Below are 113,780 nucleotides of genomic sequence, written 5' to 3' on the forward strand. Positions count from 1 at the left end.
TGGCGGCCAACTTAACCATGAGTGAAAAGCTGGATAACCCTGCATTACTAGGAACGGGTATCTATGCTGCAGTGGATGCCATCATCCAGGCGCAGCAAGCGGCCATGATTGCGGCTGTTTCAGCTGCAACGGTGGTGAGTTCCTCTGGTGATGGAGGGAGTTAAGAGTGGAGGAGTGGGCGATATGGGCATTTTTAGTTTGAACTATGATTATAAACACAAGGAAAAGAAAAACGGGAACAGTTTTGTTTCTGTTAGAGATAAAGGTGAAAATGCTTTACTGGAAGTTGAGAAAAAGGGAAATCAAATTGAACTGGTCACCTACTGGCAGAATGATAAAACCACTAAGTTTAAACTCCCGCTGGAACTGTTTGAGAAAATGTACAAAGACATGATTCAAGACCATGACTAGATCACTTTTTCTCTAAAAAAATGAAAGGGAACCCGAATTGTTCCCTTTCACCATTCTCTAAACCAGTTACTTGAGTAAAATGGAGACGGGCACATTTGCGGAGGAGCTCCATGAAGGTTACTCCAAATTACTCTTCTGTAGGGTTTTCAGGACCGCTAAGTTCCAGTTGATAAAAAGCTAAATCTAGCCATCTATTGAATTTAAATCCTGCCTTTTTTATTGTACCAGCATGAACAAAGCCGATGTTCTTATGTATGGCGATGCTTTTCTCATTTGCTGCATCAATCCCGGCAATTAAGGTAATATACTCTCTTTGATTGGCAATAGCAATTAATTCTTTCAGCAGGGACGTCCCAATTCCTTTTTTTCGGTATTCCTTATCCACATACACAGAATGCTCAACTGAATATTTGTAAGCTGGCCAGGCTCTGAAAGGACCGAATGTGGCAAATCCGACCACTTTGTTATCTTGTTCGTATACAAGTATTGGGTAATTCTCATCTCTTTTTTGTTGATACCAAATTTGCCTTTTCTCGAGGGTTTGAGGTTGATAGGCGTATACTGCGGTAGTATTGAGAATGGCGTCATTATAGATAGCTAGAATATCCTTTAAATCGTTCGAAGTTGCTTCCCTGATCATTCTTTTCTTCCTTTCCTGCTAAGCGAGCGAAAATAACCATAAATGCCGGGGGCGAAGAAGTGATTATGGCTCCCATTTGTGCTGTAGAAAGCATCGTACCTGTTTCCTGAGCAACAATAGTAATGGCGTTGCCAATGATCCCGATGGCGATAATGGTGAAAAAATATTTCTTCTCGATTCGCCACTTTTGTCGTGTGATCAAACCGATAATCAGAAGGGCTAATATAACCACTACATATCGCATCCATACAAGTTCTAAAGGGGGTATGACTTCTACTACTACTTTGACAACGGCATACATCGCACCCCAAATGCTGGAAGTTAAAATTAAGTATATAGAACCTAATAAAGTGTTTTTCATTTTTATTCCCTCCGCTTTTTATTCAGGTCAGAAATGCCCCTAACGGAGAGATGCAGTCACCTTCACTCCATTATGAGCAGAAGGATGCTGCTGGTACATCATTTTCAAATAATGGGGCCAAAAACATTTTGCTTCACCTCGCGTCTATTCAAACTCTAATTGTGTTTGATTATAGCAAAGATTGTACGGCTTGACTTCAAGCTGACACAATAAACAGAGGAGTAATCCACTCAATCGCAAATTTTCAATAATGAGGGTCACTTTTAAAAAAAATTACCTTGCAACTGACATTCTCCTGACATATTCGCCCGGTAGAGTATGGTTATAAGGTTCAGACAGCAACGATCCTTATCCACATACTTAGGAGGAATAGAAATGAAAATGAATAAGTCAGTTTTAACGTTTACCCTTGCTGGATCGGTTTTGGTTGGAGGTTATGCTGCATCCACGGCATTCGCGGCGAGCAGCAATACATCAAAAACAGAGCAAAGTGCATCACCTTCACAGTCCAAGTCTGATCTGGGTGGCATGAGACATGGCCATGGAGGATTTGGGAAGTTTGGTGGCCATGGAGGCTTTTTTGGCGGAAATTCAGACGAGCTTTTGGCTAAAGCAAAATCCCTGGGGATTTCCACTTCCGGTAAAGATGCTGAAACATTAATGAAAGAAATCAGCGAGATAACCTTGAAACAGGAAGCGAAGAAGCTTGGCATTAGTACTTCCGGAAAAACAACGGATACGCTTGTTCAAGAAGTGCAGCTGAAAAAGCTTCAAAATGAAGCTAAGAAACTAGGGATTTCAACAAAAGGCAAAACAGCGGACACCCTTATGGGCGATATTCGCTTAACAGAGCTGAAGAAGGAAGCGAAGTCACTTGGAGTGGCCACATCTGGCAAGGATGAGCAAACATTGCGACAGGATGTGCAAAAAGCAGCGTTGACAAAAAAAGCAAAAGAACTTGGAGTGGCCACCTCCGGTAAAGATTTGCAGACCCTGCAGCAAGATGTGTTCACGGCACAAGTGAAGAAGGATGGTAAAACGTATAGCATTTCCGTATCGGGTAAAGATATCCGCCAGGTGGCGCAGGAAGTACAGTCAGCGAAAGCAAAAGCCGAAGCTAAGAAATTAAACATTACAATTGACGGAAAGTCCATCCGTCAAATTCAATCTGAAGTGACAGATCTGAAAGTGAAAACACTAGCAAAGGAACTGAAAATCTCAACGACAAATAAAACAACCAGAGATTTGATGGAAGAAATTAAAGATAAAAATCCGGATAAATTGAAAGACATGGTTGGTGACGATGGCTTTGGCTTGAAAGGATTTGGCTTTGGTGCTGGCGGGTTTGGCAAAGGACATGGTCATGGCGGTCCCCGCCATCGAGATGGCAGCCAGGAAGGCAGTAATACTCAAAACCAAAACGGAACCTCATCAACTGCTGCAGGCCTTTAATTCACAAGAATCCCTGGTATTTCTCACCAGGGATTTTTCTTGTATAGTGAATGTTAGAGGAGGACGCCATGAATAAAACGATATTAGTCGCTGAAGATGAAGAAACGATATCGAGAGTTTTGACTGTTTACTTGAAGCATGAGGGCTTTATTGTGCAGCATGCATTTAACGGTCTTGAAGCTGCGACCAAATTCAAAGAGCACTCGCCCGACCTTGTGCTCCTTGATGTGATGCTTCCTGAGCTTGATGGCTGGGGTGTTTTGGAGGAAATCCGGAAAAGCAGTGTCTGCCCGGTCATTATGCTGACGGCTCTCGGGGATATTGATTATAAATTAAAAGGATTGAACCAGGGAGCCGATGACTACATTTCCAAGCCTTTTGTCGGAGAAGAGGTAATTGCCAGGATCCATGCGGTATTGCGCCGTTCGTCCAAAGTACTGGAGTCAGATAACCACTGGCAATTCGGTAACTTGAGCATTCATCCCAAATCCAGCCAGGTAAAAGTTGATGGGGAATCCGCCCTGTTGACGCCAAGGGATCTGTCCCTTCTTCTTTTCCTTGCCGGGCGGCCGAACCGGACATTTACAAGAGAAGAACTCCTTGACCAGGTGTGGGGCATGGATTATGAGGGCAGTGACAGGGCCGTTGATCTTGCAGTAAAACGGATCAGGCAGGCGCTTTCCGGCTGGTCTCGGGACTGTGGTGAAATCCGGACATACAGAGGATTGGGGTATCAGTTCAGTGTCTACGAAAAATAACAAGCGGACGAGTCTATTAACCTATTGGACAACCCGTTACCTGGTCTCTCTTTGCATCGGCCTTCTTCTTCTCGGCATCGGATCTTTTTGGTGGATCCGGTATACGACGATAGAAAATCGCTTAAACCTGTTGCAATATCTGGCGGAAGAGACAGCTGACCGGATTGCCCAATCATCGGGAGGAAACCAATTTAATGCATTTGACAGACGCTTTGACAAGCGATCGGGCGTGCTTGATATGGAGCAGCAGCCCCTGCTTTTCATTACAGATGCAGAGGGGAATGATATTGGACGAAGGGGAGGCGGTGGTGGGAAAAGCCATAACCGCACAGACCCTTTTCAGCTAAAATTGCCAGCTCGAATCATATCCAATTCAAAATCTTTTCAAACTCTTGAGGCTGGTGGCGAAAAGCTCTATGCCGTGAAGGCTCCCATTAATGGAGGCAGCCAGAAAGGGTGGGTTGTCGTCATGCAGGATGAAGAGGAACTTGCAAAAGTGAATCAGGAATACCGCCTTCTGGTTATTTTGCTTGTGGGACTCGGACTTCTAGGCTGGCTGGTCATTTACTTTCTGTCCAAAAAAATTGTTAAACCGATTCAGGAGGTTGCCATTGCAGCAGGCGGCATAAAAGATGGACAGTATGATGTAAAACTGAACAAGGATGTAAGGGAACAGGAAATCTATGACTTGGTCACATCGTTTGAAGATATGACCAAGCGCCTGACACAGCTTGAGAAGCTTCGGGCAGAGCTATTGGCCGGTGTTACACATGATCTGAAAACACCTGTTACTTCAATCAGCGGCCTGGTTCAGGCAGTGAGAGACGGAGTGGTCACAGGTGAGGAACGGGAGGAATTTCTTGATATTACATTGAAAGAAATTGACCGTCTCCAGACCATGATAGCGGATTTGCTCAACTTCAATTCCATTTCCGCAGGTGCTTTTACGCTTTATCCAGAAACCTGCAATTTGAATGAACTTATTCCTGCAATCATTCGGGAGTGGAGTGTTACCCAGCAATCCAATGTAGAGTGCGCCGTCCTTGTGACGGAGGAAATCATCTATAAAGAAACAGATCCTCTCCGCTTGCGGCAGATTTTGATCAACCTGCTGAATAATGCGGCTCAGGCCATGAGCGGAAGAGGGAACATCACCGTCAATGTTTCCGATAAAAGGATTGATGTGGCGGATACCGGTTCAGGCATATCTGAAAACGAGCAGCCCTACATTTTTGAACGTTTTTTCCGAGGCGAAAAGAAAAAGCTAAAGGTACGCGGACTTGGACTAGGGCTTCCTTTCAGCCGAATGCTCGCAAAGGCGCTTGGCGCCGATCTGGTGTTAAAGGAAAGCAGCCCGAACGGAAGTACATTTTCGATGGTTTGGAATATGGATTAGCCGAATTCTTCTGTTTTTCTTACTGAAGATTTTCTACTCCCTTTTTAATGCAATAATGTACTACATGTCACGAAATTTCCAGATGTATATTTAGATGAAAACATTGAAAGGGGAGTTTTCATCATGGATATTGCATCTTTTATCATTTACTGTTTGATTGTCACTTTCACTCCTGGGCCAACAAATATCGTCATCTTATCGACAGTGAATAATTATGGATCAAAAAAAGCAATCGAATATACCTATGGAGCAACGATTGCTTTTGGTTTATTACTTGGTTTATCTGCGATGTTGAATACGATGCTGATCGCGGTCCTGCCAAAAATTTTAATAGGGATGCAGATTATCGGAACCATTTATATGTTATATCTCGCTTATCAAATATACACGATGGATACATCAAAGCCGGCCGACAACCATGCTGGTACTTTTATTTCGGGCTTCCTTATGCAGTTTTTAAATCCAAAAGTGGTACTATTTACAATGACCGTCATTCCTAGCTTTATTTTACCCTACTATACCGACATGCCAGTTGTGACAATAAGTGTTTTTGTTATAACGGTCATTGGATTCTTAGCATTTCTTGCGTGGATTCTTTTCGGTACAATCTTCAAGGAGTTTCTACAAAAGCATGATAGGGTTGTCAATGTAGTAATGGCTCTTTCTTTGGTTTATGCTACACTGATGATTTGGAAATAGGCAGTGCTTAAAGAGGTGAAATAAATGGATAAATTTATATATAAAAAGGCAGCAGGTATTACGGCATTGTCTGCGAGTATGACTGATTTTAAGTATAAAAAGCACTATCATAAAGAATATGCAATTGGTGTGACATTACGTGGTGTTCAACATTATACCTTGGATGGGAGTTTACAGCTGTCCTATCCAAATGGTGTTATGCTTTTTAATCCTGAACAAGCACATGATGGAATGGCGCATAATAGGAATGGTCTTGAGTATGTGATGGTATATATTGATCCGGAATTGCTTTTAGAGGTCGCCGAGAAAAAGGATATTGTATGCTTTTCAACCCCAATCGTATACGATTTTGAACTTGAAAAAAGAGTATTAAATCTAGCTAATGCAATCTTAGGTGAAAAAGATGAGGCTTTCTGCAGCGAACAACTCTTGGCGCTTTCTGATGGACTGATTCAAACGGATTTATCTTTAGATGGTAAAAAGGATAATGCCCTTATCAGAAAAGCAAAGGATATACTGCATGCAAACTTAAACCATGTGCTTAAACTCGAGGAGATTAGTATGGAGCTAGGTTTATCTAAATTTCAGTTTATTAGATTTTTCAAGACTCATACTGGAATTACACCATACCAATATCATCTTAACTGCAAACTTGAACGTGCCAAGCACTTAATCGATAAAAATCGAGATATTTATGCAGCAGTAGCTGAATGTGACTTTGTTGATTTAACTCACTTAAACAAACACTTTAAAAGAGTTTATGGAATAACAGCGTTTGAATACATGTCATATTTAAATTGAGAAAGGAGGTATGTCTTTTAGAACATCTATTGCTGCATCCTTTTTATGTGAAAATCAGAACGGAAAAGAAGTACTAAAAGGTGTTTTTTCAGGAGTAATCCTATAAAATTTTTAACTTAACCATGGATTGGCGCCTATCCATTACAAGATGGCGCTTTTTTGATGGATTAAATGCGTTAACAAGGATTGTCCGGGCGTGATGAAGAAGAGATATGTAAATATTGCTAGAAATAGGAGAACAAATTACATGGCGATTAAGTATATTCATTTTAATACATATCCCGATCGCAAGACAGTAGAGGGCATCATCCAGTTACATAATAAAATCTTTGGCGGGTCGGATGACCTGGCTGGCCGAATGAAGGAAAAACCTGACTTGCGAATTGATGTGGCAGTGGATGGAGAAAAGATGGTCGGCTATAAGATAGGATACGCGCTAAATCGGGAACAGTTTTATAGCTGGTTGGGAGGGGTGGATACAGGAACCAGGGGATTGCCTCAAAATTAATGGAGCAGCAGCATCTTCATGCTAAAGAAAGTGAGTACAAAGCCGTACAAACAAAAACCAAAAATAAGTGGAGAAGCATGCTGATTTTAAATATTAAAACCGGCTTCGATATTATTGGCACATACACGGATGACGAAGGAGAACCGAAAATCATTCTTAAAAAGAACTTTCGAAGTAAGAAACACATCAAAGATAAAAATTAAACTCGAAGAATCAATAGGAGACATTAGCATACCAGTAGAGGAGGATGAGGATGGACGTTTTCGTAAAATATATAGATGGCATTGATCACCCGGACCATCGCAGCCGAACGGAGGAAATATTAACGTGGATCGCGAATCAATTCCCCCATTTGGAACCGCAGATTAAGTGGAATAACCCCATGTTTACTGATCATGGCACCTTTATCATCGGCTTTTCTACAGCAAAGCATCATTTGAGTGTGTCACCTGAAGAGGCAGGCATTACTCACTTTGCGGATGATATTGCGCAAGCCGGCTACAGCTTTACAAAAGGCTTGTTCCGGATTCCTTGGAAACAGCCGGTTAATTACGAATTGCTGAAAAAAATGATCGAATTTAATATTCAGGATAAAGCAGAACATACAACCTTTTGGCGGAAATAATATACTTAATTTCAACTATTGGGCACCTATCTTTATGAAGATAGGCGTCTTTTTTTATTTTATTACATGCCAGGGATATTTATTTAACAATAACAATATAATAAATAACAATAATGATTTATTGTAAAACGATAAATAGTGTGTTAAATTCAATTTGACAATAAAAAAGTGAGGTGTCTTTTTATGAAACGGGTATCAACACTCTTTTTAAAAATAGCTGTTTTTCTTATTGGACTTCCGGTTCTTGCTATGTGCCTCTTTTTGGTGCCAGAGATTGCCAAATATATCGCAGAATTAAATCCAGATCATGCTTATTTGAAATATCTCATTTTTCTCGACTTATATGCATCGGCTATACCCTTTTACTTTGCTCTCTATCAAGCATTCAGGCTTTTAAGTTACATCGATAAGAATATAGCTTTCTCTGAACGATCGGTAAGAGCTTTAAAGAATATAAAATATTGTGCAATTACAATCAGTGTCTTGATCGGATTGGGGATGCCAATCTTTTACCTCATAGCGCAGATGGATGACGCCCCAGGTATCATCGTAATCGGACTGGTCATTATTTTTGCTTCAATCGTAATTGCAGTCTTTGCTGCTGTTCTTCAAATGCTTTTAAAAGATGCCATTGATATAAAATCAGAAAATGACTTAGTAGTCTGAGGTGACGAACATGGCAATTATAATCAATATTGATGTGATGCTCGCAAAACGGAAAATGAGTGTAACAGAACTTTCGGAGAGGGTTGGAATCACAATGGCTAACCTTTCTATCTTGAAAAATGGAAAGGCAAAAGCGATTCGATTAACCACTTTGGAGGCGATTTGTAAAGCGTTGGAGTGTCAACCCGGAGATATTTTGGAGTACCGAAATGATGAAGAGACCAAGGATCAATAAATGAAACATTCAAAAAGGGAGGCACAAATCATGGGAGCACTAAAACAACTCATTCGTTTTGGTTGGGAGCAGGCCCTGTCATGTTTATTTCCAGTTGTTATTTTTGCCTCTTTGGCTTTTACAAAAATCGTTGCACTTCCCTTACTGGCAAGGTACGACTGGTTGTTAATCATCTGCCTTCTGATGCAATGGGCAATGGTACGCTCAGGGCTTGAAACACGGGATGAACTGAAGGTGATCACCTTGTTCCACTTGATCGGACTCACTCTTGAGCTTTTCAAGGTACATATGGGTTCCTGGGCCTATCCAGAGGAAGGGTTTTTCAAAATTTTTGGAGTGCCTTTGTATAGTGGATTCATGTACGCGAGTGTAGCGAGTTATCTTTGCCAGGCGTGGAGAAGGCTTAAGGTTGAACTGGTAAAGTGGCCGCCATTTTCGGTGGTGGTATCTCTTGCATCTATGATTTATCTAAACTTTTTCACCCACCATTATTGGATGGACGTTCGCTGGTGGTTATCTGGACTTGTGATTATCGTCTTTTGGCAGTCATGGGTAACTTATAATGTGAACGGAACCCGGTACCGTATGCCTCTATCATTATCGTTTGTACTCATCGGTTTTTTTATCTGGATCGCTGAAAATATCGCAACGTTCTTTGGAGCCTGGCAATACCCAAACCAAACCAATGCATGGAGTCTCGTTCATCTGGGAAAGGTGAGCTCGTGGCTCTTACTCGTGATCGTTAGCTTTCTGATCGTAGCAACGTTAAAGCAGATTAAGGAAAAAACGCCGGTGGGTACTGTTCAATCTGTTAAGACAACACTTTAAACGTAAATGTGAACGGTAAAGAGTTGATAAAATCACCGTAACTTTTTCACTTTAGTCATGGGACCTGGGGCTCGTTTTTTCAAGACCGTATCGTAGAGGAATATAGTACCATTTAAATATGGGTTATGGAAATCCCGGTAATAAATTGAGGCGATGTAATGAGTAAAGTGGTAAGAGTTCATTCTGCATGTCTTGTTCAAGAAGTAAGTTGAAGTGAAGTGTTTATCCCCTGTTTATACAAAAGTTACTATTGTGAAGATCATTATGACGAAGCAATGTTGTTTCAAAAAAGACGGCATTCAATCAGCGATAAAAAGAAGGTCAATTTATCGTTTTAGCTGAAGAAGTAATTGAGTAAAAAAGGAGCCATCCTTCAAAGAGCAGCTCCTTTTTTGCTTTATTTACGCTTGATTTTAAACCGTGACACATAATCTTTTTTCTCTTTCGGCTGTATATCATCCAAGCCCGTCAGCCGCTTGGGCAGCTGCTTTAAATTTGGTGCATTGGTCACCCAGGAATAAGGCTCGATGGCCAGCAAATTTTCATTGCCGCTCGCTGTGAATAACACCCATTGAGTGAACCGGTCGGAAACAGAATAGGAGACATCAAGACCAGGTAAATCAATCACTGCGGCCTTGTTCTCGGTCATGACGAACACATCATCCAGTGCAACTCCAGATAGCCGGGTTCCTTGTGAGAACTCATCCTTGTTTTGGACGTTTTCCAATTCGCCTGTTGGCAGGTGACGTTCATTTAAACGCCATCGTTCCTGGACGTCAATGCGTAATTCCGCTGAATCAGGAAATTGGAAGGTGGTATGGTAGCCGATCCCGCATGGCATGAGGCTGTCTCCGTTATTTGTGATCTCTGTCGTTTGAATTACTTCTGTTCCCTGAATCTCAATCGTCATCGTGATGGTAAAGTCATGCGGGAACTGGCTGAGAATACCTGGGTGCTCTGACGAACGAATCTCTGTTATAATTCGCGGAATGGTGTCATCTGTCTCAAGGACTGTCCATTCCTTGTCATGTACAAAGCCATGAATATGAACATCCTCTTTGGCCCTGTTCATCTCCAGTTCGTAGACCCGGCCATTGTATTCAAATGTGGCATCTTCAATGCGGTTGGGAGGAAAGAGCACCGGTGTTCCGAATACCATTTTCCGTGTTTCATATTCCTCTTTCGTTTTCGGTGTTCTGAGGATCTCGGTATCGGTCTTTTTATCACGGATGGAAATTAGGTTACTTCCTTGAGAGGGGAGGACAATCACTTCAACTTCTTCATTTTCTAGTGAGTAGGCAGCTTCATTCAGGAATTGAATTTTTTTCACGCTCATTTTGAGTACCTCCATTTTTCATTACAGCATCGGTTTTAAGTATTCCCCTATAGATTACAATGCAAGCCTTTTATTTGAAAGGTTTAAGTAACTTAATAACTATTACACAAAAAGAGGAAGCTGCACAAGACAGCCTCCTCCTATTTTAATGATGTAGTTAGCGATTGCCTGGCGCTGGCTGGTCTACGCCCCGCACATGGTGGCGATGACCATCATTTTCCGTTGTATAAAAATCATAATAGTGTACATGCATGCCGTTTCCTACGGGGATGGCGGGGCCGGAATACGCCTTGTAGTGGTGGTTGTGCCCGTCCTCAAACACCACATAGCCTTCTGTATAATGGATGTGGCCTTGTTCGTGCTGGATGGGAGGGGAAGTCACATCCAGACATTGATGGACATGTCCGTCGGCTATTGCGGTGTAATCTACTGAACCGTGATTATGGTGGGGTACAAAGCCGTTTACAAAATCATCTTTACCTACTTTGGCCATTCTTTCACACCTTCCTATGTTCTTTTACCTGTCGATAGGCCTTGTTGTGGCTATATGCCAAGTATATTTTGAACAGATGAAAAATATGATGTAGCATGAACGGTATTCCTGTAAAAAAGGGTTTTACCGAGCGAAATAAAAAAGAAGAGAAAAAGCTGCCGAAGAAGGCGGCTTTTTCGTTGCGAAAGGAAGCAGTTTTTTTGCTTAATTAGGGTATCATGGTGATGATTTTTAGGCAAAATGATAGATTGTTTTTTAACAAAGGGCATGACACCATTGATTTAATATTATTTTTGCAAATCACGTCATCAATTTATAGGGAGTGAGTCAATCTATGACACGTGTTTTGTTTATTAATGCTGGGTCTGAAGGACATATCAATCCGACGATCGGAGTGGTGCAAGAGCTGATTTCGCGCGGAGAAGAAGTTGTTTATTTTACAGTAGAAGCCTTTCGGGACCGTGTAGAGAAGACTGGAGCGACTGTCCTGACATTTGACGGAGAAGCGTTTATTAAAGCCTTTCTATCAGGTGGACGAACGTATTTACTCGAAAGAATCAATGGCCTTTTGCAAACGGCAGATGTTGTAATCCCAAGCGTATTGGAGCAAACTGAAGGGGAACATTTTGATTACATGATCCATGATTCCATGTTTGGCTGTGGACGGTTTCTTGCACAAATTCTCAAACTTCCCGCCATTAGTTCGTGTACCTCTTTCGCACATACGAAAGACTCCTTCGAGAGCATGCTCGAACACCTTTCAAAAGATATCCCACCAAAAACACTGGAAGCGATTCGCGGGGACTACCGAAACATAACAACTAAATTGAAGGAAAACTATGATGTTGAAATTGGCTCGCCGTATGAAATTTTTTGTAATCCTGCACCATTGACCATCATTTATACCACCAGGGAGTTTCAGCCTTCCGGGTACACATTTGATCCCTCCTATAAATTTGTGGGTCCATCTATTTCTCTACGGCCATCGAAAGAAAACGTCGACTTCCCTGAGATCAAGGGGAAGGATCTCATTTACATATCTCTGGGTACGGTCTTTAACCAAGCCAAGGAATTCTATAAGCTTTGTTTTGAGGCCTTTGGAGACAGTGAACATACCGTGATCATGTCCATTGGGCAAAGAACGCAAAAGGCAGCTCTAGGGAAGATTCCGAAGAACTTCATCGTGGAAAATTACGTTCCACAGACGGAGGTGCTGAAAGAAGCTGATTTATTCATCACCCACGGAGGAATGAACAGTGCCAACGAAGGCCTTTACTACGGAGTGCCTTTACTTGTCATTCCGCAGAGCGCAGATCAGCCGATGGTTGCTCAACAAGTGGTCACAATTGGAGCTGGAAAGAAACTGCAAATGGAACACTTAACAGCGGCTCAACTTCATGAAGCCACAGATGCTATACTGAACGAGCCCTCTTTCCGACTACAGGTTGAGAAGACCAGCGAATCTTTTAAAAAGGCGGGAGGGTATCAGCAAGCAGTGGATGAGATCTTTAAATTTAAGGCTGAAATCGGGATATAACTTTCAACCACAAAAGAAAGGGCTGACACCAACGATGCTATGTGAGCGTTTGGGTCAGCCTCTATTTTTTCACATCACAATACTTTGATATAACCTTCCGTTCCGTTTACCCGAATGCGCTGTCCATCCTTAATCAACTTGGTAGCATTTTCCACCCCGACCACTGCGGGTAACCCATACTCACGGGCAATTACGGCTCCATGGGTCATCAGTCCGCCAACTTCTGTGACCAGGCCTTTTATCGAAACAAACAATGGAGTCCAGCTGGGATCAGTAAAGGCAGTGACTAAGATATCTCCCTCTTCCAAATCGGCATCTTTCATGTTTACGATCACACGGGCCCGTCCCTCGATCACTCCGGTAGAGACAGGCAGACCGACAATGGCATCGGCCGGTAGATTTTCTCGTTTGTATTGTCCTGCAGGGATTTCACCATCAGACGTGATCACACGCGGAGGAGTCAGTTTCTCGAATAATTGATACTCGTCTTTCCGTTTGCTGATGATCTGGTTATCCAATTGGTTTGTGCGCACCACTTCGCGAAGTTCTTCGAAGGTGAGGTAGTAGATATCTTCTTTTTCATGAATGACATTGTTTTGTACGAGTTGATCAGCTTGTTTCAGCAAAGCCTGTTTATAGATAAAGTAGCGGTTGACCATGCCGTATTTCGGATATTCACGATAACCAATGAAATTCCTGAGTATCCTGATTTTTTGATTGGTCTCTTCTGCCTTTTGCTCGCCATCTGGCAGTTGCATCAATCGTTCTACTAACTCTTGTTCTTTTTTCAAGGCAGCCTGCCGTCCTTGCTCAAATCTCCGGCGGCTTTCATTTGGCTCTAAGTTTTTTATATTACTGAGAATCAAGGGGAGAAGTGCGGTAGGTTTTTCGCTCCAGCGGTCTCGTGTAAGATCGATTTCACCGGCGCATCTCATGCCATATTTGCTGAGAAAATCATAAATAGCCTCCCGGGTTTGTTTTCCTCCTTTAACCTGAAGCAGTTCATCCATAAAATCCTCATCTTTTACATGCTGTAAGAACTCAATGACTTCTGGATAGGGTCGAATCACATCGGCCACATCCAATAAAGCCAGACCCATTTCAGAAGTGACGTTGTGTTGTACAGATTGAGAAAGCGTGTCTGATGCGTTTTTTTCACCCAGCCACTGATCCAATTGCTTATTGAGCCAAGCTGAAGCATCGAAAGCTGCCATAAATACAGCTGTACTTTGTGGATCAAATAAGATTCTCTTTAATTCCTGAATATCTTCCAGAATAAAATCGATTAAATCTGATCCGGATTTAGCCTGGATGGTGTGTTTTAACTCTTCGATCGATGCTTGGCTTTTCTTGATCAGCTCCGTAACGACGGTCGGGTCATTTTCGTTTGGTGCTGGAACAGGTGGACCAGGTTTTCTTTGACCTTGTGCATTTTCGTCATCTGGTACCGGTTTTATGAAATGTTCTCGCTCGATGACGTTCATCAGGGCATCTTTTAACAACGGATCGTGCTGTCCCATGGCCTGTAAGAACCCTTTTTGACTGCCAGGTGAAGCCAGCCGTTGGGTAACATCAACAAATAACCTTCCGCCAGCTTTACGCATCGGGGCGGGAGTGACTAACAGGAAAAACGATAATCCCAATGGTTTGATGGCATCGGTCATCATCTGCTGATGGCCGACCGATATATAGACGCGATTTTCATCATCAGCCTCTTCCGGGATGGGGTATAGGGTCGTAATGGGGCGGCTTTGTACGATGTAGAATGTATCATCAGCCAGGCACCATTCGATATCTTGCGGGTATGAAAAATAAGCCTCTATTTGTCTGCCAATGTGTGCGAGTTGTAAAATTTGTTGATCTGTAAGGGTTTGAAGGGTTTGATGCTGAGGATCTATTTGTTGTGTAACGGTCCCCCCTTCTTCTAATGCATAGATGGCCAGTTTCTTGGCTGCGATCATTTTATCCGTGATCTTATCTTCTTTTACCTTGTAGTTATCCGCAGATACTAAGCCGGAGACCAGTGCTTCTCCTAACCCAAAACTGGCATCAATGGAAAGCACCTTCCGATTGGATGTTACCGGATCGGCCGTAAATAAAATGCCGGAAGCCTGCGGAAAAATCATTCGCTGCACGATGACAGAGAGAGAAACCTGGCTGTGATCGAATCCGTTTTGCATCCGGTAGAAAACGGCACGGTCTGTATACAGAGAGGACCAGCACTTACGGATGTGCCTGAGAATTGCATCACTACCAATGATATTTAAATAGGTGTCATGCTGCCCGGCAAACGAGGCGTGCGGGAGATCCTCAGCTGTCGCGCTCGAACGTACAGCATACGCGTGTTCCTCACCAAACTCGGACAGATAGCGATGGACAGATGTTATCACCTTAGAAGGAAATTTGACGTCCTCGATGATTTGCCGGATCTTTTGACTGATCTCACTGATTTTTTCCCGGTCGTTTATTTGAAGCAGTGTGAGTTGCTGCAAATGCGTGTGGAACGCTTCGTTTGGTTCGAGAGCTTTTTGAAAGGCCTCTGTGGTCACACAAAATCCTTCTGGTACCTGTATTTCTTGGATGTTCGATAATTCCCCTAAATTTAACCCTTTTCCTCCAACGAGCAAAAGCTGGGTTTTTTCGATTTCCCGAAAATTGAGCACATAGGAACTCATTCACATCTCTCCTAACCTTAACGATTCTTATGGTTTCTTAGAACCTTGCTCTGATTATTTTATAGAAAAAATAAACGATTAACAGTCTTATATTATTTTCCTTTATATGGTATGATAAAGATGGGAGATAACATTCAAATGTTGATTTGAAGAAAAAACCATACATAAAAACATCTAAGCAGCGAATCAAAATAAGGTTGGGAGCATTTCTTCAATAAGAAGGGATGCTTCCTTTTCGTTAAATGACTTTGTTACATAAAATGAGACGGTGTATGAATTGGAAAGGAAATCATAATCAGATAATAGCTTCCATTGATATTGGTGTAATCCAGCTGACACTAAAAAAAGAACCGCCTAAGCAGTCCTTTTAATTTCCCCTATGTCGTTGCAGCAATTGATCGATCTTATAGGTTTCTTTTCCTCCGTATGTATAGCTGAATCCGTAAAGTGAAGCCTGGTTGGCGAGATCGCTCAGGATGCGGTAAAGATAGACGACTGCTCGCGGCTGGTTATCATTTTTGACTAAATGCTGGAGCTGGTCGATGTTGGAGATGTCTTTTGTGATTTTGGGATCGGGAACGTTAGCGGCAAGCACTCGTAAACTCCCAAAATCGATATCGTTGAACTCGCTCCTGAAAATGGGAATATTTTTGATTTGATGGGCAGTTGAAAGATAGCTGATTTGGTTATAGGTTTGTTGAATTTGTTTGGTTAACAGCAGTTCTGAAAAGTAAATGCGTTCTTTATACGGTGTGGGCTTAAGTATGGAGTGGCTTGCCGTGGTGTAGAGCATCAGGATGAAACAAGAAATGAGCAGTGTTCCTGTCGTAAGGGAGAGTGTGAGTTTTTTCAATTTGGCTCTTCATCTCCTTCGGTTTCTTTTTTTTAAGCCTACCAAGATTATCCTTGGGAATCAAATGATAGATGGGAGTTTTGTCAGGGATGGCAGGGGCAGATGGAACTAAAAAAGTAACTTTTCAAACAAAAAAGCAGGGATCTCCAACAAAATGACTATTGTGCATTTTCTGAAAGTATAGTAGGTTATGTTCAACACGATTTTTAACTGAATAGGTATTTAAAAGTGCTCAAGTGAACCTTGGGATAATAGGGAAACCGGTGTAAATCCGGTGCAGCCCCCGCTACTGTAAGCATTGATGGACTGTCGATATAGCCACTGGCCAAGAGCTGGGAAGGTGACAGATTCAGGTGATGTGCGAGCCAGGAGACCTGCTTTTAAATGAGTCATACAATTCTCGGAGGGAGGATGACGTCGTTTCTATGTTGCAATATAATCCATTTCGTAAAATGGTTTACATTCGCAGTTACAGGGTGGCCGCGTGTCAATCAACCTTCCGTTTACGTTGTTTAATCAACGGAATTTCTTAAAGGGGGCTGACATGAGAGGCTGCCCTTTTTTGCGTGGAAAAAAGTAGAGGAAGTGATGTTATGACGACATGGAACTTAAACGGAACAATGAGCCATGTGCTCATCTGCAACGGATCAAGCTGTATGAGAAAAGGCGGAGAGGAAGTGACTCAGGCGATTCGCGACGAAATTAAAAAGCTGAAGCTTGACCAGCAGGTGCACACGACCCGGACCCGCTGCAACGGACGGTGCAAGGACGCCTGTGTGGCGATCATCTATCCTGAAGGAACATGGTACAGCGTGCGGGATGAAGAGGCAGCAAGGAAACTTGTCACTAATCACTTGGGAAAAGGTGAAAAGATGAAACAGCATGTGATCTATGAATACGGCGAAGAAGGATTCTGTCTGGAGGCAGAAAACGGCTGGACAACCGGCGTTGAGAAAGTGAAGGAAAAGGAGGCCGTGAAGTAATGGAATTAATGACCTTTGCGGTGCTGGCGATTTTTATCGGCATGCGCCACGGATTGGATGGGGATCATGTCGCTGCGATCGCGGATATGGTGGGAAGCGAACGTAGACGAAAAAGACAGCTGACGCTGGGGGTCATGTATGCCCTCGGCCATGGAGCTATCGTCTTTTTGATCGGGCTTTTGTCCATCTATGTTGGGGCGAAATTGCCAGAAGGTGCGCAGAGCTATCTGGAGCTCGCCGTCAGTGTAACGCTGATTATTCTGGGCTTGATTATCATCCTGTCTATCTTTCGGCGGAAGAAAGACTATGAGTACAAAAGCCGATTAATGATTGTCATGGATTACATACGAAAACTGACCGGTTCAAAAAAAGAAACTTCAGATCTAACGAAATTTGGTATCATCAGCGCCTTTATCATCGGCGTTATCCATGGAATCGGAGTGGAAAGCCCGACCCAGATCGCAGCCGTTACCCAGGCGGCTGGTCTTGGCAGTGTCACAGGCGCCACCATGCAGCTCGTCCTGTTCGTAATCGGACTTTTAGCTTCCACCATCTGTGTAACATTCTTGTTCACCTGGGGCTTTATGAAAGCGAGCATGAAGAAAGGATTTTACATTGTACTGGGTTCCGTGACCGGCGTGTATAGCGTAGGGCTCGGGCTCTATATGATGGCCGAACTGTTGAAAGGAGGTTTTTGACATGAAAGGAAAGCTGCTCATTATCGGATTCGGACCTGGAAGCTATGACCACATTACCGAACGGGCAAAGCAGGCGATCCAGGAAAGTGACTGTATTGTCGGCTATAAAACGTATGTGGAACTCATCAGCGGCCTGATCACCGACCAGAAAATCATCAGTACCGGGATGTCCGAGGAAGTCAGCCGGGCTCAAGCCGCTGTAAAAATGGCGGAAGATGGGCAAAAGGTGGCGGTCATCTCAAGCGGGGATGCCGGCGTTTATGGGATGAGCGGCCTCGTGTACGAGGTGCTCGTGGAAAAAGGCTGGAAGGAAGCCACCGGGGTGGAAGTGGAAGTGATTCCGGGGATCTCGGCGATCAATTCCTGTGCCTCCTTGCTCGGCGCTCCGGTCATGCATGATGCGTGTACGATCAGTCTGAGCGACCACCTGACGCCATGGAAGCTGATCGAAAAACGGATCGAAGCCGCGGCACAGGCGGATTTCGTCATCGCCTTTTATAACCCGAAAAGCGGAAGGCGCACAAGACAGATTGTTGAAGCTCAAAAAATTCTCCTGCAGCACCGTTCGCCGGAGACCCCGGTCGGTCTCGTAAAAAGTGCATACCGTGACCGGGAGAGCGTAGTGATCTCAAACCTGAGAGATATGCTCGACCATGACATTGGCATGCTGACTACGGTCATCGTCGGAAACTCACAAACCTTTTTGTATGACGAAAACAAACTCATTACCCCAAGAGGTTATCAGCGAAAATACACGCTGAATACAGAAAAGCAGCGATTACGCCCGCATGAACGATTGCGCAAGGAAAATGAACCATGGGCGCTGCCGGACGAAGAGCCGGTGAGTGAAAAGGTCGAAGCTCAAGCTAGTGCTCTTCAGCTGGCGAATGAAGCGCTAGCTCTGGCGACCGGTAAGCAGGAGGAAGAGCCTGCAGAAGATATCATTCCATCCCGCGTTGAATCCATTCTGGAATTTGGAGTAAGTCCCGGGCTGGTAAATAAAAAGTTTACGTCGAAACAACTCCTTACGTTAGCCGAAGTGGTCGGCGAGCATGGAGAGATGGAATACACACCGCACCATCAGATCAAGGTGCAGCTGTCGACGGACGAGCCCGACCTCGTTACTGAAAAGCTAAAAGCGGAAGGCTTCCTGCTGCTTCCGGCGGGAGACGTGCTTCAGATCAAGGCGTGTGACTTTTGTGACGGAGAAAAGTACGATTCCATTCCGTACGTGGAACAGCTGCAGGAAGAACTTGGCGGACGGGCGCTCCCAAAGGAACTAAAGCTTGGATTCAATGGCTGCGGAATGGCTTGCTATGGAGGTGTTCAGGAGGATATCGGTATCGTGTTCCGCAAAGGCAAATTCGATCTGTTCCTCGGTGGCAAACCGCTCAGCCGGACCGCGCATTCAGCCCAGCCAGTCATGGAAGGGATCGAACCGGATCAGCTGGTGGGCATCGTTACGGGTATCATCCAGGAATATGAAGAAAAAGGGCATCCAAATGAGCGGTTCTTTAAGTTCTTCAAACGCGTGCAAGAGGTTGGCGGATTCAAACATAAAGACATGGCTCCGGTCATTCAGCTCGAACCGGCTCCATGCGGAGATTAAGGAGGAAAACAATGAAGGCAATTTTAATGGTAGGCCATGGCAGTCGGGATCCGGAAGGCAATGAGCAGGTTCGCACCTTTATCGACGAAATACGGACAAAGGTGGATTCTGGACTGCTGGTCGAAACGTGTTTTCTGGAGTTCGAAAGTCCTGATATTCATGAGGGGATTGAGAGTTGTGTTCAAAAAGGCGCCACTTCGGTAGCCGTGGTGCCGATCATGCTGCTTCCGGCAGGTCACTCCAAGATTCATATTCCAGCTGCGATCGATGAGGAGAAGGAAGTATACCCGCATATCAACTTTTCATATGGACGTCCCATCGGTGTCCATGAAGCGGCACTCGATATTCTCACTCATCGTCTGCAGGAGATCGGCGAGAATCCAGTTTCTCCTGATGAGGATACTGCGGTCATTCTTCTCGGGCGTGGAGGCAGTGATCCGGACGCCAACAGTGATCTGTACAAGATTACGAGACTGCTGTGGGAGCGTCTGAACTATAAGATCATTGAACCTTCCTTTATGGGAGTGACCGATCCGCTCGTTGCCGAAGGAGTGGAGCGATCCATCAAGCTTGGCGCCAAAAAGGTCATTATCCTTCCGTACTTTCTGTTTACCGGCATCCTGATCAACCGGCTGGAGAAGATGGTCGCCGATTTCAAACAGCAGTACCCGGACCATGAGTTCCAGCTGGCTCAGTATTTCGGTTTCCATCCTGATCTTCAGAAAATCCTTATCGACCGGATGGAGGAAGTCCTGCAGGGAGAAGTGAAGATGAACTGCGATACGTGTCAGTACCGCCTCGACGCCATGGAGCATATCGACCACCATCATCATCACGACCATGATCACCACCACCATGACCATCACCATCACGGGCGGGAGGAACAGAAGGTATGATTCTTTTTCTTGCAGGAACGAGTGATGCGCGGGAGCTTGCACTCACCATAAAGGAAGCTGGCTACCCGCTTCTTGCGACAGTGGTCACGGAAAACGCCGCATTGGAGCTCAGAAAGAATGGATTGAACGTACATACAGGCCGGCTCAATCAGGACGAAATCGGAAATTTTATCGAGCAGCACGGCGTGACGATGGTCGTGGATGCGTCTCATCCATTTGCAGAGGAAGCGAGCAAGAACGCGATGGCGGGAGCAAAGGAAAAAGGCGTATTGTACCTCCGTTATGAGCGGGACCGGCAGGATTATGAGCATAAGCATCTTCTGGCAGCTGACACGTATGAAGAGGCGGCCGAAAAGGCAGGGGAACTTGGCGGTGTCATCATGCTGACGACCGGAAGCAAGACATTGCAGATTTTCACCGAAAAACTGCTGAACCGGTCCAATGTTTCCTTGATCGCCCGCATGCTGCCGAGGAAAGACAACATGGAAAAATGCGAGCAGCTTGGCTTTCCGCAAAAGAGTATCGTGGCCATTCAAGGGCCGTTCACGAAAGACTTCAACAAAGCTTTGTTTCAGCAGTTGAAGGTGGATGTGATGATCACCAAGGAAAGCGGCAAACAGGGAGCGGTGGATGAGAAAGTGGAAGCGGCACTTGAGATGGGGATTCAGGTGGTCATGATCAAACGGCCGAAAATCGCCTATGAAAACCAGTATTCAGATTTTGCGGATATCTTGCAGCATATTTCCCGGGAATGGAAAGGAGTTTTAGCATGAGCATGATGGACTTTAGAACGGAATTTATACCAACCACGGTTCAGCCCCAGCAGATTGAAGGAAGAAGCTTTGAAATGATTGATGAGGAAATCGGTGAGCATCCGTATACGGAGGAGCAGTATCCGATCGTTCGCCGGGTCATTCACGCCTCGGCGGATTTTGAGCTCGGAAAAAGCATGGTTTTTCATCCGGACGCTATACAGGCAGGCATTCAGGCGATCAGAGGCGGCAAGAAAGTCGTGGCCGATGTGCAGATGGTTCAGGTGGGCGTGAGCAAGAACCGCATCGAAAAGTACGGAGGAGAAGTGAAGGTGTACATTTCGGATCCGGATGTGATGGAAGAGGCAAAAAAGCTGAACACGACACGTGCGATCATCTCCATGCGCAAAGCGATCAAGGAAGCGGACGGAGGCATTTTCGCCATCGGTAACGCACCGACCGCGCTTTTGGAACTGATTCGTCTCGTGAAGGAAGGGGAGGCAAAGCCAGGTTTGGTGATCGGTCTGCCGGTTGGTTTCGTTTCGGCTGCAGAGTCGAAGGAAGAATTGGCGAAGCTTGATATTCCTTATATTACGAATGTGGGCCGAAAAGGCGGAAGTACCGTTACGGTGGCCGCGCTGAACGCGATTTCCCTTCTTGCTGAACAGGTATAACCATGAAAAGCAAGACACCAGAAAAGGAAAAGAAAAACCTCCGGCAGGGCTACACGACTGGGGCCTGTGCCACGGCCGCCACAAAGGCGGCACTGACGGCCCTCATTACGGGCGAGCCGCAAAGCGAAGCGACCATCTACCTGCCGGCGAAAAAGTTCGCCACCTTTCAGATGGACAGCTGCATTTTAAAAGACGGAGCGGCGGAAACCGGAACGATCAAGGATGCCGGTGATGATCCGGATGCAACCCACCAGGCACTGATCAAATCAGAGGTTTCGTGGGTACAGGAACCCGGTATCATCCTCGACGGCGGAATTGGCGTCGGCCGGGTGACCAAGGAGGGTCTTCCGGTCGCTGTAGGTGAAGCGGCGATCAATCCGGTGCCGCGGAAAATGATCCATGAAACCGCCAAAGAGGTGTTGGAATCCTTCGGGATAAAGAAGGGCATCAAGATCGTCATCTCCGTGCCGGATGGGGAAGAAATCGCAAAGAAAACCTTGAACGGCCGGCTGGGCATCATCGGCGGCATCTCCATCCTCGGAACCCGGGGCATCGTGATCCCGTTTTCCTCGGCCGCCTACAAAGCAAGCATCGTTCAGGCGATTTCGGTTGCGAAGGCAAGCGGATGCAGGCATGTCGTGATTACGACAGGCGGGAGAAGTGAGAAGTATGGGATTAAGGAATACCCGGCATTACCGGAAGAAGCGTTCATCGAAATGGGAGACTTTGTTGGTTTTACCCTCAAGGAGTGTAAGCGACAGGGAATGGAACGCGTCTCGATGGTCGGCATGATGGGTAAGTTTTCAAAGGTTGCACAGGGCGTCATGATGGTTCACTCCAAGAGTGCGCCGATCGACTTCAACTTTTTGGCCGGGGTGGCCGAGCGGGCTGGCGCTTCGTCTGATCTGGTGGAACTGGCAAGAGAGGCGAACACCGCTTCCCAGGTTGGTGAACTGATGGCGGCAAACGGTGTGAACGCGTTTTTCGATGAGCTCTGTGCGAGTTGCTGCGAGAATGCGCTGAACGAGATGAAAGGCGGCCTGTCGGTAGCCACCAGCCTGTACACGTTAAAGGGAGAGTTTTTAGGAAAGGCGGAAACAGAATGACACGTATTCAAGTAATCGGCATCGGGGATGGAGGAAGAAGTGACCTTCTGCCAAACAGCCAGCAGATGATCCAGGAAAGTGACCTGCTCATCGGCGGGGAACGCCAGCTTTCCTTTTTCCCGGAGTATGAAGGGGAGAAGCTCTTCATCAAAGGCGGGTTGAAAGACCTGGTTCAGAGGCTGAAGCAGGAAAAGAAAAAGACGGTGGTGCTCGCTTCCGGTGATCCGCTTTTTTACGGGATCGGAAGCTATCTTTCCAAACACGTGGAGGTCGAGATTCATCCGTACCTCAGTTCCGTTCAGCTGGCTTTTTCCAGGATGAACGAAAGCTGGCAGGATGCCCATGTGGTCAGTGTTCATGGCCGGAGCATGAAGGGGCTCGTACAGAAAATCGACGGACGGAAAAAGGTGGTGCTTCTTACCGATCAGGAGAACTCACCGGCCGCGATTGCGAAGTACCTTCTTCAATTTGAAATGAGAGAATATACCGCGTTTGTGGCGGAAAATCTTGGCGGAGAAGAAGAACGGTGCACATCGATGACGCTCGAGGAAATGGCATCTTGGGAAGGTTCCCACCTGAATGTTGTCATTTTAAAACAGGAACAGCCGGGACCGTCCTGGCATTTTGGCATTGAAGATCGTGAATTCTCGCAGCGGAAGCCGGAAAAAGGGCTGATCACGAAAAAGGAAATCCGGACGCTGAGCCTTGGTGCTCTGGCCCTTAAGGAAAACAGCGTCGTATGGGACATTGGCATCTGTACCGGATCTGTTGCCATCGAAGCGGCTAAGATTGCCCGTGAAGGAGAGGTCTACGGCATAGAGAAGAATGAACATGATCTCGTGAACTGCTATGAAAATATGAAAAAGTTTCGTGCTGACCTGACCGTTGTGCAGGGGAAGGCGCCTGAGAGGCTCGAGGAGTTCCCTGATCCCGACGCGGTTTTTATCGGCGGAACGGCGGGGGATATGAACGGCATTCTCGAAGTGTGCTGCAGCAGGCTGAAAGACAACGGCCGGATCGTCCTGAACGCGGTGACGATCGAGAATCTCGCCCAGGCGGTTGACGGCTTTAAACAGCGAAACTATGAAACCTCCATTACGCTTGCGCAGGTGTCCAGAAGCAAGCCCATTTTAAATTTAACAAGATTCGATGCATTGAATCCGATTTACATTATAACTGCCACAAGAAAGGAAGACTAATATGATTGGAACATTATACGGCCTTGGCGTTGGCCCTGGGGACCCGGAGCTATTGACCGTCAAAGCTTTTCGCAAGCTGAAGGAATCCCCGGTCATCGCCTATCCGAAAAAGAGAAAAGGCACGAAGAGCTATGCCCACCGCATTGTGGATGTGTATTTGAACCAGGGAGAAAAAGAGATGCTAGGCCTCGTGTTTCCGATGACAAAGGATCCCGTTATCCTTGAGCGCGAATGGTCAAACACCGTTGAGCAGGTCTATGAAAAACTCAGCGAGGGGAAAGACGTAGCTTTTGTGACCGAAGGCGACCCTCTCCTGTACAGTACGTTTATACATATGATGAACATGATGAAAGAACGCCATCCTGATGTGGCGATCCGCACGGTTCCCGGTATTTCATCAATCAACGGCACGGCTTCGGCTCTCGGGCTTGCTCTTGCTGAGGGAGACGAGCATGTGGCGATCATCCCGGCGAGAGACGACTATGAAACCATGAAAAAAGCAATCGTGGAAAACGACTGCATCTTTTTCATCAAAGTTGCCAAGGTCATGCCGCTCATGCTGAAAATATTGCGTGAACTGGATTTGATGAATAAGGCACAGGTGGTAACGAAGGTCACGTCAGAGGAAGAAATCATCTGGGATATGAACGAGCTCGATCATGCGGAGCTTGAATACTTAACATTGATGGTGGTGAGAAAATAATGAAGGTAACAATTATTGGAGCGGGTCCCGGGGATCCGGATTTGATTACAGTTAAAGGACTGAAGGCCATGCAGGAATCCGATGTGGTTATGTACGCGGATTCACTCGTGAGCGAGGAACTGATTGAGCGGGCCGGTGACCATGCAGAAATCATCAAAACAGCCGGGATGCATCTGGAAGAGATGGTAGAGGCCATGGCTTCTTTCGTAAAGAAAGGAAAAAAGGTCGCGCGCGTGCATACCGGAGACCCTGCCGTTTATGGCGCGATTCTTGAGCAGATCACGCTCCTAAAAGAAAAGAACATTGAGGTAGAGATCATTCCTGGCGTCAGTTCGGTGTTTGCATCGGCTGCGGCCGTTGGAGCGGAGCTGACGGTGCCTGATTTGACGCAGACAGTGATCTTAACGAGGGCGGAAGGGCGCACGAAAATGCCGGAGCGGGAAAAGCTGAAGGACCTGGCGAGCCATCATTGCACCATTGCTCTGTTCTTGAGCGCCACGTTAACGAAGAAAATCGTCAATGAGTTTTATGAAGCAGGATGGAGTGAGGATACGCCGGTCGTTGCGGTTTATAAAGCCACATGGCCGGACCAGAAGATCGTCCGCACAACGCTCGCGCATCTGGACGAGGAACTGAAGAACAACGGCATGCGCAAGCAGGTGATGATCCTTGCCGGCTGGGCACTCGATGAGAACATCCACGAAAAAGACTTCCGTTCCAAGCTCTATGACAAGACCTTCACTCACGGCTTCCGAAAAGGGGTGCCGTCATGATGTATCTTCTGGAAGAAAAAGTCGAGCCGCGGATTAATACCTTTCATGATTATGCGCTCGTCGCGATCACCAAACATGGCGTGACCCTTGCAAGAGAGCTTCAGAAGACGTTCGGTGCTGCGGATTTGTACTACATGAAAAAGTTCGAAAAGGGCGATGAAGAAGAAAAGAACATCCAGATGTTTGAAGGCAGTGTGCGTTTGCTCCTGCCTTCTCTTTTCAAACACTACAAAGGCATCATCCTCATTATTTCGTTGGGTGCGGTCGTCCGCATGATCGCTCCGATCTTAAAGAACAAAAAGACCGACCCTGGTGTTGTGGTTATCGATGATAAAGGTCAGTATGTCATCTCAGTACTCTCGGGGCATTTGGGCGGGGCGAACGAGCTGACGAAGGAAGTCGCCGCACTGATTGGCGGCCAGCCGGTCATCACGACTGCTTCCGATGTGCAAAAGACGATTCCGGTGGATCTGTTCGGCAAGCGGTTCGGCTGGGAGTGGGATTCAGCAGAAAAACTGACACCGGTCTCCGCTTCGGTCGTGAACGAAGAGCGGGTCGCTATCGTCCAGGAATCAGGAGAACGAGGCTGGTGGGAGCATGACCGCCCGCTGCCTGGAAATTTCTCGTGTTATTCTACGATAGAAGAAGCATTGCAACATGACCATGATGCGGCACTGGTGATCACCCACCGGAACCTGGAGTCACAGGAAGAACAGATTTTACATAACGGGGTGCTTTACCGGCCGAAGGTAATCGTGCTTGGCATGGGCTGTAACCGGGGCACCTCCGCACAGGAAATACAGGCGGTGATCCAGGAAACGCTGGATGAGCTTGGGTTTTCCATCAAAAGCGTGAAAGGAATCGCCACCATTGACCTGAAAAAAGACGAAGAAGGATTGCTCGAGACCGTATCGAAGTATAACTGGAACTTTACCTGCTATCGTCCAGAGGACTTGAATGCCATTGAAATCATGGAGCCTTCTCAAACGGTCTACAAATACACGGGCGCTTATGGTGTGAGTGAGCCGGCAGCAAGGCTGGCGAGCGGCGCGGGAACACTGGAACTGGTAAAAAAGAAATCCGGAAACGTGACGTTATCCGTTGCGGTCATTCCCTTCCAATAGAAGAAACGGGAGATGAGGAACATGAGTCAACGAAGAATTGTAATTGCGGGTACCGGGAGCGGTGTTGGGAAAACGACGCTGACCATCGGCCTGTTGAGCGCTTTTCAGAAGCGGGGCTATAAAGTACAGGGCTTCAAGTGCGGGCCGGATTATATTGATCCGACATACCATACCGCGGTTACCGGCCGGGTCTCCCGGAACCTTGACAGCTGGATGCTGCCAGAGAATGTCGTGAAAGAGGTGTTCACGAGGGGAAGCGAGGGCGCAGACATTTCCATCATCGAGGGCGTAATGGGCTTTTATGATGGAAAAGACCCAAGATCCAACCGCGGAAGTACAGCGGAAATCGGTATGATTACTGAGAGTCCGGTTCTGCTCGTCGTCAATTGTGCGAGCATGGCGAGAAGCGCGGCCGCGATTGTCAAAGGCTTTCAGATGATGGCTGAGGGGCCGAACATTGCTGGAGTCATCGCTAACCAGGTGGGCTCAAAAGGCCACTTTGAACTGGTGAAAACCGCGATTGAACAGGAATGCGATGTGCCGGTCATCGGGTATCTTGAGCGGAACGAGGAGCTCTACATCCCCGAACGCCATCTGGGATTGATTCCGTCGATCGAGCGCGGCGACCTGGACCCGTTTTTTCAGAAGCTCGGGACACTCGTTGAAGCCACGATCGATCTTGATCACCTCATGAAAGTGGCGGAAGCGCCTCCGATTGAAGTGGTAGCCAAAGACTCCCTTTTTCAAAAAAGAGATACAGAACCGGTGAAGATCGCCGTGGCGAAGGACGCGGCCTTTAACTTTTATTATCAGGAAAATCTGGATCTGCTGGAGGCATACGGCGCAGAGCTTCAGTTCTTCTCACCTTTAAACGGAGAGACCGTACCACAGGATGCGAAAGGCCTTTATTTAGGCGGAGGTTTCCCGGAAGAATTTGCACAGGAGCTTAGCGAACAAACGACGGTTCGAGCATCCGTTAAAGAGGCGATCGAACACGGGGTGCCAACACTTGCGGAGTGCGGCGGATTCATGTACCTGACCAAAGAGCTTGAAACGTCTGATGGAGAAGTACATCAGATGGCAGGCATTATCCCGGGAAGAGCGGTCATGCATACGAAGCGGGTGGCGCTCGGCTACCGGGAGATCAAAGGTAAACCAAACAATTATCTGTTAAAAGAAAATGAAGCGGCCAAGGGCCACGAGTTTCATTACTCCACCTTTCAAGCAGAAGAAGAGATTCCTTATGCTTTTGAGACAAAGGGCATGAGAGGGATTAATAATGAGGGCTATATGAAAGGAAATCTCATCGCAGGCTATACGCATTTCCATTTTGCATCATTCCCGGGCATGGCCGAAAACTGGATCAAACAATGTCAGGAGAACAAACAGCATGTCTAAGCCTCTTTCACTCATGATCCAGGGGACGCATTCGGATGCCGGAAAAAGTGTGATCACGACCGCGTTCTGCCGGATTTTTGCCCAGGACGGCCATCGAACCGCTCCGTTCAAATCCCAGAACATGGCCTTGAACTCATACGTGACCATCGATGGCAAAGAGATCGGACGGGCACAGGGTGTCCAGGCAGAGGCGGCGGGTGTGGAAGCAACAACTGACATGAATCCCATCCTCATCAAGCCGAGCCGGGAAAACGACGCGCAGATTGTCGTTCTCGGCAAACCGTTTCAGAACATGAACGCGTTTGATTACCGCAAGTCCTTTTACGAGATGGGACGGCGCCTGATCAAGGGCTCGCTTGCAACTCTCTATGAGCAGTATGACTGTGTGGTAATTGAAGGAGCGGGAAGTCCTGCCGAGGTGAACCTGAATGACCGGGAAATCGTCAACATGTCTGTGGCCCGCATGGCCAACGCGCCCGTCATCCTTGTGGGTGACATTGAAAAAGGCGGCGTGTTCGCCAGCCTTGTTGGAACGCTACAGCTTCTGGAAGAGGAAGACCGGGAGCGGATCATCGGGGTCATCATCAACAAGTTCCGTGGTGATATCTCACTGCTGAAATCAGGACTGGACTGGTTTGAAGAATACAGCGGAAAGCGTGTGCTTGGCGTGATTCCCTACCTGCCAGGTTTGAACATCGAAGCAGAAGACTCGGTCGTCTTACAGCGATACAGCACACGACGGGATGAAACAAAGGGCCTGGATATCGCGGTCATTCAATACCCGATGATTTCGAACTTCACGGATATCGATCCGTTTTTTGCCGAAGAGGATTGCTCAATACGGTTTGTCACCACTGCGAGCCAGCTCGGGCAGCCGGATCTCATCATCCTGCCCGGCAGCAAGAATACCATCGAAGACCTTCTCTTTCTTAAAGCAACGGGGCTGTTTGAGAAACTCCAGAAAAGTGAAGCCGTGATCGTCGGTATTTGCGGAGGCTACCAGATGCTCGGGGTTTCGGTCAGCGATCCGGAGGCGGTGGAAACCCCGCATGAAACCGAAGCGGGGCTGGGCCTGTTGCCGGTCGAGACGGTGATGGATATCGAAAAAACGACCGTTCGTTCACAGGGAATCGCCACGTTTAGGGGAAAAGAATTTGTTATTAAAGGCTATGAAATCCATATGGGGCGTTCTTCCTCCTCGGAAAGGATTCCGTTCATGGAAACCGGACATGGACTCCCGGATGGCGCCAAAAGCGAGGACGAGCGCATCATCGGCACCTACTTTCATGGGTTGTTCTATAATGACGAGTTTAGGAGCGCTTTATTGAATTCCATCAGAAAAGTGAAACAGCAGGAAGAACAAACGGAGATTATAAGGTATAATGACTTAAAAGAAAAAAGTTTTGTTACGCTCGCCGATCATGTGCGCAAGCATGTGGATCTGGCTGCGATATATAAAGAAATGGAGAGATACAGTGAGCGGCGCATGCCGGTCTAGAGAGGTGGAGTGAAGATGGAGAGAGGAAAGGTGTATCTGGTAGGAGCAGGACCCGGGGATCCGAAGCTGATTACGGTGCGTGGACTGGAATGCATTAAGGAAGCAGACGTCATCGCCTATGACCGTCTGATCAACAGGGAACTGCTGGAATACAGCAAAAAGGATTGCGAGCTGATCTTTTGCGGGAAGCTGCCCGGAAAACATGAACTGATCCAGGAACAAATTCATGATTTACTCGTGGAAAAGGCGATGGAAGGAAAAGTCGTCACCCGGCTCAAAGGCGGCGATCCGTTCGTGTTCGGCCGTGGCGGGGAGGAAGCGGAAGTCCTTGCGCAGCATGAGATCCCGTTTGAAATCGTACCCGGCATCACGTCCGGTATCGCGGCTCCGGCCTATGCAGGAATCCCTGTGACCCACCGTGATCATGCGGGTTCCTTTACGATCGTCACGGGACATGGACGCAAGGAGAAGGGACAGGACTTTATCAACTGGCGTGCACTTGCCGAAGGAAGCGACACGATCTGTTTTTACATGGGAATCGGCAACCTGAAGCATATCTGTTCCGAGCTCATCGCACACGGAAAGCGTTCGGATACGCCAGCTGCGGTGATCGAATGGGGAACGACCGAAAACCAGCGGACCGTCACCGGAACCCTTGAAACCATACTGGACAATGCCCAAAAAGAAAACATCACCCATCCGGCCATGGTCATTGTCGGCGAGGTCGTGAGAATGCGCGAGAAGATCAGATGGTTCGACCGGATCGAAGCGGCGCTCACGAAGTAGGAGGGGAAAGATGACACAAAAAGGGATGATCCTCGTGTACACGGGAGACGGAAAAGGCAAAACCACCGCCGCCCTCGGACTGGCCATCCGGGCCGCCGGAAGAGGAAAGAAGGTGGTGATGCTGCAGTTCATCAAATCACCTTTCCGCACGTACGGGGAGAAGCTGATGTTTGATAGGATCGGCATCGAGATGATCCAAACGGGTGTGGGGTTCACCTGGACAAAGACACCTGAGGAACACCGCACGGCGCTAAAAGCTGCCTGGCAGCTCGCAAGGGAAAAGCTGTCCGATGAGCAGTATGACATGGTCATTTTGGACGAGATCAACAATGCCCTGGCGATTGATAAATTTTCGGTCGATGATGTGCTGCCGTTTTCAGAAGTTGTAGAAGCACTGAAAAACCGTCCATCCGGGATGCATGTCGTGCTCACCGGCCGGAGCGCCAGACAAGAGATCAAGGACCAGGCCGACCTGGTCACGGAAATGAAGCCGGTCAAACATTACTATGATGAAGGGGTCGGCGCCATCAAAGGAATCGAATTTTAAAGAAAGCCGCCTCGGACAGGTGGCTTTTTTACTGTTCTCATAAAAATAAACCTCAAAATTTTATCGATTTTTGTTTACAAAACGTTTATCGGGGTATTTTAGTCCCTGAGCAAAGATATCATTGACGAGGAGGAATTTACTATGAGTAAACAAGTCATCGGAGTATATGATTCTGAAGAGGCAGTCGTAACAGCAGTGCAGCAACTACAAAACAAAGGGTACGACACGGATGATATCTCTGTCGTAACGAACCATGAACGCAGCCATGATAACATTGAAATGAGAACAGGTGCAGAAGTAGACAATCTAGCAGAACTGAACAAAGAAGAAGAGACACTATTCGATAAAATAAAAAACGCATTTACAGATGATGAACCAAGAAGAGACAACACCAACCTCGGAGAACGCCTGGAGGATCTCGGCCTTCCAAGTTCCACTGCATCCTCTTATGCAACAGATGTGGAAGCCGGAAAAATTCTGTTGGTCGTGGATAGCGACAGAGACATCGATGACCTGAACAATGATGATCCTTTAAATAATGCAGCGACAGGAACCACAACCGGATACGGAACATCCACCGCGACAGCAGGTGACTTCAGAGATGATCTTACCGACAGGCCAAATGACCTGGGACGTGACGACTATGGCAACAATTTGGATGTCGACCGCGAACGGCCGATCGATTCCCGTGACAGCCTCAATACAGACTTTGACAGCAGCCGTGATGATGAGCTTCTTAGAGGAAATCGTGCGGATACGAATGTTGGGACAGGTCTTGACCTGGACAACGATGACACACTCGGTAATCGAAACGATGTGGACGAAGAGCGCAGGATGAAGCTCCGGGAAGAGCAGCTGGAAATCGATAAACGGCGCGAACAAACAGGTGAAGTAAACGTTAATAAAAATGTAATTGAGGAACACCAAAGTGTAGACGTTCCGGTTGAACATGAAGAAGTGTATGTGGAACGCCGTCCGGTGAACGATACCGATCGAACAGACGCAGGACCGATTGGCGACAACGAAGAAATTCGTGTTCCGTTGACCGAAGAGCGTCTTGAAGTCAACAAGAAACCTGTGGTTTCAGAGGAAATTGTAGTCGGCAAAAAGAAAGTAACCGAGAACCAGCGTGTCGATGAAACAACTCGACGTGAAGAAGCTGACATCGACCGTGACGGTGCCCTTGGCTCAAGAAATGGTCTCAAGGGAGGAGGACTAGCTGCCGATGATGAACTCCCTGAAAACGAACGCAGCCTCCGGGCAGATTCCGATCTCGCTGATCGCAATGCACGATTGGGTACGGATTCAGATATCAACTCTCGTGAAAACCGTGATAACGACCTGACCGATGTTGATGATGAGCTGAGAGACCGAACTCGCCGCACGAAGCGTAATTCGGATGATGATGGGTTGTTTTAAAAATAAAAGATAACTAAATCCCCGGGATGTAAAAGCATTCCGGGGATTTTTTGTATAACGTTTATATAAACTACATCCTTTTTTTGATAGATAAGTGCTGCATATCTGTAAAGAAGAAGGATTTCTGCTCGGTCATAAATTTTGAGATGAGTTCAGGAACAGAACGGGACAAAACGTTATGATTCTGCAGATTTTCTCTTGTTGGAGCGAGCCAGTAGAATTCTAGATGATCTTCCTTGGCTAGAGGATGCGGATAATGATTTTCCAATTCGCTTGAGGGGCAATTTACTTCGAAAACATGGGAAACTGAATGGATGACCTTTTCATTCTCAAGGTAACTGTCTTCCATTACACCCATAAACCTACTAGCAGTAATACTTTTTAGCCCCAGTTCTTCAAACAGTTCCCGTTGAAGTGCCATTTCACAGCTTTCACCTATTTCAACCCCGCCTCCGGGCAGAAAAGAATGTGCACCTTTAAGTCGTGCGATGAGAATTTTGTCTTGGTATGATATGACAGCTCTTGCCACATGCCGACATACAGTTTCCATAAATTCAGCTCCTATAGGATATTTCGCTGTTAAATAATAACATATACCTAAAAGAATACCTATTAAAATAAGCGTACCGGCCATCCGCCGATACGCTTTTCTTCTATATATTATATTCTGCACACCTGAACCGGACAGTCCTCACAATTGCACATGTCCTTCAAATAATCCAGGTCCTTAATAATCATGCTGCCGTCCTTTGCCTGGTCGAGGACTTTATCTTTCTTCAGCACACTGACCATCCGACTGACGGTTTCCCTTGAAGTCCCGACCAGTTCAGCCAGTTCTGTATTCGTCAGCTGAAGAGAAAGAACAATCCCTTCTTCGGTCATCTTCCCATACGAGTTCGCAAGACGGATCAGGGTAGAGCAAAGTGCGCCATTCTTTCCGTATAACATAAGATCACGAAGCTTGGAGCGGGTGATTTGATGCATGAGGCTGGTCCAGCGGACGAACTCTAAGGCCATCTCACCATTGCTGCGCATCATCTCTTCCAGTTCGGCCTGATGAATCACACCGACCGTGCTTTTTGTGGAGGCCACAGCACTGAACGAGTGCTTTTCGTTTCCTAGTGCGTTGAGTTCCCCTATTAAGTCTCCGTTTTGGAAGATGGAGAGCACGAGCTCCTTGCCATCCTCGGTCATCTTCGTTCCTTTAATCATGCCTTCCTGGACAAAATACAGCTTGTCGGCCGGTTCATTGTCCATGAAAAGCATTGTTCCTTTATCTATCGTACATGTCATCATGATTTCTTCGAGTATCTTAAGCGTTGGTTCGGAGAAAAACTCTGTTTGTTGAACGGCTTCTTTCCCGCGAGTTTTCATCTTGTTCCCTCCAGTATCTTCCACATCTTACGCATAGTATATCAAACAATCCTCACCTATTGATGTGATATCTGTCACAGAGAAATGAATTTCAGGAGAATACAGTAAAGGTAGAAACCAGTCAAAAGGAGGAGTCCTGATGAAGAGCGTATTTGATCCAACGGTTGAGACCCGTGAGGTTGTCATGAAATGCCCAAGAGCCGGAGACCTTCTGAAGAATTATCGGATTGATTATGTACGAAACGGCAGCCAGCCGATTGGGGAGGCCATCAAGGAACGGAACCTGAACTCCAGTTATGTGCTGAATGAGCTGAATACATTGTACGAAAAGAACAGGGACTATCAGCGGGGAATGACCAAATGGGAGAAACAAAAAGTGAACGCTTTGATCCAATACATTATCGACGCCCACCATTCGTATTTGTATATGGTATTACCGAAGCTGCAAAGTATGATCACCACCATCTTTAACAAGCACGTTGACACCCATCCCGAGCTGTCCCATGTTCACTATTTGTTCTCCATTCTGAAAATCGAACTGGAACAGCATATCCTGATCGAAGAAGAGCTCATTTTTCCAAAGATCCTGGCCTACGAAAAGAAACCCACGCTCAATGCTTTAATCGACATCAAGGAATTCGTAGAAGATCTAAAAAGAGAGCACGAACACATCGGCCAGTTCTTAAAAGACTTAAGGGAATTGACGAACGACTATAAAGAACCAGAAGATGCCAGTGAAACGTACCGGCTGGCTTATGTAAAACTGGATGAGCTGGAGTCGGATTTGTTTCAGCATCTGCATTTGGAGAATAATGTGTTGTTTCCAAGAGTGCTTGGCTGACTCTATTGGAAGTTGGTACTCAGATGTATGGGTAAACAATTCGGGAAAGATTTTTTGAGATCATGTAATGCATGAAAAAGTACTTTTATAATACCGACTCAATCAAGCAAGAATTTGAGGAATACGTATTCTTGTAAGTTTCAGAAATTATTGCTGCTTCTAACATTCTTCTGAGGGAGATAATATAAACCTTTGTCCTACTAACATAAAAAACAGCCATTTCGTTAAGAAATTGCTGTTTTGTTTTCATTAAAAATCCGATATTTAGTTTAATGCATTCTACCTGTTAGTTAACGTAAGACAAGCACATAATCTTTACGTACAAATAAAGCCTATTTAAACCGCTTCTAAAACCCTCTCTTTTTCTAGTATGACGCTTTGCCTATATTCATCGGCTTCTGCTAGTTTAGTAAATTCTACTGTCTTATTATGATTGCTCTTAAGATTAATTTAACGGTATCAAGAATAAATTCTTTACCTTTCTTCTTGTCGTCTCCAATAGCCCAGTCTAATCGGTGTAAGGTTGCAACCTTTTCCTTAACCATTTGTTTTTGTTGTTGACGGATGTCCTTTAGTGTAGCTTGGAAGGCTTCAAAATTTTCAAACCCGTACTTAGGGGTATAGAAACCGAACGATTGGGTATCCAATTCATCATTCATAAACATTATCTCTTTACTCAATTTATCCATGTCACTATTTAGTAGGGATTTCTTTGTCTCTAGGGCATGAATGTCATTCCCAATTGTTACCTTTGATTTTTCTAAATCTAATAAACTGGATGTATCAGAAATTTGCTTAGAAAGAGTATCCTTTTGGTCGTTTAATTCCTTAATTTTCTTTATTAGTTCTTTCTTAATTTCTGATGCGTCCATAACCGGTTTGAATGATTCCAGTTCCTTTTCAATTTTTTCCTTGCGGCTCGCTAATGCCATCATTTCCTTGTTAAGCTGTGGATTTTCCCTTTAGTGTTTATAACCTCGTCCAAGCTGTTTTCCTTCCAGTATGCTTCCGCTTTCTTTAATTCCTTATTGCGGCCAACGATAAGAACGATTGCGAATATGGGTGGAATAATAAAATCCATAACGCGAATAAAATCTGGTTATGTAGGGTTAGGGGAAGTAAAAGAATAAGCGGTAATGGTTAAGGATTTGATTTTTTGGTTAACGGGGAAAGATTATTAGAACAAAATCTGAGGCAACAGCTATTGGAGAAAATAGTGATAATCCCGACTTTGCAGATTGGGCAGTCAAAGTTGATTGGATTAAAGCCTATGATAGAAACAATGCTAAGTGGAAGACTGGAGGATTTGCAAATCAGAATATAGTTTGTAAGTTAAGGGATGAACGAACATTGGGTTGGTTGAAAAAAGATTTTCCTTTGACAATAGGGTAAGGCGTTAGAGACTGGTTAAAGAATAAGGTACAATAATACTGTAAAACAACTAGATTTTTTGAAAAGAGGTTAGATAAATGCCAACCTACAACAAACTCGTCCGGGATAAAATACCAGAAGTGATTGCAAACACAGGTAAATCCTTTAACACCACTCTATTAGAAAATGATCAATACATAAGAGAACTAAAGAACAAGTGCTACGAAGAGCTCGATGAATATGCTTCGGCTGAGTCTGATGAGCATGCAATTGAGGAGCTGGCGGACCTGCTGGAATTGATGCATGCCTTAGCCAAAGTTAATGGAGCTGATATTTCTGAAGTGGAACGTGTCCGTCAGGAGAAAGCGGAAAAGCGCGGAGGTTTTGAAAAGCGTATTTTCCTAGTGGATGTTGAAGATGAATGAAGCCTATTAAACTTGTAACAGGTAACTTGAAAGAGGAATTGTCAGGTTTATTAAATGATGCAAGTTCAATCTATATTTTAACGTCGTTTGTTATGAAGTCCGGAGTCAGCTTGCTGGCTCCTTTTTTAAAAGAAGCTGTCATTAGAGGAGCAGAAGTGAAAATCTGTACCGGCGATTATTTGTATGTTACCCAACCTGATGCCCTTCAAAAACTGCTGGACATCGATCCCAAGATTGAAATTCAACTGTATCGAAGCAATGGACGCTCCTTTCATCCCAAGGCCTATCTCTTTCAAAATGAAGATGGACATGGCTCTTTTATTATTGGCTCCTCTAATCTTTCCAGATCAGCGCTAACGAGCGGTGTGGAATGGAATTTGGTTGTGAATGAAGAGATCGATCAGGATATCTATCAGGAGGCGCTTGATGCTTTTGTTAAAACCTTTCACCATGAACAAACGATTCCGATTAATGCCGAGACCTTAAAGGATTATCGGGAGGCTTACGATCGGTATCACAACCGTCATCCCAACTTACTGAAGGAATGGACAGAGGCAGAAGAAGAGGAGTTAACCCTTCCAGCCCAAACTGAACCGCAAGTAATAATGGAAATTCCAACACCTTTTACTTTCATATCTCCAAGACAAGCGCAACAGGAAGCATTGGAGATGCTTAATAGCACCATGGAAGAAGGATACACAAAAGCCATGGTAGTGATGGCAACAGGATTGGGGAAAACCTACCTTGCTGGGTTTTTTGCTCAACAATTCAAACGGATCCTTTTTGTGGCGCATAGAGAAGAAATACTAGGACAGGCAAAAGAGTCCTTTCGTAAGATCATGCCGGAGAGAACAATGGGTCTTTTCTATGGAAGAGAAAAGGAGGGAGATGCGGATTGTATTTTTGCCTCCATTTATACACTTGGCATCCACCGTCACCTTGCCAGCTTTAAACCGGATGATTTTGATCTGATTATTGTGGATGAGTTCCATCATGCCGCAGCAGCTTCCTATAAAAAAGTCATCAATTATTTTGAACCACAGTTTTTACTCGGCATTACTGCTACACCAGACCGTATGGATGGGAAGGATGTCTATGCAATCTGTGATGGTAATGTAGCCTACCAGCTTCATTTTATTGAGGCCATTCAAAAACAATGGCTGGCCTCCTTTCATTATTACGGTGTGTATGATGAAACCGATTATTCCCAGATTACATGGCTTGGAACCCGCTATGATGAAGAGGAGCTTGCTTTCTACCAACTAAGGGAAGAGATGGCTGAAAAAATAGTAGAAGCCTGGGGAACTCATAAACAAACTAGGACGATTGCCTTTTGTTCCTCCATACGGCAAGCCAACTTCTTATCAAATTACTTTAACACCCAGGGGTATCAAACGGTAAGTTTAAACTCTCAAACAGTTGGGGTTACTCGTGGAGAAGCAATACGCCAGCTGGATCAAGGGAACATCGATATTATATTTACGGTGGATCTATTCAATGAAGGAGTAGATATTCCTTCTGTTGACACGCTTCTTTTTGTCCGGCCGACGGAATCATTGACTGTATTTACCCAGCAGGTAGGAAGGGGTCTCCGCTTATTTGCTGGCAAGGAACATTGTGTCATTATCGATTTGATTGGCAACTATCGAAATGCGGATATTAAGCTGCAATTATTTAATACAGAGCCTCAGGAAAAAGGTAACAGCAAAAGAATGGGAATACCAGCCGTTCCTCCTGGCTGCGAACTGAATTTAGAATTAGCAGTTATCAATCTATTGAATGAAATGAAAAGAAAGCGGCAGCCGAGAAAAGATAAGCTGTATGCAGACTATATTCAGCTTAAAAAGGAGTTGGGAAGAAGACCGACATATTTAGAGCTTCATCTTCATGGGAAATCAAATAGCACTGAATATAAGCAGGAGTTTAAGTCCTACCCGGGTTTTTTATACTGGGCAGGTGAGTTAAGTGAGTTGGAACAGGACGCATTCCTTCATAATGAAGAGTGGTTTATGGAAGTTGAAAGAACGGGTATGGCCAAAAGCTATAAAATGATCGTTTTGGAGTATATGATGACCAGAGGGCAGGATGAGTGGTATAAACCGGTACTGCCGGAAGAAGTCGCACCATTTTTTCATCAATATTTGACTGAGAAAGAATACAGAAAGCGAATCGATTTTAACGATAAAGCCTCCAGACGGCTGTGGGATTATGATGAAAAGAAGGTGGCTTCTCTGATAGCAAGTATGCCGATGTCGAAGTGGAGTGGGAGTTCGAAGGGGCTTATTGAATTTCAGGGTAGAACATTTTCAATTAATATAACATTTGCCGAAATGTTCAGGGAGATTATTTACGAATGGACAAAGCAGATTTGTAATTATCGGTTACATTATCATTTTGAAAAAAGAGAAAAGGTGACTATATTAAAATAATCAATATTCTTGCAGACTATTTTTTTCAAAAGCAGAGCTATATTAGCTCTGCTTTCCAATTTAACCTTTAAACCCCACAACCACATCATGGTTATGCTTCTCCAGCAATCCTTTTGCCTCGTCCAGCTTCTGGCTGCGGAGAAGATGGATGAGGAGGGAGTGTTCCTCGATGGATTTTTCGATGTTGCCTTCGTAGGAGAAGGAAATGCTCTGGATGGTAAGGAGCGGCGTGGTGAGACGGTTGTACATGGTCTTGATCGTTTCGCTCTGGCTCATCTCGATGATGTATTTGTGAAAGAGCTGGTTGAGCTGGGCGTAATGGTTCACATCCCGTTCCTCCTGCATGGTGTCGAGGAGGCTGTTCATCTTTTTGATGATGGCCGGATCGACGCCATGCTCCTTGATCCGTCTCATCGCCATGGATTCCAACATATTTCGGATCTCCAGCAAATCATAGATTTCATTGGGGGAGTAGTGTTTCACGACGGCTCCTTTTCTCGGAATCTTCTCCACAAGTCCTTCGATTGTTAAAAGGTAGATGGCTTCGCGGATGGGCGCGCGGCTGATGCCGAACTCCTCGGCGTACAGGTTCTCCACGAGTTTTTCCCCTGGCTTCAGTTCTCCTGTGATGATTTGGTGGGTAATTTTTTCGGCAATGCGGTTGGAAAGGGCGTGTTTATCGAATTCTGAAGTGGCCATCATATCTGCTCCTCACATTTTTTTCATAAAAGGGTTGTCGACTGTTGCCTCTTCCTATACAATAAGCTTAATATTCAGAAAAATCAACAGATAGAGCAGCTAGAGCACGACCCACCATGTTCAGTCACCCAGATTTAGAAGCAAATTGTCGACAGTATCCATTATTTTGTTAGCGCTTTCAAAAATCAGGAGGTGTTTCAGTTGGTGATTTATGGTGTTGCGTTGCTGGCAATCTGTACATTGGTTGGTGCATTTGTGGGGGACCTGCTTGGAATCGTGCTGGGCGTTGAGTCCAATGTCGGCGGTGTCGGGGTAGGTATGCTTTTGCTCGTTCTCATCGTGGATGCGTTAAAGAAGAGAGGAAAGCTGGAGCTGAAATCTCAGGAAGGCTTGAACTTCTGGAGTTCGATGTACATTCCAATCGTTGTGGCGATGAGTGCCCAGCAGAATGTAGTGGCGGCGGTTAAGGGAGGGCCCCTTGCACTCATCGCCGGGGCAGGTGTGGTTGCAGTCAGTTTTCTGCTTGTACCGATATTGAGTAAGATCGGCCAGAAGCAGAGGAGTACTGAACAAGTAACGCCAGAATACAGGGAGGAGCCGGTACGATGATAGATACCCTCGTTTCTGTTTTCAAGAACAATGGCCTCGTTCTCTCCTTTGCGTTGATCGGTGTTATCATGTATGTATCGTATTTTCTTTCTGCAAAGCTGACGAGAGGGCGCATCCACGGATCGGCGATTGCCATCATTCTCGGGTTGTTTGTTGCCTATCTTGGAGGGCTCAACACAGGCGGTGAGAAGGGGCTGGCTGATATCGGCATCTTTGCTGGCATCGGTATTATGGGCGGCGGCATGCTCAGGGATTTTGCCATTGTGTCGACCGCGTTTGGTGCAAGCTTTGACGAGATTAAAAAGGCGGGAGTCGGGGGCGTGATCTCCTTATTTCTGGGCGTTATCGTTTCTTTCGTTTTCGGTGTCGTTATCGCGCTTGCATTCGGGTATACCGATGCGGTGAGTCTGACTACGATTGGAGCTGGAACGGTCACCTATATCGTCGGACCGGTGACAGGCAGCGCGATTGGCGCCAGTTCAGAAGTGATGGCGCTATCCATCGCGGCCGGTCTCGTAAAATCGGTGTTCACCATGACGTTTACGCCGTTTATTGCTAAGTACATCGGGCTGAATAATCCGCAGTCGGCACTCGTGTTCGGCGGGCTGCTCGGAACCACGAGCGGTGTGGCAGGCGGATTGGCTGCGACCGATCCGAAGCTCGTTCCGTACGGAGCGTTGACAGCTACCTTTTATACCGGCTTAGGCTGTCTGATCGTGCCTTCACTTTTCTTTATCGTCATGAAAGCTTTTTTTGCTTAAAATTTTTAAAAGAACGGAGGGAATTCAGTGAGCATCGCGTTTCTTTTTCCCGGCCAGGGTTCACAGGTTCCGGGAATGCTTCACGAATTGCCCGATCACCCGGTGATCCATCAAACGATCGCAGAAGCGGGTGAGATCCTTGGGATGGATGTTCTTCGTCTTGATACCGAGGAAAAACTTCAATCCACGGTTTCCGTTCAGCTTTGCTTGCTGGTGGCGGAGGTGGCCGCGGCAAGAGTCCTCCTGGAGGAAGGCGTGAAGCCGGAGATGGCAGCGGGCCATTCGGTTGGTGCGTTTGCCGCTGCCGTCATTGCCGGTGCGATGGATTTTCCATCGGCACTGACTACAGTCAAACGCCGGGCGGAATTAATGGAAGCAGCCTATCCGGAAGGCTATGGCATGGGTGTCGTTACCGGGTTAAAGCAGGATAAGGTCTTAAAGCTGACAGGTGATGCGTTCAGTGAAGACCAGCCGGTTTTTCCGGCCAACCTGAATGCCGAAGATCAGGTCACACTGGCAGGGGACATGCGGTGCATTGAGTATGTCCTGGAGCGGGCCAAACAGGAAGGAGCACGAAAAGCGTTTCTTCTGCCGGTCAGTGTTCCTTCCCATTGTGAACTGCTTCATGAGGTGTCACAAGAGTTGGCGGGCGAGCTGTACAAGATTCCTTTTAAGAATCCGTCCATACCGTGCCTCAGCAATTCAACCGCACGCGCGCTCAGAAGGGGCGAGGACATCCGGCACGATTTAGCGGTCAGCATCGCCCGGTCGGTCAAGTGGCACGAAGCGACGCTGCTTATGAAGGAGATGGGAGCGACTCTGTTTCTGGAAATGCCTCCGGGCAGGGTGCTCACTGATCTGGCGGGCGCCGCGCTTCCATCAGTCCGCTCCTTGTCGCTTTCGGAGAGCGGCATAAAGTCCGCTGTTTTATTAGGCAAAAGATATAGAAATGGTTGATAGCAGGAAGGGAGAGAATCATATGATAAATGAAGCAACGGAAGAACGTTCATGGACGACGAGAAGGGATAAAAAAGCGAAAAAGATTTTACAAGTAAGTCAGCTGGCTGTAGATAAAATCCTTCCGTCGGAAAAAATGGTGGAAGCTCTTGAAATGCTGATCTCTCCGGGTGACCGGGTGGTGCTGGAGGGAGACAACCAGAAACAGGCGTCCTTTTTGTCGCACGTGCTGACCCAGGTGGATCCTCAAAAGGTCTACAAGCTGCATATGATCATGTCCAGTATATCCCGTCCGGAGCATCTGGATATTTTTGAATACGGCATCGCCGAGAAAATTGATTTTGCTTATGCCGGTCCGCAAAGCCTCCGGGTTGCACAGATGCTGGAGGACCGCAAGCTGAAGATGGGTGAAATCCACACGTACCTGGAGCTGTTCGGCCGTTTGTTCATCGACCTCATTCCGAACGTTGCCCTGATCGCTGCAGATCAGGCGGACGTGTATGGCAACCTTTACACAGGGGCCAACACGGAAGAGACACCAACGATTGTCGAAGCTACGGCCTTTAAGGACGGCATCGTCATCGCCCAGGTGAACGAACTGGTGGACGAGCTGCCGCGTGTGGATATCCCGGGTTCATGGATCGATTTTGTGGTGGTGGCTGACAAGCCGTATCAGCTGGAGCCGCTGTTCACCCGTGATCCCCGTCATATTACCGATCTGCAGGTGTTGATGGCCATGATGACGATCCGCGGGGTGTATGAGCGGCATCAGGTTCAGTCCTTGAATCATGGGATCGGGTACAATACGGCGGCGATTGAATTGTTGCTGCCAACGTATGGGGAGTCACTGGGATTAAAGGGGAAGATCTGCAAGCACTGGGCACTCAATCCGCATCCGACGTTGATCCCGGCAATCGAGAGCGGCTGGGTGGAAAGCATCCATTGCTTCGGCGGAGAAGTCGGGATGGAACAGTATGTGGCAGCGCGTCCAGATGTCTTTTTTACCGGAAGAGATGGAAGTCTTCGCTCGAACCGCGCGATGTCCCAGGTGGCTGGGCAGTATGCGGTCGATCTGTTTGTCGGTTCCACTCTGCAGATGGACCGGGACGGCAACTCTTCAACGGTTACGTCTGGAAGGCTCGCAGGCTTTGGCGGAGCACCGAACATGGGACATGACCCGCGGGGACGCCGGCATTCCACACCGGCATGGCTTGATATGAGAACGAGCAATGACGAACTTGCACGGGGAAGAAAGCTTGTCGTTCAGATGGTGGAAACCTTCCAAAAAGGAAATGAGCCGGTGTTCGTGGAATCGATGGATGCAGTGAAGGTGGGACTGGATGCGAATCTGGCGACCGCTCCGATGATGATCTATGGCGATGATGTGACCCACGTGGTGACGGAAGAAGGGATCGCTTACCTCTATAAAAGCGACAGTGTGGAAGAACGGCGACAGGCGCTGTCAGCGGTGGCTGGCGTGACGCCGATCGGTCTGCAGCATGACACGAAACAAACCGCGGCTTTACGGGAGAAGGGGCTTATAGCTTTCCCAGAAGATCTTGGTGTGAACCGGACAGAAGCCAAACGCTCTCTGCTTGCGGCAAAAAGTGTGGAAGAAATCGTCGACTGGTCCAAAGCGCTCTACAACCCGCCGGCAAGCTTCAGGAGCTGGTGATGGATCAAAAGACCGTGGTGGCAGAAACCCTGGCAGAACTGGCAGTTCAGGCTTTATTGGATGAAGTGAACCTCACGCCAAAGCCGGGACTTGTTGATCAGGAGAACAACGGCGCACATTATGATCTGACACTGAAGTTGATGCACCGGTCGGCGGAGAGCTTGAGACCTGTTTTTGCTGAAATTGCGGAAGCTTCTTATGAGAGGGTACCGAGCCAGGAGTTGCGTGAAGAGATCGCAGCGATTGGAAGAAATGGTGAGCTGGTGATGCTAGGTATTACCGGTGGCGTCAACACCCACAAAGGGGCGATTTGGTCCTTGGGATTGCTGGTTTCAGCGGCTGCTAGTGATGCTGAATTGTTCGACCCAGTGCAGGTGGCAGAGCGGGCAGGCAGAATCGCCCGTTTTCCAGACCGCTATTGTCCTGTCGCATCCACCAACGGCTCAAAGGTGAAAGCCGCCTATCAAGTGCCGGGAGCGAAAGGTGAAGCTCAGCTCAATTTTCCGCATTTGTGCAAAGTGGGTTTGCCATTTTTACAAAACGCACGAGAAAAAGGAATTTCGGAAACCAACGCCAGGCTAGATACACTTTTGGCGATCATGAGTGAACTGGATGATACTTGCATCCTGCACCGGGGCGGAATGAAGGCACTACAAGCGGTCAAAAAAGGTGCCAGTGATGTATTGGATAACGGGGGCACATCGAAAACCGCAGGACGTCTGGCACTATTCGGACTGGATGAAACGATGATGGAGTTATTTATTTCCCCGGGAGGCAGTGCTGATCTGCTGGCCGCGGTGTTGTTTTTGGATGCCTTGCAAAAAGAGAGAAGCTTAAAAGGAGGAGTGGCAGTTGGAAACGTTACATTTTGAATATGACGCAAAGGAAGAATGCCACAAACGGGCGCATGTTGGTGTGGTAGCATCAGGTGACCTGGAAGTGCTGCTGGAGCCGTCATCCGATCAAAAAGCGAGCGTGACCATTCGGACAGGCAGTGACGGGTTTGGAGATACATGGGATAAGGTACTGGAACGCTTTTTTGCATCCCATCCGGTAGCGGCAAACATTGAGATCAATGACTTTGGCGCGACACCAGGCGTAGTATCGATCCGTCTGGCACAGGCATTGGAGGTGAGCCGTAACCATGAACCAGCTTAAACTGAGTTTGGCCGAACTGAATGCAAGAGAGCGGGTACAGGCTTTGCTTGATGAAGGTACGTTACATGAGCTGCTTGATCCGTTTCAGCGAATGAAATCGCCTCACCTTGAGCCACAGGGAATCATCCCGCAAAATGATGACGGGGTCGTCATTGCCCAGGGAGAGATCGATGGCAAACGAACGCTTGTGATTTCTATAGAAGGCGCGTTTCAAGGCGGGGGAATTGGAGAAGTCTCCGGAAGCAAGATTGCCGGTGCGCTGGAGCTCGCCATAAAAGATAACCAGGAAGGTCACACCATTTATCCGATCATCCTCTTTGATACCGGTGGCGTCCGGCTTCAGGAAGCGAACTACGGCCTGATGTCCATCGCGGAAATTGGTTCCGCTATCGTGGAACTGCGTGACTCGGTCCCTGTAATTGGAGTGATTCCTGGAAAAGTCGGCTGCTTTGGCGGGATGTCCATCACAGCAGGCCTTTGCTCAAAGCTTATCATGACGCGTGAAGGTCGTCTGGGCTTGAACGGGCCTGAAGTGATCGAGCAGGAAGCAGGACTTGAGGAATTCGATTCCACTGACCGGCCGCTGATCTGGGGAACAATCGGCGGGGAACAGCGCGTCGCCACCGGGTTTGCCGACATGCTGGCAGACGATGATGTAGAGATCATAAAAGAAGGTATCGTTTCCTTTATGCAGCCAACAGAAGATGAGCCACGAAGTGCACAGGTGGAAAAGTATCTTTCTCTCATCAAAAGCGTGGATCCGACAGCAGAATGGAGCCCGGCAAGTGCCAGGGAAATCATCAATCAGCAAGGTTCCGGATCACCAGCGTTTGAGCCTGCACCTTCAACTTCTAAAGAAGAAAAACAGAGCAGGGGACGAACATGGTTTCAAGCGTTAACAGGAGATCCGCATTCTTTAAGCGAGGATGTTCGATCTGTTTTATGTGCAGATGCGAAGCTCGGAGATGAAACAGCGCGGTTCCTTTCGATAGTGCCGGATGTTCACCACGGTTTTCCCCGGGTTCGTCATGGGGAAGTCGGTCTTCTTGAAGGCTGGAGCATCGCTCGTTATGTTCGGGAATCAATGGAAGCCGATCAAGGCGGGACTCCTCGTCCGATTGTGGCTATCATTGATGTTCCAAGCCAGGCATACGGACATAAAGAAGAGCTTTTTGCGATCCATCAGGCGTGTGCGGCTGCAGTCAATGCGTATGCATCGGCAAGGCTGAATGGCCACCCGGTCATTGCCCTGATCGTCGGAAATGCAATTTCCGGGGCTTTCTTGTCCCACGGCTTCCAGGCGAACCGCATTTTGGCCCTCGATGATGTTGGAGTGAATGTGCATGCCATGTCCAAGCAATCTGCTGCACGAGTTACACGCCGGACGATTGAGGAACTGGAAGAAGCCACGAATAAAGTACCGGCCATGGCCTATGACATCAATTCCTTCAACAGCCTTGGAGTGCTCTCTTCACTGATCAGCGGAATCGATGCTGACTCACCTTCACAAGAAGAAGTGGAAGCCGTTCGAAAGAAACTCGTGGAAACGGTGGAAAACATTAGAGAAGGCGGACCAGATCTAAAGAACCGGCTAACCTCGGAAAATGCAGTAAATGGTGGGAGAAAAGCTTCAATCAAAGTGAGAAAAAAGCTGGCGGAACAATGGAAATAAGAACGCACGACATCATTCGCGTTGACGACATTTCAAAACTGGTCTGTTTGACCGAGGTGCCGGAGTGGGTGACCGGGGAACTCACCGATAAACCATTTGTTGTGGTCCGACGGGCTGCGGGACTCGAAGGCAGGGTACCGGTTGGCATCAGGGGAGAGACGCGCAACCAGCGGTTCGGCTGTTTTTTACCAGAGGAAGAATGTTCCATCGTGATTTCACCGGAACAGCTGACAAAGGAGAAGCCATGGAAACAGACCGATCGAAGACTTTCGATTGTGGCGATCGAGGTGCTTGATCGGGTGGACGAGTTAATGACGTCAGAAGAGATGATCTGGGGACCGACCGGGAGTGTTGGGTTTGAGCTTGCCTCCGGACTCGATACTGCCCATGCTGGCAGTGATCTGGATCTCGTTATTCGTAGTGACCAACCGCTGCCGATGGACAAGGCAAAAAGGCTGGTTCAGGAACTCAGCCAATTTCCCGTGCATATTGATGTTCAATTGGAAACGGGAAAGGGCGCCTGCTCGCTGGCTGAATACTCCCGAGGACAGGATTCCCTGCTTCTGAAAACGGTGAACGGTCCGATGCTCGTAAAGGATCCGTGGAGTGAACACTAAAAACAGGCTGCGACCTGAGTCGCAGCCTGTTTCTGTTTTCTTTATTACTTATTACTTTGATCAGCCTTTGCGGCCTTCTTAAACGCTTTTTTGTAGAGAACCTCTTGTGTACTGAATAAACCATTATTTTTGTCGGTAAAATCGCGATAAAGCTGATTCTTAGCCTTCATTTCAGTTCTCCCTTCATCATTGATGTCTTATAGTATTTTAATTCTCTGCATCAAAAGAAGAAAACGTCACTGGCCAAGCCGCTTGCTTAAAAAAGATAAGAATACGTTGGGTCTCCATAAGTAAGGGTGCCGTCGTCCCTAAAACCGAACTTTTTATAAAAGGATTGTGCTGACAGGTTCTCTGTATGGACCGTCAGGCGCAGACGGTGGGCAGAGGGATGCTGCTGTTTCAGTTTTTTAACCACTTCATTTAAGGCTTGAGCACCAAAGCCGCTTCGCTGGAACCTTTTATCGATAAAAAAGTGAAAGATCCAATAATCGTCCTGACTTTCGGGCGTATAATGAAGGTTCAAGAATCCTACTAACTCGTCGCCGTTATAGATGCCATAGGGCTCAACCACCCGGTTCTCTGGCCGTATGTAGGCTTTCGCGAGCGCCATGGCAACCGGCGGAGTAGCCGATGATACAAACCTTGCCTGATCGGGATGGACAGACAGCTCCAGGGCTTCGCGGTAGTTTTCTGCGTTAATTTCGATAAGCTGAATCAAAGACATAAATCCTCCTTAGCATTTACAAACCATCAGGCAGTTGCCGTCCGGGTCCTGAAAATTAAAATAATGCCCATGCTGGATCTCGGTTAATCCATCTACGTTCTTGTTTAACATATAGGCATGGGCTTCTTCAATGTGATGAGTATTGAAATGGAACAACGGTGTTTTTGCGATGAGATCCGGCGAATAAATCTTGCTGTCCAGTACTATTCCCGAACCTTTCATCGGAAGAACATAAATATGGCCAAACTGTACTTCATCATCTGCCGGCACACCCAATAGATCGCAGTACCAATCGCGTGCCCGTTCGATGTTGCTTACAGGAATAAAAACCGTTCCAATTTCGTTTAATACAGGGCTGTTCATATAAAATCCTCCTGACTTGGTAGCTTCCAATCTATTACATTCCTCATTTCGTCCGGTAATCCTCCTGCAGGTTATTATATAATCGAAGTATCATCATTTAACAAAGAATACGAAGGAGCTGCATATGACCATCATCGATAAATTAAAACTATCAAAGTACCAGAACATGGCTGTCGTTAATCAGCCAGAGGATTATGATGTGTTCACCAATCAGCCTACTGAGATTACAAAAGAGCATGATGCCATTTTTATTTTTGTTGAAACGTTGGAGGAGATGGTGAAGCATATGGAGGCCATCATTCAACAGGAACCATTAACCGAGAAGGGATATCTCTTTTTTGCTTATCCGAAAAAGGGGAACAAGCGATATTCAACGTTTGTCCACAGAGATGAACTATTTCCGGCAATGAATGTCGGTGAGGACGGATATGTGGGGAGCAGTGATATCAAATTTGCACGGATGGTCAGTATGGATGAGGTTTTTACGGTTGTTGGATTGAAGCGGGAGAAAAAGAAAAACGCAAAGTCCAAAGCAAGCCAATCGGTTTCGGATTACGAACAGTATGTGAAAGATATTGAGCAATTGCTCGCTAGCCATCCAAAGGAACTGGACTTTTATCAAAGCTTGACACCGGGCTACCAAAAAGATTGGGCACGGTATATCTTTTCAGCGAAGCAGGAGCAGACCCGGAATAAGCGTTACCATCAAATGGTCGATATCCTTTCGAAAGGGTACAAATCGCTCGACCTGTTCAGGCAGAAAAAGAAGTAAGCAAGATATTATATTTTTCTGAAAATACAACGTATAATGTGACATTAAAAAGGGATATGGGGAGAAGAAGATGAAGGGGTTGCGTATCGCCAGGCTTATATTCGGTCTTTTTTTGTTTGCGCTGGGTTCGGTGTTTGTCATGAAAGGCAATTTGGGCTTTGGTCCGTGGGAGGTATTTCAGGCAGGGCTTACCCACTGGATGCCTCTCACGATCGGGCAGGCGACGGTCCTTGTAAGCGTCGTTATCGTGCTGTTGATTATACTCTTGAAAGAAAAGATCGGCATCGGGACGCTTGCAAACATGGCGCTGATTGGTTTATTCATGGATTTTATTTTATGGACGAATCTCCTTCCAAAGGCGAACGGCTTGCCTGGAAGTTTGGGATTTGTGGTGCTCGGTTTGTTCACCACGGCACTCGGCAGTTATTTTTATATCGGTTCAGGGTTTGGAGCAGGCCCCCGTGATTCGCTCATGGTCTCGATCCGCAGGAGAACCGGACTTCCAATCGGGGTATGCCGATCATCGCTGGAATGCTCGATCGCTGTTATCGGATGGCTGCTCGGCGGTCCATTGGGGCCGGGAACCGTGATCACCGCTTTTGGTCTCGGATTGTTTGTCCAACTCGTCTTTCGGATGTTTGCCTTTGAAATCACCGCTGTAAACCATGAAAATTTGAGGGAAACGTTTAAAGTTTAATAGGAATAGTGTTAAAGCCTCTGCCCAAAAAGGGAGAGGCTTTTCTATTTGGCGATAATTGAGCGAAACTTGATGGGAATTGAGCGGAAATGAGAGTTGATTGAGCATAATTTTAAATAATTGGGCGGAATTAGATGATATTAAGCATAATTGAAGATTCAGACTTCTGCCCAAGGGCTGACCAACAAAAAAACAGAGCAATTTGCTCCGCTTTTTACTCAAAATTACTTATCATTTAATCCCTTTCCCTCCAGGATATGTTGCGTATATTTCTCCACTCTGGACAGTCGGGTTTTGGGTTGCTTGGCCTGGGAGAAATAAAGCACATAGGCTCGTTGGCGTCCCGGGGTCAGGTCTTGAAAAGCTGTCTTCAAGTCAGGATTTTCATCGAATTTCAATTGAAGTTCTTCTGGGATGGTGAATTCTTTACTCTCTTTAAAGTCAACTGACAAACCGGCTTTTTCTACCTCAATCGCTTGTTGAATATACTCCTTTATGAAGGGCTCCAATTCAGCTATCTCTTGCACATTGGTGAAACGAATCTGCCGTGCTGCCTGGACATTTTCTGTTTGCTGTATGAGAATCCCCTGGGGATCCTGCAGAAGGGCCCCTTTATGAAACAGTAGGGCACAATATTCCTTAAACCCGTGGATTAACACGACATTTTTTCCCTCAAACGTGTAACAGGGGTGCATCCATTTAAAATCTTCGGTCAACTCTTCACAGCTAAGAGCGATACTTCTCAGCTTCTCAAATTCTTCCTTCCACTGTTTCGATCGACTAAAAAATGCTTCAACCTTGGGATTTGTCATCGAGAAACACTCCTCTTCCATTTTTCGATTGCAGTCAGTAAAAATCATTTACGATTGGTGTCTAATTTATAATGTGACAGAAAATGGTATTCTGTCAACCGGATTTTGGATGAGAAGTTTAAGCCATTCTCTCAACTTGGAGAATGGCTCTTTTTGTTTTTCTGATATAACATTTATGAATACAAAATCCTCATCAAGATATCCTGCGGGTAATCGCCGAGCATGTTTCCGAACAGGTTGATTCCGCCGATATTTACAGCGTCTGATTTGATGCCCACTCTGAAGTTCAAGTGCTTTTGTTTATCAACAAGAACGTCTTTTAATGTCACATCGGACACCCGCACTTCGTCCAGAAAGCTTCCTTCCCAGTTGATTTTCCACGTCTTCAAAAGTCCGTATTGGGTGTGCCCGTCGGTTGGGAACCAGATCGGGTTCAGGATTCCTTTTCTTTCCCCGAAATCCCCAGGACATGTCCAGGTACAGATTTCTTTGTTGTTTACCCAGATGGTGATATCAGAAGGCCACTCATGATTGTATTGAGGGGCTTCCGAACAGATCTCCATGGAAAATTGCACGGATTGGATGTTCGCCTTTGGCGGGAGCTGCAATGGAAACCGGTAGTCTACGTATCCTTTTCGAAACCAGACCAGCTGGGCGTTTACCCGCTCGGGATGGTAAAAAAGCTCTGGCTCATCAAAAGGATCGAGCACCCCGTTTTTTGTAATGATGCCGCAGGTGGGCGAGATGTCCGAATCGGTATAATGGCCGATCGGCATCTCCAGTTCATAGACATTTTCCTTAATCTCGTAATTGAAATTCATCCTGAGGTCCATGTGTATATCATCAAATACCCTTGAGCATACTTTCATGGTGCCCCTCGTTGCCGGAAGCATCTCAGTGTAGATGATCCCCGCTTTTTCCAAAACCCGAACGTTTAGGGCAATGGTGGAGACCGCCAAATTGAGTTCTTCGGCTATTTCATTCACATTCATTTTCTTTTGATTTAATAATTTTAGAATATCAATTCTGACTTTGGATGAAAGCGCATGAGCGACTTTGATCAGTGTATCGGATTCATCAATGGTTAGTTCCAGCAATGTAATGCAACCCCTATCTGTTTGGTTATGAACACGTTCACTTATGGGTCAATCATAAAATATAAATACGATTGTACAAAGACAATTTTAGAGTTTGAACAATAATTTACTAACTAAAAAAGATATTGACTTATCAAAAAGAAAGGTTTATCTTAACAATTAATACAGATATTATGTTTCAAACAAGATATTTGTATTAATTAACTGCAAAATAACAAACAGAATCTGCAGCCAAGACTTGCACCATAAATTATCGGAATATTAAGAAAAGGGGGACGGGGTTACAGAGTAAATGAGAAACTGTTTTTTTTAGTATGCCAGTAATGTAAGCGCTTTAATTAAAAAGATAAGGGGAGATCAATATGAATAAGAGAGTAAGAGTAATCGTCAGCGGATTCGTTTTACTTGTTTTACTGCTTTCCTTAGGAGCGTGCAGTTCGAAGTCTTCATCGGGCTCAGCCGGAGGGAAGAACGAGATCGTTTTCTGGAACCCGTTCACAGGACCTGACGGAAAAAATATGAAGGCAATGGTCGATGCCTATAACAAAACCAATCCCAAGTATAAAGTAAAAAACATCTCACTGGCAGAAGGCGATATGTATGCCAAAATCCCAACGGTGGTTAACTCCAAAAGAAACATTCCTGATTTGAACATTGTTCATGCGGAGCGGATCAAGCAATTCGTGGACAAGGACATGCTCGTCCCGATGGATGATTATCTCTCCAAATATCCTGACATTAAAGCGGAAAATTATATTAAAGCAGGCTGGGATATCGGCAGTCTGAATAATAAACGATACAGCGTTCCGTTGGATGTACATAGCTTTGTCATGTACTACAACAAAGATCTGGTGAAAAAATATGCTCCGAACGCTCTGGATGACAACATCGTAACCTACGATGAGATCAAGGCAGCGGGTGCGAAAGCGAAAAAGGACAAAATTATTGCTATGCCGGTCACCTGGATGAAGCCAACCTTCCTTTCGGTGTACAGCCAAATGGGCGGCAGTATCACAAGCGATGGCACACAGCCTACTTTGGACACGGACAAAGCAGCCGACACCCTCAAGCTATACAATGACATGGTCAAATCAGGCATTACCAATAAAGACGGCCAGGATGCGGGGCAGACCTTCAAGTCAGGTAAAGCGATCTTCTATCCGGAGGGCATCTGGATGCAGAATGATGTGAAGACTGCCAAGAATCTTAATTGGGGTATGACCAACTTCCCGCAGCTAAGCGATGACAAGAACAAGATGGTGAACTGGAGCTCTTCTCACCAGTTTGTTTTGTTGAAAAATCCGGAACGCGACAAAAAGAAAACAGAAGGCGTCATGAAGTTCATTGACTGGGTAAAGGATAATTCACTTCCATGGGCGGAAGCGGGACAAAACCCTGCAGCCCTGGCAACTCTTGATAACCCCGATTATCAAAAAATGCCGCAGTCGTTCCTAGTGAAGGATGCGACAGAGCAGAAGTCGCTCAAAATCTTTGACTACAAATACAACGGCTATGTCTCTGAACAGCTGGACAAGATCGGCAATGATACGGTCTTCGGAAAACTAGATATTCATAAAGCATTGAAAAGTGCGCAAAAAACAGTAGAAGACAAGATTGCCCAGGATAAGTAACCAGCCGGGTCTCTGCGAGGGGGCGATTGGGGGAGTCCCTCTATCGCCCTCTACTAAACGAGAACAGGAGAGTAAATATGGATGTAAAACTAACAGAAAACAAGAGAGTCGACGTTCTGTCACCAGTCAGCCTGAAGCCGCGCCGAAAGGGATTCAACGTGATGCCAATGGTTTTCATTGGGCCGCATCTGTTGCTGTTTGCATTATTCTTTCTCATTCCGATCTTTTTTGGCGTGTATATATCGTTTACGAATTGGGACTTGATCAACACTCCGGAGTTTGTGGGGCTGGATAACTATAAGGAAATCCTGTTTAACAAAGAATCCACCTTTTACACCCAGCTGCATACGGGGCTAGGGAACACGTTCAAGTTTGTGATCTTTACGGTCCCAGCGTGTATCATCATTCCTTTGCTGCTGGCAGCGGCCCTTCATGTGAAGCCGAGAGGAAGCAAGGTGTTCCAGGCGATTTTTTACCTGCCTGTCTTGTTCTCCATTTCGGCAGTCATGATTATCTGGTCCATGATGTTTAATGTATCGTTTGGTCCGATCAATCATTATTTTGATTCTGCTCCCAATTGGCTGGGCACACAGCCTTATGCGTGGGTCGCGCTCGTCGTTGTAACCGTCTGGTGGGGAATCGGTGGAAACATGATCATCTATCAGGCGGCTTTAAACGGGGTGTCCAAAGATTATTATGAAGCAGCTTCCCTTGATGGAGCTGGCAGGATCCAAAAGTTTTTTCACATCACCTTACCAAGCATCAAGAATCAGCTCTTGTTCACCGTGGTTATCACCACGATTGCGCAGTTTAACGTTTACGGACAGGCGCTCATGCTGACCAAGGGTGGACCTTCCGGCACAACAACGGTACTCCTCATGTACATCCGGCAGAATGCGTTTGGCTCCGGCCAATCCATTGCCGGAATCGGTTCGGCGATGGCAGTCATTCTCGGGCTCTGTATTATGGTGGTCTCGATCATTCAATTCTTCTTATTGAGAGAAAAGAAGTAGGAGGCGGAACAGCTTGAAAAAATTAAACATCTCCACCCTTATTTCCTTCATATTTTTGCTGTGTATGACATTAATCTGGATCTTTCCTTTGGCCTGGGCCTTTTTTTCATCCTTTAAAGACGAGATCGATATCCAATCGTATGGCTTCAGTATGCTTCCCGTTCACTGGGTGATTACCAACTATCAGGACCTTCTTTTTGATAATTCAAGTACGCCCGTCGCCAAGTGGTTCATGAATTCGATGATCATATCGGTGACACAGACGGTCCTCGTTCTGGTGGTGGTTTCCATGGCTGCCTATGGATATACCCGGCTGCGATTTAAAGGAAGGGACTGGCTGTTTTCCTTGCTGCTGGCATCCATGATGTTTCCGGCAGTCGTGAACCTGATACCGCTCTATAAAATCATTGATACCCTCGGATGGGTGAACACGTATTGGGCGGCAATTGTGCCGGGAGCAGCAGCCGTCTTTAACGTTTTTCTCGTTCGTCAATTCATGATCGGCATCCCCTTGGAGCTGGATGAATCCGCCCGGATCGACGGCGCGAATGATTTTCAGATCTACACAAAGGTGACCCTGCCACTCATCAAACCGGTTCTGACGGTTGTGGCGCTGTTCACCTTTACAAGTTCCTGGAACGACTTTTTGTGGCCGTCCATCGTGTTCAACGATATTGACCGGATGCCGATCACACCGGGCTTGCAGCTGCTGCAAGGAATGTATGTCACGGATATCGGACATGCGATGTCAGCGGCACTCATCGCCATCGTGCCGACCTTTATTCTGTATCTTTTTACACAGCGCTATTTCCTGCAGTCCATGTCACTAACATCTGGCGTAAAAGGATAGGAGGAATCCGTTTTGAACCGAAAACTGGAACGGAAGCTCGTCGTCATTGGATCCAGTTGGCAGATTCTTTCGGGTCTGCTTACCATTTTTGCGTATGGATCGTATATCAAATCAAAGGGCAGCAGCATTCATGACACAAGCTTTGCGCAGGTGAAAGCCATGCAGTCCTTATTCGGAAGTTTATATAGCTTTACTGTCACCTTTGGCATGCTTTTCGTGATCCTGGGCATCGTCAATCTTTATCTTGTCCGGTCCCTGAAGGATGACAAAGTGGAGGTCAAGCGCTCGATCTGGTTTCTCGTGCTGGGTGTCTCATCCTACTTTTTGATGGATTTTATCGGTGCCGTCCTTTTTCTCTCCGCGGGAATATTGGCACTCGCCAAAAACAAATCCATTTCGAGGCTGAACCTCTCCTCTAAACCCTACTAATCAATCAAGGAGCTGTTATTAATGGAAGCAACTGTACGAAAGGAATATCCTCGTCCACAATTTCAACGAAACGATTGGCTGAATCTGAATGGAGAATGGAACTTTCAATTCGACCATCAGAATGCGGGTGAAAAAGAAGCATGGTACAAGAAAACCGATCTTAATCAGAAAATCATCGTGCCTTTTACATATGAAACGAAGGCAAGCGGCATCCAGGAGGAAACATTTTGCCCTTATGTCTGGTACCAAAAATCGGTTGAAGTACCCAAGGAATTTGCCGGCCAGCGCGTCCTCCTTCATTTTCAGGGCGCGGACTATGTGACGAAGGTGTGGGTGAACGGTATTTTTGCCGGCGAGCATAAAGGGGGGTATACAGCCTTTTCTTTTGACATCACGAACTATATTAATGAAGAAAAAGAAAATAATCTGGTGGTGAAAATAGAAGACAGCCTGAGTGAACATCAGCCGAGAGGGAAGCAGCGGTGGATCGATAAAAATTTCGGCTGCTGGTATGTACAGACCACAGGGATCTGGCAAACTGTCTGGCTTGAATTTTTGCATGAAACCCATATTCAATCCGTGAAAACCACACCGGATGTGGATAACGAATCAGTGGAATTCGAGTATAAGCTGGTTCATGCCGGCCAGCAGCAACATCTAACCTTGAAAACAGCGATTACGTTTGATGGGAAGCCTGTTAAAGATTTCAGTTTGCAGGTTGACCGTGAGCACGCCAGTATGAAAGTGAGCCTCGCCAGTGAAATCCATGAATGGAAAGTGATGCAGTGGAGCCCTGAACATCCGCACCTGTATGATGTGGAATTCACTCTCTTTGACGGAGATCGGGAGCTCGACAGGGTGCAGTCCTATTTCGGCATGCGAAAGATATCCATTCAAAATGGGAACATTCTATTGAATAATGTCCCGATCTATCAAAAGCTGCTTCTGGATCAGGGGTACTGGGAAGAAACCCATTTAACTCCGCCGTCAGAGGAAGCGATCATCCTGGATATCGAAAAAACGCTTGAGATGGGGTTCAATGGTGTAAGGAAACACATGAAAGTGGAAGACCAGCGCTTTCTTTACTGGGCGGACAAAAAAGGGTTGCTCGTTTGGTCAGAAATGGCGGCAACCTACGCCTTCTCTGACGATGCAGTTCAACAATTTACAGAAGAATGGCTTGAAGTTGTACGGCAGCAGTACAATCATCCGAGCATTATTACGTGGACTCCGTTCAATGAATCGTGGGGTGTTAAGAACATTTTTACCAATGAGAAACAGCAAAAGTTTACTGAAGGTATCTACCATCTTACGAAAGCGATCGACAGCATGCGGCCGGTTATCGTGAATGATGGATGGGAGCATACGGTATCTGACATCATCACGCTTCATGACTATGTGGAGTACGGAGACGAGTTCCTTAACCGGTATCGGGATAAGGAAAAAGTGGTGGGCAATGAGATCGCCTTTAATAAATCCAAGCATGCCATGGCCAAGGGGTACGAATATAAAGGACAGCCGATCATCATCAGTGAATATGGCGGTATTGCATTCACTTCCGAAGAAGGCTGGGGTTATGGAGACCAGGTGAAGAACGAGAAGGAGTTCCTCGACCGCTATGCGTCTATAACTGAAGCCATCATGAGCCTGGATTATATATGCGGATTCTGTTACACCCAGATCACGGATGTCCAGCAGGAAGTGAACGGGCTGCTGACAGAAGACCGAAAGCCGAAAGTGGATTTATCCAAAATTAACGAGATTAATAGAAACAAACCCGTTTCGGTTTGAAAAAATGCACCTCCTTTATAACAGGAGGTGCATTTCTTATCTCTGACTAAAAGCAATCTTAAGACCGATCAACGTAAATAAACTTCCTTGAATGAAGTTAATCTTGCTTGATACCCTCGGATTTTTACGTATAAAGTTTCCGGCTTTTTCAGCAAAGATGCTAATAAGCGTAAAAAGCAGCAGAGCCTGAAGCAGAAAAAGAATTCCGTAAGTGAGCATTTGCAATGACACATGTCCGCTGTGATAATTGACAAACTGCGGCAGGAAGGCAAGGAAGAACAAAGAGACTTTAGGGTTTAACAGGTTCATAATGATGCCTCGTTTGTACAGTGCTGTGTAATTCAGTGTATCTGCACTGGTGAGGGTAAACTGACTGTTTTTTTCCCGAAATGACTTATAGGCCAGGAACAAGAGATACGCAGCCCCCGCATATTTGATGATCGAGAAAACAACCGCTGATTGGTAGATGACGGCGGATAAACCAGCAGTCACGGCACTAATATGTACGATGAGACCGGTGCAAAGGCCGAGGGCGGTGCTGATTCCGGCCTTTTTACCTTTGGCTATGCTTTGAGCCAAAACAAATAAATTATCAGGCCCGGGCATAATGGTCAGCACGATGGCTGCGGCTAAAAACGAGAGTATGGATACAACTTCCATTAGATGTACCTCCAGGATAAATTTTCACTAGTTTACCATACAAAAGGATAATTTTTATGGTAAATTATTCTCTATTTTTCTAGTTTTTTCATTAAACTCTGCCAAAAGTTACCGATATGAAGGGAAGAATCAGATTTTTTTCTGATTCAAGACTACATAGGCAGAGGAGAATGAAATGAAGAAATTAGTCATCCCAGGTTTTTGTTTGGCCGTGCTTTCTACCACAGCCTTATATCAGGCAATCGAGGCGGATCCCGCATCGGCTCAGGAAATTAAGCAGAAGGTCGTGAATGTCCAGTCAGGTTCAAGTCTGAACGTTCGCAAAAGCGCCAACACCAGCTCTCCCATCATTGGAAAGCTTGTTAAAGGAGTAAAGGTAACTGTTTATTCAGAATCAAAAGGATGGTCCAAGCTTAAGGTAGGGAGCAGCTATGGCTATGTCAGCTCCAAGTATTTGATCACCTTGGCCACCACCGCCACCAAAGTTGCAACCACCACCAAGTACGTTAAGGTGAGTGAAGGTTCTTTGAATTTACGTAAGAGCGCATCCACAGGTGCGTCTGTCATAGCTAAATTGGCAAAAGGGACACAGGTGACGGTATTTTCCGAAACAGGTGGTTGGGCCAAAATTAACGCAAACGGCAAGAATGGCTATGTAAGCTCAAAGTATCTATCATCTTCCAAACCATCGAACACGGTTTCAAAGGGTTCAACAAGCAAGCCTGCAGCAGTTTCCTCATCTAAAACGACAACCAAATATGTGAAAGTCAGCGGAGCTTTAAACTTACGAAAAGCAGCCACGACCAATTCGGCAGTCATTAAAACGCTGAAAAACGGAGTAACCGTCACTGTTTATTCCGAGTCCAAAGGGTGGGCAAAGGTAAAAGCTTCCGGCAGCACCGGCTATGTGAGTACAAAATATCTCACTGCAACAAAGCCTGGCAGTTCGTCAAAGCCAAAACCTGCTCCAACTCCAGCACCTGAACCGGAAACCACCACAAAGTATGTAAAGGTAAGCGGTGCCCTGAATTTAAGAAAAGGTGCGACTACCAAATCTTCTGTCATCAAAACACTCAATGATGGAGAAAAAGTGACCGTTTATTCGGAGTCCAACGGGTGGGCAAAAGTAAAAGTTTCCGGCAGCACCGGCTATGTGAGTACAAAATACCTCACTGCCACCAAGTCTGGCAGTACGTCAAGGCCGAAACCAACTCCAGCACCCGAAACGAAAACGACCACAAAGTATGTAAAAGTAAGCGGCGCATTGAACTTAAGAAAAGCCGGGACGACGAATTCGGCAGTCATCAAAACGTTAAAAGACGGGGAGGAAGTCACTGTTTATTCCGAATCCAACGGCTGGGCCAAGGTAAAAGCCGGCAGTAGCACGGGTTATGTGAGCACAAAATACCTCACCACGACTAAGCCAGGCACTGCAAAACCGTCACCAGCTCCAAAGCCTTCTGAACCTGAAACGGTCGTTCGGTTTGTCGATGTAGATGCTTCTTCAAGTCTCAACGTGAGATCAGGTCCAGGGACAACGTTTGCAGTCGTTACAAAGCTGGCAAGAGATACAGCGGTTACGCTCCTTTCCCAATCTGGCAGCTGGTCCAAAATCTCTGCCAATGGCAAGACTGGCTATGTGAGTACCTCTTACCTGAAGGAAAAGCTAGGTTCCCCCGATGGCATAGCGGTTTCTGAAACGGAGCAAAAGTATAATCTCACTCTCGACGAGATGGTCAAGCTTCAGATGGGTGCTTCTCCACAAACCGACCAAAAATACAAAAGCTATATCCGTGAAGACGCTATTCGAATAACAAGCTCGATTTATGGCACGGTCCTTGGAGATTGGAACATTCGTGGTGGAGCTGGAACGAACTACTGGAAAATCACAACAGTGAGAAGGGGAGAACAGCTGAAGGTCCTTTCCCAGGTGAAAGGTTCGGACGGCCATATTTGGTATCAGGTGGAAATCAAGGATAACTGGGTAAATGCCAGTCCTGAGGATGTAAAGTACTATCTGGATCCGAACAACTTTAAGGACGATCCTGTAAAATCCTATCAATTTGTGAAACTGTCTCAAACCGCCAACTTGAACACGGCAGAAGTAAACCAGCGCATTCTTTCCGGTAAAGGAATTTTAGAAGGCAAAGCTTCTTCTTTTATCAAGGCAGGAAACCTTTACGGCGTGAACGACATCTATTTGATTTCGCATGCGTTGCTTGAAACAGGTAATGGCCGGTCACAGCTGGCCACAGGAGTCCTATATAATGGTAGAACCGTGTATAATATGTACGGAATCGGGGCCAATGATGGCAACGCAGTGCAAAACGGTGCAGCCTATGCGTATAATGCCGGCTGGTTTACCCCGGAAGATGCGATTGTCGGCGGAGCGCGCTTTATAGCCATGGGCTACATCAACAAAAAGCAGGATACCATTTATAAGATGCGATGGAATCCATCGGCTGCAGAAGCACTGGGTTATCCATCCCATCAATACGCAACAGATATTGGGTGGGCGTCGAAACAGGTAAGACAGATTTATAACCTGTACAGTTTGTTGAACAATTACAGCATCGATCTGGAGATCCCGGTTTATAAAACAAAGTAGCAAGCAAGTGTTGAGGCGTATCGCAAAAGCGGCGTCTCTTTTTTTATATAGATTTTCTTTCCTTCTAAGGATTATAATGGATGGAACTATGGAGAGTAAGGAGGAAAGAAAATGGAGCATGAATTAAAAGAAATCATCAGGAAGTGTGATCTCGCCATCAAACAGGAGGATTTCGATTTCCTCATGAACTACTATACGGAGGATGCGGTTCTAGTAGTTAAACCGGGAATGGTGGCAAACGGGAAGGCTGAAATCAATAAAGCATTCATCGCCATCGCCGCTTATTTCAAAAACAGCATTGAACCCAAACAGGGAGAGATGATGATCTTGGAAGCGGGAGACACCGCGCTCGTTCTTTCCCAAACACTTCTCGCCTCGGATAAAGAAGAAACTACCTATTCCATGGAGCGAAAAGCGACCTATGTGTTCCGAAAAAATACAGAGGGTGAATGGTTGTGTGCGATTGATAACTCGTATGGGACTGAGTTGATCGGAATAGATAAAATATGAAGATCGATCCAAAGGAATGTTCAGTACGTGATATAAAGTACATCATCCGGTCCGCCAAGGAACACGATGCAAAAAGCCTATCAGAGGCGCGTGTACAAATCGATGGCGAAACCGAGAACATGGACCGGGAACAAGGGGAAGGGTACATTGATGAGGCGGGTTTCCTTTCGATCATAAAGAAGGATACTGAAGCCCTCAATCATTTGTTTTTGGTGGCAGATGTGGATGGAAGAATTGCTGGATTCGCCAGATGTGAAGGGAGCCCCTTACGGCGGCTTTCGCATAAAGTTGAGTTCGGTGTTTGTGTGTTGAAAGAGTTTTGGGGATACGGGATCGGTAAGATGTTCCTGCAGGAAACGATCAACTGGGCTGATGCACAGGATATCAAAAAAATATCGCTCTCCGTTTTGGAGACAAACACTAAAGCAATAGCACTTTATGAAAAATTGGGGTTTGAAACTGAAGGGGTCTTGAAATACGATAAGCGCTTATCCAACGGAAACTATTATAATACGATTCTGATGGGGAAACTATTAAATCATTGATAGGGGGGACAGCATGAACATTTTAATGGATGAACTGGCAGGGGAAGAAGAAATAGGGACATGTGGGAGGAAAGTAGCCTGGTGAATACAGGTCTTATGTTTAAGGCATTACAAAAGTTCCCACTTTCCATCCCTTTAATAGATCGGCTGAGAGACATATCACAACAAACCTTGATTACGACAGGTGTATTTGATCGTAATACAGGAATTCCGATTTCAAAACTCATTCACAAAGAACTAAGCAATAGTGAACTTGTGTTATTTCCCTGATTTAGAGGAGCCCGAAAAATTTAAAGAAACGGTTTTAGCCTTTTTAGAAAATGAACGGCTTCATATCCAACTTGCTAATTAAATAAATGAAAAAAGCACATTACAGCCACTTTTCCTTTGAAAAGTGGCTGCTGTCCAAAAGGCTATTTACTTGAGTTTCTCTGCCAGCTCTAAAATAATTCCCTCTGGTCCACGTACGAAACATAACTTATAGCTGTCTTTATATTGCTGAATCTCACCAACAGTTTCCGTGCCTTTCTTTTTCATTTTGGCAACAATACCTTCAATGTCTTCAACGGCAAATGCTATATGCGTAATACCCAACGTGTTCAAAGACGGCTGAATCCCTTTTTCAGCTGAGGGCGTATGAAATTTTACCAGCTCCAGCTTTGTCTCTCCGTCTGGCATCCCAAACATAACAACCGTCTCTCTAACGTCTGTAAGTCCAATAATCCGTTCGGCCCATTCTCCTTCCACTTCAGCTTCCCCCAGAATCTCAAGTCCAAAATCGAGAAAAAACGCTTTGGCCGCTTCCAGATCATTTACGACAACACCCACATGGTCTATTCTCTGGATCTTCATAGCCACCATCTCCTTTATTCCTTTTTTTTGCCGATCACATGATTCTTTAAAGGATTCTATTCGACTGTTTACGAATCCTTCTTATTTTCAGGACGGGGTTAGCGGTTATATAATAGAAACTGGAAACGAATTTTTAAAACGAACAAAATAAAATGACGATGATATAAGATTCCTGACAGGTGGTGTTTGAATGGAGAAGAAAAAGGTTGGATTGATCTTTGGAGGAAAGTCTGCTGAGCATGAGGTCTCCTTACAGTCGGTGAAAAATGTGCTCGAAGCAATCGATCAGGATCAATATGAAGTCACGTTAATCGGCATTGATAAGGAAGGAAGATGGCATTTAAATAATGCTTCTCAATTCCTGCTCAACGCAGACGATGCAAAGTTAATTGAACTAAATAAAACCAATCATGGCATTGCGGTAGTTCCTGGAGAAAGCGAGAATCAGTTGATGAGTTTAAATACAACAAAAAGCTTGAGCCAACTTGATGTTGTATTTCCCATCCTTCACGGGACATTAGGGGAGGATGGAAGCATTCAGGGAATGCTCCGGATGGCGAACATCCCTTTTGTCGGCTCCAATATTCTTGGCTCTGCAGTTTGTATGGATAAGGACATAGCGAAACGGCTGCTAAAAGATGCCGGGTTAAAGGTCGCTAAGTCACATACGTATACACGAGCAACAAAGAACAAAATAAGCTTTGATGCAGTAGTAAAAGATCTAGGATTGCCGTTATTTATAAAGCCTTCCAACCAAGGTTCTTCAGTGGGGGTAAGTAAAGTGCAGTCACAAGAGGAATTTACACGAGCAGTGGAAGAGGCGTTCCAATTCGACCATAAGATATTAATTGAAGAAGGAATCAATGGCAGAGAAATCGAGTGCTCGGTGCTCGGCAATGAAGAGCCTTTGGCTTCTGTACCCGGAGAAATTGTTTCCAACGGAGAGTTCTATTCGTATGAGGCTAAATATATCGATGAAAACGGAGCGGTATTGGAAATTCCAGCAAAGCTGAGTGAACCGTTAACAGCAAAGATCAGGGAGACTGCCATTCAAGCCTTTCAGGCGTTAAACTGCGAGGGCTTTGCAAGGGTGGATTTTTTCGTCAATGAACAGGACATCATCATTAATGAAGTAAATACGATCCCCGGTTTCACGAAAATAAGCATGTATCCCAAGCTTTGGGAAATAAGCGGGATTCCATACAGTCAACTTATCGACAAATTGATCGCCTTGGCGATTGAACGACACGAAAGAGATGCGCTGCTGAGGAATTCTGTGGACTGAGTGGGATCTGCTCAGATCCTCAATCGATAAAAATAGCCCTTCCGTTGTGAGAAGGGCTATTTTTTATTCCTATACTAAATCTTTTTCACATACTTTTAGCGGAGTATTTAATGTACCACATGGAATTAATGCTACACTGTTACCATTTGTTATTAGATTCAATTTACCAGCATGCCCTGACAAAATGGTAGACATGGCAAAGGCATTAGGTGAAAAGACTGATGGGATTCCTGTTAAAGAAGCAGCAGAACTAGCAATTCAGGCTATTATAAAATTAAATAACACATTAAATATCCCTTCAAATATAAAAGACCTTCATGTATCGTTAGATGTGTTGCCAAAACCGGTTGAAGACTCAATGAGAAGTGGAAATGTTTTAATAAATCCAAGATTGACCAGCAGCAAAGATATAAAAGAAATAATTGAAAACGCATATAACGGAATCCTTTAATATTCAATGTTCAAACAGTCATTTACGATTGGAGGAAAAGACGAACCTTATATTGCCCAGGTTCGTTTTTGTATTCCTCAGATTTTTGGCTGAGAATAATGAAGGTGAAATAACCTATTAAGGTGCTGAGTATTGAACAAAGCTTATTCTTATGAATTTGTGATTTACTTTTTTAAAAATAATCAATACTAATTTAAACTTAAGGTTGAAAACTACATTATTTTCGGTTTATGTTAACTTTGAAATATGTAAAAGAGAAGATGAACAGGTTTATACGGTCCAAGAGATAGTCATGTTCTTTGATGCAAAACACATTACATTTGGAGGTGATATGGCGTGGAGAGAGTTATTAGCTTTGAGGATGTATCATGGAGAAGAGATGGCCAAAATATACTGAGTGAGATTAATTGGGAAGTAAAAACAAATGAGCATTGGGCCATTCTGGGGTTAAACGGTTCTGGTAAAACTTCATTATTAAATATTGTGACAGGCTATCATTTTTCTACTACAGGGAAGGTTACCGTCCTGGAAAATGAATTTGGAAAGACCAACCTGCCTAATCTGCGAAAGAAAATAGGGTATGTGAGCAGTTCGTTAGAGAAATTTTCACAACTGTTAGAGCAGGAAACTGTGGAAGAAGTTGTGGTGAGTGGTAAATTTGCTTCCTTTGGTATATATGAAGAAGTTACGGATGAAGACTGGGAAAAAGCAGGTTCTTTACTTACTGTACTGCGTTTAGATTATTTAAATGGGAAGACCTTCAACAAATTATCACAAGGAGAAAAACGAAGAGTCCTCATTGCCCGTGCGTTAATGTGTGATCCTCAAATTCTCATACTCGATGAACCGTGTACAGGATTAGATGTGTTTTCTCGTGAAGAAGTGCTAGGTTTAATGGATGACATCGTCCAAAAAAATAGCCATTTACTTTATGTGACTCATCATATTGAGGAAATTTCCGATGTGATTACGCATGTCTTATTACTTCGTGATGGGCAAATCGTTGCATCGGGGCCGAAACAAGAAGTGTTAACAAGTGAATCCTTATCCGAGACCTATAAAATGCAAGTAAATGTACATTGGGAGGAAAATCGACCTTGGCTAACGATCCAGCAAAGGAGATTTTCACTCAGCTAAATGGTTAACAACTACATTAAAACATCTTGAAAAAGCACGCTCCATTCAGGCGTGCTTTTCTTAAAAAATGTCATGGAAGAGGCGGATCAGAAGGAAAGGTATATGAAGGGGGAACGGTATCGAGAGAGCTCATGAAGCCTTCAGATATCTGAAGCCCAAGTATCGTGTAGATACGGTCATGCTCGTTGATCATGACTTTAAGATTGAAGAACAAATGGATACACGTTTTAAGCAGTAGGAGGAACAATGGAAAGAAAAGATACTAAGAACTTTTTTCAAAAATACCGAGACACAGCCTTTTGTGTAGGGATAGCTTATCTTATTGTAAGTGTTACACCTCAGCAATGGGCCTTGTGGTGGTTAATGCTTCCTGTATTGTTTGTTGCATTTTTTGCTGCAGGAAAATTCGAGAGATCAAAAATACCGGCCGGTCTCAAAACAGGGATCTCCTATTCTATGCTGATCATAGGTTTTTCCCTTTACAACATCTATAGAGGATAAACAGCAAAACGTCCCCAACCGAGGACGTTTTTTCACTGCTGTTAAGCCCCTATCCGTTGTACGGAAGAAAGAGTATCTCTTCTTATTACATAGGTCAAGGAAATCAAAAGATAAATCCCGAGTGTCACGCCTGTAATGATAAGTGACGTTGTCATAATGATTCCGACTAGAATCGCCAATAGGGCAATAATCGCCACCCATGTGGTATATGGAAACCATTTTACATAATAGCCTGAAAGCTTCTCTGTACCTTTTCGAGACTTGAGGTGAGCAAAGGCGATGATCAGCCAGATGAACAGCACCGTATAACCAAGGGATCCCATTAAGTAGTTGAAGGTCTGGCTGCCGGCAAAAATTGAAATCAAAACACCGGCATACAGGGAAGCCGTACACATCAAGATGGAATACACAGGAACCTTTTTCGATGACAGCTGTGCGAAAATCTTAGGCACCCGCCCATCAACAGCCTGAGTATAAAGAACACGGGAGGAACCATAAAGCCCTGAGTTCATTGAAGAAATGATCGCAAGCAGGATGACAGCGTTCATGACATGGTCGGCTCCCGGGATCCCGATCAATTGAAATACCATGACAAACGGACTTTCGTTCACTCCGTTTACCTTGTCCCATGGAATCAAACCCACAATGATAAAGAAAGGAAAAATATAAAAGGCAATAATGCGGGTCAACGTGCTGCGTACCGCTTTAGGTACAACCTTTTCCGGATTTTTCGTTTCGGCCAGGGTCACACCGATGATCTCCGTTCCGCCATATGAGTAAATGACGACGAGCATGGCGGTGATCAAACCTGTCGATCCATTTGGAAAGAATCCGCCTTGTCCGGTTAAGTTGGAGAAGGAAGGTGCGACGTGGTGACCAAAGGATGCAAACAATAACAGAATTCCGGCAAGGATAAAGATGACAATGACGCTGATCTTGATCAAAGCAAGCCAGTATTCGGTTTCCGCAAAGATCTTAACGGATAGCAAATTGACGACTGTAACGGCCACCGAAACCAAGAGAGCGAGTACCCAAATCGGTGTTTCTGAGAACCAATACTGAAGGAAAATTGCTGCTACGACCGCTTCAGCCGCAATATTCAGTACCCACATTTTCCAATAGACCCAATCTAAAAAGTAGGCCGGAAATACGCCCAGCACCGATTGAACGAGATCACGAAACGTACGGGCTCCGCTGTTTTGTACCGCCATTTCAGCCAGTCCCTGCATAATGAATAATAGAATAATGCCTCCGATTAAATAAGCCAATACCACAGCGGGGCCAGCCGTATCAATGGCTGCACTGCTGCCTTTAAATAATCCTGCTCCGATGCTGCCGCCCAATGCCATCATCATAATATGGCGCGAAGTCATGGTGCGCTGCAAACTCTTGGTGTGTTTTTCCATCTTCCTAACCTCTCCCTCTGCAATCTGAATCCTAACCATTAAAAAAGGCTTACCATCTCTTTCTCATGGACTGAGAAAAGAGACGATAAGCCTTGGGCTGACCGCGGTACCACTCTTGTTGATTCTAAAAAAACAGAATCCTGCTTGAAAACCTGATAACGAAGGTTAGTCGTCAAAACATAAGAATAGATTCTTTCTGTCCTGCTGCTCCCGGGCGAGTTCAAAGGATTCATAGTCTGCGTTCCACCAACCCGCAGCTCTCTGCCTCTACTTCATCACTTTTACTGCTCCCGTTCATTGCGTTTAAAAGTACGTTGTTTAGGATAATGGTAAATATCATAACCGCTCTATGCTAAACCTGTCAACCTAGTTTTTTGAAAAATAAAATTCAGAAAAATTGGAATATTGGGTCTATTTGGGTACAATGAAAGTATAACTTATTTCCCACAGGAGACTATTTTATGACGAAACCCGGTGTTAGCATTCAAGTGAACAACAATGAATTTGTATGGAATCAGGAAAATGGGCTTCTGACGTTTGATGGAGCTCCTTCCCTGCTATTCTGGGATTCTGCGATTGAACTGTTTTTAAAAACGATTGAAGAAGTATCTGGCAAAGATGTCTCTCGAACGGTTTATGAGACCACAGGATACCGAATGGGCAGCCTGGTTACATCGTACTACAGCGGGAGAAGGGGAATTGAGCATCTTTCTGCCGGATACAACAATATTTACAGGAATGCTGGCTGGGGAAATTTTGAGGTTATCCATCTTTCTCTTGAGGATCAAACAGCTGTTGTCCGGCTGACAAACAGTTGGGAGCATCGTATTTTTAAAGGGAACAAAGGTGTGTTATTGCCCAGCCATTGGGCTGGTATCTTTTCGGGAATCTTCGAGCGGGATATGTGGTACAAGGTAAAAAGCAGTGCGGTTTTGGATGGGAAGCAGGTGGATGAGATTGAAATTTTCCCATCCGATTTTACGGTGACGGACAACATTCATGATCTGGCAAGAAGGAAGGAAAGGGAAAGCATTAAAGAACTGGAGAATTTGGTGAGTAGCCGTACAGAAGAATTGTCCTCCATGATCAAGGAACTGTCGACTCCTGTTATTCCTGTTTTGAATGACATTCTTGTCATCCCTTTGATCGGAAAGTTCAATGAAGAGCGCCTGGCAGATTTGATCGAAAAAACATTGTATGAACTCATGAGGCAAAAAGCCCGCTTTGTATTGATCGACATGACAGGACTCAAGAATGTTGATGGTCATATCCTGGAAGGCATCCTGCAAGTTATACAGGCCATTAAACTTCTTGGGGCGGACGGCTACCTGGTCGGCATCTCTCGGGATGTCACGATCCAGATTGTGAAATCAGCGATCAATCTGAATGAAATTCAAAGCTTTTCGAGTCTTCAGAAGGGTGTGGAGTATGCCGTTAAACAAAATGGCTATGCGCTGGTAAAAAAGTAAATCATGGTTACTAGAGTAATTGAAGGGGATATAATGTTGAACATTACACAGCAATGGAATCAAAAAGATAGCGAGTATATTCGAAGCAAACTTATTGAATTTAATTTGGCCAACGTACCAGACGACCTCAAGCATCCTGTTATAAACGTCAGCTTCATGGTGAGAGATGAGGAGGGAAACATTTGGGGCGGAATCACCGGAAAAATTGCCTGGCGCCAGCTGTATGTAGATTTTCTATGGCTGGATGAGTCTTTGAGAGGCAAGAGATACGGTGAAGAACTGTTAAAACGGGCGGAAGACGTGGCACGCGAACATAACTGCCGTCAAATCCAGCTGAATACCCTGAGTTTTCAGGCGCCTGGTTTTTACCAGAAGTACGGGTTTGAGGTTGTCGGAATCGTTGACGGATATCCAGGTCCGGATCAAAAGCAATATTATATGGTGAAGAAGCTGTAAATTCGAGAATAACAGGAGGATTGGTACCGGCCAGTGCTCCTTTTTTTTATGCTGAAAAGAGGACTTTTGACACATTAATTGCCATTTATTATATGTTATTGTAAAAAGGGGGATATTTTCACTATTTAAATATTATAAATCGAAATTTGTAATATTTGGAGGTGGTCCAATTGAATTTGATAGAAATGAAAGCGAAGTTGCTGGATTTAAAAAATAGCCAGCTCGTTCGGTCGCGTATTACGTACACGATTCGCTACAAGTCGGAATCCTGGATGACCATTTATTATGCTGCTGATCAGATGAGGTATGAGATGCTTTACCACAGGGACTACAAAAGAAAATCCTTCACGAATATTAACCAGGTATGTGAAGCGATCCAAAAAGAAATTCATAAAAATGTCAGGGAGAGCAAGCCCTGACATTTTATTTTTGTTATTCCTTTGCTCCGACCGGAACTTCGGTTGAGGAGATGGAAGGGGCATCATCTGCTCAGATTGCAAAGGCTTACGATGCTCCGTTTCTCGGAATTCGTGTTCTTTCCAACAATAAGGTAAATGGCGGAAAATACAGCCCGGATACAGCTGCTGCTTGTCAGGAATATGTGTGCGAAGTGGTGAAGAAATACATTAAAGCCAGCCGTTAAAACAAAATAAATGCCTAAAGAAATGACTTGTTAATTGGAACACGTCATTTTTCGTATGAGCAGCCATATGCCTTTCTTATTTATGCGGAGGAGTTTAGTGGAGACAAGGAATTATACTTTGGCCGTTGAAATGATAACCCTAAAAACGTTTTTTTACATTCCTAAGTTATTTGGAAAGGATGAAAAGGAACATGGGAAAACTGGTTGTGCATATGTTCATGACGTTGGATGGGGTTATTCAATCCCCGGGAGGAATTGATGAAGATCGCGAGGGAGGGTTTGGCTATGGAGGTTGGCAGGCACCGTATGTCAATGCTGAGGCCGGAAAACTGATCGCGGCTGATTATGCGAGGCTTGACGCGCTGCTGATTGGCCGCAAAACGTACGAAATCTTTGCGCCTTACTGGCAGCAGGCTCCGGACACCAACCCGTTCACCAAGCTGTTTAATGAGAAGCCTAAATATGTCGCATCTCGAACATTAACGAGCGTCGATTGGAACAACTCAAATCTGCTTGATGGAGATGTGGCCACAAGTGTGCCATTGCTGAAGGAGAGGTATTCAGAAGTGCACGTCGCCGGCAGCAGCGACCTGCTCCAGACATTGCTGCGTCATGAGCTGATTGACCGCATGAACATCTGGCAGTTTCCGGTATTGCTTGGAAAAGGAAAACGGTTCTTCGATTCCGGGACGATTCCAGCCGCCCTTCAATTGCTTGAATCCAGAACGTTCTCAAGCGGGTCCGTTCTATTACGCTACAAGGTTGCGGGAAAACCGACCTTCAGCAATATGGGGTAGGCCTTTAAAAGGACTGTATATGAACAAAGAAAACTCGCCTACAGGCGAGTTTTCTTTGTTATTTTGCGGGATTCGTCTGTTCAATTTTTTCAACAAACATATTGTAGACATTGCGTTTATCTTCCAGCTTTTTTAACTGAGCCTTGAGTTCATTGTATTTCTCTTCGAAAGGCTCCTGATAGGTGGCTTTAATATTTTTAATCATTTCTTCATTGATCGTCGACTGAAGAACTTGTTTGGTAATACCGAATTTATAGGAATAGAGCTGGAGTTCCGTCTTTACTTTTTCATATTCTTCATCAATGTCTTTCTTTTGGCCCTGCAGCTCTTCTTTCCATTCCTGCAACGCATCTTTTACATAGTCGTCCATCATTGAGCCTCCTTTTGTCCGTGTCTTACAACCCCACATATGTACTCTATAAATAATTGGTAATATACAGGTCGTTTATGGGGGTGAATTTTTTACAGAAACAAGCAGGTGTTCAGTTTGTTCATCGAGAAAGTAAGATTTGCACAAAACGGAAGGTAAGATAATCAAAGGAGGAGATAGTTTTGAACCGTATGGATCTACTATTAAATGTTTTGGATACCACGTACGACAAAGAGAGCTGGTATGCCCCGTTTAAGGATGCGATTAACGGAATAACGGCTGAGCAAGCGAGGTGGAGGCCGCCTGGTGAAGCAACGAAATCCATTTGGGAGAACGTCAATCATCTCATTTATTATAAAGAGAGGACGGCTGCAAAAATGGAGGGACGTGAATGGACACACAACCTTGATGGGGAAGAAACGTTCTTGCTTACCGAACCTTCCAGTGACGATCAACAATGGAAGAATGTTGTGGAGCGTGCCGAACGTGCTCAACAAGGGTTACGGCGTGTACTTAGTGAAACGCCGGTTGAGGATCTAGGTCAAGATTCGCTTGAGGCGAAGCTGCTGGACATCATGCTGCATGATGCTTACCATACGGGACAGATTCTTCTAATCAGAAAGATGCAGGGTTCCTGGCCGTCCCGTCGTTAATAATTCGTTAATAATTTTAATCTAGTAAAAAGATTGCTTATTCCTGTCTATCGCCGTATAGTTGCTATGGAAACCATTTATCATGAGGGAATAGGACAGGAGAACCATGAAGAACATTGCAGGAATCATCTATTACAGTCTATTTTTTATTGGGTTAATCGGCACGTTTTTATTTGCGAATAAAGGCTTGGATAGCACGTTTTCCTTTACTTTTGTTATCGGCTTCCTGCTGCTTCTGTTTCTCTCCTGTATATATTTTATTATTAAAATCCTTTTGAATCTGAAAAGCCTGACACTTAACCAATGGGCGAGGAGGCTGCTGAAGTTTCTCGTGCTTGCTTCTTCTTTTAGTCTCGGTTGTTGTGTGTTGAACATGGTGCTTCAACGACCGGATCCCTTTGACGTTTCCCGTCTGGGAGTGCCGGTTGGAACAGCACTCGGCATTGTGTTTTGGGATATGATGTTTTTGAAAAAAGGAGAAAAGTAAAGGCGGAGCATCCATTTCGATGCTCTGCCACCTTTTGAAAGGGTTTTCAAAGGTGGCTCGGTTCTTGCAAGAATAATTAAGTAGAAAAATTGAAAGGAGGAAGAGCATGAAGAAATTTGCAGAATTTCGAATGCCCAATGCCTTGTATTATGGTCGGGATGCCCTGGATAAATTGGGACAGGAAGCGTCCGGACTGGGCACAAAGGTGTTATTGATCAGTGACCGGGTGATGGAGAAGATTGGCCATGTAAGAAAGTGCGAGGAATTAATTGAAAAGCAAGGTCTTCCCTTTGTTTCTTACCTGGATGTGAATACAGAACCGACCGATCTGCATGTAAAAGAAGCCCTTGCCTTTTGCCTTGAAGAAAAGTGTGATGTCATTGTTGCCATCGGCGGAGGCAGCTGTATGGATACCGGAAAAGCGGTTGCCGTTGTGGCCGCAAACGGTGGATATATCGGGGATTACAGAGGAGGAGCCAGAAAAATTTCACAAAAACCGCTTCCGTTTATCGCCATTCCTACCACCGCTGGAACTGGGTCGGAAGTAACCGACGTCACAGTGATTACCAATACAAAAGATGATATTAAGATGATGATCAAGGATCCCAACTTTCTGCCGTGTACCGCGATCGTCGATCCATTTCTTACACTTTCTACACCCAAGAATGTAACCGCTGCCACCGGAATCGATGCCCTTTGCCACGCGATGGAAGCGTTCATTTCAAAAAAGAGCCAGCCGCTCACGGATGATTTTGCCCGTTCTGCAATAGCCTTAATTACCGCAAATTTGCGTACCGCTTACCATCATCCTGAGAATATGGATGCCAAGGAGAAAATGGCATTGGCGGCAATGAAGGCGGGGCTTGCCTTTTCCAATGCTTCGGTTACCCTTGTACACGGCATGTCACGGCCTATTGGTGCTTTGTTTCATGTACCTCATGGCGTCTCCAATGCCATGCTGTTACCGGCTGTCCTGGAGTTTAGCAAGCGCGATGCGGTGGATCAACTGGCAGCCATTGCCCAAATCATCAAGCCAGGACTGGGCAAGCAGGATAAAGAGGAGCTCGCGGATTTCGCCATTGAAGAAATCAAAAAGCTGTGCGCCGATCTTCAAATTCCCAACCTGAAGAGCTGGGGAGTGGATCAGGAAGCGTTCGAACAAGTCGTCTCCAAAATGGCCACCGATGCGCTTGACAGCGGAAGCCCGGGAAACAACCCACGGGTACCGACGCACGAAGAAATCATCGATTTATATCGTGTGTGTTATGATTACGATTTCAGTACCATTTCTTCTATGATGCAATCTTAAGGTTCTTAAGTGGACTATGAAAATTAGCAATAGTCACTAAACCTCTATTTGAAAAAGGAATATGACAGGTTTTTCTGGAATAGATAAAGAGTTAGGAGTGATCAAAGCAAGGGGAGGTTTGATAGGATGAAGAATCATGCACGTGAAATGTATGATTATCATGCTTGGGCGAACGCCAGAATCTTTGAAAAGCTGCGGGAACTTCCAGAGGATTTATTCAAAAGGGAAATGAGGCAAAGCATCTTTCCGTCTCTTTCAACTGTTATGGTACATATGTATTTAACCGACAATTTGTGGTTGAAAATCATGCAGGGGGTGGATATGCAAGAGGGGTTGGCTGCTTCGGACACATTGAGAAAAGAGGCTGAAGCAGAAACACTGCTCGAAATGGAGAAACGGTACAAAAACCTGGCAGAAGAGTATAAGGATTATATCGATCACCATGACATGGAAAAAGTATTCGCGGTGGATAATCCATATGCGGGACAGTTGGATACCACCCCAATGGAAACCATCTATCATATTTCCACTCATGGAAACTATCATCGCGGACATGTGGCGGCTATGATCCGGCAAACGGGAAATACATCCGTTATGCAGGATTATGGACTGTACCTTTATACGAAGAATGCCGACTTTGTGAGTCCGGTATAACCTAAGCAAGAAATTAAAATCTGCCTCCTGTGGAAAAAGGAGGCAGATTTTACTGTGTACACCAGGTAATTACTTTTGTAAAATAGTTGGTAAGTTTAATAGGAGAGTAATTTTGATGAGTGGTAAACCCTTTGTTTTAACCTATCATGGTGTGAGTAGGACCTTTTTCATCTGAATTATCTAAAATTTGGCACGAATTGGTTTTAAGGCAAGGTAGAAGGGTAAAAAGGAAGTGGGCTATTTAGGAGGAAAGTCCAGTATATGGAGTCCTACTTCTTTTTTAGAATAGAGAGTAGAAAGGCAGGAGAAGGAATGAGTCGTGTAAACGTCGTACCAGACGAACTAAAAGCGCTCGCTTCGGATGTAAAAAAGCTGGAAGCGAAGAGCAAGGCTATCAAATCGAATCTGCAAATGAACTATTATTCTATGCAAAGCCACGGAGGCAGAATTAATCTGTCCGCCATCAATCCCCTCTACAACAGTCTGATTCAGCAGCTCGATCATTACGGGTCTCTATTAACTGGAGCGGAAGAAGTTGTAAAGCGCACGGAAACCAAGTTTCGAGAAGCGGACCAGAAGCTGTTTAACGCTGACAGTTTTACCGCTTTCTTGAGTGGTACTGTATTTGCTGGAGTAAGACAAGGGGTTACAAGCGTAAGTAAAGGGATTAAATATGGCAGAATTACTACGGCCTTGTCCATTAGCCAATATCTTAAATGGAAATATGATTTTAAGGCTATTTTTGACCCCGCTGGCCGAAAAGGTCGTGGAGCATATACGTTATCTGCAAAGAATACCAAAGACATTGTAGCTATTTCTAGAATGCTAAAACTAAATAAAGATGATGATGCTTTATTCAAATATATAAAGAATGGTTTCAAATTTGATGACTTGAAGACGACCAAATCACAAATAAAAAAGGCAAAGACATCGATCTATAAATTGCCGGATTTTCAAGCACATCAAGAGTTTAAAACTGATTATGAAAAAAAAGGACTTGTTAAAGCTTTAGGAAAGCAAGGAGTTAAAGGTTTTAAGTCTTCTTATGCAGACAGTATAAAAACAATAAATCCAACGAAGTGGAAGGATACATTTAAAGAGGTGGGCAAGGTAGGAAAGGTAGTTAAAGGTTTAGGAGTAGTAGGATCAGCCTTATCCATTGGCAACAATGTGGTAGAGGCACAGAAGGATGGCTGGCAAGCTCATGATGCAGCTGACATTGTAACGGATTCAGCTGTTGACTTAGGGGCAATTGCTGCTTCAGCTGGAGCTGGGGCTGCTGTAGGTTCTTTATTTCTTCCACCGCTTGGAACAGTAGTCGGTGCTGGTGTAGGTATTGCTGCTTCCACATTGTTAAATACTAAAACTTCTTTGTTTCATGGGGAAAGTGCGGTTAGTGGTGCAAAAAAGTTGGTTAAAGGTGTAACACATAAAATTGGATCGATATTTTGGTGATCTTGGTAAGGTGGAGATAACAAGACAATGTGGAATATAACAGAAGAAAAATTAACTGATTTTAAACAGACTGCCAAAAACAGGTTAAGTCCTGATAATAGTGTGGCGTTTATGTTCGGAACGATGATTTGGTGTAGTATTGTAATGTTTTTTATAATATTTGGTTTAATTAAATTTGGATGGTCAGCCTTTCCGAGTACTTTTGAAAAGGTAGTTGTTTCTCTAGAGGTAGTATTTTATGTTCTGCAAATTGGGTTATTGTTTATTTTTACAAAACCTAAGATGTTTATAAAATATCAAAAGTCACTTTCCGTTTTAACTTTGTTCTATGCTTTTCAACTGGGCACCATTGGATTTGTTTCTGTCATTATTAAAAAAGCTTTTGACTATCCAAATGACAGTCTTACTTTAACCTATGTGGGTCTGCTAATAGCCGGAGCTGTTTTAGCGCATATTCTTTGTACGGTAAGTATCTTTAAACAAGCTGAGCATGGTAAATTCAATGGGGAAGACTCTTCAGGATTTTTCTTTGATAAGACCATTATTTTCACGATGCTCGGTTCTGTTATTTATGTTGTCGTTTTACTAATTTTGCTGACAGTGCATCTGTTTGGTGAAAGCTCATTGGATAAAATTTTCTTTTACTTTATTTTGTCAGTTATTCTTTATGCTGTTGCCATTGGAGCGGCGGAGTTTCAATTATTGGCTTACTGCAAATATAAATTTCCTTCCTTTAATATTTCTTGGCATGATTATGATCGTGAGAAAAGAAAACGACTGAAAAAGTATGATCGCAATGCAAACAAAAAGAAGAAAAAAATGAGCTAGTTTGAAAAAGGAGAGGAGAGATAGGGTTGAAAGTACAATATAAATCTTTATCCATGCTAAACTTGGTTAGCATTACGCAAGTGGTGAAAAAAGAAGACTGGCTTTTGCCTGCAATCGCCCTAAGAAGTCAGGTTGTAAATAATGGCATCTATCCAGTGGGACCGGTTCTTTTCCAATTTAAACCGTTGGACAATGACCCGGCATCCGGAGAGTTTACATACAGTGTTCCAGTTAATGACCGCGTTGAATTGGAGAAAGGTTCAGCATATGAATATATTGATATTTTAGTGATTGAAGAAGCCTTATGTGTCCGTTTTACAGATGAGGATGGGGGAATTGAAGAAGCCTATCAGTTCATTCAAGAAACCGCAAAACAGAATCAAATTACCTTGGATCCTATCTTTTATCATGTATGTCTGGATGTTTTCGGAGAAACGTGGCTTGATGTGTATGCGCCGATTGTAGAAGTTGTAGAAGTGGGAGAACCTGTCCGATGATTGCTGTGGATCAAAGCATTGCCTATACCAATGTCATCTCCAAAGAATACTTTTTCCATTACAGTGAGATGGAACAGGTGATCGAAGACTTCATTTCTGAGATTGGAGATGCAAATTTAACGATTAAAGGACCCATGTTCTATGCTTTGAAAAACATTCCAAAAGATGAAGACATGTACATTGAATTGTTCATGCCTGTTCATGAAGACAAGATTCCGTCTACTGAGTCTTTGAAATATAGAAGTTATTATTATGTGGATGAAATGCTTATGAAGCGGTTTACAGGAAACTATGAAGCTCTGACTGAATTTGTTTACGCAGAGCTGCTTCAGTATATCGTTGACAACGATTTAAATCTGGCATCACCCATCTATCATGTTTTTGGTGGGGATGAATCCATTCAATATGTAGATGTTAAGGTTTCGGTGTTTAGTGAATAATAGAAAAAACAAAAATTAATTTTTTCATCAACTCTGATCTTTTTAACAAAAAAAGGATCAGAGTTTCTTTTATTTAACAAGTATGTAAGGAGGGATTTGCCATGAAACCTAGAATTACGGTTATAACGTTAGGTGTGGATGATTTAGCAAGAGCAGTGACATTCTATCGTGATGGTTTGGGCTTTAAGACAGAGGGCATCATAGGTACTGAATTTGAGCATGGGGCTGTCGCTTTTTTTGATCTGGAATCCGGTTTGAAGCTTGCGCTATGGCACCGCAAGGATTTGGCTCACGAGGCAAAGGTTCCCAAGTCTGTTTCGAGTTCAGGCAATTTTACACTCGGGCACAATGTCAGCAGCAAGGATGAAGTGGATCAGGTGATGGAGGAAGCCGAACGGGCGGGAGCCGTTATTTCTGATCGAGCACATGAGGCGTTCTGGGGCGGGTATTCCGGCCACTTTCAAGACCCTGATGGCCATTTATGGGAAGTCGTTTACAATCCGGCCTGGGAGGGAGAATAAGGAGGAGAAGGACGATGGTAACCAAGAAGAAGTCTGGTCAGGAAGAAGTACTGACGTTTATGCAAGTATTGGATCATCCGCTCAAACAGGAAATTCAACGTGTTCGGGAAATTATACAGGATACGCACCCTGAGTTAAACGAACAAATCAAATGGAATGCTCCCAGCTATTGCTTTCGGGGGGAGGATTGCCTGACGTTTAATTTGCATGGAAAGGGATTCTTTCGTCTGATCTTTCATTGCGGGGCTAATAGTAAAGAACCCAAAAGCATGAGACTCCTTGTCAAGGATAAAACGGGATTGTTGGAATGGCTCGCCGATGACCGCGCGATGGTTAAATTTTACGATATGAATGATGTAGAGGCTAAGGGCGAGAAACTGGGGGATGTCATCCAGACTTGGCTTCAGGAATCCTGACACGAATTTGCAAAATGCTGTTTACGTAAACCAAAAGATATAACCTCTACTAAATTACTGCATATAATGATAGAGAGAATAAGAGTATTCTCTTGTCTCAAGTTTTTTTACAACAAGGAGTGTTTGGTAGATGGTAAAAATATTTATCGATCCGGGGCATGGGGGCAGTGATTCAGGAGCCACAGGAAACGGCTTACGGGAGAAGAACATTACCTTGCAAATTGCCACGAGGATCAAAAATATTCTCCTTACAGAGTACAACGGTGTTGATGTCATGATGAGCAGGACGACGGATGAGTTTGTATCATTGAAGGACAGAACGGATGCAGCTAACCGATGGGGCGCTGATTATTTATTGTCCGTTCACATTAACGCTGGGGGCGGGACAGGCTTTGAGAGCTATATTTACCCTGGTACCACAGCGCCCACAACAACCTACCGGAACAATATTCATGATGCTGTTCTTGAATTGGTGGACTTTAGGGACCGTGGAAAAAAAACTGCTAACTTTCATATGCTGAGAGAATCAAACATGCCGGCCGTTTTAACGGAAAACGGTTTTATAGATACAGATGCAGATGCGGACAAGTTAAAATCTGCTTCATTTCTTACCAGCATTGCACGCGGCCATGTAGATGGGCTGGTAAAAAATTTTAACCTGAAAAGGAAGCCCACAGCGGTTTATCATACTGTTGCTCCGGGGGATACGGTGTATTCTCTTAGTAAAACGTTCAAATCGACGATTAATCAAATTAAGAAGTGGAACGATCTGGATAAGAAGTATACGATTTATGTTGGACAAAGCCTGCGGGTGAAATAATAGAAAAGGAACCTCCTTTTAAAAAAGAGAGGTTCCTTCTTTTTTTATGATAAAACTGCGTTTTTCTCTAGTGATTCCTTAAACAAATCAGTCAGAATAGTGATGCCGCTCTCGATTTGTTCAATGGTTGGATGGCTGAAATTCAAGCGCATCGCGTTGGTTTTTGGCAAGGAAGCGAAGAACGGTTCGCCTGGTACATATGCGACACCGCGGGAAACAGCTTCTGACAATAGTTCAGTCGTGTTAATATGCTCATCTAGCTCCAGCCAAAAGAACATGCCTCCTTTTGGTTTGTTCAGTTTGAGTCCAGGAAGATTGGCATTCTTCAAACAGTTGTGCATGGCATTCATCCGTTTTTCGTATTCTGCGATCAGCCGATTGATGTGCCCATCCATATCAAAGCCTGTGCAGAAATGGTACAGGGCCTGCTGAGACAATGAATTGGAATGAAGGTCATTTGCCTGTTTGGCTTGAGACATCATGCGGACAATCTGGAACGGACCTGCAACCCACCCGGTGCGGAGGGCTGGAACAGCCGTCTTGGAAAACGTGCTTGTATACAGAACACAGCTTCCGTCATCAAGTGCTGCGAGAGGAGTGTATGTTTCCTCACGATTAAATTGAAGATCGCCATACGGATCATCTTCAAGAACAATAATGTTATGTCGGTGCGCTTCCTGAAGCAGCATTTTTCGGCGTTCCAATGACCAAACCTTTCCGGCCGGATTGGAGAAGGTCGGAACCACGTAAATACATTTTGGTTTGTATTCTTTAATTTTGGCTTGCAGGTCATCCGGAATCATGCCATCTTCATCAGAGGCAACACCAATTACTCTTGCTTCATAAGATTTGAACACCTGAAGGGCAGCAAGGTAGGTGGGATCTTCTGTTAAAATGACATCCCCCGGATTCAACATCACGCGGGAAAAAAGATCGATAACCTGCTGGGAGCCAGTTGTCAGCATAATGTCTTTGGTTGTGTAATTTGTAATGCCTTTTCGCGACATACGTTCAAGAATGACTTCACGAAGGGGCAAATATCCTTCAGTTTCACTATATTGTAAAGCATGTTTTCCGGAAGCGAATACTTTGGAAAATGCTTCTTCGATGGCTTCTGCAGGAAACAACTGATCATCAGGCAAACCGCCTGCGAACGAAATGACACCTTCCTGATTGACAACTTTTAAAATATCTCTGACAGCTGAAGATTGTAATGAATAAATTCGATGGGCAAATGCGTACTTCAAAACGGACACCTCGGTTAAAGTTTTAATGAACATTTTACTCCTTCTATAGCGAATGTCAATGACAATTCTGAAAATAGTTCTAAATTTTGTGTGAATTTTCTAATAAAATACATTTGCGGAAGGGTTTTGGGCCGTTTCTTTTTCGATTTATGGTCTTGTGATACAGTAATTAGAGTTAAAATGATCGGAGGCATCAGGATGAAAATAGTACCAGCAAAGCCTTTTTTCTTTGAAGGAGGGAAACGGGCAGTCCTGCTTCTGCACGGATTTACCGGGAATACGGTGGATATACGGGAGCTGGGACGCTATCTGAATGATAAGGGTTATACATGTCTTGGACCGTTGTATGAAGGGCATGGCGATACGCCTGAACGACTGGTGACCACAACGGCTGAACAATGGTGGAAAAGCGTAGAAGAAGGTTATCAATCGTTAAAAGAAAAGGGATATGAAGAAATCGCCGTGATCGGACTTTCTCTCGGCGGTGTGTTCGCCATAAAGACAGCCTATACTTATCCAGTAAAAGGATTAGTATCCATGTGTGCTCCTGTCAAACCCAAGAGTACGGAGGATCTTGGCCTGCATGTCAGTTCTTTTACCAAAAGATATAAAAAGATTTTTCGAAAACCAGCTGAGCAAATAGAAGCGGAATGGGAAGAGCTAAAGCCGCAGTCGGATGAGGCGGTCAAGTCATTGCAAGCCGTGATTGAAGAGGTCGGTCCGCGCCTTGACCGGATTTACTGTCCGGTGCTGGTGGTGCAATCTGGGAAAGACCATCCCACCAACCAAGAGAGTGCGCAGATTATTTATGACGAAGTTTCCACACAACATAAATCCCTTGTTTGGTATGAAAATTCTCCGCATCTTGTAACAAGAGGCCCTGACAGAGGAAAGCTTCATAATGAGGTGCTGCAGTTCCTGGAAGGATTGGAATGGAGTGGGAATTAGCAAGATCTTGGAAGATTCGTTACCTCGTATGCAACGCGTATCCCTGATTGAATCGCTCCTTCAATCCAGGCAGGTGCCGTTGAAGTATGCTCACCAGCGAAATGCACTCTCCCTTCCGGTGTAGGAATGAAGGGGAATAATTCGGTCTCCTGTGAAGGCTTGAACATTGAAAAGGCTCCACCTGAAAACTGATATTGGGACCAACTGTGCGAAGCCCCGGTTAAAAAATCATCATAAATGTATTTTCCATGTACTGTGGCCAGATTATCCAGAGCATTTCTTATCCGATCACCTTCAGGAAGGTTATCCCAGGATAGAGTATCATCCTCCCATGTGTAGCTGGCCAGTATAATTCCAGATCCGGAAGTTCCAATAAGATGACTTGGATAGTATGCAAATCGAATGGGAAGGTCTGTCATCAATTTTCCTCCCGCAATACCTTCCTTTTCCCAAAAACGCCTTTTAAATTGGAGACCAATCTTTGTGGAAGCCACATAGTGCAGTTCCCTTATGGCCTTCCACTTATTATGGGAAATTGAACTTCTCGGTTCGATTTCCACAAAAGAAAGCAGCGAGAAGGGGATTGTAATAATGGCGAGATCGCCTGTGACGGTGAGTGGCCGCTGACTTTTTGTGTGTCTGGAGTGAATGGTTACCTGCCCGTTGTGCTGAACAATTTTTGTCATTTGGTATCCAAAGTGCAGGTTCTCTTTTAAGAAGGGCAAAAATGATTTGGGAAGACGGTCATTTCCTCCTTCAACTTCATAAAACTGGATATCCGGGCTAAATAGGGGGAGAAGCTCTCTTAAAATTGCTGGGAACGATAACTCGGGAAAGCCCTCCAGTCCAACCAAGACTTTAATACTTTCAATCGCACCGGGGGAAAGACTTGGACCAACAGGGTTATAGCGGAGGAAAAAAGACATTGGGTATTTATCAAAGTCTCTTACGACTTTGTTCCAATTCTCAAGGGGGTTTTTCCTAATGAAATCGGCGACTGGTTTGATAGCCATCATTAATAGCTGTTCAGCGGATTTTCCTCGTTCATGGGGTTGTACATGGTAATGGAGAATATCGGGATTCCGCTGATACTCTTTTTGATTGGTTTTTATTCCATTTGCGTAAATGAGGTCATTTGAAGTAGCATTCAGAAATTTGTTTGCTTTTAAATTGAACTTCTTTATATACTCCAGTACTAAGTAGTGGTTTTGCGGGATACGCATAGCCCCAACATCCAAATACAAATCGTCCATAAAAGGGCTTCTCATGGTATAGACACGGCCGCCTACTCTTTCTGTCGCTTCCAGTACGGTTACATCATGTCCCGCCTGCTTTAATAACGAGGCTGAGACAAGACCGGACATGCCGGCTCCTACGATAATTATTTTCTTTTGAACCTGTGATAAACCAAGGCCATTCCGTATAATGGAAAGCATTTGCTCCGTAGGCAATTGGAGCAATCGGCTTGAAGGCATAGGAGTCCTCCCCGTTCTTGTTTTTTCACGAAAGAGTCAAATTCCATTACTAATATATTTTATTATCCACTCAATATGAGACATTCGTCACAAGAATGCTTTTTTAGCAGGATTCTTCCCGTTTGTAATGGAATTTAAGGTAGACAGCAGGGGACAGGAGGGAGACGCGTTGATCTGGTTTTTTCGGGTGGTCGTTTGGGTTGTATTTGTAGGAATTGGGGCTTATCTTATCTTTTATTGGCGGGATGAGGAACGGGCCGAGCAGAAGTTGGATGCAATCCGGAAATTATGGTATGTGCTGTACATATTTGGCGCCCTGATCTACTGGACGGGGAATCCGCACAGCATCTTTACCAATTGGGATCACTATCTGGTGGTACTGATGGTGTTTGTGCTGATTGATGCCTTCATTTTCCTGAGTTTGTACTTAAAGAAAATCGGGAATAATGAACTAGCAAGAATTACAAAATCCGTGGAAAACAACCAGATGCTGCTCGACGATTTGCGGGCCAAAGTAAATAATGCGCTGTATATCTTGAAAACGGAAGGAATCACGGCGTATTATGGAAGTAAGGAAAATTATTTATACGGACTGAAACTCGTTCTTGAGGCGTATGTTGAAAAAGAAGGGCATAGTTTTACGATCCTGCCGTTTACAACACCTCAGGAAAAAAACGAAGCTCTGGCGATGTATTCGAACGCCAGCTTGATTCAATCGACATTATCACGGGCGGAAGCCTACTACAATAAAGAAGATAACTTTGCGTTTTATCCATTTAATATTGAAGATGAAACCTATGTGATTCGTATTTCTTCAACAGCAAAAGTCAGCGATGTAGATTGTTCCTTGATGGGCATCCTGCTCGCCACGTATGATATTTTAGTACAGGCACTGGAAAGGAGTGAGGAGGCATGGCAAGAGGATTAGATGTGTTGGGCAGCCAGCCGGTTTCGCTGAAAAGCGATCGTAAGGGAGTCACACTGAAACCGAGAATTGAGTTCCCGAAAGTAGGAATCAGCCATCACACCTTGCAGGTGATGGAGGAGAACGAACGGATTATACAAAAAGGGCAGCGGCGCGGTACTTTCAAGCATAGATAGACTTGGGCAGCGGATATTTCCGCTGCTTTTTTGTATGAATCTCCAATTGGATTGCATATACTAAAGCAAACATCCATGAAGCTGGAGGGAAGTTTGTGAAAAGCAAACGGTTTGTGTCCCGGATTCAAGGTCCCAAACCGACCTTGTCCCATTTTGAAAAAGCGTTAAAGGAAGAGAATCATTCCATCGTAACGTTTTTAAATGAACTTCGGAAAAAGCGGTGGACTTTTTTCACCGGTAAATAATAAAGCAAGAAAGAAAGGGGCTCCCTTTCTTTTTTTTGTGTGTTTGGAGATACTGCAGGAATGGAGAAAGAATTAGCGAAAAGTGTACGAAAGTATACATTCGAGAGGGGGTGAGGAAGTTGGCGCAGACAATTGAGGAGCAATTTCCTCCGAAAATGGCCAAACCGGCACAGCGCGCTTTAGCCGGTGCCGGCATTACCAGTTATCAAGAACTTTCGAAGCATAGCGAAGAAAAAGTATCCAAGCTTCATGGGATGGGTCCAAAAGCAATGAACCAATTAAAAGAAGCACTCGAAAAACAGGGGCTCAATTTTTCCGAATAGAATGATGACCGGATGCACCTTCTTTTTACAATTCCCTAAAATGAGGGCACATCAGAGAGCCATTCGTTTGGCCGCTCAAGGCCTGAATCGCTATTAACAATAAGCCGGTTACCGGAAAAAAAGTACTGCTGGCAGGTCCAGCAGTGCTTTTTTGATTTTCGGAAAATGAAAATGATTTGATATGCAACTATTCCTTGTCAACCGCAACTAAATCGTGTCGAACCGCAAGACTAGCCCTCTTTATTCTCAATACCATGAGACGTAATACATGTTTTTCGAGAGAAAGGTGTTGAGGAAGCCGATTTTCTATGGTATGTCTAATTAAAAGATAATTCTGTTATTTATTGAAATATCTATTATCAGCATAAATATTGCCATGGAAAAGGAGCGCCGAATGAACATCAATAAATTTGTTATGCCGGAAGTTATTTTTGGTCATGGTTCAAGGGATCAGGTTGGAGAAAGCTGTCTTCGGCTGGGAGCTAAAAAAGTGCTGATCGTAAGCGATCGGGGTGTTATGAATGAGGGGTGGCTCGAGAATGTGATTGAAAACTGCAAAAAGGCAGGGCTGCTCTTTGCTACGTTTTATGATATTACGACCAATCCAAAAGACTTCGAGGTTGAAAAGGGGAAAGAACAGTATATTGCCCATGAGTGTGATGCTGTCATTGGCGTAGGGGGAGGGAGCGCGATTGATACAGCAAAAGCAATCGCCATCCTGGTGACAAATGGCGGAAGTATTCATGATTATGAAGGTGTGGATAAAATCAATGAACCATTGCCGCCAATGGTTATGATCGCCACCACGGCTGGTTCGGGCTCTGAAGTCTCCCAGTTCTCTGTTATCGTTGACTCAAAAAATAAAAAGAAAATGACCATTGTATCGAAATCATTAGTTCCGGATATTGCGATTGTTGATCCTCAAACACTGACGACCAAAAGTCCTCAATTGACCGCTTCAACCGGATTGGATGTATTAACCCATGCGATAGAAGCCTATGTAAGTATAGCAGCCACACCTTTGACAGATGTACAGGCCAAAAATGCGATACAGCTTGTGGCAGAACATCTCCGTCCATCCGTTGCTTCGAAAATTAATATGGAATCCAAGTATCATATGGCGATGGCTTCCTTACAGGCAGGATTGGCTTTTTCGAACGCCATATTGGGAGCCGTGCATGCCATGTCACATGCCATTGGAGGCCGGTTTCCATTGCTTCATGGTGAGGTAAATGCCGTATTGCTGCCGCATGTCATGGAGTTCAACTTTCTTGCTGTACCGAAAAAATTCAGCACGATTGCTGAATTGTGCGGAGAAAGCGTTCAGAGCCTGTCAAATATAGAGGCAGGAAAAAAAGCTATTGATTATATTAAACAATTATCCCTGGATATCGGAGCACCACAGCGGCTATCGGAAATGGGACTTACTGATGAGGGGATTTCTGAAATGAGCCAGGTCGCATTGGAAGATGCATGCATGATAACCAATCCTCGTGATATTAAAATAGAAGATGTCATTCAGCTTTATCGACAAGCCTTGTAAGGGGGTTGGAAAAATTGTCCATGCGGCATCAATTAATCGAACAGCTTACGGGTGTTCAATCCTCAAAGCGTAATTACTACACCGAATTGAAAAAAACAGTCATGAAGATGCAGAAGAAAAATCTTCAGCTAGAAATTATTAATGATATGATGAAAAGCTTGAATGTGGAAATGCCGATGGATGAGATGCTAAAAAACATACTGGATAAATTGAAAACCATGTATGAATTTGATTCGATCAGCTTGTCCATTTGTCAGGGTGAAACACTCGTATTAACAAATTTTTATCCAAACGAACATGACGCAATGAATCATCAGCTTCATGATCGATCGATTTATGGAAGAGCATTGGATAGCGGTAAAATGCTGTACCATACCTTTGAGGAAGAGACTGAAACCATTTCAGCTTCGGGTCAGTCATTAAAAAGTATGTTGGTTTTCCCTCTGTACAGCAAAGGGACGGTGATTGGAGTTCTTGGCATTGGAAGCAAGGGGATCATCGAATATGATAAGTCAGATGGTTCTTTTCTTCAGCAGCTTTCCGATCATTTTTCGGTCTGTCTGGAAAACGCCAGACTTTACAACGAGGTATTAAACGCCAAAAAAGAATGGGAAGATACGTTTTCAGCAGTGACTGATTTGATTTTCGTGCTTAACTTAAAGGGTGAAATTTTGAAGGTCAATGCATCTGCCAAAGACTATTTACAATTAAAAGATGCAGAGGAAACGGGGAGAAACATTCGACGTTTTCTCAATCATAATGAAATAGAAGCCCTGATGGAGGATTGTCTTCAAAAGAAAAAGGCTGCACTGCAAGAAATTCGACGAGCAGACGGACAAATATTTGAAACCACTATTTCTCCGGTGCTAAATGAAAAAAAACAAATGTATGGGTTGATCTTATATTTACGAAATGTTTCTGCAAAACGGAAAATGGAAGCCCAGCTTGTACAATCCGGCAAGCTTGCAGCAATCGGGGAGTTAGCGGCAGGTGTTGCCCACGAACTGAACAATCCGTTAACCGCTATCCTGGGGAATTCACAATTGTTGTTAAGAACAGCGAATAAAGATGAACCTTCATACCGGCTGTTAACCGACATCGTGAACTGTGGAAAAAGGAGCAAGAGTATTATTCAAAATTTGTTAACATTCTCGAGACAGGATGAATATTTTTTTGAGGAATGTTCCCTTAACGAGGTGATTGATCAATATTTAAGCTTAATTGTGTACCAGATTGAGAAGCAAAATGTAAGAGTGGAGGTAGTAAAACAATCACCGCTTCCCAAAATCAACGGAAATCAGAAGCAAATCGGCCAGATAATGATCAATTTATTACTAAATGCAAAGGATGCGCTTGAGAACAGAAGCGAAAAAAATAAAAAGGTTACCATATCTACAGCCTCCTGTCTGGTAAAGGGAAAAGAGTGGATTTGCCTGTCCGTTACTGACAACGGGATAGGAATCAGTGATAAACAGATCCAGGAGATTTTCCATCCCTTTATCACCACAAAAAAGGAAGGGAAAGGCACAGGCCTTGGTTTATCTGTGAGCCTGGGAATTGCCCAGGCTCATGGTGGAACGATTGAGGTCAAAAGCGAAATGGGGCGGGGGAGTACATTTACTCTTTTCTTGCCTGCAATAATGGATGAATAGATTTGAATTGAGGGCTAAGGCGGGGATAGCATGATTAATATTTTAATCATTGATGATGAACCGGAAGTAGGGCATTTTTTATCGTATTTGTTATCCAGTAAAGGTTACACTGTTTCCCTTGGAGGGAGCGGTAAAGATTTTTACCATTTAATCAGGGAGCGGGTCTATGATTTGGCTCTGCTGGATATTCGACTGCCTGATGCCAATGGTCTCGATATTCTTAAACAGCTCAAGAAAACATGTCCCGGGTGCAAGTCCATTGTAATGACTGGTTATAGTACGATCAAAACCGCAGTGGATGCTATTAAATTGGGGGCAAATGATTACATTGAAAAGCCGTTTGAAGATATTGATGAATTGGAGTCTTTAATTGATCGCCTGCTTCATCATAACCAGACGGTCAATGACAGTGAAATACATAGAATTGCAAAACAAACAGGATTGGTTATTGGCTCCGGCAAGGAAATGCGGCATTTGATTATGCTTGCTTATAAAATTGCAAAGAAAAATATCAATGTGCTGATTGAGGGAGAGACAGGAACAGGTAAAGAGGTGCTTGCTCATTTTGTTCATCAAGCCAGTTTAAGATCCGACAATCCCTTTCTTGCAGTGAATTGCGGTTCGCTTTCAGAATCTCTGTTGGAGAGTGAGCTTTTTGGCCATGAGAAAGGGGCATTTACCGGAGCCATAAAAGAACGAAAGGGAATATTTGAAATTGCCAATAAAGGAACAATATTTTTGGATGAGATTGCAGAAGCCTCTTTATCTACCCAAGTAAAGCTGCTGCGAGTGCTTGAATCAGGAGAGTATATGAGAGTTGGTGATGAAGCTGTCAGGAGAACGAACACACGAATAGTGGCTGCATCTCACGTGGATCTAGCTGGGGCCGTGGAACAAAAAATGTTCAGAGAAGACCTGCTCTATCGACTGGAGGTTGTAAAACTGACTATTCCTCCTCTTCGTGACCGTAAACAAGACATTCCGGAACTATTAACCTATTTTCTTGAAAAACAGCAATCCCAGCTCTCTTTTTCAGAAGAGGCGGTAAATCTATTACAGCACTATCAATGGCCAGGAAATATACGAGAGCTTGTGAACGTTGTAAAACGTGCAACCGCTTTGGCTGAAGGAGAAACCCGGATGATTTCATCCGAATATCTACCGGATAAACTAAGAGCTGCCACCTATGATAGGACTAGTTCTCGCGCCTCCATTATTCCTGCCTTAGGGAAATCAGAAAAGGATCTGCAATTTTACCTCGAGGACTGGGTCAAACATATACATCAATTATGGGCAGCTGAACAGGACGTAGGGCTTGATGAAATTATTCAACAAGTGAAAGAGTTGGAAGTTCGTATCGGCAGGGCATTTGTTACAAAGATGCTGAAAGAAACGATGGGAAATCGAAAGGAAGCGGCGGAACGGTTAGAAATCACGACTCGTCAGCTGCGTTATTTTTTAAACGAAAAAAAGGGAGGCTAGCTCGTTCTCTTTGAGCTTTGCCTCCTTTATGCTTTTCGGCCGTTCTACATGGTTAGTACATATCGTCCGTTGATTTCTCCTTTTTCCATCTTGTCAAAAATTTCATTAATCTGGTTGATCGGTGCTGTTTCAATATTCGTTTTAACTTTTCCTTGGGCAGCAAATGCAAGAGCTTCCTGCATGTCTTTTCTGGTGCCAACTATGGAGCCTTTGACTGAAACTCCGTTTAAAACGGTATCAAAAATCGGGATGGGCAGTTCATCGGCAGGTAGTCCAACCACAACCACCGTGCCGCCGCGTTTTACAGAATGATAGGCTTGTTCGAAAGCAATTCTTGAAACAGCCACACTGATGGCAGATTGAACGCCGCCGGTTTTCTCTTTAATGACTTGGACAGGGTCGTTATTTCTTCCGTTAACCGTTAGATCAGCGCCTAGTCTTTTTGCAAGTTCCAGCTTTTCGTCCTGGATATCGACTGCTATCACATTGAATCCCATTGCCTTTGCATATTGCAAAGCAACATGGCCGAGTCCTCCGATTCCATAAATGGCTACCCAGTCACCAGGTCTTGCTTCGGAAACTTTTAATGCTTTGTACGTAGTCACACCTGCACAAAGAATCGGGGCGATTTCCACAGGGTCAACGTTTGGAGGGATTTTTGCTACATAGCTGGCAGGTGCTTTGCAGTACTCGGCATATCCGCCATCCACCGAATATCCGCCGTTCAGTTGGTCGGGACAGAGTGTCTCCCTGCCGGTTAAGCAATATTCACACTCTCCGCAAGCAGAATACAACCATGGAATCCCTACACGGTCACCAACTTTTACAGAAGTAACTCCTTCTGCAATTTCTTCTACAATCCCGACTCCTTCGTGTCCGGGAATGAGGGGGAGCTTTGGCTTGACCGGCCAATCGCCATGGGCGGCATGGAGATCGGTATGGCAGACGCCGCAAGCTTCAATTCTGACAAGCACTTCCCCAAATTCCAACTTCGGTTTTGGAACATCCTTAATTTCCAACTTGTTTTTAAATTCATTAACAACAGCTGCTTTCACACAAGTTCCTCCTTTTATGAATAGACTTCATCTCTTACTAGTGCAAGATTTGTGCCAACTCTATTTATCGTAAAACCGCTTACAAAAATCACAATGGCCTTCAGGGTGTGCCGATTTTTCGGCAAATTCACACAAAAAAACGGAAAAGAAGGTCGAGTGGTCGTCCGTAGCATTATATAAAAATGGGTAATTTTTCCTGTTTAGGTAATGTGAGGTTGTAAGGGACAAACGGCAGGGTATAGATTAATGTTGTGTGTTTTTTCCAATAACTTGTAAGGGGGCCATCGTTATATGAGTTTGAAGAAGTTTGTTATCTGCTTGACCGCTGCAGGGTTTCTGGCCGTTACACCTTTGTTTCCAACTCAAACGCATGCTGAATCACAAGTAAAATCACAACAATTGAGCACACCTGAACCGTATCCCGGACATGTCATTAAATATGGGGATCGAGGTTCAGATGTGAAGAAGGTCCAACAGCAGTTAACACGAAATTTGATTCCGACCACAGCGGATGGAATCTTTGGAAAAAAGACGCTCGAAAACGTCAAGCTGTTTCAGCACTACCGTTTTTTGACGGAAGACGGGATCGTGGGGCCAACCACATGGAATACCTTATATCAAACAAGTTTGCCATATCCTGGCCATGTCACCAAAAAAGGTGACAAAGGCGAGAATGTGGTCAACATTCAAAAACGGTTAAAAGTTGTGGTAGGCAATATTACAGTGGATGGGGATTTCGGTACCAAAACGGAAGCCAAAGTCAAAGAATTTCAAAAGAAAATGCACCTTCAGGTTGATGGCACTGTTGGCCGGGAAACATGGGAAGTGCTGTTTAACTATCAAGAATAGAAATGTGTTTCACAAGGAAAGCAGTCTGTTGTTTTCCCAGTTTTTTAGGGCTTTTGCAGAGGATATTCCGCTGAGCTGTAGAAAGATGTTTTGATGTGACTAAACGTGAGGGGGAACATATGAAAACCTTGTTTCAATATAACTGGCAAGTCAGGGAAGACTGGTATAAGTGGTGTGAAGACGTACCGCTTAAAGAGCTTCTGAGGGAACGGACGGGAGGAGTAGGCGGGATTCTTCATACCCTGTTCCATATCGCGGATGTGGAATGGAGCTGGATACGGGGCATGAAGGGGGAACCTGACTTTCAGGAAAGTTTTGATGGGTATCGATCCCTGGAAAAGGTCAGGAGGCTCGACGCCGAGTTTAAACCGGAAGTTCAGAACTTTGTGAACGCATGGAACGACAGCATGGAACATCAACTCATGGAGGAACCCGGAAACGTCCGTTTTACCCATGGTGAAATTATGAGGCATATGATTGCCCATGAAATCCATCATATCGGTCAACTCTCTGTTTGGGCGAGGGAAATGGGAAGAGAACCGGTCACAGCCAATCTTATTCGCCGGGGGCTGGGAGTCATAGTTGGTTAATGAAAAAGCTGGGAAACCAGCTTTTTTATTTTTTCTTAATTTACTATAATGAGGACATATGTCCTTTCCTTTGCTTATGTCTTTCCCTGATAATGAGTAATGGAAATGAAAAGGGAGAGATAGGATGAAAGGGATTTTATTTGCACTCTTGGGCGGATTTTTTATCACCCTGCAGGGGGTGGCGAATTCCAGGATCAGCGAGGATATTGGCACCTGGCAGGCCACGACCCTGACGCAGGGTACAGGTTTTGTGGCGGCTTTGCTCTTGATGCTGGTGTTCCGGGATCATACATGGAAACAGTTTCGCCGGGTAAAACCCCTTTACCTGGCTGGAGGATCGTTCGCAGCGATCGTCATTTTCAGTAATGTGACGGCGATCCATTTGATTGGCGTGACCGTATCGATTTCTGCGCTCCTCATTGCACAGTTGAGCATTGCTTTTTTGACGGACAGCTTCGGTTGGTTCGGTGTAACTAAACAGCGGATGAAGCTGCCTCAGTTTATCGGCATCGGCATGATGATTGCCGGTGTACTGATACTGAGTTTTTAGGGGAAATGGCGAAGGGAAGGTGATAGAATGGAGGAGTTGAAGGACACAGACAGGATTACCACCTATTTGCGCACAAACGGAATCGAATCGCTATTCAATACCAGCCTGCAGCCGCATTTAACGCTCTGTACGTTTGAACAGGGCGAAAAGATATGTTCCCAGGGAGAACCCGCAGCCTATCTGTATGTTCTGGTTGAGGGAAAAGTGAAAGTGTATACCACTTCGCCGGAAGGGAAGACGTTAATCCTTTCGTTCAAAAATCCGCTGGAACTGATCGGTGATATTGAATATGTACGAGGAACAGAGACGGTCAATACGGTAGAGGCTGTATCACAGGTCACCATGATTGGTGTTCATCACCGCTGGTTGAAAAAATACGGAAGCGGCGACCCCGCATTTTTAAATTTTTTACTGAAAATTATCACCAATAAATTCTATATTAAATCTAATACATTGCGGTTTAACCTGCTGTACCCGGTGGAAGTCCGGCTGGCAAGCTATCTGCTGTCTGTTTCGTTTGATGCGTCGGATGGATTGTTAAACGGAAAGCACAGTACTGCGAGTCTGAAGGATGCCGCCAATCTGATTGGAACAAGCTATCGCCATCTGAACCGGGTGATCCAGCAGCTGTGTGCAGAAGGTCTTGTCGAGCGGTACAGCGGAGGAATACTTGTGAAAGATCATGAAGGGCTGAAGAAACTGGCGAATGATAATATTTACGAGTAAAGAAAAGGAGTAGGTGCTTTATGCTTTTGGGAATTCTTTTGGCATTGATTGCGGGTTCGCTTGTCGGGATGCAGAATATATTTAACAGCAAAGTAAACGAGCATGCAAATTCCTGGGCGACAACAACATTGGTGTTGTGCCTTGGCTTTCTTGCATCCCTGACGCTCGGATTTGTCTTTGAGGGCAGCAGAATCCTTGCATTTCATCCGATGCAAACGTGGTATTGGTTCAGCGGGCTAATCGGTGTTGGAGTGGTTACGTGTGTCGTTCAGAGCATGAAAAGGCTACGGCCAACTGTTGCCATTTCAATTGTCATGGCTTCTCAGCTTGGATTTGCTCTGCTGATGGATACGTACGGTTTTTTAGGTTTGAAACCTGTACCGTTCACAATTAAACAGCTGATTGGTGTGCTGATCATTATTGCAGGAATCGTTTTATTTAAATCCAACAGCAGAGAAGAAAACCAGCAAAAGGAGATGGCCTCATGAGAACCTACAAAACACTGTTATTTGATGCAGATGATACCCTTTTGGATTTTAAAGCAACGGAAAAAGCGGCATTGCGCATGCTGTTTGAAAAAGAAAAGCTTCCATTTTCAGATGAAATGGAAACGCATTACAGAGAGCTGAACAGAAGCTTATGGAAGGCGTTTGAAGAGGGAGAAATCGAACGGACTGAACTGCTGAACACGCGCTTTGCCCTTTTTATGAAAGAGTATGGTCATGAAGCCGACGGTGTTTCCATGGAAAAAAGCTACCGTGCTTTTCTGGATGAGGGATTTCATCTTGTAGACGGGGCGATTGAATTGATCACGGAGCTGAAGGACCATTATCATGTTTACATCGTAACGAACGGTGTTTCGAAAACGCAGGATAAACGTCTGCGAGGATCAGGTTTGCACGGATTGTTCAAAGGGGTTTTTGTTTCAGAAGACACCGGGTATCAAAAGCCGATGAAGGAGTACTTTGATTATGTGTTTGAACGGGTTCCGGGATTTACACCGGAAGAAACTCTGATCATTGGGGATTCCTTGCATTCCGATATTAAAGGTGGCCAGCTGGCAGGTTTGGATACATGCTGGTTTAATCCTGAAGAGAAACCAAACGATTCGGGAATTGTGCCCACGTATGAAATTTGTAAATTCGATGAGCTGTATTCCATCCTGAATAGGAAAGCGGAAAAGAAACTTTAAACGAAGTTTCTTTTTTTGTGTTAAATTTCTATAAATGAAACTTAACCTAAAGCTGTTACGTAAGGATCTATGAGGATGAAACCAGCCAAGGAGGAAAAGTATGCTTTTAAAAAAGATGAGTCTGATTGCAGGATTACTTGCTCTTACTGGGTGTTCAGCCGTTACAGATACAGCCAACACAGTCAATTATGTAAAAGAGGCCAAAGAGTTTGCAGGGGAAGTCTCCACTTTCAGCAGTGAGACGACAGACCTTGTCAAGCAGGCAGTGAATGATGAAAGTAAACGAAAAGAATTGGAAAGCCAGTTGAAACAGATGAAATCAGACGTTCAGGAATTTAGCGGTTTAACACCTCCGGATAACCTGCAGGAGCTGCATGGACAGATGGAGTCTAAAGCCCAGTCGCTCGAAGTTGGAATTGATCTGTACCTGAAAAACATCAGGGAAGGAAAGCTCGATACTTCCTTTATCGAGGACCATCCCCTCATGAAACAGGTGAGCGACATTAATCAGATCTACCAGGACATCAAGAGTTTGGGAAATTAAAGTGAAAAGCCTGCAGGCATCGATTGGTGATGTTTGCAGGCTTTTGTCGTTTCTTATTTCTTTTTATAAATGTCATGGCCTTTGCCTTGGAGCGGGATATCTTTCCCCTCGACGTTTTCCAATACACCATCAATGGTACCTTCCATATAATCATCACTAACTTGCTCATGGGTAATGGCAAGGCCTTGATCAGTTTCCGACTGGCTGCTGTAATCAGAGGGTTCATAGTTTTTTTTCGCAACTTCTTGGCTGTTGCTCTTTGAGTTCTTTTTTTGTTCCATGTCCTGCATCCTTCCTTGTAAGCTATCGTTAGTGTTTATTGGAACTCTGGGAATTATTCAAAAATCTGACTAAGAACAGGTGAATCCTTAGTTTTGTCTTCGGAGGATTGGGGTAATTTGACCGTGGAACCAAATAAACCCATTTTAAAGGAGGACGAACAGTGTTTAGACATCAAAAAGAACTGCAATTTGAAGTAAAGGTTGAACGTCCAGATCCAATGCTGGCGAAAAGGGTACAAGAGGTGCTCGGCGGCCAATTTGGAGAAATGACCGTCATGATGCAATACCTCTTTCAAGGCTTTAACTGCAGAGGCAATGAGAAATATAAAGATATGCTGATGGACATTGGTACAGAGGAAATCGGACATGTTGAAATGCTCTGTGCGCTCATCGGCCAATTGATGGATGGTGCTACACCAGAGGATCAGTCAGAAGCCGCAAAGGATCCGCAACTGGCAGCCATTATGGGTGGCGTCGATCCGCAGCATCTGATCGTCAGCGGTCTTGGCGGAATGCCGATTAATTCAAATGGCGTTCCTTGGAGTGGGGCATATATTGTGTCGAGCGGAAATTTACTGGCGGACATGCGATCAAACCTGCATGCGGAAACACAGGGCCGGTTGCAGGTCGCTCGACTCTATCATATGACAACGGATGAAGGCGTAAGGGCCACGTTCCGTAAAATGCTGGCACGTGACCGTTACCACCAGTATCAGTGGATGGCCGCAGTAGCTGAATTAGAAGAAAAGAACGGTGTTGTTGTTCCGGCTTCATTCCCTCCGGAAGCGGAGATGGAAGCTCAGGAGCATGGACTGGAATTCTGGAATCTGTCTGATGGACAAGAATCATCTGAAGGCCTTTGGGCAACGGGCAGTGCACCGGATGGCACAGGCGATTTCAAATATTTAGAGAACCCTGAACCTCTTGGCAATATTCCAAGACCAGAAGTACCTGCGACACAGGTTCACCATGACCTGGATCGTGACTTTGTGAATAAAAAATAAAATTTAAAAAACCCACTTCAGTGGAGTGGGTTTTTTAGTGGAAAGAAGGGCTTCCTTTCAATTTGAAGAATAGTAAAATGGACCAACATTTGAGAAGGAGTCTACCCATGAAACGAGTTGATGTAGTGTATGTTTTGTTGTTTGATGAAACGAGCGAAAAGATATTGATGGTTAAAAACTTTGGGGATGAATCCTCTTATTATACGCTTCCGGGAGGAGCAGTAGAGGATGGGGAAACGCTGGAGGAAGCAGCGATTCGTGAGATAAAAGAAGAAACAGGATTGGAAATCGACGTGCGAAATGTTTTTGGGATTAGTGAGCAGTTCTTTGAAGCAAGAGGACATCATGTGGTTTTCTTTGTGTTTACCGGGAAAATAACAGGGGGAAAAATTGAAATTCAGTTTCCTGACGAGATTGAGGAAGTATTATGGATGCCGGTAGAGATGGCAGAAACATTTATACCAGTACCCTTGGGTGTGAAAGATCGTATAAAGAAAAACACAACAGTTACCTATCTTCCGCCGGAGAACCTGGTGCACTAAATAGTAAAAAGGACTGTCGGAAATCAGTTGTGCACTTGATTTCCCGGAAAGTCCTTTTTTAAAGTTCCATCTGGCGCAAGGGCCAAAATAGAACCTTTTGGGTTTTGGAATAATGGAGCACAGGTTGAGTAGCTGGCAGCTCAATGCCGGAGCTTGCGGTGACTACCGAGTTCACCTGAATTTCAGCCTCTGTCTGTTGAAGAGCCCATGGCTGATGATGGATATCTAGATAATACAGTTTGTTGGTGTGCTCGTTATAAAAGCGATATCTCTCAGCCAGCCAATAGTCGAGAGACTCCTTATTGCTGAAAAAAGGGGCTGATACTGGCTTGTAGTGGGCAAGGAAATCTGCTTTTGTACCTTCATTTTCTTGCCGTCTGCTCAAGTAATGAACACGTTCTTCAGCGACCTCAATGTTCATTTTGGCATAGCGGTACGGCAAATGAAAAAAGGAACGGGCACCTTTTACAGCCAGGTGGCTGCCGGCATCCAAACTAAAAAAGTAGATGCCTGGTATTCCTTTGTATATCACATATGTTCGCACATTCAGCTCGGGAAACGCATGTGCAAAGGGAAAAGGGGGCAGGTATCTTGTACGGAATTCATTAAGGTAAAAAGGGATTACGCCAATCCATGCTTGGTTGTCATATGTATCAATCTCCATGCAGGAGGGTATTTTTTCACGAAGGACGGAAACAGGGACGGGCCAATGGGCATAAAGAAGGTGGTTCCACCTTTGGGTCATGATCCAAGGGCCAGAAGGAAGAGGGAACGGGCGGTGGTCCGTTTGTTTTAAGATATGTTTGAAATTCATCGTACAAACCTCCAAATAGAGATGTAGTATGGTTATTCCCATTAAGCGACTTCAAAACACGTGTGAAAAATGGCCATTAATGAAAAATTTCTTAAAGTCAGGTGAATTGGATAAAAAAGAAAAAGCCATCCCAAGCTGCCGGGAAGCTTTTTCAACCGTTTACGTACCAAAGATATCTTCCTGCTCAGCAGAAATTAGGTCTGTGGCGGCTTTATTCATCTTGCTTCTCATGACCATCAGCATGTGAAAGGTAACAATCATCATGGTACTTAAAAAGACGAGACCGCTAAAGGTGCTCCCGGTAGCATCTTCAATGCACCAATGGCATAGGGTCCTAAAAACCCGCCTAGATTTCCGATCGAGTTAATAACAGCAACGCCTACTGCCGCCATCGCTGGAGTTAATAGTTTAGGAGGCAGAGCCCAGAAAGGTCACAAGTAACTCCTCCTTAGTTAGTGCTTTCAAATTCAGAACTTGCAAATTTGTAATACAAATTTGTTAAAAAACCTTGAAAATAATGTATGTTTAGATTAGTATATAGGCTAAATAAACCTTTGTAAACCCTTTCGTGGGCTGTTTTATATTTTTAGAACCATAAAAACACCTTAGATTTGTATTACAAATGATTAAACAGGAGTCGACATGTCTAAAAAAGAAAAAATATCTCAGATTATCTCTCGGGAACTTCTGCAAATGATAGAGTCGGGACATTATTTGCCCGGTGACAAACTTCCAACAGAAATGGCACTATCCAAACAGTTTGGAGTAAGCCGTATTTCTGTCCGGGAGGCGCTTAGTGTATTGAGAGCATCAGGGCTTATTACCTCAAGGCAAGGCGGAGGAAGTTATATTGAAGAGAATACGCAGTCCCAAATCTTGCGCAGTATTCATATGAAAAGTGATGATGTGGAAAGCATTAGGCACTTATTTGAAATGAGAAAGATTATGGAGCCGGAAGCGGCTTATTTAGCTGCCACAAGACGGACAACGGAACAGCTTTCTTCTATGAAGCATGTTTTGGATAAACTTGAATACGGGTCATTGAATGCGGATCAAAATCATTATACAAATGATATTGCGTTTCACCGGGCCGTCATATTGGCAACTCATAATCCCGTTATGATTCATATGATGGAGAATTTAGCAGATTTATATGAAAAAACGCTAAAAGTTACGCTTGAACCGAATAAAGAACTCAAACAAAAAAGGGAATCTGTTTATCAAGAGCATCGCAGAATCTATGAAGCTATTGAGTTGGAAGAGCCAGAACTCGCAAAAGTTCAAAGTACCATCCATTTAAGAAATGCTGAGAAAAAATTAAGCCTATTCTTGCAAAATTATGAAATATGAAGGCATGAGGAGATAAGAAGATGAAGGTTATGACATCTGCACATGAACAAGAGCTCCAGGCCATCTTTGGCGAAAATAGAGTTTTGCTTGAAGAAAGTGACCGCTTGAGTTATTCGTTTGATGCATCGTTTGGCACGTATATGCCGGATGCCGTTGTACAGCCACGCTCAACGGAAGAAGTGGCTAAAGTAATGAAACTTGCCAATCGTGAGGGCATCCCTGTCTACCCTCGTGGACAGTCGACCTCTTTAAGTGGCGGGCCACTGCCAGTGAATGGAGGAATTGTCCTCGACTGTTCTCAGTGGAACGATAAGCTTGAGATTCGCCCCGAGGATATGATCGCAGTGGTCTCGCCAGGTATACTAACAGCCAGAATTGATGAAGAAGCGGAAAAATGGGGGCTGATGTACCCTCCAGACCCAAGCAGTTCGCATGTTTCCACCATTGGCGGAAATCTGGCTGAAAACTCCGGAGGACCTAGAGGATTGAAGTATGGAGTAACGAAGGATTATTGCATCGGTTTGGAGATTGTGACACCGGAAGGCCACGTGATGAGGACAGGAGGAAGAACCATCAAGAATGTGACTGGCTACGACCTTACTAAACTCATTATTGGCTCCGAGGGCACGCTTTGTGTGATAACAGAGGCTACGCTGAAGCTTGTTCCAAGGCCTAAGGCCTACAGGACGGCAATGATCATTTTCGATGATTTGGTAACGTCCGGACAGGCCATCACAAAAGTGCTCACCTCCGGAATCCTTCCCTCCAAATTGGAGTTGATGGACCAGGCGTGCATACTGGCCGTGGAGGAGTATAAGCCTTTAGGACTTCCCGTGACCGCAGAAGCCATCGTACTTATTGAGCTGGACGGGCATCCGAAGGCAATCGAAGAAGAAATTGAAAAGGTGGCTTTCATCTGCAGGGAGGCAGGGGCTCATTCTGTCAATGTTGCAGGCAGCAGTGAGGAGGCCGCAAAGCTGTGGCAGGCGAGAAAGCTGGTCTCACCGGCAATTGTGAGGAAGAAACCGACGAAAGTTTCAGAAGATGCCACCGTGCCAAGAAGTAAAATTCCCGAGATGTTTCAACGGCTCAAAGAAATCAGGGACCGGTTTCACGTCGATCTTGTCGTATTTGGACATGCAGGAGACGGGAACCTTCATCCCAACATCATCTGTGATAAAAGAGATTTGGAAGAAATGGATCGTGTAGAGCAGGCCGTGGAGGAAATTTTTAAAGCAGCGATCGAGCTGGGCGGCACGCTTTCAGGTGAGCATGGGATTGGAACGATGAAAGCTCCATTTATGGAGATGGAGGTCGGTCCCATTGGCATTGACATGATGAAGCGTATGAAGAATGCATGGGATCCCAATCAAATCATGAACCCGGGCAAGATTTTTCCTGAACCGGGGAAAAAGCTGGTGTTGCGAGATGAGTGAAGCTGCAAATCGGTTAAAAAAACAACTGCATTATGAAAAGACCTTCGATTGTGTCCAGTGCGGTTATTGTCTGCCTGCTTGTCCCACCTATGAGACGATGGGTAAAGAAACCCACTCACCAAGGGGCAGAATTAATTTGGTGAAAATGGTGGCTGAAGGAAAAAGCAGTGTGGAGAACATGCGGGAACCGATTGAAAAGTGTCTGGGGTGCAGAGCCTGCCAAACCGTTTGCCCGACGAATGTACAGTATGGAGAGATTTTAGAAGGAGCCAAATCGGTGCTGGAGGATCATGAAAAGAAAACGAAAAAACAGCAGGTAACAGAAGACTTTATATTTAATGGGCTCTTCCCCTCGAGAAAATGGATGAATGCGATAGGAAATGCGACCTGGTTCTATCAAAAGACAGGTTTGCAGGCAATCGCTCGCAAATCGGGAATGACCGCTATGGCTCCGCTTCATCTCGACAAGTTCGAAGCGGTGCTGCCTAAAGTTGCCTCCCCATTTGAAAGAAGAAACTCGCCTCGCCTTGTAAAGGCGAAACGTAATCCAAAAATGAGAGTAGGCTTCGTCAGCGGCTGTGTCATGGACAGTATGTTTCATCAGACCAATAAAAACACAATTGAATTGCTTTCAAGAGCCGGAGCAGAAGTGGTGATTCCAAAAGCCCAGACATGCTGCGGTGCACTTCACGCACATACGGGCAAGCTTGAAGAGGCACGCCAACTCGCCAAACAAAACATTGAAGTGTTTGAGAAAGAAAATGTTAATTATATCGTAAATAATGCGGGCGGCTGTGGAGCTATGCTTTTTGAATATGACCATTTACTAAAAGATGAGCCGGACTGGAATAGGCGGGCTGAACAATTTTCTAAAAAATCTCGGGATGTGACTGTCGTTTTGACGGAGCTTGATGGTCTGGAATTTCGTCATTCAATGAATGAGAGGGTGACCTACCAATCCTCTTGTCATATGACACACGTTCAGAAAGTAACATCCGAGCCTTTGGCACTGTTAGAGGGGATACCGGGTATTACCTACAGGGAAATGGCCGGTTATGACCGCTGCTGCGGCTCTGCGGGTATCTATAACATTGTGAACTATGAGGATTCCATGGAGATTCTTGATGTTAAAATGGAAAAGACCAGAAGAACAAAAGCAGACACGATTGTGACGACAAATCCCGGATGTCTTTTGCAAATGAAACTTGGCATTCAACGAGCCGGTCTGGAAAAAGAGGTACGGGCAGTTCATCTGGTAGATTTTTTGATGGAAGCCGATCCTCAGCCGAAAGAACCACGAAAGTAAAAAGAGAGGATATCATATATATGAATAGGATAACTCCGATTCTCCGCCAATTGGAGGTTGCTAATCGTTCCATTCTTAATCTTATAGACTCGATGGAAGCGAGTGATTTGGATATCTCTTTAGGACAAAATAAAAGAAATGTAAGAGAGTTGTTGACTCATATAAGCTCGATTTATAAAGCGGACGTGTTAATCATGAATGAGACAGGTCAAAAAGAGATAGAGAAATTTTATTCTGGGCATGATCCTCAAACGAGCGGACAGATCAAGGAACGGCTCACTTCAAACTTTGAATATCTGAAGGATAGCATTCGCCACTACCGGGAGGAAGACTGGTTAGTAGTGACAACCTCCTGGTGGGGTGTTTCATATTCCCGTTATGAATGGATGCTAGAAATCCTGGCACATACATATCATCACAGGGGCCAGCTTCACACGGCTTTAAGCATGAACGGAAAAGATCTGGCTGTTCCGCTTTTTGAGTAACCGCTGTTTAATCAGCGGTTTTTTTGTTATGTAAATCCTCTTCCTTCCGGTTTTTATAATTTGTTAAATTTTTCTTTATATTGCCTCAATAATCTTTGTTTAAGGTGGAGGAGAAGGATACATAAGCGGGAGGGGTTAAATAGAGAATCAGCGTGACGAACCGCGGCTTCTGTGGAGGGCATTACAGGATTTACATTCTAAGGAGGGCTTTCTATGTTCCAAAATATTGGTATTCCCGGATTGATTATTCTACTTGTTATTGCGTTAATCATTTTTGGACCTGCTAAACTGCCTGAAATTGGACGGGCATTCGGAAGCACGCTGCGAGAGTTTAAAAATTCCGCCAAGGACTTAATGAATACTGATGAAAAGGAAGAAAAAGCAGAGCAAAAATAATAGAGCGGGGGATGGCGGAAAGCAGTCATCTCCTTTCTCTTATATGATGAGGTGAAATTATGAAAGATGCAGAAATGCTTCTTATTGATCATCTGGGAGAATTACGAAAGCGGATTATTATCACACTGCTTACGTTCGCGGTATTTTTCATTGTTTCGTTTATCTACGTTCAGGATATCTACCATTGGCTGATTCGTGATCTCGATGCCAAACTGGCAGTTTTGGGACCGAGTGATATTCTTTGGGTCTATTTTATGATATCGGGGGTCATTTCCATTGCATTGACGATTCCGGTGGCCGCCTATCAAACGTGGCTTTTCGTCAGCCCGGCGTTATCCAAAAATGAATCCAAAACTGCACTGTCATATATCCCTGCTCTTTTCCTTTTATTTATTGCCGGGCTCTCCTTCGGGTATTTTGTGGTTTATCCGATGGTGCTTGATTTTTTAATGAAGCTGTCAGACGGTGAGTTTCAAACGTTTTTTACATCGGAAAAATACTTTAAGTTCATGATCAATCTTACTTTGCCGTTTGGCTTTTTATTTGAAATCCCGCTGGTCGTCATGTTTCTTACATCGATTGGACTGGTGAATCCGAAGCTTCTGTCCAAGGCAAGGAAACTTGCTTACTTTGGTCTTGTCGTGGTCGCTGTTCTTATTACACCACCTGATTTTATGTCTGATTTTCTTGTAACGATCCCGCTTTTGATCCTATACGAATTCAGCATTACGCTTTCCAAAATTGTTTACAGTAAGAAACAGAAGAAGCAGGAAAGCAACGTCATAGAATTAAAAAAACCTTCATAAACAACAGATTTTGGTCAATAACCACCAGGTGGCCTACACTGCCTGGTGGTTATTTGGTTTCCATATGTTAGTTTATTTTGAAGCGAATGTTAAAAAACGTGTGACTTAAGCCCTGTTAACCACTGCAGAAAATTTTTCTTTTCTCGATAAAAACCACCAAATTGAATGGATAAATTGCTGAGAAGGAAAATAGTCCTGCGATTATTGTCCTTTTTTGTTTTTTTGTTGTTTCATGCAGGTTTACACATCTTAATAGCAGATTCATATTCACGTTTTATACTGACTTTCGTACGCTACTTTTTCATTAAGAGAGGGGAATTGTTATGGCAGACGAAAGGCACGTGGAGGATTTGATCAAGAAATTGACTGAGGAACATGAAAACAAAAAATTCGACCGCCGCAGCTTTCTTAGAGGAACCGGTAAAATTGCCGGGCTGTCTCTCGGGGCAGTTCTTGCACAGTCGATCGGTGGATTTGAAGTAAACGCCGCTCCAAAGTTCGAAAGCTATCCCTTTACACTCGGTGTAGCATCAGGTGACCCGCTTTCCGATGGCGTGGTGCTCTGGACACGCCTTGCGCCCGATCCCTTAAATGGCGGAGGAATGAAACGCCAGGCGGTTCCAGTGAGATGGGAGATCGCAAAAGATGAACGTTTCAGAAATATTGTCCAGAAAGGAACTGAACTCGCCAGACCGGACCTTGGTCACTCCGTTCATGTGGAAGTCACTGGCCTTAAGCCAAACCATGTGTATTACTATCGTTTCAAGAGCGGATATGAATTAAGTCCTGTAGGCCGCACCAAAACCCTTCCTGCCCCAGGTGCATCTGTCAAAGAACTCAAGTTTGCGTTCGCTTCCTGCCAGCAATATGAGCATGGTTTCTATACTGCCTATAAACATATGGCTGAAGAGGATCTTGATCTGGTATTCCACCTTGGGGACTATATTTACGAATATGGTCCAAATGAATATGTAGCAGCGACAGGAAATGTTCGAACTCACAGCAGTGCTGAAATCATGTCATTGAATGACTACCGCAACCGTCATGCCCAATACCGTTCAGATGCAAACCTGAAGGCCGCCCATGCTGCGTTCCCTTGGGTAGTTACTTGGGATGATCATGAAGTAGAAAACAACTATGCAAATAATATTCCTGAAAAGGGCCAATCTCCGGAAGCCTTCATCATTCGCCGGGCTGCGGCTTACCTGGCCTATTACGAGCACATGCCTCTTCGCAAGTCTTCTTTACCTAACGGGCCGGACATGCAGCTATACCGCCATTTTGATTATGGTGATCTGGCTTCCTTTAATGTGCTTGATACACGGCAGTTCCGATCCGATCAGGCGAATGGAGATGGAAACAAGCCACCTTCAGAGGAATCTCTGGATCCAAGACGTACATTGATGGGGCAAGAACAGGAGCAATGGCTCTTTAACAATCTGAGCGCCTCCAAAGCACACTGGAATGTGATGGCTCAGCAAATCTTCTTTTCGCAGTGGAACTTCGGGACGAAAGCTGCACCGGTTTACAGCATGGATTCCTGGGATGGATACCCAGCGCAGCGCCAGCGTGTCCTTGATTTCGTCAGATCCAAGAACTTGAACAACCTGATCGTATTGACTGGGGACGTTCATGCGAACTGGGCAAACAACCTGCTTATCAATTTTGATGATCCGAAATCAAAGGTGTTTGGTGTTGAATTTGTGGGGACCTCAATTACTTCAGGAGGCAACGGCGCAGACAAGCGTAAGGATACCGATCATATTTTGGAACAAAATCCGCACATTAAATTCTTCAACGATTACAGAGGATATGTCCGCTGCCGTGTAACTCCTGCACAATGGCAGGCGGATTACCGTGTGGTCCCTTATGTGACGGAGCCTGGCGCTTCTGTTTCTACAAGAGCCTCCTTCGTTTATCAAAAAGATCAAATGGGCTTAAAAAAAGTAGCTTCTGCCATGGTCGCCCATGGTATGAAAATGTCCGAACAGGTCGAGGAAGACCGTTTTACCGCCCATACGCATGCGCATAAAAAGCAAATTCAACAAAAAAGAGAAAAAGTAGAGCAGTAAACGCACGAAGAGCACAAACGCCATCCCGGTGTTTGTGCTTTTTTGGATTTTAGTTTCGAAAATAATTGAATTTATTATTCGTATAATTTAGAATAACACTCAACGAGAGGAAGTGATGAACATGAACTATCTGTTAGCTTCCCAGCCGGCAGAGACCGTGAATGTAACGGTAGAATCGTCACAGGTTTGGGAGGTCCTTCTTGGCATCTCAGGTTATACATACGCGCAACTCAGACATACATTTGAACTTGATGAACAATGGAAAACATGGAAGAACACCATGAGTCCGGAGCTTCTTCTGGCACTAAAAGAAATACACGAAACGAATTTATGGTACGGCATGCTGCTGCTTCAAAATCATTGGAGTGCCATTTCTATTCAGGATTTTTTGAATGCATTGGATCAGGAATCACACCAAACTTTATATGAAGTCCTGCTTCCTTATCATAATCAAAAAACAGAGGGCGATCGGAAAGACACTGTGCTCAACTATACGGATAAAGCATGCTTTACCCGGTATGCGGAATTTTTTAAAGGACACGACTACCTGGAGGGCTATGTCAGGCTGCTGGGAGAGTGGGCCATTGAAGATATCCTTTCCTTAATGAAGACAGTGACGAAGGAGTGGCATGATTTTATCCGCACCCACCCGGTATGGGAAAAATGGATGCAGGCCCTTAGGTTTGAGGAAAAAGAAAACCAGAGATTGAACCGGGAACAACCGGTGGATGAAATTCAACGGGTCACCGGAGGAGCTGAGTATCTACCCGAGCCATCCGTCTGGCATGTGAAGCTGGTGCCTCATGTCTCGTACCGCCCATGGGTACTTTCGCTTCGCACAGTGGATACAAAGCTTTTATTCTACCCGGTGAACGAAGAATATTTAACCGAATCCGGCCAGCCTTCTTCGGTCCTCATCAGGGGGCACAAAGCTTTAGGGGACGAGCTTCGTTTAAAGCTATTGCTTACCCTTGTGAAAGGGCAGTTATCTCTTCAGGAATTGAGCGGTCAGTTTCAGATTTCCAAAACCACGCTTCATCATCAGCTCTCCATCTTGAAGTCGGCAGCGTTTGTTTCTGTTGAAAAAGGGGTTTACCGGGCTAATACAGATACCATCCAACGATTTTCCGGTAAACTGAATGAGTACTTGGGATTGAAGGGATGAGAAGGTATTCCCGCTCCTTTTATGCGCTATGGACAGGGGAGATGATTTCGGAATTTGGAGGGGCAGCAGGTGGAATCATTAATGGCCTGCTGCTGTTCGAATTAACAGGGTCAAAAGAATGGATGGGAGCACTGTGGCTCGTGTATTTTATTCCTTCTCTTGTGCTGCAGGGGATCAGTGCTCCTTACTTGAACCAGGTCAATAAAGGGAAGGCATTGAAAATTATTCAGCTGGTTCGGATGGTAGGCTATCTGCTTCCCTTGGCTGGCTGGCTTTTTCAATCACATACCAGCATGATTGCCGGACTGGTGATCCTTCAATGCAGCCTAGGTTTGCTGCAGCCAGTGTATGCCAGTCTGTCTTTTTCCATTTTGCCCGAGCTGTGCGAAGAAAGGAAGCTCGCTGAAGCCAACGGTTTGCTTGATGGAACCATGAGGATCATGAGTTTTCTTGCGCCAGGAGCTGTCTCATTGTTATTGCTCGCCTTTCCGCTGCCCGTGCTCTATGCTCTTTCTTCTGCTTTGTTTTTCCTCAGCTTTTTTGCTTTGAGTGCTATACAATCACAATCAATAACAAAAGCAGCTATCTGGACGAAGAAGTTTTGGTGGTCTGAAATGAAGGCAGGTTACCATTCGTTTTTCCGGCAGCCCCAATTGCTAAAGCTGACCTTGCTGTCATCCAGTGTGCAGTTTGCGGTGGGAGCCTCACTTGTGCTCAGCGTTCCTTTTATTCGGGGAGAAATGGGAGGAGAACGATGGGAGTATGCCGTATTTTCCGGTGCTTTCCCCGTTGGCTATGCGATTGGAAGTCTTCTTCTGTCCCGGCTTCCTAAGAATCCGGTTATCATGTATACAGGGTTGGCAGGAGGAGGACTCTCTTTTTTACTGCTGTTTCCAGTGGATCAAGTATGGCTTGCCTGGGGATGCGAACTTTTCGGCGGTTTGGTTTTTCCTCTCTTTAATGCCCAAAGTTCAGCTCTGTTCCAGCAGGAAGCAAAGCGTGACCGACTTGCCCAGCTGAGTGCCGTACGCTTGCTGATGATGCGTGCAGCAATGCCTCTTGGGATATTATTTGCGTCCACCGGATATTTGCACCTTACCACACGCCAGAGTTTTGCAGTAGCAGGAACTGTTATTTTCATTCCGGGCCTCTATTTTCTTTTTACATCAATAAGAGCAGAACAAGAGGTGGCAAAAAGAAAAACAGGCTGAAAAACAGCCTGTTTTTACTCTCTATTGCTCGAGTTGGTTGCCTTGCACATATTTTCCATAGTCTGGGATCGCAATCCGGTCAAACTCCCGGGCCAATTTCGTAAGGTTTTCGTCAAGCCATTCCCGGGAGACCGGCCGGCCATGTCCCGTTACGGCGGTATGGGGATTCAGAGAGTGCAGTTTTTTTACCGACTTCCAGGCTTCCATCCAGTCGGGAGTAAAGTAACGCGGTGGCCCGCTGATTTCGAGATGCTGGGTGATTACACTGTACAGATCTTCCTGCTTGACGGTAATAAAAGCATCTCCCGCAATCAATGCCTGGTCAGCTTCACGGAAAAGAGAGATATGGCCCTCCGTGTGACCGGGCGTGTGCACCCAGCGCCATTCCGGAAGTTCGGGAACTGAGCCGTCTTCAGGCAGGGGATGCACCTGTTTATCCAGGTTGATCGCTTCATTGGGAAATAAAAAAGACATTCTTGCTACCATCCCGCCTTCTACTGACGGATCGGGTTTGGGATAATCTTTTTTGCCAGTCACGTACGGAAGTTCCAGCGAATGTGCATAAACTGGGACGTCCCATCGGTTCAACAAACCGATAATTCCACCAATATGGTCGAAGTGGGCGTGTGTGAGGATGATCGCCTTTGGCACGGTCTCTTTTCCAAAACGCTCTTCCGCTTCTGCGATGATCTTTTCTGTGCTATCCGGCATGCCGGCATCCACCAGCACCCAGCTGTTTTTACTTTTCTGATCTTCAACAAAACACAAATTTACGATTTGATTGGTGTAGCAGTAAAGGCCTGGTGCCACTTCTTTTCCTTCCCCGGACGTGACCGAGCTTACAGGTATGTATTTGTTGGTAGAAGCGCTTCCTTCCACATGATCCATGACAATACCTCCGAATCCATCATTTTCTATACGACATTAGCGTCTTCCAAACGGTATAATTTATGCAGATGGATAAGGTCCAAAAAAGCATCAAAGTGGAAAGAAAACACGATTAAGTGCTACCTTTTAAACGAGGACTTTTTCCTGGAAGCTTGTAGTTGTGGAGATCTTTTTGTATTAAAATCTTTTTTGACAAGTTGATTGGAGTGAAAGGTGCGAGACTCCTCTGCAAGAACAACATAGATTACCTTAACAGCCAACGGGAAAAGCATTTAAAGACAGGAGGCGAATACATGAATAAATTAAATGGCCGTATTCTTGTGATGACTTCTGTACAACAGGAAAAAGAAGCCGTAGAGCGAGGGTGTCAGGACAACAGGGTCGATGTGGTCTTAGCCGGAGTCGGTCCGGTCGCAGCAGCCATTAATACCATGAAGGCATTGCACGCCAACACATATGATCTGGTGATCAATGCGGGTATTGCGGGCGGATTTCCAGATCGTGCGGAGGTGGGTTCCCTTGTCATTGCCGAGGAAATTGTCTGTGCCGACTTAGGTGCCGAATCCCCTGAAGGATTTCTTAGTTTAGATGAACTGGGATTCGGCTCATCCACACGGATTCCCGCCGAGAGCAGCCTGGTGCTCGCATTGTCTTCTGCCATGGCAGATGCGGATTTGCCCGTACATACTGCTCCAATTCTCACGATTTCTACGGTAACCGGCACGCAAGATACGGCTGACCGGCTGGCGGAGCTTGAACCCCATGCTGCTGCTGAAGCAATGGAAGGCTATGGTGTTGCATTTGCTGCCAGAGAATACAATTTGCCTGTACTGGAAATCCGGGCGATATCCAATGCTGTGGGTCCCCGTGATCGCGGAGCATGGAAACTGAAAGAAGCCCTCGAGGCATTAACGTCAGCAAGTAAAGTTATGATGGAGGTACTTTAAATTGAGTAAAATGAATATTGCTTTTTCACCGTGTCCAAATGATACGTTTGTCTTTCATGCCCTGGTGCATGGATTGGTGCCGGGAGCTCCCGAGTTTGATGTTACCTATGCGGATATTGACATCACGAATGGATTGGCCGCTCGCCATGAGGGCCCGGAAATCTTAAAAATCTCTTATGCTGCCCTGCCATGGGTACTGGATCATTACGATTTGATTCCATGTGGCGGAGCGCTGGGACGCGGCTGTGGGCCTCTTGTTCTCGTAAAGGAAGAGGGACAGGTAAGCCCGGAAATGCTGACGGGAAAAAAGGTAGCTGTTCCGAGTGAACGGTCAACTGCCTATTTGCTGTTCCGTTTATGGGCGGCTCAAAATGTACCTGGCGGAATTGGTCAGATCGTGATTATGCCGTTCGATCAAATCATGCCGGCGGTAAAGGCGGGAGAAATCGATGCGGGCCTTGTTATCCATGAAGCACGATTTACGTATCAGAATTACGGACTTAACCTGCTGGCAGATATGGGGAACTGGTGGGAAGAAGACACCGGATTGCCGATTCCGCTTGGAGCCATTATCGCCAAGAAATCCATGGACATTGAATCCATTACAAGCTGGATTCGTTCATCTGTTGCCTATGCATGGGAATTCCCGGAGTCATCAAGAGGGTACGTGATGCAGCATGCAAGTGAACTTTCCCATGATGTTGCTCAGCAGCACATCAACTTGTATGTAAATGAATTTACGGCTGATCTTGGACAAGCGGGGTACGAAGCGGTTGTTTCACTTCTGACCCGTGCGGCAAAGGAAGGGCTGGTACCGGATCGGGATTATGCAAGTCTTCTTCATGCATCCGTAAAATAAGAAGCCATTAAGGAGGAAATGGGATGAGTGCATTACAACTTGATTTTAATAAAACAGCATTGGTGATTATTGATCTGCAGAAAGGCATTGTGCAGATGCCCGGGGGAAAAGAGGTTGTTGAAAAAACGATTCCACTCGTGAAATTGTTCCGTGAGAATGACGGATTCATTTCTTTTGTCAATGTGGCATTTCATGATGGAAAAGACGCGTTGCAGCCTGTAACCGATGCCCCTGCTCCTTCTGGTGAACGGACAGCAGATTGGGCGGAATTTGTTCCTGAACTTGGTGTTCAGCCGGAAGACTACACAGTTACTAAACGGCAGTGGGGTGCTTTCTTTGGCACTGATCTTGATCTTCAGTTGCGCCGCAGGGGCATTGAGACGATTGTATTATGCGGTATTGCCACGAATATCGGCGTAGAGAGCACGGCAAGGGAAGCCTTCCAATTGGGCTATAACCAGATTTTTGTCACGGATGCCATGACTACATTCAGCCAGGAAGCACATGACGCCTCATGTTCCTTTATCTTTCCAAGAATCGGGAAGGTCCGTACGCTCGAACAATTTCTTTCAGACGTCCGTTAATAAATAATCTATATAATTAACAAAGTGTATGGTAATATTTACAAAACGGTCATTTTACATTCATACTACCTTTACATTGATTGTCTAATCTAGTAGATATCAATCGAATGAGGGAGTGTACCAATTGAAAAACAAGAAAATGCTCGCTGGCGTCACTTTATCTTTAGCACTTATTGGGTCCATTGGTTTTAATCAGATAGCTGATGCAAAAAGCAGCAACCATTATACCAATCCAAAAAAGGCGAAAAATGTCATTGTTTTTGTAGGAGATGGAATGGGAGCTTCTCATCGGGAAGCGATCCGATTGGCAACAAAGGGATTGACCGGCGACCTCAGTATGAACAAGATGCCTTACGTTGGTAATGTACATACGAGTTCGACTTCAGTGGTAACCGATTCAGCCGCTGCAGCTACCGCAATGGCTTCCGGTGTAAAAACTTATAATGGAGCAATAGGGGTTAATCCTGATAAGAAACCGGTTAAAACGGTGCTTGAGATGGCGGATAAAGCAGGGAAATCAACAGGGCTTGTGACCACCAGCCAAATTACGGATGCTACACCAGCTGCTTTTGGTGCTCATGTGGAGGATCGTTCCAAACAAAGTGATATCGCCAAACAATACCTTGAAAACAGCAGAGTGGATGTCCTGCTCGGTGGCGGAGAAGACTTTTGGTATCCTGCAGGCAACCCAGGAAAGTTCCAGGATAACCCTGCCAAGGATGTTAAAGAGCAGAGCAAAGGAACACAAGGGAACCTGGTGGCCGAAGCAAAGCATATGGGATATAAATATGTAACAGATAAAGACGGACTAATGAAAACAAAGAATGACAAAATTCTTGGTCTCTTTGCCAACGAAGAAATGTTTGAACAACGTCCGGAGGGTGAAGGAGACCTTTACAATCCTGTAGTATCACTCCCAGATATGACAAAAAAAGCGATTGATACGCTATCTCAAAACAAACGCGGGTTTTTCCTGATGGTTGAAGAAGAAGGCACCGATGAAATGTCTCATGAAAATAACGGCAAGCTGATGATTAAAGCCGGACAGCAACTGGATAAATCGGTTGAGGCGGCTAAAAAGTTTGCGCAAAAACATCCGGATACCCTTGTACTCGTAGTGGCGGATCATGAGTGTGGCGGATTGTCCATCGAGGAAGTTAACGGCAGTGACGAGAGCGGAGATGGCATTTCCAAAGAAGATGGACCATTTACAGTCGCTCATTCCAACGATCAGTTTACATTGGATTGGACGACTTCAGGCCATGGCGGGGTCAGTGTTCCTTTAACCGCGATGGGACCTGGAGCTGATCAGCTGGCAGGAACTTATGAAAATACGAACATTTTCAAAGTGATTAAAAAGGCAATGAAATAAGTAAAAAGATTAGTAAAAAGGAGTTCCGTTTTCGGAACTCCTTTTTGATATGTGACCTGCATGGCCCCGAACACCCCTAAACATCGGGTAGTGATTTGCAAATTTTTTAAAGTATAATGTTCCATCGTTTTTTCAAAATAAGCAAAGTGAACTCAGTCCATGCAAAGCTATAAGCCAAAGAAAACAAACAGAGGCCAGGTAATAGAATACTGTCTTTAGGATAAGGAAAGTCAGCGCCGAATAGAGGAAATGAAAATCCGTAAAGCATTGTACACATGCCTGAAAAAAGAAAGATACAGCCTGAGAGGGCAATGAAAAAGCGCCGTTTCAGTTTATTAAACCCCAAGCCCAGGCCAATGCCCAGCAAACCAGTAGTAAACGTGAATATTAATATTTCTGCAGGCTGAATGAATACGAGAAGAATAATAGTTAATGTGTAAGTATAGAGCCCGTATAAGCGAGATATTAACGTCATTACAATGATAGGCAGCGTGGAAAGAGGGCTGATGAACATTCCTGCGACAGGAATGGCTCCTCCTGCCGTTTGCAGGAGGGCAGTAATGGCAGAAACCAGGGATACAAAAACAATCCAGGAGGTGGCAGGAAACAACGTTCGGATGTCAGCTGCTTTTTTCTGTAAAGGAACAGATGGTTTATTAAATAAATCCAAAGCATCCTCCCAATACTTTTATTTGTCACTATACCAATATAGTCGTAATCTTCGGGAGAATACCTAAAAAAGACACCTCGATTAACGAAGTGTCTTTCACCTTACATATGATGTTTAATTGGGGATAAACGCCTTTTTCGTTCCGCCATGGAAATAAGAGCGGCAGCGAGGGCAATAATAATGAAACAACCGCCGACGGTCGCATTGGATTCAACAGAAGACTGTTCGATGACAAAGCCGCCAATGGCAGAACCAAATGCAATTCCAAAGTGCAGGGCGGTGTTGTTCAGGCTTTGCTGGATATCCGATGTTTCTGGCGTCGAGGATTCAATAAGATAACTTTGCATGGCGGGAGTGATCGCCCAGCTCAGCATGCTCCAGAGCACCATAACGCTTAAAAAGAGGGGCAGTGAAAACGTCGTATAAGGGATGACGAACATGGTGAGGCCAAAAATAACAATAAAACCAATGATGGACTTCCGTGTTCCGATCCGGTCAGCCAGTGTTCCCCCAACACCTCCTCCGGCTACTGCGGCACAGCCGAAAATGAGATAAACAATGCTCACCTAGTTTCCGTTCAGACCCAGAGCTGTTTTTAAAAACGGCGTTAAATATCCATACAGCGTCAAATGTCCGGCCAAAAAGAGAAATGAAGTTAATTGGGCGAACAGCAGCCGGCGGTTTTTTAGCGTTCTGAGCTGTTTCATAAGGGAAACAGCTGGCTTTGAAAACATGGTATCCATAAAAAAATAAACACCTGCCATGGAAAGGAGCGTTAATCCTGTAATCAGAACGAAGGGAGCTCTCCATCCAAAGGCGTTCCCAAGCATTAGTCCGATCGGAACACCGAGCACAAGGGAAGCGCTGATTCCCATGAATACCACACCGATAGCTCTGGCACGATATTGTTCAGAGACAATCGATGAAGCGATGGTAATACATAAAACGACCAGCAGCGATCCGCTTGCTGCCGAAACAATACGAGCGATCAACAACATACTGTAGGACGGGCTGAAGACCACAATGGCATTTCCGATAAAAAAGATCAGGAGAGAGATCAGCGTCAGTTTCTTCCGCTCAATCTTTGACGTCAT

Annotated in this window: 125 protein-coding genes, 3 pseudogenes, 1 riboswitch and 1 other annotated feature (2 of these 130 running past the window's edge); of the genes and pseudogenes, 101 read left to right on the forward strand and 27 right to left on the reverse strand. The window is 45.0% G+C overall.

Features of this window, described 5'->3' with window-relative positions; all coding sequences use genetic code 11:
• Together AS030_RS02685 and AS030_RS02690 are read left to right on the forward strand one after the other, a co-directional pair.
• Window positions 1-164, forward strand: partial view of a DUF4003 family protein gene (locus AS030_RS02685; protein ID WP_061968094.1) — the 3' portion only. The gene continues 829 nt to the left of window position 1, outside the view; 164 of the gene's 993 nt are visible here — the last part of the coding sequence; its start codon lies off the left edge, out of view; it ends in the stop codon at window positions 162-164.
• 19 nt (window positions 165-183) lie between these two features.
• The gene (locus tag AS030_RS02690; RefSeq protein WP_420889631.1) at window positions 184-411 is read left to right on the forward strand and encodes a hypothetical protein; all 228 of its coding nucleotides are present in this window, start codon (window positions 184-186) and stop codon (window positions 409-411) included.
• Between the two features lie 127 nt (window positions 412-538).
• Here AS030_RS02690 and AS030_RS02695 read toward each other — a convergent pair whose 3' ends face one another.
• On the reverse strand, window positions 539-1,051 hold the full coding sequence (locus tag AS030_RS02695; RefSeq protein WP_061968096.1) for a GNAT family N-acetyltransferase: 513 nt from the start codon (window positions 1,049-1,051) through the stop codon (window positions 539-541).
• Window positions 1,052-1,058: 7 nt separating this feature from the next.
• A pseudogene (locus AS030_RS02700) lies at window positions 1,059-1,412 on the reverse strand (EamA family transporter); the annotation flags it as partial.
• 375 nt (window positions 1,413-1,787) lie between these two features.
• Here AS030_RS02700 and AS030_RS02705 point away from each other — a divergent pair.
• The 11 genes from AS030_RS02705 to AS030_RS02750 all read left to right on the forward strand — a co-directional run bounded on the left by AS030_RS02705 (window position 1,788) and on the right by AS030_RS02750 (window position 9,380).
• On the forward strand, window positions 1,788-2,864 hold the full coding sequence (locus AS030_RS02705; RefSeq protein ID WP_061968098.1) for a hypothetical protein: 1,077 nt from the start codon (window positions 1,788-1,790) through the stop codon (window positions 2,862-2,864).
• Window positions 2,865-2,932: 68 nt separating this feature from the next.
• Window positions 2,933-3,622 carry a response regulator transcription factor gene (locus AS030_RS02710; protein ID WP_061968100.1) on the forward strand — a complete coding sequence of 230 codons (690 nt, stop codon included), beginning with the start codon at window positions 2,933-2,935 and terminating at the stop codon, window positions 3,620-3,622.
• Window positions 3,606-5,018 (forward strand): HAMP domain-containing sensor histidine kinase, encoded by a 1,413-nt coding sequence (locus AS030_RS02715; protein ID WP_061968102.1) that lies wholly within the window; start codon window positions 3,606-3,608, stop codon window positions 5,016-5,018. The genes AS030_RS02710 and AS030_RS02715 overlap by 17 nt, the downstream gene beginning before the upstream one ends.
• A 123-nt stretch (window positions 5,019-5,141) precedes the next feature.
• Entirely contained in the window at window positions 5,142-5,717 is a 576-nt protein-coding gene (locus AS030_RS02720) for a LysE family translocator (RefSeq protein WP_061968104.1), read from the forward strand.
• Between the two features lie 24 nt (window positions 5,718-5,741).
• Window positions 5,742-6,518, forward strand: coding sequence for an AraC family transcriptional regulator (locus AS030_RS02725; RefSeq protein WP_061968107.1), 777 nt, complete (start codon window positions 5,742-5,744; stop codon window positions 6,516-6,518).
• A gap of 247 nt (window positions 6,519-6,765) precedes the next feature.
• Complete coding sequence (locus tag AS030_RS24650) at window positions 6,766-7,026, forward strand: hypothetical protein (protein ID WP_338082291.1); 261 nt, start codon at window positions 6,766-6,768, stop codon at window positions 7,024-7,026.
• A complete protein-coding gene (locus AS030_RS24655; RefSeq protein WP_338082292.1) occupies window positions 7,026-7,229 on the forward strand; it encodes a hypothetical protein in 204 nt (67 codons plus the stop codon). Before AS030_RS24650 ends, AS030_RS24655 begins: the two co-directional genes overlap by 1 nt.
• Window positions 7,230-7,279: 50 nt before the next feature.
• Complete coding sequence (locus AS030_RS02735; RefSeq protein WP_061968110.1) at window positions 7,280-7,651, forward strand: iron chaperone; 372 nt, start codon at window positions 7,280-7,282, stop codon at window positions 7,649-7,651.
• 183 nt (window positions 7,652-7,834) lie between these two features.
• Window positions 7,835-8,317: a DUF2975 domain-containing protein gene (locus AS030_RS02740; protein WP_061968112.1), complete on the forward strand. Its 483-nt coding sequence runs from the start codon at window positions 7,835-7,837 to the stop codon at window positions 8,315-8,317.
• 10 nt (window positions 8,318-8,327) lie between these two features.
• Entirely contained in the window at window positions 8,328-8,552 is a 225-nt protein-coding gene (locus AS030_RS02745; protein ID WP_061968114.1) for a helix-turn-helix domain-containing protein, read from the forward strand.
• 30 nt (window positions 8,553-8,582) lie between these two features.
• Window positions 8,583-9,380, forward strand: a complete 798-nt coding sequence (locus AS030_RS02750; RefSeq protein ID WP_061968117.1) for a DUF817 domain-containing protein — start codon at window positions 8,583-8,585, stop codon at window positions 9,378-9,380.
• Window positions 9,381-9,777: 397 nt separating this feature from the next.
• On the opposite strand, the gene AS030_RS02755 is transcribed toward AS030_RS02750, so the two are convergent.
• Both AS030_RS02755 and AS030_RS02760 read right to left on the reverse strand, forming a co-directional pair.
• The gene (locus AS030_RS02755; RefSeq protein ID WP_061968120.1) at window positions 9,778-10,716 is read right to left on the reverse strand and encodes an aldose 1-epimerase; all 939 of its coding nucleotides are present in this window, start codon (window positions 10,714-10,716) and stop codon (window positions 9,778-9,780) included.
• A 157-nt stretch (window positions 10,717-10,873) separates the two neighbouring features.
• Window positions 10,874-11,209: a YmaF family protein gene (locus tag AS030_RS02760; protein WP_061968122.1), complete on the reverse strand. Its 336-nt coding sequence runs from the start codon at window positions 11,207-11,209 to the stop codon at window positions 10,874-10,876.
• A 334-nt stretch (window positions 11,210-11,543) separates the two neighbouring features.
• Between AS030_RS02760 and AS030_RS02765 the strand changes: the two genes are divergently transcribed.
• Window positions 11,544-12,746 (forward strand): macrolide family glycosyltransferase, encoded by a 1,203-nt coding sequence (locus AS030_RS02765; RefSeq protein ID WP_061968125.1) that lies wholly within the window; start codon window positions 11,544-11,546, stop codon window positions 12,744-12,746.
• 74 nt (window positions 12,747-12,820) lie between these two features.
• Here AS030_RS02765 and ppsA read toward each other — a convergent pair whose 3' ends face one another.
• Window positions 12,821-15,421, reverse strand: coding sequence for a phosphoenolpyruvate synthase (gene ppsA, locus AS030_RS02770; RefSeq protein WP_061968127.1), 2,601 nt, complete (start codon window positions 15,419-15,421; stop codon window positions 12,821-12,823).
• A 367-nt stretch (window positions 15,422-15,788) separates the two neighbouring features.
• On the reverse strand, window positions 15,789-16,274 hold the full coding sequence (locus AS030_RS02775; protein ID WP_061968130.1) for a hypothetical protein: 486 nt from the start codon (window positions 16,272-16,274) through the stop codon (window positions 15,789-15,791).
• A gap of 209 nt (window positions 16,275-16,483) precedes the next feature.
• Window positions 16,484-16,670, forward strand: a riboswitch (cobalamin riboswitch).
• 197 nt (window positions 16,671-16,867) lie between these two features.
• Between AS030_RS02775 and AS030_RS02780 the strand changes: the two genes are divergently transcribed.
• The 16 genes from AS030_RS02780 to AS030_RS02855 all read left to right on the forward strand — a co-directional run bounded on the left by AS030_RS02780 (window position 16,868) and on the right by AS030_RS02855 (window position 32,439).
• Entirely contained in the window at window positions 16,868-17,257 is a 390-nt protein-coding gene (locus AS030_RS02780; RefSeq protein ID WP_061968132.1) for a (2Fe-2S) ferredoxin domain-containing protein, read from the forward strand.
• The gene (locus tag AS030_RS02785; protein ID WP_061968135.1) at window positions 17,257-17,955 is read left to right on the forward strand and encodes a HoxN/HupN/NixA family nickel/cobalt transporter; all 699 of its coding nucleotides are present in this window, start codon (window positions 17,257-17,259) and stop codon (window positions 17,953-17,955) included. Before AS030_RS02780 ends, AS030_RS02785 begins: the two co-directional genes overlap by 1 nt.
• Before the next feature lies 1 nt (window position 17,956).
• The gene (gene cobJ, locus AS030_RS02790) at window positions 17,957-19,564 is read left to right on the forward strand and encodes a precorrin-3B C(17)-methyltransferase (protein WP_061968138.1); all 1,608 of its coding nucleotides are present in this window, start codon (window positions 17,957-17,959) and stop codon (window positions 19,562-19,564) included.
• Between the two features lie 11 nt (window positions 19,565-19,575).
• Entirely contained in the window at window positions 19,576-20,460 is an 885-nt protein-coding gene (locus tag AS030_RS02795; protein ID WP_061968141.1) for a sirohydrochlorin chelatase, read from the forward strand.
• Entirely contained in the window at window positions 20,457-21,233 is a 777-nt protein-coding gene (gene cobK, locus AS030_RS02800; RefSeq protein ID WP_061968143.1) for a precorrin-6A reductase, read from the forward strand. The genes AS030_RS02795 and cobK overlap by 4 nt, the downstream gene beginning before the upstream one ends.
• Window positions 21,234-21,238: 5 nt before the next feature.
• Complete coding sequence (locus tag AS030_RS02805) at window positions 21,239-21,886, forward strand: precorrin-8X methylmutase (protein WP_061971469.1); 648 nt, start codon at window positions 21,239-21,241, stop codon at window positions 21,884-21,886.
• A gap of 2 nt (window positions 21,887-21,888) precedes the next feature.
• Window positions 21,889-22,992 carry a cobalt-precorrin-5B (C(1))-methyltransferase gene (locus AS030_RS02810; RefSeq protein WP_061968146.1) on the forward strand — a complete coding sequence of 368 codons (1,104 nt, stop codon included), beginning with the start codon at window positions 21,889-21,891 and terminating at the stop codon, window positions 22,990-22,992.
• A complete protein-coding gene (locus AS030_RS02815) occupies window positions 22,989-24,191 on the forward strand; it encodes a bifunctional cobalt-precorrin-7 (C(5))-methyltransferase/cobalt-precorrin-6B (C(15))-methyltransferase (RefSeq protein ID WP_061968149.1) in 1,203 nt (400 codons plus the stop codon). The genes AS030_RS02810 and AS030_RS02815 overlap by 4 nt, the downstream gene beginning before the upstream one ends.
• Before the next feature lies 1 nt (window position 24,192).
• Complete coding sequence (cobI, locus tag AS030_RS02820) at window positions 24,193-24,894, forward strand: precorrin-2 C(20)-methyltransferase (protein ID WP_061968151.1); 702 nt, start codon at window positions 24,193-24,195, stop codon at window positions 24,892-24,894.
• Window positions 24,894-25,667 (forward strand): precorrin-4 C(11)-methyltransferase, encoded by a 774-nt coding sequence (gene cobM, locus AS030_RS02825; RefSeq protein WP_061968153.1) that lies wholly within the window; start codon window positions 24,894-24,896, stop codon window positions 25,665-25,667. The genes cobI and cobM overlap by 1 nt, the downstream gene beginning before the upstream one ends.
• Window positions 25,667-26,791: a cobalt-precorrin 5A hydrolase gene (locus AS030_RS02830; protein WP_061971471.1), complete on the forward strand. Its 1,125-nt coding sequence runs from the start codon at window positions 25,667-25,669 to the stop codon at window positions 26,789-26,791. The genes cobM and AS030_RS02830 overlap by 1 nt, the downstream gene beginning before the upstream one ends.
• Before the next feature lie 21 nt (window positions 26,792-26,812).
• Window positions 26,813-28,189, forward strand: coding sequence for a cobyrinic acid a,c-diamide synthase CobB (locus AS030_RS02835; protein WP_061968155.1), 1,377 nt, complete (start codon window positions 26,813-26,815; stop codon window positions 28,187-28,189).
• The gene (locus AS030_RS02840) at window positions 28,182-29,687 is read left to right on the forward strand and encodes a cobyric acid synthase (protein WP_061968158.1); all 1,506 of its coding nucleotides are present in this window, start codon (window positions 28,182-28,184) and stop codon (window positions 29,685-29,687) included. Before AS030_RS02835 ends, AS030_RS02840 begins: the two co-directional genes overlap by 8 nt.
• 15 nt (window positions 29,688-29,702) lie before the next feature.
• Window positions 29,703-30,473, forward strand: a complete 771-nt coding sequence (gene cobA / locus AS030_RS02845) for a uroporphyrinogen-III C-methyltransferase (RefSeq protein ID WP_061968161.1) — start codon at window positions 29,703-29,705, stop codon at window positions 30,471-30,473.
• A 10-nt stretch (window positions 30,474-30,483) separates the two neighbouring features.
• Window positions 30,484-31,020: a cob(I)yrinic acid a,c-diamide adenosyltransferase gene (gene cobO, locus AS030_RS02850; RefSeq protein ID WP_061968163.1), complete on the forward strand. Its 537-nt coding sequence runs from the start codon at window positions 30,484-30,486 to the stop codon at window positions 31,018-31,020.
• Between the two features lie 141 nt (window positions 31,021-31,161).
• A complete protein-coding gene (locus tag AS030_RS02855) occupies window positions 31,162-32,439 on the forward strand; it encodes a YsnF/AvaK domain-containing protein (protein WP_061968166.1) in 1,278 nt (425 codons plus the stop codon).
• Window positions 32,440-32,509: 70 nt separating this feature from the next.
• On the opposite strand, the gene AS030_RS02860 is transcribed toward AS030_RS02855, so the two are convergent.
• Both AS030_RS02860 and AS030_RS02865 read right to left on the reverse strand, forming a co-directional pair.
• Window positions 32,510-32,989 (reverse strand): NUDIX domain-containing protein, encoded by a 480-nt coding sequence (locus AS030_RS02860; RefSeq protein WP_061968169.1) that lies wholly within the window; start codon window positions 32,987-32,989, stop codon window positions 32,510-32,512.
• A 110-nt stretch (window positions 32,990-33,099) separates the two neighbouring features.
• Entirely contained in the window at window positions 33,100-33,813 is a 714-nt protein-coding gene (locus AS030_RS02865) for a Crp/Fnr family transcriptional regulator (protein ID WP_061968171.1), read from the reverse strand.
• Between the two features lie 139 nt (window positions 33,814-33,952).
• Here AS030_RS02865 and ric point away from each other — a divergent pair, with 139 nt between their 5' ends.
• Complete coding sequence (gene ric, locus AS030_RS02870; protein WP_061968174.1) at window positions 33,953-34,654, forward strand: iron-sulfur cluster repair di-iron protein; 702 nt, start codon at window positions 33,953-33,955, stop codon at window positions 34,652-34,654.
• 416 nt (window positions 34,655-35,070) lie between these two features.
• Here the strand turns inward: ric and AS030_RS02875 are convergent, their stop codons facing one another.
• A complete protein-coding gene (locus AS030_RS02875; protein WP_141687012.1) occupies window positions 35,071-35,589 on the reverse strand; it encodes an SNIPE associated domain-containing protein in 519 nt (172 codons plus the stop codon).
• A gap of 534 nt (window positions 35,590-36,123) precedes the next feature.
• Here AS030_RS02875 and AS030_RS02880 point away from each other — a divergent pair.
• Together AS030_RS02880 and AS030_RS02885 are read left to right on the forward strand one after the other, a co-directional pair.
• Window positions 36,124-36,450, forward strand: a complete 327-nt coding sequence (locus tag AS030_RS02880) for a nucleoside triphosphate pyrophosphohydrolase (RefSeq protein WP_061968179.1) — start codon at window positions 36,124-36,126, stop codon at window positions 36,448-36,450.
• Window positions 36,447-38,879, forward strand: coding sequence for a DEAD/DEAH box helicase family protein (locus AS030_RS02885; protein WP_061968181.1), 2,433 nt, complete (start codon window positions 36,447-36,449; stop codon window positions 38,877-38,879). Before AS030_RS02880 ends, AS030_RS02885 begins: the two co-directional genes overlap by 4 nt.
• 60 nt (window positions 38,880-38,939) lie before the next feature.
• Here AS030_RS02885 and AS030_RS02890 read toward each other — a convergent pair whose 3' ends face one another.
• On the reverse strand, window positions 38,940-39,581 hold the full coding sequence (locus tag AS030_RS02890) for a GntR family transcriptional regulator (RefSeq protein WP_338082293.1): 642 nt from the start codon (window positions 39,579-39,581) through the stop codon (window positions 38,940-38,942).
• Between the two features lie 198 nt (window positions 39,582-39,779).
• Between AS030_RS02890 and madL the strand changes: the two genes are divergently transcribed.
• Genes madL through AS030_RS02930 form a run of 8 tightly spaced genes read left to right on the forward strand, consistent with a single transcriptional unit; the run spans window position 39,780 to window position 47,027 of the window.
• Window positions 39,780-40,187 (forward strand): malonate transporter subunit MadL, encoded by a 408-nt coding sequence (gene madL / locus AS030_RS02895; RefSeq protein WP_061968185.1) that lies wholly within the window; start codon window positions 39,780-39,782, stop codon window positions 40,185-40,187.
• Window positions 40,184-40,948, forward strand: coding sequence for a malonate transporter subunit MadM (madM, locus tag AS030_RS02900; protein ID WP_061968187.1), 765 nt, complete (start codon window positions 40,184-40,186; stop codon window positions 40,946-40,948). The genes madL and madM overlap by 4 nt, the downstream gene beginning before the upstream one ends.
• A gap of 27 nt (window positions 40,949-40,975) precedes the next feature.
• On the forward strand, window positions 40,976-41,905 hold the full coding sequence (gene mdcH / locus AS030_RS02905; RefSeq protein WP_061968190.1) for a malonate decarboxylase subunit epsilon: 930 nt from the start codon (window positions 40,976-40,978) through the stop codon (window positions 41,903-41,905).
• 22 nt (window positions 41,906-41,927) lie between these two features.
• Window positions 41,928-43,580 (forward strand): malonate decarboxylase subunit alpha, encoded by a 1,653-nt coding sequence (gene mdcA / locus AS030_RS02910; RefSeq protein ID WP_176716373.1) that lies wholly within the window; start codon window positions 41,928-41,930, stop codon window positions 43,578-43,580.
• Window positions 43,580-44,452 carry a triphosphoribosyl-dephospho-CoA synthase gene (locus AS030_RS02915; RefSeq protein ID WP_061968193.1) on the forward strand — a complete coding sequence of 291 codons (873 nt, stop codon included), beginning with the start codon at window positions 43,580-43,582 and terminating at the stop codon, window positions 44,450-44,452. The genes mdcA and AS030_RS02915 overlap by 1 nt, the downstream gene beginning before the upstream one ends.
• The gene (locus AS030_RS02920; protein WP_061968195.1) at window positions 44,433-44,738 is read left to right on the forward strand and encodes a malonate decarboxylase subunit delta; all 306 of its coding nucleotides are present in this window, start codon (window positions 44,433-44,435) and stop codon (window positions 44,736-44,738) included. The genes AS030_RS02915 and AS030_RS02920 overlap by 20 nt, the downstream gene beginning before the upstream one ends.
• Entirely contained in the window at window positions 44,725-46,410 is a 1,686-nt protein-coding gene (locus tag AS030_RS02925; protein ID WP_061968198.1) for a biotin-independent malonate decarboxylase subunit beta, read from the forward strand. Before AS030_RS02920 ends, AS030_RS02925 begins: the two co-directional genes overlap by 14 nt.
• Window positions 46,401-47,027, forward strand: a complete 627-nt coding sequence (locus AS030_RS02930; protein ID WP_061968200.1) for a malonate decarboxylase holo-ACP synthase — start codon at window positions 46,401-46,403, stop codon at window positions 47,025-47,027. The genes AS030_RS02925 and AS030_RS02930 overlap by 10 nt, the downstream gene beginning before the upstream one ends.
• A gap of 44 nt (window positions 47,028-47,071) precedes the next feature.
• On the opposite strand, the gene AS030_RS23405 is transcribed toward AS030_RS02930, so the two are convergent.
• From AS030_RS23405 to AS030_RS02940, 3 genes are all read right to left on the reverse strand, one after another.
• Window positions 47,072-47,197 (reverse strand): YfhE family protein, encoded by a 126-nt coding sequence (locus tag AS030_RS23405; protein ID WP_129476920.1) that lies wholly within the window; start codon window positions 47,195-47,197, stop codon window positions 47,072-47,074.
• An 86-nt stretch (window positions 47,198-47,283) separates the two neighbouring features.
• Window positions 47,284-47,751, reverse strand: coding sequence for a GNAT family N-acetyltransferase (locus AS030_RS02935; RefSeq protein ID WP_061968203.1), 468 nt, complete (start codon window positions 47,749-47,751; stop codon window positions 47,284-47,286).
• 9 nt (window positions 47,752-47,760) lie between these two features.
• Complete coding sequence (locus tag AS030_RS02940; protein WP_061968205.1) at window positions 47,761-48,114, reverse strand: VOC family protein; 354 nt, start codon at window positions 48,112-48,114, stop codon at window positions 47,761-47,763.
• Between the two features lie 124 nt (window positions 48,115-48,238).
• Between AS030_RS02940 and AS030_RS02945 the strand changes: the two genes are divergently transcribed.
• On the forward strand, window positions 48,239-48,886 hold the full coding sequence (locus tag AS030_RS02945; protein ID WP_061968207.1) for a YdeI/OmpD-associated family protein: 648 nt from the start codon (window positions 48,239-48,241) through the stop codon (window positions 48,884-48,886).
• A gap of 70 nt (window positions 48,887-48,956) precedes the next feature.
• The gene (locus AS030_RS02950; RefSeq protein ID WP_061968210.1) at window positions 48,957-49,583 is read left to right on the forward strand and encodes a YczE/YyaS/YitT family protein; all 627 of its coding nucleotides are present in this window, start codon (window positions 48,957-48,959) and stop codon (window positions 49,581-49,583) included.
• 224 nt (window positions 49,584-49,807) lie between these two features.
• On the opposite strand, the gene AS030_RS02955 is transcribed toward AS030_RS02950, so the two are convergent.
• Entirely contained in the window at window positions 49,808-50,416 is a 609-nt protein-coding gene (locus AS030_RS02955) for a YdeI/OmpD-associated family protein (protein ID WP_061971475.1), read from the reverse strand.
• 152 nt (window positions 50,417-50,568) lie between these two features.
• Entirely contained in the window at window positions 50,569-51,492 is a 924-nt protein-coding gene (locus AS030_RS02960) for an ArsR/SmtB family transcription factor (protein ID WP_061968213.1), read from the reverse strand.
• A 362-nt stretch (window positions 51,493-51,854) separates the two neighbouring features.
• Here AS030_RS02960 and AS030_RS02965 point away from each other — a divergent pair, with 362 nt between their 5' ends.
• From AS030_RS02965 to AS030_RS02985, 5 genes are all read left to right on the forward strand, one after another.
• Window positions 51,855-53,123 carry an extracellular solute-binding protein gene (locus AS030_RS02965; RefSeq protein ID WP_061968215.1) on the forward strand — a complete coding sequence of 423 codons (1,269 nt, stop codon included), beginning with the start codon at window positions 51,855-51,857 and terminating at the stop codon, window positions 53,121-53,123.
• A 167-nt stretch (window positions 53,124-53,290) separates the two neighbouring features.
• Window positions 53,291-54,136, forward strand: coding sequence for a carbohydrate ABC transporter permease (locus AS030_RS02970; RefSeq protein ID WP_240482268.1), 846 nt, complete (start codon window positions 53,291-53,293; stop codon window positions 54,134-54,136).
• A 13-nt stretch (window positions 54,137-54,149) separates the two neighbouring features.
• Window positions 54,150-54,986, forward strand: a complete 837-nt coding sequence (locus tag AS030_RS02975) for a carbohydrate ABC transporter permease (protein WP_061968218.1) — start codon at window positions 54,150-54,152, stop codon at window positions 54,984-54,986.
• Window positions 54,987-54,998: 12 nt separating this feature from the next.
• On the forward strand, window positions 54,999-55,415 hold the full coding sequence (locus AS030_RS02980) for a DUF4064 domain-containing protein (RefSeq protein WP_061968220.1): 417 nt from the start codon (window positions 54,999-55,001) through the stop codon (window positions 55,413-55,415).
• Between the two features lie 21 nt (window positions 55,416-55,436).
• On the forward strand, window positions 55,437-57,206 hold the full coding sequence (locus tag AS030_RS02985; protein ID WP_061968223.1) for a glycoside hydrolase family 2 protein: 1,770 nt from the start codon (window positions 55,437-55,439) through the stop codon (window positions 57,204-57,206).
• Between the two features lie 36 nt (window positions 57,207-57,242).
• Here AS030_RS02985 and AS030_RS02990 read toward each other — a convergent pair whose 3' ends face one another.
• Entirely contained in the window at window positions 57,243-57,866 is a 624-nt protein-coding gene (locus AS030_RS02990) for a LysE family translocator (protein ID WP_061968225.1), read from the reverse strand.
• Between the two features lie 175 nt (window positions 57,867-58,041).
• Between AS030_RS02990 and AS030_RS02995 the strand changes: the two genes are divergently transcribed.
• The 3 genes from AS030_RS02995 to AS030_RS03005 all read left to right on the forward strand — a co-directional run bounded on the left by AS030_RS02995 (window position 58,042) and on the right by AS030_RS03005 (window position 61,529).
• Complete coding sequence (locus AS030_RS02995; protein WP_082635682.1) at window positions 58,042-60,474, forward strand: SH3 domain-containing protein; 2,433 nt, start codon at window positions 58,042-58,044, stop codon at window positions 60,472-60,474.
• Window positions 60,475-60,585: 111 nt separating this feature from the next.
• Window positions 60,586-60,984 carry a YybH family protein gene (locus AS030_RS03000; protein WP_061968228.1) on the forward strand — a complete coding sequence of 133 codons (399 nt, stop codon included), beginning with the start codon at window positions 60,586-60,588 and terminating at the stop codon, window positions 60,982-60,984.
• Window positions 60,981-61,529 (forward strand): GNAT family N-acetyltransferase, encoded by a 549-nt coding sequence (locus tag AS030_RS03005; RefSeq protein WP_061968230.1) that lies wholly within the window; start codon window positions 60,981-60,983, stop codon window positions 61,527-61,529. The genes AS030_RS03000 and AS030_RS03005 overlap by 4 nt, the downstream gene beginning before the upstream one ends.
• Before the next feature lie 417 nt (window positions 61,530-61,946).
• On the opposite strand, the gene AS030_RS03015 is transcribed toward AS030_RS03005, so the two are convergent.
• Window positions 61,947-62,381: a VOC family protein gene (locus AS030_RS03015; protein ID WP_061968235.1), complete on the reverse strand. Its 435-nt coding sequence runs from the start codon at window positions 62,379-62,381 to the stop codon at window positions 61,947-61,949.
• A 190-nt stretch (window positions 62,382-62,571) separates the two neighbouring features.
• Here AS030_RS03015 and ddlA point away from each other — a divergent pair, with 190 nt between their 5' ends.
• The 4 genes from ddlA to AS030_RS03035 all read left to right on the forward strand — a co-directional run bounded on the left by ddlA (window position 62,572) and on the right by AS030_RS03035 (window position 65,755).
• The gene (gene ddlA, locus AS030_RS03020) at window positions 62,572-63,666 is read left to right on the forward strand and encodes a D-alanine--D-alanine ligase (protein WP_061968238.1); all 1,095 of its coding nucleotides are present in this window, start codon (window positions 62,572-62,574) and stop codon (window positions 63,664-63,666) included.
• A 46-nt stretch (window positions 63,667-63,712) separates the two neighbouring features.
• The gene (locus AS030_RS22840; protein ID WP_074440447.1) at window positions 63,713-64,117 is read left to right on the forward strand and encodes a dehydroquinate synthase/iron-containing alcohol dehydrogenase family protein; all 405 of its coding nucleotides are present in this window, start codon (window positions 63,713-63,715) and stop codon (window positions 64,115-64,117) included.
• Window positions 64,118-64,453: 336 nt separating this feature from the next.
• On the forward strand, window positions 64,454-65,254 hold the full coding sequence (locus AS030_RS03030; RefSeq protein ID WP_061968242.1) for an ABC transporter ATP-binding protein: 801 nt from the start codon (window positions 64,454-64,456) through the stop codon (window positions 65,252-65,254).
• A gap of 246 nt (window positions 65,255-65,500) precedes the next feature.
• Entirely contained in the window at window positions 65,501-65,755 is a 255-nt protein-coding gene (locus AS030_RS03035; RefSeq protein WP_061968245.1) for a hypothetical protein, read from the forward strand.
• A 41-nt stretch (window positions 65,756-65,796) separates the two neighbouring features.
• Here the strand turns inward: AS030_RS03035 and AS030_RS03040 are convergent, their stop codons facing one another.
• On the reverse strand, window positions 65,797-67,161 hold the full coding sequence (locus AS030_RS03040) for an amino acid permease (RefSeq protein ID WP_061968247.1): 1,365 nt from the start codon (window positions 67,159-67,161) through the stop codon (window positions 65,797-65,799).
• 75 nt (window positions 67,162-67,236) lie between these two features.
• Window positions 67,237-67,468: a binding site (T-box leader), on the reverse strand.
• A 154-nt stretch (window positions 67,469-67,622) separates the two neighbouring features.
• Here AS030_RS03040 and AS030_RS03045 point away from each other — a divergent pair.
• From AS030_RS03045 to AS030_RS03060, 5 genes and pseudogenes are all read left to right on the forward strand, one after another.
• Entirely contained in the window at window positions 67,623-68,630 is a 1,008-nt protein-coding gene (locus AS030_RS03045; protein WP_061968250.1) for an STAS domain-containing protein, read from the forward strand.
• Between the two features lie 33 nt (window positions 68,631-68,663).
• Window positions 68,664-69,086 carry a GNAT family N-acetyltransferase gene (locus AS030_RS03050; protein WP_240482196.1) on the forward strand — a complete coding sequence of 141 codons (423 nt, stop codon included), beginning with the start codon at window positions 68,664-68,666 and terminating at the stop codon, window positions 69,084-69,086.
• A 170-nt stretch (window positions 69,087-69,256) separates the two neighbouring features.
• Window positions 69,257-69,505, forward strand: a complete 249-nt coding sequence (locus AS030_RS03055) for a hypothetical protein (RefSeq protein ID WP_061968252.1) — start codon at window positions 69,257-69,259, stop codon at window positions 69,503-69,505.
• A gap of 32 nt (window positions 69,506-69,537) precedes the next feature.
• Window positions 69,538-69,729, forward strand: a pseudogene (locus AS030_RS22845) (phosphorylase family protein); the annotation flags it as partial.
• 191 nt (window positions 69,730-69,920) lie between these two features.
• The gene (locus AS030_RS03060) at window positions 69,921-70,526 is read left to right on the forward strand and encodes a dihydrofolate reductase family protein (protein WP_061968255.1); all 606 of its coding nucleotides are present in this window, start codon (window positions 69,921-69,923) and stop codon (window positions 70,524-70,526) included.
• Window positions 70,527-70,584: 58 nt separating this feature from the next.
• Here the strand turns inward: AS030_RS03060 and AS030_RS03065 are convergent, their stop codons facing one another.
• Window positions 70,585-70,899 carry a hypothetical protein gene (locus AS030_RS03065; RefSeq protein ID WP_338082294.1) on the reverse strand — a complete coding sequence of 105 codons (315 nt, stop codon included), beginning with the start codon at window positions 70,897-70,899 and terminating at the stop codon, window positions 70,585-70,587.
• Window positions 70,900-71,078: 179 nt separating this feature from the next.
• Here AS030_RS03065 and AS030_RS03070 point away from each other — a divergent pair, with 179 nt between their 5' ends.
• From AS030_RS03070 to AS030_RS03120, 11 genes are all read left to right on the forward strand, one after another.
• Entirely contained in the window at window positions 71,079-71,549 is a 471-nt protein-coding gene (locus tag AS030_RS03070; RefSeq protein ID WP_061968260.1) for a DinB family protein, read from the forward strand.
• A gap of 106 nt (window positions 71,550-71,655) precedes the next feature.
• Window positions 71,656-72,036 carry a hypothetical protein gene (locus AS030_RS03075; protein ID WP_061968263.1) on the forward strand — a complete coding sequence of 127 codons (381 nt, stop codon included), beginning with the start codon at window positions 71,656-71,658 and terminating at the stop codon, window positions 72,034-72,036.
• Between the two features lie 106 nt (window positions 72,037-72,142).
• On the forward strand, window positions 72,143-73,345 hold the full coding sequence (locus AS030_RS03080) for an iron-containing alcohol dehydrogenase (RefSeq protein WP_061968266.1): 1,203 nt from the start codon (window positions 72,143-72,145) through the stop codon (window positions 73,343-73,345).
• Window positions 73,346-73,471: 126 nt separating this feature from the next.
• The gene (locus tag AS030_RS03085) at window positions 73,472-73,999 is read left to right on the forward strand and encodes a DinB family protein (protein WP_061968269.1); all 528 of its coding nucleotides are present in this window, start codon (window positions 73,472-73,474) and stop codon (window positions 73,997-73,999) included.
• A gap of 312 nt (window positions 74,000-74,311) precedes the next feature.
• Window positions 74,312-75,454, forward strand: a complete 1,143-nt coding sequence (locus tag AS030_RS03090; RefSeq protein ID WP_141687013.1) for a hypothetical protein — start codon at window positions 74,312-74,314, stop codon at window positions 75,452-75,454.
• A gap of 27 nt (window positions 75,455-75,481) precedes the next feature.
• Entirely contained in the window at window positions 75,482-76,282 is an 801-nt protein-coding gene (locus AS030_RS03095; protein ID WP_061968274.1) for a hypothetical protein, read from the forward strand.
• A 26-nt stretch (window positions 76,283-76,308) separates the two neighbouring features.
• Window positions 76,309-76,779 carry a DUF5085 family protein gene (locus AS030_RS03100; RefSeq protein WP_061968278.1) on the forward strand — a complete coding sequence of 157 codons (471 nt, stop codon included), beginning with the start codon at window positions 76,309-76,311 and terminating at the stop codon, window positions 76,777-76,779.
• The gene (locus AS030_RS03105) at window positions 76,776-77,219 is read left to right on the forward strand and encodes a DUF5085 family protein (protein ID WP_061968280.1); all 444 of its coding nucleotides are present in this window, start codon (window positions 76,776-76,778) and stop codon (window positions 77,217-77,219) included. Before AS030_RS03100 ends, AS030_RS03105 begins: the two co-directional genes overlap by 4 nt.
• Window positions 77,220-77,320: 101 nt before the next feature.
• Entirely contained in the window at window positions 77,321-77,740 is a 420-nt protein-coding gene (locus AS030_RS03110; RefSeq protein ID WP_061968282.1) for a VOC family protein, read from the forward strand.
• Window positions 77,741-77,754: 14 nt separating this feature from the next.
• On the forward strand, window positions 77,755-78,156 hold the full coding sequence (locus AS030_RS03115) for a DUF1801 domain-containing protein (protein ID WP_061968284.1): 402 nt from the start codon (window positions 77,755-77,757) through the stop codon (window positions 78,154-78,156).
• 130 nt (window positions 78,157-78,286) lie between these two features.
• Complete coding sequence (locus AS030_RS03120) at window positions 78,287-78,976, forward strand: N-acetylmuramoyl-L-alanine amidase family protein (protein ID WP_061968287.1); 690 nt, start codon at window positions 78,287-78,289, stop codon at window positions 78,974-78,976.
• Between the two features lie 44 nt (window positions 78,977-79,020).
• Here the strand turns inward: AS030_RS03120 and AS030_RS03125 are convergent, their stop codons facing one another.
• Window positions 79,021-80,223, reverse strand: coding sequence for an aminotransferase-like domain-containing protein (locus tag AS030_RS03125; protein WP_061971483.1), 1,203 nt, complete (start codon window positions 80,221-80,223; stop codon window positions 79,021-79,023).
• A gap of 198 nt (window positions 80,224-80,421) precedes the next feature.
• On the opposite strand from AS030_RS03125, the gene AS030_RS03130 reads away from it, so the two are divergent.
• A complete protein-coding gene (locus tag AS030_RS03130) occupies window positions 80,422-81,171 on the forward strand; it encodes an alpha/beta hydrolase (RefSeq protein WP_061968289.1) in 750 nt (249 codons plus the stop codon).
• On the opposite strand, the gene AS030_RS03135 is transcribed toward AS030_RS03130, so the two are convergent.
• Window positions 81,168-82,646, reverse strand: a complete 1,479-nt coding sequence (locus tag AS030_RS03135) for a flavin monoamine oxidase family protein (RefSeq protein WP_061968292.1) — start codon at window positions 82,644-82,646, stop codon at window positions 81,168-81,170. The genes AS030_RS03130 and AS030_RS03135 overlap by 4 nt on opposite strands.
• Window positions 82,647-82,815: 169 nt before the next feature.
• Between AS030_RS03135 and AS030_RS03140 the strand changes: the two genes are divergently transcribed.
• The 7 genes from AS030_RS03140 (at window position 82,816) to AS030_RS03165 (ending at window position 88,992) form a co-directional block, all read left to right on the forward strand.
• A complete protein-coding gene (locus tag AS030_RS03140) occupies window positions 82,816-83,574 on the forward strand; it encodes a type II toxin-antitoxin system SpoIISA family toxin (RefSeq protein WP_061968295.1) in 759 nt (252 codons plus the stop codon).
• A complete protein-coding gene (locus AS030_RS03145; RefSeq protein WP_061968297.1) occupies window positions 83,559-83,747 on the forward strand; it encodes a hypothetical protein in 189 nt (62 codons plus the stop codon). The genes AS030_RS03140 and AS030_RS03145 overlap by 16 nt, the downstream gene beginning before the upstream one ends.
• A 95-nt stretch (window positions 83,748-83,842) precedes the next feature.
• Window positions 83,843-83,992 carry a hypothetical protein gene (locus AS030_RS23410; RefSeq protein ID WP_156412551.1) on the forward strand — a complete coding sequence of 50 codons (150 nt, stop codon included), beginning with the start codon at window positions 83,843-83,845 and terminating at the stop codon, window positions 83,990-83,992.
• 110 nt (window positions 83,993-84,102) lie between these two features.
• Complete coding sequence (locus AS030_RS03150; protein WP_420889632.1) at window positions 84,103-84,315, forward strand: DNA-directed RNA polymerase subunit alpha C-terminal domain-containing protein; 213 nt, start codon at window positions 84,103-84,105, stop codon at window positions 84,313-84,315.
• A gap of 394 nt (window positions 84,316-84,709) precedes the next feature.
• Complete coding sequence (locus AS030_RS03155; protein ID WP_061968302.1) at window positions 84,710-85,858, forward strand: iron-containing alcohol dehydrogenase; 1,149 nt, start codon at window positions 84,710-84,712, stop codon at window positions 85,856-85,858.
• A 20-nt stretch (window positions 85,859-85,878) separates the two neighbouring features.
• Entirely contained in the window at window positions 85,879-87,510 is a 1,632-nt protein-coding gene (locus tag AS030_RS03160; protein ID WP_061971485.1) for an ATP-binding protein, read from the forward strand.
• Between the two features lie 30 nt (window positions 87,511-87,540).
• The gene (locus AS030_RS03165; RefSeq protein ID WP_061968304.1) at window positions 87,541-88,992 is read left to right on the forward strand and encodes a sigma-54-dependent transcriptional regulator; all 1,452 of its coding nucleotides are present in this window, start codon (window positions 87,541-87,543) and stop codon (window positions 88,990-88,992) included.
• 44 nt (window positions 88,993-89,036) lie between these two features.
• On the opposite strand, the gene adhP is transcribed toward AS030_RS03165, so the two are convergent.
• Window positions 89,037-90,047, reverse strand: a complete 1,011-nt coding sequence (gene adhP / locus AS030_RS03170; protein ID WP_061968306.1) for an alcohol dehydrogenase AdhP — start codon at window positions 90,045-90,047, stop codon at window positions 89,037-89,039.
• Window positions 90,048-90,338: 291 nt separating this feature from the next.
• Between adhP and AS030_RS03175 the strand changes: the two genes are divergently transcribed.
• From AS030_RS03175 to AS030_RS03205, 7 genes are all read left to right on the forward strand, one after another.
• Window positions 90,339-90,896: a peptidoglycan-binding domain-containing protein gene (locus AS030_RS03175; RefSeq protein WP_061968309.1), complete on the forward strand. Its 558-nt coding sequence runs from the start codon at window positions 90,339-90,341 to the stop codon at window positions 90,894-90,896.
• A 119-nt stretch (window positions 90,897-91,015) separates the two neighbouring features.
• Window positions 91,016-91,486 carry a DinB family protein gene (locus tag AS030_RS03180; protein WP_061968311.1) on the forward strand — a complete coding sequence of 157 codons (471 nt, stop codon included), beginning with the start codon at window positions 91,016-91,018 and terminating at the stop codon, window positions 91,484-91,486.
• A gap of 124 nt (window positions 91,487-91,610) precedes the next feature.
• Entirely contained in the window at window positions 91,611-92,036 is a 426-nt protein-coding gene (locus AS030_RS03185; RefSeq protein WP_061968314.1) for a DMT family transporter, read from the forward strand.
• Between the two features lie 27 nt (window positions 92,037-92,063).
• Window positions 92,064-92,762 (forward strand): Crp/Fnr family transcriptional regulator, encoded by a 699-nt coding sequence (locus tag AS030_RS03190; protein WP_061968317.1) that lies wholly within the window; start codon window positions 92,064-92,066, stop codon window positions 92,760-92,762.
• A gap of 20 nt (window positions 92,763-92,782) precedes the next feature.
• Entirely contained in the window at window positions 92,783-93,250 is a 468-nt protein-coding gene (locus AS030_RS03195; RefSeq protein ID WP_061968319.1) for a DMT family transporter, read from the forward strand.
• Window positions 93,247-93,954, forward strand: a complete 708-nt coding sequence (locus tag AS030_RS03200) for a YjjG family noncanonical pyrimidine nucleotidase (RefSeq protein ID WP_061968322.1) — start codon at window positions 93,247-93,249, stop codon at window positions 93,952-93,954. The genes AS030_RS03195 and AS030_RS03200 overlap by 4 nt, the downstream gene beginning before the upstream one ends.
• A 100-nt stretch (window positions 93,955-94,054) precedes the next feature.
• Window positions 94,055-94,498, forward strand: a complete 444-nt coding sequence (locus tag AS030_RS03205; protein WP_061968325.1) for a DUF6376 family protein — start codon at window positions 94,055-94,057, stop codon at window positions 94,496-94,498.
• A gap of 53 nt (window positions 94,499-94,551) precedes the next feature.
• Here AS030_RS03205 and AS030_RS03210 read toward each other — a convergent pair whose 3' ends face one another.
• Entirely contained in the window at window positions 94,552-94,779 is a 228-nt protein-coding gene (locus tag AS030_RS03210; RefSeq protein WP_061968328.1) for a YozQ family protein, read from the reverse strand.
• A gap of 161 nt (window positions 94,780-94,940) precedes the next feature.
• On the opposite strand from AS030_RS03210, the gene AS030_RS03215 reads away from it, so the two are divergent.
• Entirely contained in the window at window positions 94,941-95,783 is an 843-nt protein-coding gene (locus AS030_RS03215) for a manganese catalase (RefSeq protein WP_061968330.1), read from the forward strand.
• 107 nt (window positions 95,784-95,890) lie between these two features.
• Window positions 95,891-96,325, forward strand: coding sequence for an NUDIX hydrolase (locus AS030_RS03220; protein WP_061968332.1), 435 nt, complete (start codon window positions 95,891-95,893; stop codon window positions 96,323-96,325).
• 58 nt (window positions 96,326-96,383) lie between these two features.
• On the opposite strand, the gene AS030_RS03225 is transcribed toward AS030_RS03220, so the two are convergent.
• Window positions 96,384-97,139, reverse strand: a complete 756-nt coding sequence (locus tag AS030_RS03225) for a YqjF family protein (RefSeq protein WP_061968334.1) — start codon at window positions 97,137-97,139, stop codon at window positions 96,384-96,386.
• Window positions 97,140-97,781: 642 nt separating this feature from the next.
• On the opposite strand from AS030_RS03225, the gene AS030_RS03235 reads away from it, so the two are divergent.
• From AS030_RS03235 to AS030_RS03275, 9 genes are all read left to right on the forward strand, one after another.
• Window positions 97,782-98,489 (forward strand): FadR/GntR family transcriptional regulator, encoded by a 708-nt coding sequence (locus tag AS030_RS03235; RefSeq protein ID WP_061968339.1) that lies wholly within the window; start codon window positions 97,782-97,784, stop codon window positions 98,487-98,489.
• 29 nt (window positions 98,490-98,518) lie between these two features.
• Window positions 98,519-99,925: an FAD-binding oxidoreductase gene (locus AS030_RS03240; protein WP_061971487.1), complete on the forward strand. Its 1,407-nt coding sequence runs from the start codon at window positions 98,519-98,521 to the stop codon at window positions 99,923-99,925.
• Window positions 99,918-101,231: a (Fe-S)-binding protein gene (locus AS030_RS03245; RefSeq protein WP_061968342.1), complete on the forward strand. Its 1,314-nt coding sequence runs from the start codon at window positions 99,918-99,920 to the stop codon at window positions 101,229-101,231. The genes AS030_RS03240 and AS030_RS03245 overlap by 8 nt, the downstream gene beginning before the upstream one ends.
• Before the next feature lie 20 nt (window positions 101,232-101,251).
• Window positions 101,252-101,716 carry a DinB family protein gene (locus AS030_RS03250; protein ID WP_061968345.1) on the forward strand — a complete coding sequence of 155 codons (465 nt, stop codon included), beginning with the start codon at window positions 101,252-101,254 and terminating at the stop codon, window positions 101,714-101,716.
• Between the two features lie 213 nt (window positions 101,717-101,929).
• Window positions 101,930-102,112, forward strand: a complete 183-nt coding sequence (tatA, locus tag AS030_RS03255; protein ID WP_061968348.1) for a twin-arginine translocase TatA/TatE family subunit — start codon at window positions 101,930-101,932, stop codon at window positions 102,110-102,112.
• A gap of 59 nt (window positions 102,113-102,171) precedes the next feature.
• Complete coding sequence (gene tatC / locus AS030_RS03260; protein WP_061968351.1) at window positions 102,172-102,918, forward strand: twin-arginine translocase subunit TatC; 747 nt, start codon at window positions 102,172-102,174, stop codon at window positions 102,916-102,918.
• A gap of 323 nt (window positions 102,919-103,241) precedes the next feature.
• Window positions 103,242-104,990: an alkaline phosphatase D family protein gene (locus tag AS030_RS03265; protein WP_061968353.1), complete on the forward strand. Its 1,749-nt coding sequence runs from the start codon at window positions 103,242-103,244 to the stop codon at window positions 104,988-104,990.
• A gap of 121 nt (window positions 104,991-105,111) precedes the next feature.
• On the forward strand, window positions 105,112-106,155 hold the full coding sequence (locus AS030_RS03270) for an ArsR family transcriptional regulator (RefSeq protein ID WP_061968356.1): 1,044 nt from the start codon (window positions 105,112-105,114) through the stop codon (window positions 106,153-106,155).
• Entirely contained in the window at window positions 106,152-107,366 is a 1,215-nt protein-coding gene (locus AS030_RS03275) for an MFS transporter (protein WP_061968358.1), read from the forward strand. The genes AS030_RS03270 and AS030_RS03275 overlap by 4 nt, the downstream gene beginning before the upstream one ends.
• 21 nt (window positions 107,367-107,387) lie before the next feature.
• Here AS030_RS03275 and AS030_RS03280 read toward each other — a convergent pair whose 3' ends face one another.
• Window positions 107,388-108,254, reverse strand: a complete 867-nt coding sequence (locus AS030_RS03280) for an MBL fold metallo-hydrolase (protein ID WP_061968361.1) — start codon at window positions 108,252-108,254, stop codon at window positions 107,388-107,390.
• Window positions 108,255-108,547: 293 nt separating this feature from the next.
• On the opposite strand from AS030_RS03280, the gene AS030_RS03285 reads away from it, so the two are divergent.
• From AS030_RS03285 to AS030_RS03300, 4 genes are all read left to right on the forward strand, one after another.
• Window positions 108,548-109,201, forward strand: a complete 654-nt coding sequence (locus tag AS030_RS03285) for a futalosine hydrolase (RefSeq protein WP_061968363.1) — start codon at window positions 108,548-108,550, stop codon at window positions 109,199-109,201.
• Window positions 109,202-109,211: 10 nt separating this feature from the next.
• On the forward strand, window positions 109,212-110,060 hold the full coding sequence (locus tag AS030_RS03290) for a 1,4-dihydroxy-6-naphtoate synthase (protein WP_061971489.1): 849 nt from the start codon (window positions 109,212-109,214) through the stop codon (window positions 110,058-110,060).
• Window positions 110,061-110,083: 23 nt separating this feature from the next.
• Window positions 110,084-110,644, forward strand: coding sequence for an isochorismatase family protein (locus tag AS030_RS03295; protein WP_061968365.1), 561 nt, complete (start codon window positions 110,084-110,086; stop codon window positions 110,642-110,644).
• 139 nt (window positions 110,645-110,783) lie between these two features.
• Window positions 110,784-112,016 carry an alkaline phosphatase gene (locus AS030_RS03300; protein ID WP_061971491.1) on the forward strand — a complete coding sequence of 411 codons (1,233 nt, stop codon included), beginning with the start codon at window positions 110,784-110,786 and terminating at the stop codon, window positions 112,014-112,016.
• A 106-nt stretch (window positions 112,017-112,122) separates the two neighbouring features.
• Here AS030_RS03300 and AS030_RS03305 read toward each other — a convergent pair whose 3' ends face one another.
• The gene (locus AS030_RS03305) at window positions 112,123-112,686 is read right to left on the reverse strand and encodes a hypothetical protein (RefSeq protein ID WP_061968368.1); all 564 of its coding nucleotides are present in this window, start codon (window positions 112,684-112,686) and stop codon (window positions 112,123-112,125) included.
• Window positions 112,687-112,787: 101 nt separating this feature from the next.
• Window positions 112,788-113,780, reverse strand: a pseudogene (locus AS030_RS03310) (MFS transporter); it runs 180 nt beyond the window's last position.

It is taken from the genome of Fictibacillus enclensis, from assembly GCF_001457035.1.
Classification (GTDB): Bacteria; Bacillota; Bacilli; order Bacillales; family Fictibacillaceae; genus Fictibacillus_C; species Fictibacillus_C enclensis.

Bases quoted from the DNA above. Each gene is read 5' to 3' on its own strand.
- AS030_RS02970 (WP_240482268.1), top strand. From the start codon at position 53,291: ATGGTTTTCATTGGGCCGCATCTGTTGCTGTTTGCATTATTCTTTCTC.
- AS030_RS02835 (WP_061968155.1), top strand. From the start codon at position 26,813: ATGAGTCAACGAAGAATTGTAATTGCGGGTACCGGGAGCGGTGTTGGG.
- AS030_RS03120 (WP_061968287.1), top strand. From the start codon at position 78,287: ATGGTAAAAATATTTATCGATCCGGGGCATGGGGGCAGTGATTCAGGA.
- cobA (WP_061968161.1), top strand. From the start codon at position 29,703: ATGGAGAGAGGAAAGGTGTATCTGGTAGGAGCAGGACCCGGGGATCCG.
- ppsA (WP_061968127.1), bottom strand. From the start codon at position 15,421: ATGAGTTCCTATGTGCTCAATTTTCGGGAAATCGAAAAAACCCAGCTT.
- cobO (WP_061968163.1), top strand. From the start codon at position 30,484: ATGACACAAAAAGGGATGATCCTCGTGTACACGGGAGACGGAAAAGGC.
- AS030_RS03250 (WP_061968345.1), top strand. From the start codon at position 101,252: ATGAATAGGATAACTCCGATTCTCCGCCAATTGGAGGTTGCTAATCGT.
- cobJ (WP_061968138.1), top strand. From the start codon at position 17,957: ATGAAAGGAAAGCTGCTCATTATCGGATTCGGACCTGGAAGCTATGAC.
- AS030_RS03095 (WP_061968274.1), top strand. From the start codon at position 75,482: ATGTGGAATATAACAGAAGAAAAATTAACTGATTTTAAACAGACTGCC.
- AS030_RS02805 (WP_061971469.1), top strand. From the start codon at position 21,239: ATGGACTTTAGAACGGAATTTATACCAACCACGGTTCAGCCCCAGCAG.
- AS030_RS02865 (WP_061968171.1), bottom strand. From the start codon at position 33,813: ATGAAAACTCGCGGGAAAGAAGCCGTTCAACAAACAGAGTTTTTCTCC.
- AS030_RS24650 (WP_338082291.1), top strand. From the start codon at position 6,766: ATGGCGATTAAGTATATTCATTTTAATACATATCCCGATCGCAAGACA.
- AS030_RS02890 (WP_338082293.1), bottom strand. From the start codon at position 39,581: ATGATGGCCACTTCAGAATTCGATAAACACGCCCTTTCCAACCGCATT.
- AS030_RS03085 (WP_061968269.1), top strand. From the start codon at position 73,472: ATGAAGAATCATGCACGTGAAATGTATGATTATCATGCTTGGGCGAAC.
- AS030_RS02710 (WP_061968100.1), top strand. From the start codon at position 2,933: ATGAATAAAACGATATTAGTCGCTGAAGATGAAGAAACGATATCGAGA.
- ddlA (WP_061968238.1), top strand. From the start codon at position 62,572: ATGGAGAAGAAAAAGGTTGGATTGATCTTTGGAGGAAAGTCTGCTGAG.
- AS030_RS02940 (WP_061968205.1), bottom strand. From the start codon at position 48,114: ATGAACAGCCCTGTATTAAACGAAATTGGAACGGTTTTTATTCCTGTA.
- AS030_RS02860 (WP_061968169.1), bottom strand. From the start codon at position 32,989: ATGGAAACTGTATGTCGGCATGTGGCAAGAGCTGTCATATCATACCAA.
- AS030_RS03160 (WP_061971485.1), top strand. From the start codon at position 85,879: ATGCGGCATCAATTAATCGAACAGCTTACGGGTGTTCAATCCTCAAAG.
- AS030_RS02840 (WP_061968158.1), top strand. From the start codon at position 28,182: ATGTCTAAGCCTCTTTCACTCATGATCCAGGGGACGCATTCGGATGCC.
- AS030_RS02935 (WP_061968203.1), bottom strand. From the start codon at position 47,751: ATGTCTTTGATTCAGCTTATCGAAATTAACGCAGAAAACTACCGCGAA.
- AS030_RS02780 (WP_061968132.1), top strand. From the start codon at position 16,868: ATGACGACATGGAACTTAAACGGAACAATGAGCCATGTGCTCATCTGC.
- AS030_RS02720 (WP_061968104.1), top strand. From the start codon at position 5,142: ATGGATATTGCATCTTTTATCATTTACTGTTTGATTGTCACTTTCACT.
- AS030_RS03050 (WP_240482196.1), top strand. From the start codon at position 68,664: ATGTTGAACATTACACAGCAATGGAATCAAAAAGATAGCGAGTATATT.
- AS030_RS03300 (WP_061971491.1), top strand. From the start codon at position 110,784: ATGCTCGCTGGCGTCACTTTATCTTTAGCACTTATTGGGTCCATTGGT.
- AS030_RS02930 (WP_061968200.1), top strand. From the start codon at position 46,401: ATGGAAATAAGAACGCACGACATCATTCGCGTTGACGACATTTCAAAA.
- mdcA (WP_176716373.1), top strand. From the start codon at position 41,928: ATGATAAATGAAGCAACGGAAGAACGTTCATGGACGACGAGAAGGGAT.
- AS030_RS03090 (WP_141687013.1), top strand. From the start codon at position 74,312: ATGAGTCGTGTAAACGTCGTACCAGACGAACTAAAAGCGCTCGCTTCG.
- AS030_RS03015 (WP_061968235.1), bottom strand. From the start codon at position 62,381: ATGAAGATCCAGAGAATAGACCATGTGGGTGTTGTCGTAAATGATCTG.
- AS030_RS03130 (WP_061968289.1), top strand. From the start codon at position 80,422: ATGAAAATAGTACCAGCAAAGCCTTTTTTCTTTGAAGGAGGGAAACGG.
- AS030_RS02725 (WP_061968107.1), top strand. From the start codon at position 5,742: ATGGATAAATTTATATATAAAAAGGCAGCAGGTATTACGGCATTGTCT.
- AS030_RS03080 (WP_061968266.1), top strand. From the start codon at position 72,143: ATGAAGAAATTTGCAGAATTTCGAATGCCCAATGCCTTGTATTATGGT.
- AS030_RS03280 (WP_061968361.1), bottom strand. From the start codon at position 108,254: ATGGATCATGTGGAAGGAAGCGCTTCTACCAACAAATACATACCTGTA.
- AS030_RS03075 (WP_061968263.1), top strand. From the start codon at position 71,656: ATGAAGAACATTGCAGGAATCATCTATTACAGTCTATTTTTTATTGGG.
- AS030_RS02985 (WP_061968223.1), top strand. From the start codon at position 55,437: ATGGAAGCAACTGTACGAAAGGAATATCCTCGTCCACAATTTCAACGA.
- AS030_RS02690 (WP_420889631.1), top strand. From the start codon at position 184: ATGGGCATTTTTAGTTTGAACTATGATTATAAACACAAGGAAAAGAAA.
- AS030_RS03040 (WP_061968247.1), bottom strand. From the start codon at position 67,161: ATGGAAAAACACACCAAGAGTTTGCAGCGCACCATGACTTCGCGCCAT.
- AS030_RS02815 (WP_061968149.1), top strand. From the start codon at position 22,989: ATGACACGTATTCAAGTAATCGGCATCGGGGATGGAGGAAGAAGTGAC.
- AS030_RS02915 (WP_061968193.1), top strand. From the start codon at position 43,580: ATGGATCAAAAGACCGTGGTGGCAGAAACCCTGGCAGAACTGGCAGTT.
- AS030_RS03000 (WP_061968228.1), top strand. From the start codon at position 60,586: ATGGAGCATGAATTAAAAGAAATCATCAGGAAGTGTGATCTCGCCATC.
- AS030_RS02795 (WP_061968141.1), top strand. From the start codon at position 19,576: ATGAAGGCAATTTTAATGGTAGGCCATGGCAGTCGGGATCCGGAAGGC.
- madM (WP_061968187.1), top strand. From the start codon at position 40,184: ATGATAGATACCCTCGTTTCTGTTTTCAAGAACAATGGCCTCGTTCTC.
- AS030_RS03285 (WP_061968363.1), top strand. From the start codon at position 108,548: ATGAATAAATTAAATGGCCGTATTCTTGTGATGACTTCTGTACAACAG.
- AS030_RS02875 (WP_141687012.1), bottom strand. From the start codon at position 35,589: ATGATGGCATTAGCGAGCCGCAAGGAAAAAATTGAAAAGGAACTGGAA.
- AS030_RS03275 (WP_061968358.1), top strand. From the start codon at position 106,152: ATGAGAAGGTATTCCCGCTCCTTTTATGCGCTATGGACAGGGGAGATG.
- AS030_RS03060 (WP_061968255.1), top strand. From the start codon at position 69,921: ATGGGAAAACTGGTTGTGCATATGTTCATGACGTTGGATGGGGTTATT.
- AS030_RS03175 (WP_061968309.1), top strand. From the start codon at position 90,339: ATGAGTTTGAAGAAGTTTGTTATCTGCTTGACCGCTGCAGGGTTTCTG.
- AS030_RS03295 (WP_061968365.1), top strand. From the start codon at position 110,084: ATGAGTGCATTACAACTTGATTTTAATAAAACAGCATTGGTGATTATT.
- AS030_RS02755 (WP_061968120.1), bottom strand. From the start codon at position 10,716: ATGAGCGTGAAAAAAATTCAATTCCTGAATGAAGCTGCCTACTCACTA.
- AS030_RS02695 (WP_061968096.1), bottom strand. From the start codon at position 1,051: ATGATCAGGGAAGCAACTTCGAACGATTTAAAGGATATTCTAGCTATC.
- AS030_RS03200 (WP_061968322.1), top strand. From the start codon at position 93,247: ATGAGAACCTACAAAACACTGTTATTTGATGCAGATGATACCCTTTTG.
- cobI (WP_061968151.1), top strand. From the start codon at position 24,193: ATGATTGGAACATTATACGGCCTTGGCGTTGGCCCTGGGGACCCGGAG.
- cobK (WP_061968143.1), top strand. From the start codon at position 20,457: ATGATTCTTTTTCTTGCAGGAACGAGTGATGCGCGGGAGCTTGCACTC.
- AS030_RS03235 (WP_061968339.1), top strand. From the start codon at position 97,782: ATGTCTAAAAAAGAAAAAATATCTCAGATTATCTCTCGGGAACTTCTG.
- AS030_RS24655 (WP_338082292.1), top strand. From the start codon at position 7,026: ATGGAGCAGCAGCATCTTCATGCTAAAGAAAGTGAGTACAAAGCCGTA.
- ric (WP_061968174.1), top strand. From the start codon at position 33,953: ATGAAGAGCGTATTTGATCCAACGGTTGAGACCCGTGAGGTTGTCATG.
- AS030_RS02760 (WP_061968122.1), bottom strand. From the start codon at position 11,209: ATGGCCAAAGTAGGTAAAGATGATTTTGTAAACGGCTTTGTACCCCAC.
- AS030_RS03265 (WP_061968353.1), top strand. From the start codon at position 103,242: ATGGCAGACGAAAGGCACGTGGAGGATTTGATCAAGAAATTGACTGAG.
- AS030_RS03205 (WP_061968325.1), top strand. From the start codon at position 94,055: ATGCTTTTAAAAAAGATGAGTCTGATTGCAGGATTACTTGCTCTTACT.
- AS030_RS03035 (WP_061968245.1), top strand. From the start codon at position 65,501: ATGGAAAGAAAAGATACTAAGAACTTTTTTCAAAAATACCGAGACACA.
- cobM (WP_061968153.1), top strand. From the start codon at position 24,894: ATGAAGGTAACAATTATTGGAGCGGGTCCCGGGGATCCGGATTTGATT.
- AS030_RS02965 (WP_061968215.1), top strand. From the start codon at position 51,855: ATGAATAAGAGAGTAAGAGTAATCGTCAGCGGATTCGTTTTACTTGTT.
- AS030_RS03155 (WP_061968302.1), top strand. From the start codon at position 84,710: ATGAACATCAATAAATTTGTTATGCCGGAAGTTATTTTTGGTCATGGT.
- AS030_RS03135 (WP_061968292.1), bottom strand. From the start codon at position 82,646: ATGCCTTCAAGCCGATTGCTCCAATTGCCTACGGAGCAAATGCTTTCC.
- AS030_RS02705 (WP_061968098.1), top strand. From the start codon at position 1,788: ATGAAAATGAATAAGTCAGTTTTAACGTTTACCCTTGCTGGATCGGTT.
- AS030_RS03180 (WP_061968311.1), top strand. From the start codon at position 91,016: ATGAAAACCTTGTTTCAATATAACTGGCAAGTCAGGGAAGACTGGTAT.
- AS030_RS02750 (WP_061968117.1), top strand. From the start codon at position 8,583: ATGGGAGCACTAAAACAACTCATTCGTTTTGGTTGGGAGCAGGCCCTG.
- AS030_RS02925 (WP_061968198.1), top strand. From the start codon at position 44,725: ATGAACCAGCTTAAACTGAGTTTGGCCGAACTGAATGCAAGAGAGCGG.
- AS030_RS03105 (WP_061968280.1), top strand. From the start codon at position 76,776: ATGATTGCTGTGGATCAAAGCATTGCCTATACCAATGTCATCTCCAAA.
- tatA (WP_061968348.1), top strand. From the start codon at position 101,930: ATGTTCCAAAATATTGGTATTCCCGGATTGATTATTCTACTTGTTATT.
- AS030_RS03210 (WP_061968328.1), bottom strand. From the start codon at position 94,779: ATGGAACAAAAAAAGAACTCAAAGAGCAACAGCCAAGAAGTTGCGAAA.
- AS030_RS03245 (WP_061968342.1), top strand. From the start codon at position 99,918: ATGAGTGAAGCTGCAAATCGGTTAAAAAAACAACTGCATTATGAAAAG.
- AS030_RS02950 (WP_061968210.1), top strand. From the start codon at position 48,957: ATGAAGGGGTTGCGTATCGCCAGGCTTATATTCGGTCTTTTTTTGTTT.
- AS030_RS03165 (WP_061968304.1), top strand. From the start codon at position 87,541: ATGATTAATATTTTAATCATTGATGATGAACCGGAAGTAGGGCATTTT.
- AS030_RS03065 (WP_338082294.1), bottom strand. From the start codon at position 70,899: ATGATGGACGACTATGTAAAAGATGCGTTGCAGGAATGGAAAGAAGAG.
- AS030_RS03145 (WP_061968297.1), top strand. From the start codon at position 83,559: ATGGCAAGAGGATTAGATGTGTTGGGCAGCCAGCCGGTTTCGCTGAAA.
- AS030_RS03005 (WP_061968230.1), top strand. From the start codon at position 60,981: ATGAAGATCGATCCAAAGGAATGTTCAGTACGTGATATAAAGTACATC.
- AS030_RS03240 (WP_061971487.1), top strand. From the start codon at position 98,519: ATGACATCTGCACATGAACAAGAGCTCCAGGCCATCTTTGGCGAAAAT.
- AS030_RS03220 (WP_061968332.1), top strand. From the start codon at position 95,891: ATGAAACGAGTTGATGTAGTGTATGTTTTGTTGTTTGATGAAACGAGC.
- AS030_RS02945 (WP_061968207.1), top strand. From the start codon at position 48,239: ATGACCATCATCGATAAATTAAAACTATCAAAGTACCAGAACATGGCT.
- AS030_RS02885 (WP_061968181.1), top strand. From the start codon at position 36,447: ATGAAGCCTATTAAACTTGTAACAGGTAACTTGAAAGAGGAATTGTCA.
- AS030_RS23405 (WP_129476920.1), bottom strand. From the start codon at position 47,197: ATGAAGGCTAAGAATCAGCTTTATCGCGATTTTACCGACAAAAATAAT.
- AS030_RS03195 (WP_061968319.1), top strand. From the start codon at position 92,783: ATGCTTTTGGGAATTCTTTTGGCATTGATTGCGGGTTCGCTTGTCGGG.
- AS030_RS03110 (WP_061968282.1), top strand. From the start codon at position 77,321: ATGAAACCTAGAATTACGGTTATAACGTTAGGTGTGGATGATTTAGCA.
- AS030_RS02995 (WP_082635682.1), top strand. From the start codon at position 58,042: ATGAAGAAATTAGTCATCCCAGGTTTTTGTTTGGCCGTGCTTTCTACC.
- AS030_RS03190 (WP_061968317.1), top strand. From the start codon at position 92,064: ATGGAGGAGTTGAAGGACACAGACAGGATTACCACCTATTTGCGCACA.
- AS030_RS02740 (WP_061968112.1), top strand. From the start codon at position 7,835: ATGAAACGGGTATCAACACTCTTTTTAAAAATAGCTGTTTTTCTTATT.
- AS030_RS02810 (WP_061968146.1), top strand. From the start codon at position 21,889: ATGAAAAGCAAGACACCAGAAAAGGAAAAGAAAAACCTCCGGCAGGGC.
- AS030_RS02880 (WP_061968179.1), top strand. From the start codon at position 36,124: ATGCCAACCTACAACAAACTCGTCCGGGATAAAATACCAGAAGTGATT.
- tatC (WP_061968351.1), top strand. From the start codon at position 102,172: ATGAAAGATGCAGAAATGCTTCTTATTGATCATCTGGGAGAATTACGA.
- AS030_RS03290 (WP_061971489.1), top strand. From the start codon at position 109,212: ATGAATATTGCTTTTTCACCGTGTCCAAATGATACGTTTGTCTTTCAT.
- AS030_RS02990 (WP_061968225.1), bottom strand. From the start codon at position 57,866: ATGGAAGTTGTATCCATACTCTCGTTTTTAGCCGCAGCCATCGTGCTG.
- AS030_RS03270 (WP_061968356.1), top strand. From the start codon at position 105,112: ATGAACTATCTGTTAGCTTCCCAGCCGGCAGAGACCGTGAATGTAACG.
- AS030_RS02765 (WP_061968125.1), top strand. From the start codon at position 11,544: ATGACACGTGTTTTGTTTATTAATGCTGGGTCTGAAGGACATATCAAT.
- AS030_RS03225 (WP_061968334.1), bottom strand. From the start codon at position 97,139: ATGAATTTCAAACATATCTTAAAACAAACGGACCACCGCCCGTTCCCT.
- AS030_RS02855 (WP_061968166.1), top strand. From the start codon at position 31,162: ATGAGTAAACAAGTCATCGGAGTATATGATTCTGAAGAGGCAGTCGTA.
- AS030_RS03045 (WP_061968250.1), top strand. From the start codon at position 67,623: ATGACGAAACCCGGTGTTAGCATTCAAGTGAACAACAATGAATTTGTA.
- AS030_RS02735 (WP_061968110.1), top strand. From the start codon at position 7,280: ATGGACGTTTTCGTAAAATATATAGATGGCATTGATCACCCGGACCAT.
- AS030_RS02955 (WP_061971475.1), bottom strand. From the start codon at position 50,416: ATGGAAGAGGAGTGTTTCTCGATGACAAATCCCAAGGTTGAAGCATTT.
- AS030_RS02785 (WP_061968135.1), top strand. From the start codon at position 17,257: ATGGAATTAATGACCTTTGCGGTGCTGGCGATTTTTATCGGCATGCGC.
- AS030_RS02830 (WP_061971471.1), top strand. From the start codon at position 25,667: ATGTATCTTCTGGAAGAAAAAGTCGAGCCGCGGATTAATACCTTTCAT.
- AS030_RS03115 (WP_061968284.1), top strand. From the start codon at position 77,755: ATGGTAACCAAGAAGAAGTCTGGTCAGGAAGAAGTACTGACGTTTATG.
- AS030_RS02745 (WP_061968114.1), top strand. From the start codon at position 8,328: ATGGCAATTATAATCAATATTGATGTGATGCTCGCAAAACGGAAAATG.
- AS030_RS03185 (WP_061968314.1), top strand. From the start codon at position 91,611: ATGAAAGGGATTTTATTTGCACTCTTGGGCGGATTTTTTATCACCCTG.